95 protein-coding genes (1 of these 95 only partly in view) are annotated in these 115,343 nt (G+C 53.5%); 58 read left to right on the forward strand and 37 right to left on the reverse strand.

All coding sequences use genetic code 11. The features are described 5' to 3' along the window. Window positions 1–65: 65 nt before the first annotated feature. The 3 genes from ACFO9Q_RS18190 to ACFO9Q_RS18200 all read left to right on the forward strand — a co-directional run bounded on the left by ACFO9Q_RS18190 (window position 66) and on the right by ACFO9Q_RS18200 (window position 3,784). Window positions 66–836: a phytanoyl-CoA dioxygenase family protein gene (locus ACFO9Q_RS18190; protein ID WP_379184699.1), complete on the forward strand. Its 771-nt coding sequence runs from the start codon at window positions 66–68 to the stop codon at window positions 834–836. A 228-nt stretch (window positions 837–1,064) separates the two neighbouring features. Next, window positions 1,065–2,963, forward strand: coding sequence for a putative bifunctional diguanylate cyclase/phosphodiesterase (locus tag ACFO9Q_RS18195; protein WP_379184701.1), 1,899 nt, complete (start codon window positions 1,065–1,067; stop codon window positions 2,961–2,963). A 404-nt stretch (window positions 2,964–3,367) separates the two neighbouring features. After that, window positions 3,368–3,784: a hypothetical protein gene (locus ACFO9Q_RS18200; protein WP_379184703.1), complete on the forward strand. Its 417-nt coding sequence runs from the start codon at window positions 3,368–3,370 to the stop codon at window positions 3,782–3,784. A 31-nt stretch (window positions 3,785–3,815) separates the two neighbouring features. On the opposite strand, the gene ACFO9Q_RS18205 is transcribed toward ACFO9Q_RS18200, so the two are convergent. The 4 genes from ACFO9Q_RS18205 to ACFO9Q_RS18220 all read right to left on the reverse strand — a co-directional run bounded on the left by ACFO9Q_RS18205 (window position 3,816) and on the right by ACFO9Q_RS18220 (window position 7,303). Then, entirely contained in the window at window positions 3,816–5,186 is a 1,371-nt protein-coding gene (locus ACFO9Q_RS18205) for an aldehyde dehydrogenase (RefSeq protein ID WP_379184705.1), read from the reverse strand. Beyond that, window positions 5,183–6,016: an SDR family oxidoreductase gene (locus ACFO9Q_RS18210; RefSeq protein ID WP_379184707.1), complete on the reverse strand. Its 834-nt coding sequence runs from the start codon at window positions 6,014–6,016 to the stop codon at window positions 5,183–5,185. Before ACFO9Q_RS18210 ends, ACFO9Q_RS18205 begins: the two co-directional genes overlap by 4 nt. A gap of 101 nt (window positions 6,017–6,117) precedes the next feature. Beyond that, window positions 6,118–6,420 carry an ArsR/SmtB family transcription factor gene (locus tag ACFO9Q_RS18215; RefSeq protein ID WP_379184709.1) on the reverse strand — a complete coding sequence of 101 codons (303 nt, stop codon included), beginning with the start codon at window positions 6,418–6,420 and terminating at the stop codon, window positions 6,118–6,120. 151 nt (window positions 6,421–6,571) lie between these two features. After that, entirely contained in the window at window positions 6,572–7,303 is a 732-nt protein-coding gene (locus ACFO9Q_RS18220; protein WP_379184711.1) for a ZIP family metal transporter, read from the reverse strand. Window positions 7,304–7,557: 254 nt separating this feature from the next. Here ACFO9Q_RS18220 and ACFO9Q_RS18225 point away from each other — a divergent pair, with 254 nt between their 5' ends. From ACFO9Q_RS18225 to ACFO9Q_RS18285, 13 genes are all read left to right on the forward strand, one after another. Next, window positions 7,558–7,773, forward strand: a complete 216-nt coding sequence (locus ACFO9Q_RS18225; RefSeq protein ID WP_379184713.1) for a hypothetical protein — start codon at window positions 7,558–7,560, stop codon at window positions 7,771–7,773. Between the two features lie 31 nt (window positions 7,774–7,804). Next, entirely contained in the window at window positions 7,805–8,593 is a 789-nt protein-coding gene (locus ACFO9Q_RS18230; RefSeq protein WP_379184715.1) for a hypothetical protein, read from the forward strand. Continuing rightward, window positions 8,590–9,921, forward strand: a complete 1,332-nt coding sequence (locus tag ACFO9Q_RS18235; RefSeq protein ID WP_379184717.1) for a glutathionylspermidine synthase family protein — start codon at window positions 8,590–8,592, stop codon at window positions 9,919–9,921. The genes ACFO9Q_RS18230 and ACFO9Q_RS18235 overlap by 4 nt, the downstream gene beginning before the upstream one ends. Then, window positions 9,918–10,670 carry a signal peptide protein gene (locus ACFO9Q_RS18240; RefSeq protein WP_379184719.1) on the forward strand — a complete coding sequence of 251 codons (753 nt, stop codon included), beginning with the start codon at window positions 9,918–9,920 and terminating at the stop codon, window positions 10,668–10,670. The genes ACFO9Q_RS18235 and ACFO9Q_RS18240 overlap by 4 nt, the downstream gene beginning before the upstream one ends. Continuing rightward, window positions 10,667–11,056: a DUF350 domain-containing protein gene (locus ACFO9Q_RS18245; RefSeq protein ID WP_379184721.1), complete on the forward strand. Its 390-nt coding sequence runs from the start codon at window positions 10,667–10,669 to the stop codon at window positions 11,054–11,056. Before ACFO9Q_RS18240 ends, ACFO9Q_RS18245 begins: the two co-directional genes overlap by 4 nt. A 249-nt stretch (window positions 11,057–11,305) precedes the next feature. Continuing rightward, entirely contained in the window at window positions 11,306–12,004 is a 699-nt protein-coding gene (gene rpiA, locus ACFO9Q_RS18250; protein ID WP_379184723.1) for a ribose-5-phosphate isomerase RpiA, read from the forward strand. Beyond that, on the forward strand, window positions 12,001–13,098 hold the full coding sequence (locus tag ACFO9Q_RS18255) for an acyltransferase family protein (protein WP_379184725.1): 1,098 nt from the start codon (window positions 12,001–12,003) through the stop codon (window positions 13,096–13,098). Before rpiA ends, ACFO9Q_RS18255 begins: the two co-directional genes overlap by 4 nt. Beyond that, window positions 13,095–13,502 (forward strand): VOC family protein, encoded by a 408-nt coding sequence (locus ACFO9Q_RS18260; protein WP_379184727.1) that lies wholly within the window; start codon window positions 13,095–13,097, stop codon window positions 13,500–13,502. The genes ACFO9Q_RS18255 and ACFO9Q_RS18260 overlap by 4 nt, the downstream gene beginning before the upstream one ends. A gap of 78 nt (window positions 13,503–13,580) precedes the next feature. Further along, window positions 13,581–14,234: a GNAT family N-acetyltransferase gene (locus ACFO9Q_RS18265; protein ID WP_379184729.1), complete on the forward strand. Its 654-nt coding sequence runs from the start codon at window positions 13,581–13,583 to the stop codon at window positions 14,232–14,234. A gap of 93 nt (window positions 14,235–14,327) precedes the next feature. Then, window positions 14,328–15,713 carry a spore germination protein gene (locus ACFO9Q_RS18270; RefSeq protein ID WP_379184731.1) on the forward strand — a complete coding sequence of 462 codons (1,386 nt, stop codon included), beginning with the start codon at window positions 14,328–14,330 and terminating at the stop codon, window positions 15,711–15,713. Window positions 15,714–15,729: 16 nt separating this feature from the next. Further along, window positions 15,730–16,842 (forward strand): GerAB/ArcD/ProY family transporter, encoded by a 1,113-nt coding sequence (locus ACFO9Q_RS18275; RefSeq protein ID WP_379184733.1) that lies wholly within the window; start codon window positions 15,730–15,732, stop codon window positions 16,840–16,842. After that, window positions 16,839–17,936, forward strand: coding sequence for a Ger(x)C family spore germination protein (locus ACFO9Q_RS18280; RefSeq protein ID WP_379184735.1), 1,098 nt, complete (start codon window positions 16,839–16,841; stop codon window positions 17,934–17,936). The genes ACFO9Q_RS18275 and ACFO9Q_RS18280 overlap by 4 nt, the downstream gene beginning before the upstream one ends. Window positions 17,937–17,954: 18 nt before the next feature. Next, window positions 17,955–18,080, forward strand: coding sequence for a hypothetical protein (locus ACFO9Q_RS18285; protein WP_379184737.1), 126 nt, complete (start codon window positions 17,955–17,957; stop codon window positions 18,078–18,080). Between the two features lie 78 nt (window positions 18,081–18,158). Here the strand turns inward: ACFO9Q_RS18285 and ACFO9Q_RS18290 are convergent, their stop codons facing one another. Continuing rightward, window positions 18,159–19,202, reverse strand: a complete 1,044-nt coding sequence (locus tag ACFO9Q_RS18290; RefSeq protein WP_379184739.1) for a LacI family DNA-binding transcriptional regulator — start codon at window positions 19,200–19,202, stop codon at window positions 18,159–18,161. A gap of 161 nt (window positions 19,203–19,363) precedes the next feature. Between ACFO9Q_RS18290 and ACFO9Q_RS18295 the strand changes: the two genes are divergently transcribed. Continuing rightward, window positions 19,364–22,585, forward strand: a complete 3,222-nt coding sequence (locus tag ACFO9Q_RS18295; RefSeq protein ID WP_379184741.1) for a beta-galactosidase — start codon at window positions 19,364–19,366, stop codon at window positions 22,583–22,585. 476 nt (window positions 22,586–23,061) lie between these two features. On the opposite strand, the gene ACFO9Q_RS18300 is transcribed toward ACFO9Q_RS18295, so the two are convergent. After that, window positions 23,062–23,664 carry a M15 family metallopeptidase gene (locus ACFO9Q_RS18300; protein WP_379184743.1) on the reverse strand — a complete coding sequence of 201 codons (603 nt, stop codon included), beginning with the start codon at window positions 23,662–23,664 and terminating at the stop codon, window positions 23,062–23,064. Window positions 23,665–23,872: 208 nt separating this feature from the next. Between ACFO9Q_RS18300 and ACFO9Q_RS18305 the strand changes: the two genes are divergently transcribed. Further along, complete coding sequence (locus ACFO9Q_RS18305; protein ID WP_379184745.1) at window positions 23,873–24,598, forward strand: MOSC domain-containing protein; 726 nt, start codon at window positions 23,873–23,875, stop codon at window positions 24,596–24,598. 94 nt (window positions 24,599–24,692) lie between these two features. Here the strand turns inward: ACFO9Q_RS18305 and ACFO9Q_RS18310 are convergent, their stop codons facing one another. Then, a complete protein-coding gene (locus ACFO9Q_RS18310) occupies window positions 24,693–25,850 on the reverse strand; it encodes a cation:proton antiporter (protein ID WP_379184747.1) in 1,158 nt (385 codons plus the stop codon). Between the two features lie 271 nt (window positions 25,851–26,121). On the opposite strand from ACFO9Q_RS18310, the gene ACFO9Q_RS18315 reads away from it, so the two are divergent. Beyond that, entirely contained in the window at window positions 26,122–26,757 is a 636-nt protein-coding gene (locus tag ACFO9Q_RS18315; RefSeq protein WP_379184749.1) for an FMN-dependent NADH-azoreductase, read from the forward strand. Window positions 26,758–26,818: 61 nt separating this feature from the next. Here ACFO9Q_RS18315 and ACFO9Q_RS18320 read toward each other — a convergent pair whose 3' ends face one another. Beyond that, the gene (locus ACFO9Q_RS18320) at window positions 26,819–27,757 is read right to left on the reverse strand and encodes a DMT family transporter (protein ID WP_379184751.1); all 939 of its coding nucleotides are present in this window, start codon (window positions 27,755–27,757) and stop codon (window positions 26,819–26,821) included. A gap of 168 nt (window positions 27,758–27,925) precedes the next feature. After that, window positions 27,926–29,689, reverse strand: a complete 1,764-nt coding sequence (locus ACFO9Q_RS18325; protein ID WP_379184753.1) for a methyl-accepting chemotaxis protein — start codon at window positions 29,687–29,689, stop codon at window positions 27,926–27,928. A 211-nt stretch (window positions 29,690–29,900) separates the two neighbouring features. On the opposite strand from ACFO9Q_RS18325, the gene ACFO9Q_RS18330 reads away from it, so the two are divergent. Beyond that, window positions 29,901–31,535: a glycosyl hydrolase family 18 protein gene (locus tag ACFO9Q_RS18330; RefSeq protein WP_379184755.1), complete on the forward strand. Its 1,635-nt coding sequence runs from the start codon at window positions 29,901–29,903 to the stop codon at window positions 31,533–31,535. Between the two features lie 21 nt (window positions 31,536–31,556). Here the strand turns inward: ACFO9Q_RS18330 and ACFO9Q_RS18335 are convergent, their stop codons facing one another. The 3 genes from ACFO9Q_RS18335 to ACFO9Q_RS18345 all read right to left on the reverse strand — a co-directional run bounded on the left by ACFO9Q_RS18335 (window position 31,557) and on the right by ACFO9Q_RS18345 (window position 33,436). Then, window positions 31,557–31,793 (reverse strand): hypothetical protein, encoded by a 237-nt coding sequence (locus tag ACFO9Q_RS18335; protein ID WP_379184757.1) that lies wholly within the window; start codon window positions 31,791–31,793, stop codon window positions 31,557–31,559. Between the two features lie 87 nt (window positions 31,794–31,880). Continuing rightward, the gene (locus ACFO9Q_RS18340) at window positions 31,881–32,720 is read right to left on the reverse strand and encodes an SDR family oxidoreductase (RefSeq protein WP_379184759.1); all 840 of its coding nucleotides are present in this window, start codon (window positions 32,718–32,720) and stop codon (window positions 31,881–31,883) included. A 137-nt stretch (window positions 32,721–32,857) separates the two neighbouring features. After that, on the reverse strand, window positions 32,858–33,436 hold the full coding sequence (locus ACFO9Q_RS18345) for a hypothetical protein (protein ID WP_379184761.1): 579 nt from the start codon (window positions 33,434–33,436) through the stop codon (window positions 32,858–32,860). Between the two features lie 229 nt (window positions 33,437–33,665). Here ACFO9Q_RS18345 and ACFO9Q_RS18350 point away from each other — a divergent pair, with 229 nt between their 5' ends. After that, window positions 33,666–35,312 (forward strand): hydroxysqualene dehydroxylase, encoded by a 1,647-nt coding sequence (locus ACFO9Q_RS18350; RefSeq protein ID WP_379184763.1) that lies wholly within the window; start codon window positions 33,666–33,668, stop codon window positions 35,310–35,312. Window positions 35,313–35,348: 36 nt separating this feature from the next. Beyond that, window positions 35,349–36,641: an ATP-binding protein gene (locus tag ACFO9Q_RS18355; protein WP_379184765.1), complete on the forward strand. Its 1,293-nt coding sequence runs from the start codon at window positions 35,349–35,351 to the stop codon at window positions 36,639–36,641. Between the two features lie 12 nt (window positions 36,642–36,653). Here the strand turns inward: ACFO9Q_RS18355 and ACFO9Q_RS18360 are convergent, their stop codons facing one another. Then, window positions 36,654–37,661, reverse strand: a complete 1,008-nt coding sequence (locus ACFO9Q_RS18360; RefSeq protein WP_379184767.1) for a bactofilin family protein — start codon at window positions 37,659–37,661, stop codon at window positions 36,654–36,656. Between the two features lie 4 nt (window positions 37,662–37,665). Then, window positions 37,666–38,637, reverse strand: coding sequence for a M23 family metallopeptidase (locus ACFO9Q_RS18365; RefSeq protein ID WP_379184769.1), 972 nt, complete (start codon window positions 38,635–38,637; stop codon window positions 37,666–37,668). A 189-nt stretch (window positions 38,638–38,826) separates the two neighbouring features. Here ACFO9Q_RS18365 and ACFO9Q_RS18370 point away from each other — a divergent pair, with 189 nt between their 5' ends. After that, window positions 38,827–39,927, forward strand: a complete 1,101-nt coding sequence (locus tag ACFO9Q_RS18370; protein ID WP_379184771.1) for a hypothetical protein — start codon at window positions 38,827–38,829, stop codon at window positions 39,925–39,927. A 78-nt stretch (window positions 39,928–40,005) separates the two neighbouring features. On the opposite strand, the gene ACFO9Q_RS18375 is transcribed toward ACFO9Q_RS18370, so the two are convergent. Continuing rightward, window positions 40,006–40,902, reverse strand: coding sequence for a helix-turn-helix transcriptional regulator (locus ACFO9Q_RS18375; RefSeq protein ID WP_379184773.1), 897 nt, complete (start codon window positions 40,900–40,902; stop codon window positions 40,006–40,008). A gap of 165 nt (window positions 40,903–41,067) precedes the next feature. Between ACFO9Q_RS18375 and ACFO9Q_RS18380 the strand changes: the two genes are divergently transcribed. From ACFO9Q_RS18380 to ACFO9Q_RS18395, 4 genes are read left to right on the forward strand one after another with little or no spacing between them, the layout of a single operon-like run. After that, window positions 41,068–41,913, forward strand: a complete 846-nt coding sequence (locus ACFO9Q_RS18380) for a sugar phosphate isomerase/epimerase family protein (protein WP_379184775.1) — start codon at window positions 41,068–41,070, stop codon at window positions 41,911–41,913. Window positions 41,914–41,924: 11 nt separating this feature from the next. Beyond that, window positions 41,925–42,926, forward strand: coding sequence for a hydroxyacid dehydrogenase (locus ACFO9Q_RS18385; protein ID WP_379184777.1), 1,002 nt, complete (start codon window positions 41,925–41,927; stop codon window positions 42,924–42,926). A 48-nt stretch (window positions 42,927–42,974) separates the two neighbouring features. Continuing rightward, complete coding sequence (locus ACFO9Q_RS18390; RefSeq protein ID WP_379184779.1) at window positions 42,975–44,096, forward strand: cellulase-like family protein; 1,122 nt, start codon at window positions 42,975–42,977, stop codon at window positions 44,094–44,096. Further along, window positions 44,096–45,250, forward strand: a complete 1,155-nt coding sequence (locus tag ACFO9Q_RS18395; RefSeq protein ID WP_379184781.1) for a glycoside hydrolase family 88 protein — start codon at window positions 44,096–44,098, stop codon at window positions 45,248–45,250. Before ACFO9Q_RS18390 ends, ACFO9Q_RS18395 begins: the two co-directional genes overlap by 1 nt. Before the next feature lie 95 nt (window positions 45,251–45,345). Here the strand turns inward: ACFO9Q_RS18395 and ACFO9Q_RS18400 are convergent, their stop codons facing one another. From ACFO9Q_RS18400 to ACFO9Q_RS18420, 5 genes are all read right to left on the reverse strand, one after another. After that, window positions 45,346–46,383, reverse strand: a complete 1,038-nt coding sequence (locus ACFO9Q_RS18400; protein ID WP_379184783.1) for a zinc-binding dehydrogenase — start codon at window positions 46,381–46,383, stop codon at window positions 45,346–45,348. 38 nt (window positions 46,384–46,421) lie between these two features. After that, window positions 46,422–47,303 carry a carbohydrate ABC transporter permease gene (locus ACFO9Q_RS18405; protein WP_379184786.1) on the reverse strand — a complete coding sequence of 294 codons (882 nt, stop codon included), beginning with the start codon at window positions 47,301–47,303 and terminating at the stop codon, window positions 46,422–46,424. A 13-nt stretch (window positions 47,304–47,316) separates the two neighbouring features. After that, on the reverse strand, window positions 47,317–48,285 hold the full coding sequence (locus ACFO9Q_RS18410) for an ABC transporter permease (protein WP_379184789.1): 969 nt from the start codon (window positions 48,283–48,285) through the stop codon (window positions 47,317–47,319). A 60-nt stretch (window positions 48,286–48,345) separates the two neighbouring features. Beyond that, complete coding sequence (locus ACFO9Q_RS18415; RefSeq protein WP_379184791.1) at window positions 48,346–50,010, reverse strand: extracellular solute-binding protein; 1,665 nt, start codon at window positions 50,008–50,010, stop codon at window positions 48,346–48,348. Window positions 50,011–50,179: 169 nt separating this feature from the next. Then, window positions 50,180–52,585: an AraC family transcriptional regulator gene (locus tag ACFO9Q_RS18420; RefSeq protein WP_379184793.1), complete on the reverse strand. Its 2,406-nt coding sequence runs from the start codon at window positions 52,583–52,585 to the stop codon at window positions 50,180–50,182. Window positions 52,586–52,777: 192 nt separating this feature from the next. Here ACFO9Q_RS18420 and ACFO9Q_RS18425 point away from each other — a divergent pair, with 192 nt between their 5' ends. After that, window positions 52,778–53,080 carry a 4a-hydroxytetrahydrobiopterin dehydratase gene (locus tag ACFO9Q_RS18425; RefSeq protein ID WP_379185011.1) on the forward strand — a complete coding sequence of 101 codons (303 nt, stop codon included), beginning with the start codon at window positions 52,778–52,780 and terminating at the stop codon, window positions 53,078–53,080. A gap of 183 nt (window positions 53,081–53,263) precedes the next feature. On the opposite strand, the gene ACFO9Q_RS18430 is transcribed toward ACFO9Q_RS18425, so the two are convergent. Then, window positions 53,264–54,946 carry an acyltransferase gene (locus ACFO9Q_RS18430; RefSeq protein ID WP_379184795.1) on the reverse strand — a complete coding sequence of 561 codons (1,683 nt, stop codon included), beginning with the start codon at window positions 54,944–54,946 and terminating at the stop codon, window positions 53,264–53,266. Window positions 54,947–55,065: 119 nt separating this feature from the next. Here ACFO9Q_RS18430 and ACFO9Q_RS18435 point away from each other — a divergent pair, with 119 nt between their 5' ends. Then, the gene (locus ACFO9Q_RS18435) at window positions 55,066–55,932 is read left to right on the forward strand and encodes a helix-turn-helix domain-containing protein (protein ID WP_379184797.1); all 867 of its coding nucleotides are present in this window, start codon (window positions 55,066–55,068) and stop codon (window positions 55,930–55,932) included. A 178-nt stretch (window positions 55,933–56,110) separates the two neighbouring features. On the opposite strand, the gene ACFO9Q_RS18440 is transcribed toward ACFO9Q_RS18435, so the two are convergent. Next, complete coding sequence (locus tag ACFO9Q_RS18440) at window positions 56,111–57,001, reverse strand: sugar phosphate isomerase/epimerase family protein (protein WP_379184800.1); 891 nt, start codon at window positions 56,999–57,001, stop codon at window positions 56,111–56,113. A 175-nt stretch (window positions 57,002–57,176) separates the two neighbouring features. Here ACFO9Q_RS18440 and ACFO9Q_RS18445 point away from each other — a divergent pair, with 175 nt between their 5' ends. The 7 genes from ACFO9Q_RS18445 to ACFO9Q_RS18475 all read left to right on the forward strand — a co-directional run bounded on the left by ACFO9Q_RS18445 (window position 57,177) and on the right by ACFO9Q_RS18475 (window position 63,267). Then, window positions 57,177–58,019 carry an AraC family transcriptional regulator gene (locus ACFO9Q_RS18445; protein WP_379184802.1) on the forward strand — a complete coding sequence of 281 codons (843 nt, stop codon included), beginning with the start codon at window positions 57,177–57,179 and terminating at the stop codon, window positions 58,017–58,019. Between the two features lie 96 nt (window positions 58,020–58,115). Then, complete coding sequence (locus ACFO9Q_RS18450) at window positions 58,116–58,955, forward strand: sugar phosphate isomerase/epimerase family protein (RefSeq protein ID WP_379184804.1); 840 nt, start codon at window positions 58,116–58,118, stop codon at window positions 58,953–58,955. A gap of 25 nt (window positions 58,956–58,980) precedes the next feature. Continuing rightward, window positions 58,981–60,114 carry a glycoside hydrolase family 88 protein gene (locus tag ACFO9Q_RS18455; protein WP_379184806.1) on the forward strand — a complete coding sequence of 378 codons (1,134 nt, stop codon included), beginning with the start codon at window positions 58,981–58,983 and terminating at the stop codon, window positions 60,112–60,114. Between the two features lie 14 nt (window positions 60,115–60,128). Next, window positions 60,129–61,127 (forward strand): hydroxyacid dehydrogenase, encoded by a 999-nt coding sequence (locus tag ACFO9Q_RS18460; protein WP_379184808.1) that lies wholly within the window; start codon window positions 60,129–60,131, stop codon window positions 61,125–61,127. 77 nt (window positions 61,128–61,204) lie between these two features. After that, window positions 61,205–62,152: an AraC family transcriptional regulator gene (locus tag ACFO9Q_RS18465; protein ID WP_379184810.1), complete on the forward strand. Its 948-nt coding sequence runs from the start codon at window positions 61,205–61,207 to the stop codon at window positions 62,150–62,152. 92 nt (window positions 62,153–62,244) lie between these two features. Continuing rightward, window positions 62,245–63,132, forward strand: coding sequence for a phytanoyl-CoA dioxygenase family protein (locus ACFO9Q_RS18470; RefSeq protein ID WP_379184812.1), 888 nt, complete (start codon window positions 62,245–62,247; stop codon window positions 63,130–63,132). 3 nt (window positions 63,133–63,135) lie between these two features. Next, the gene (locus ACFO9Q_RS18475; RefSeq protein WP_379184814.1) at window positions 63,136–63,267 is read left to right on the forward strand and encodes a hypothetical protein; all 132 of its coding nucleotides are present in this window, start codon (window positions 63,136–63,138) and stop codon (window positions 63,265–63,267) included. A 305-nt stretch (window positions 63,268–63,572) separates the two neighbouring features. Here ACFO9Q_RS18475 and ACFO9Q_RS18480 read toward each other — a convergent pair whose 3' ends face one another. The 6 genes from ACFO9Q_RS18480 to ACFO9Q_RS18505 all read right to left on the reverse strand — a co-directional run bounded on the left by ACFO9Q_RS18480 (window position 63,573) and on the right by ACFO9Q_RS18505 (window position 69,384). Next, a complete protein-coding gene (locus ACFO9Q_RS18480; RefSeq protein WP_379185013.1) occupies window positions 63,573–64,223 on the reverse strand; it encodes a protein-tyrosine phosphatase family protein in 651 nt (216 codons plus the stop codon). Window positions 64,224–64,281: 58 nt separating this feature from the next. After that, the gene (locus ACFO9Q_RS18485) at window positions 64,282–65,190 is read right to left on the reverse strand and encodes an ABC transporter ATP-binding protein (RefSeq protein WP_379184816.1); all 909 of its coding nucleotides are present in this window, start codon (window positions 65,188–65,190) and stop codon (window positions 64,282–64,284) included. After that, window positions 65,133–65,951 (reverse strand): aliphatic sulfonate ABC transporter permease SsuC, encoded by an 819-nt coding sequence (ssuC, locus tag ACFO9Q_RS18490; RefSeq protein WP_379184818.1) that lies wholly within the window; start codon window positions 65,949–65,951, stop codon window positions 65,133–65,135. Before ssuC ends, ACFO9Q_RS18485 begins: the two co-directional genes overlap by 58 nt. Window positions 65,952–65,966: 15 nt before the next feature. Further along, window positions 65,967–67,109, reverse strand: coding sequence for an FMNH2-dependent alkanesulfonate monooxygenase (gene ssuD / locus ACFO9Q_RS18495; protein WP_379184820.1), 1,143 nt, complete (start codon window positions 67,107–67,109; stop codon window positions 65,967–65,969). Window positions 67,110–67,301: 192 nt separating this feature from the next. Further along, a complete protein-coding gene (locus tag ACFO9Q_RS18500; RefSeq protein WP_379184822.1) occupies window positions 67,302–68,309 on the reverse strand; it encodes a sulfonate ABC transporter substrate-binding protein in 1,008 nt (335 codons plus the stop codon). Window positions 68,310–68,493: 184 nt separating this feature from the next. Further along, on the reverse strand, window positions 68,494–69,384 hold the full coding sequence (locus ACFO9Q_RS18505; RefSeq protein ID WP_379184824.1) for a helix-turn-helix domain-containing protein: 891 nt from the start codon (window positions 69,382–69,384) through the stop codon (window positions 68,494–68,496). A 171-nt stretch (window positions 69,385–69,555) separates the two neighbouring features. Between ACFO9Q_RS18505 and ACFO9Q_RS18510 the strand changes: the two genes are divergently transcribed. The 10 genes from ACFO9Q_RS18510 to ACFO9Q_RS18555 all read left to right on the forward strand — a co-directional run bounded on the left by ACFO9Q_RS18510 (window position 69,556) and on the right by ACFO9Q_RS18555 (window position 94,104). Beyond that, window positions 69,556–72,276 (forward strand): family 78 glycoside hydrolase catalytic domain, encoded by a 2,721-nt coding sequence (locus ACFO9Q_RS18510; RefSeq protein ID WP_379185015.1) that lies wholly within the window; start codon window positions 69,556–69,558, stop codon window positions 72,274–72,276. A 183-nt stretch (window positions 72,277–72,459) separates the two neighbouring features. Next, window positions 72,460–73,425 (forward strand): zinc-dependent alcohol dehydrogenase, encoded by a 966-nt coding sequence (locus ACFO9Q_RS18515; protein ID WP_379184826.1) that lies wholly within the window; start codon window positions 72,460–72,462, stop codon window positions 73,423–73,425. A gap of 2 nt (window positions 73,426–73,427) precedes the next feature. Beyond that, window positions 73,428–75,539 carry an alpha-galactosidase gene (locus tag ACFO9Q_RS18520; protein WP_379184828.1) on the forward strand — a complete coding sequence of 704 codons (2,112 nt, stop codon included), beginning with the start codon at window positions 73,428–73,430 and terminating at the stop codon, window positions 75,537–75,539. A gap of 7 nt (window positions 75,540–75,546) precedes the next feature. Next, complete coding sequence (locus ACFO9Q_RS18525) at window positions 75,547–77,127, forward strand: sialate O-acetylesterase (RefSeq protein ID WP_379184830.1); 1,581 nt, start codon at window positions 75,547–75,549, stop codon at window positions 77,125–77,127. Between the two features lie 265 nt (window positions 77,128–77,392). After that, window positions 77,393–79,726: a helix-turn-helix domain-containing protein gene (locus tag ACFO9Q_RS18530; protein WP_379184832.1), complete on the forward strand. Its 2,334-nt coding sequence runs from the start codon at window positions 77,393–77,395 to the stop codon at window positions 79,724–79,726. Window positions 79,727–79,960: 234 nt separating this feature from the next. After that, window positions 79,961–86,437: an S-layer homology domain-containing protein gene (locus ACFO9Q_RS18535; RefSeq protein WP_379184834.1), complete on the forward strand. Its 6,477-nt coding sequence runs from the start codon at window positions 79,961–79,963 to the stop codon at window positions 86,435–86,437. A 281-nt stretch (window positions 86,438–86,718) separates the two neighbouring features. Next, complete coding sequence (locus tag ACFO9Q_RS18540) at window positions 86,719–90,336, forward strand: right-handed parallel beta-helix repeat-containing protein (protein ID WP_379184836.1); 3,618 nt, start codon at window positions 86,719–86,721, stop codon at window positions 90,334–90,336. Window positions 90,337–90,605: 269 nt separating this feature from the next. Next, entirely contained in the window at window positions 90,606–91,466 is an 861-nt protein-coding gene (locus ACFO9Q_RS18545; RefSeq protein ID WP_379185017.1) for an ABC transporter permease subunit, read from the forward strand. 19 nt (window positions 91,467–91,485) lie between these two features. Further along, a complete protein-coding gene (locus ACFO9Q_RS18550) occupies window positions 91,486–92,376 on the forward strand; it encodes a carbohydrate ABC transporter permease (protein WP_379184838.1) in 891 nt (296 codons plus the stop codon). Between the two features lie 171 nt (window positions 92,377–92,547). Next, window positions 92,548–94,104, forward strand: coding sequence for an ABC transporter substrate-binding protein (locus tag ACFO9Q_RS18555; protein WP_379184840.1), 1,557 nt, complete (start codon window positions 92,548–92,550; stop codon window positions 94,102–94,104). Window positions 94,105–94,253: 149 nt separating this feature from the next. On the opposite strand, the gene ACFO9Q_RS18560 is transcribed toward ACFO9Q_RS18555, so the two are convergent. Together ACFO9Q_RS18560 and ACFO9Q_RS18565 are read right to left on the reverse strand one after the other, a co-directional pair. Then, window positions 94,254–94,601: a hypothetical protein gene (locus ACFO9Q_RS18560; protein WP_379184842.1), complete on the reverse strand. Its 348-nt coding sequence runs from the start codon at window positions 94,599–94,601 to the stop codon at window positions 94,254–94,256. After that, window positions 94,598–94,972 carry a hypothetical protein gene (locus ACFO9Q_RS18565; RefSeq protein WP_379184844.1) on the reverse strand — a complete coding sequence of 125 codons (375 nt, stop codon included), beginning with the start codon at window positions 94,970–94,972 and terminating at the stop codon, window positions 94,598–94,600. Before ACFO9Q_RS18565 ends, ACFO9Q_RS18560 begins: the two co-directional genes overlap by 4 nt. 190 nt (window positions 94,973–95,162) lie before the next feature. Between ACFO9Q_RS18565 and ACFO9Q_RS18570 the strand changes: the two genes are divergently transcribed. From ACFO9Q_RS18570 to ACFO9Q_RS18610, 9 genes are all read left to right on the forward strand, one after another. Then, window positions 95,163–96,092, forward strand: coding sequence for an ABC transporter permease (locus tag ACFO9Q_RS18570; protein ID WP_379184846.1), 930 nt, complete (start codon window positions 95,163–95,165; stop codon window positions 96,090–96,092). 39 nt (window positions 96,093–96,131) lie between these two features. Beyond that, the gene (locus ACFO9Q_RS18575; RefSeq protein ID WP_379184849.1) at window positions 96,132–97,037 is read left to right on the forward strand and encodes a carbohydrate ABC transporter permease; all 906 of its coding nucleotides are present in this window, start codon (window positions 96,132–96,134) and stop codon (window positions 97,035–97,037) included. Window positions 97,038–97,120: 83 nt separating this feature from the next. Continuing rightward, the gene (locus tag ACFO9Q_RS18580; protein ID WP_379184851.1) at window positions 97,121–98,752 is read left to right on the forward strand and encodes an extracellular solute-binding protein; all 1,632 of its coding nucleotides are present in this window, start codon (window positions 97,121–97,123) and stop codon (window positions 98,750–98,752) included. A gap of 139 nt (window positions 98,753–98,891) precedes the next feature. Then, entirely contained in the window at window positions 98,892–100,460 is a 1,569-nt protein-coding gene (locus ACFO9Q_RS18585) for a response regulator (protein WP_379184853.1), read from the forward strand. A gap of 3 nt (window positions 100,461–100,463) precedes the next feature. Beyond that, window positions 100,464–102,269, forward strand: a complete 1,806-nt coding sequence (locus tag ACFO9Q_RS18590) for a sensor histidine kinase (RefSeq protein WP_379184855.1) — start codon at window positions 100,464–100,466, stop codon at window positions 102,267–102,269. A gap of 121 nt (window positions 102,270–102,390) precedes the next feature. Beyond that, window positions 102,391–102,663: a hypothetical protein gene (locus ACFO9Q_RS18595; protein ID WP_379184858.1), complete on the forward strand. Its 273-nt coding sequence runs from the start codon at window positions 102,391–102,393 to the stop codon at window positions 102,661–102,663. A 74-nt stretch (window positions 102,664–102,737) separates the two neighbouring features. Next, window positions 102,738–103,082 carry a DUF3243 domain-containing protein gene (locus ACFO9Q_RS18600; protein ID WP_379184860.1) on the forward strand — a complete coding sequence of 115 codons (345 nt, stop codon included), beginning with the start codon at window positions 102,738–102,740 and terminating at the stop codon, window positions 103,080–103,082. Window positions 103,083–103,302: 220 nt separating this feature from the next. After that, entirely contained in the window at window positions 103,303–104,232 is a 930-nt protein-coding gene (locus ACFO9Q_RS18605; protein WP_379184862.1) for a manganese-dependent inorganic pyrophosphatase, read from the forward strand. A 190-nt stretch (window positions 104,233–104,422) separates the two neighbouring features. Then, window positions 104,423–106,501: a DUF2325 domain-containing protein gene (locus ACFO9Q_RS18610; RefSeq protein WP_379184864.1), complete on the forward strand. Its 2,079-nt coding sequence runs from the start codon at window positions 104,423–104,425 to the stop codon at window positions 106,499–106,501. Here ACFO9Q_RS18610 and ACFO9Q_RS18615 read toward each other — a convergent pair. Beyond that, a complete protein-coding gene (locus ACFO9Q_RS18615) occupies window positions 106,498–107,037 on the reverse strand; it encodes a methylated-DNA--[protein]-cysteine S-methyltransferase (protein WP_379184866.1) in 540 nt (179 codons plus the stop codon). The two genes, ACFO9Q_RS18610 and ACFO9Q_RS18615, sit on opposite strands and share 4 nt — an antisense overlap. Then, the gene (locus ACFO9Q_RS18620; RefSeq protein WP_379184868.1) at window positions 107,030–107,629 is read right to left on the reverse strand and encodes a bifunctional transcriptional activator/DNA repair enzyme AdaA; all 600 of its coding nucleotides are present in this window, start codon (window positions 107,627–107,629) and stop codon (window positions 107,030–107,032) included. Before ACFO9Q_RS18620 ends, ACFO9Q_RS18615 begins: the two co-directional genes overlap by 8 nt. A gap of 155 nt (window positions 107,630–107,784) precedes the next feature. Here ACFO9Q_RS18620 and ACFO9Q_RS18625 point away from each other — a divergent pair, with 155 nt between their 5' ends. Further along, entirely contained in the window at window positions 107,785–108,831 is a 1,047-nt protein-coding gene (locus ACFO9Q_RS18625; protein ID WP_379184870.1) for a DNA-3-methyladenine glycosylase family protein, read from the forward strand. Between the two features lie 427 nt (window positions 108,832–109,258). On the opposite strand, the gene ACFO9Q_RS18630 is transcribed toward ACFO9Q_RS18625, so the two are convergent. The 3 genes from ACFO9Q_RS18630 to ACFO9Q_RS18640 form a co-directional block, all read right to left on the reverse strand. Next, on the reverse strand, window positions 109,259–110,155 hold the full coding sequence (locus tag ACFO9Q_RS18630) for a manganese catalase family protein (RefSeq protein ID WP_379184872.1): 897 nt from the start codon (window positions 110,153–110,155) through the stop codon (window positions 109,259–109,261). A 64-nt stretch (window positions 110,156–110,219) separates the two neighbouring features. Continuing rightward, the gene (locus tag ACFO9Q_RS18635; protein ID WP_379184875.1) at window positions 110,220–110,897 is read right to left on the reverse strand and encodes a hypothetical protein; all 678 of its coding nucleotides are present in this window, start codon (window positions 110,895–110,897) and stop codon (window positions 110,220–110,222) included. A gap of 74 nt (window positions 110,898–110,971) precedes the next feature. Continuing rightward, window positions 110,972–111,964 (reverse strand): 2-hydroxyacid dehydrogenase, encoded by a 993-nt coding sequence (locus ACFO9Q_RS18640; RefSeq protein WP_379184877.1) that lies wholly within the window; start codon window positions 111,962–111,964, stop codon window positions 110,972–110,974. 274 nt (window positions 111,965–112,238) lie between these two features. On the opposite strand from ACFO9Q_RS18640, the gene ACFO9Q_RS18645 reads away from it, so the two are divergent. Further along, window positions 112,239–114,053 (forward strand): LTA synthase family protein, encoded by a 1,815-nt coding sequence (locus ACFO9Q_RS18645; RefSeq protein WP_417621939.1) that lies wholly within the window; start codon window positions 112,239–112,241, stop codon window positions 114,051–114,053. 83 nt (window positions 114,054–114,136) lie between these two features. On the opposite strand, the gene cdaS is transcribed toward ACFO9Q_RS18645, so the two are convergent. Further along, window positions 114,137–114,760: a sporulation-specific diadenylate cyclase CdaS gene (gene cdaS / locus ACFO9Q_RS18650; protein ID WP_379184882.1), complete on the reverse strand. Its 624-nt coding sequence runs from the start codon at window positions 114,758–114,760 to the stop codon at window positions 114,137–114,139. 106 nt (window positions 114,761–114,866) lie between these two features. Then, window positions 114,867–115,028 (reverse strand): hypothetical protein, encoded by a 162-nt coding sequence (locus tag ACFO9Q_RS18655; protein ID WP_379184885.1) that lies wholly within the window; start codon window positions 115,026–115,028, stop codon window positions 114,867–114,869. Window positions 115,029–115,197: 169 nt separating this feature from the next. On the opposite strand from ACFO9Q_RS18655, the gene ACFO9Q_RS18660 reads away from it, so the two are divergent. Further along, window positions 115,198–115,343: the 5' portion of a helix-turn-helix transcriptional regulator gene (locus ACFO9Q_RS18660; protein WP_379184887.1), read on the forward strand. It continues 877 nt past the right edge of the window; 146 of the gene's 1,023 nt are visible here — the first part of the coding sequence; the start codon lies at window positions 115,198–115,200; its stop codon lies off the right edge, out of view.

A 115,343-nucleotide genomic window follows, 5' to 3' on the forward strand; every position in this document is an offset into this window, starting at 1 on the left:
CATATAACCAAGACGATTGGTCAAGCAATAGAGCAGCAAAAAAGAATAGGGAAGGATGAGGGATCATGAGAAAAAACTTAAATGTATTATCATTCGAGCAGCTGGAAGCTTATCGCAAGCAAGGATACTTAGTCATTCGGGGGGCCTTCAGTGAAAAGGACGCCAGAGTGATGCAGGTGGAATGCGAGCGGCTGCTCGGCCTAAGTGATTATACAGACCCTTATAATATTCGGGCGGGCCATAAGCAATATGCGAATGGGGATACGAAGATAGAGCGGATGGATCCGGTTCATGATATCTCTCCCGTATTCGCTGAGCTGGTGAAGGATGAGCGGATTCTATCTCCTCTTCGCGACATCTATCTCGATGAGCCGCTGCTCTTCAAGGATAAGCTCATCTTCAAGCTGCCTGGCGCGAACGGCTATACGATGCATCAGGATGCGTCGTGGTGGAATGGGTTCGTAACCGAAGGGCTGATCTCGGTCATGGTGGCGATTGACGGGGCTTCTACAGAGAATGGGGGACTGGAGCTGTTCTCGGGGTATCATGACCGGCTGCTCACAACTCCAGGGGAGCTGCGCAATATGAACAAGGAGGAGGTTGCAGCAATCGATCCAAGCAGAGGGGAGATTGTGGAGACGAACCCTGGAGATATCATCATCTTCCACTCGTACACCCCTCATCAGAGCGGGCCGAATCTATCGGATCGCAGCCGCAAGCAGCTGTTCCTGACGTACTCGCCGTCGAAGAATGGCCAAGTGTACAAGGCGCATTATCAGCACTATGCGAGATATAACCTGCAGGGCAAGGATACAAGCAGATTCTATATGCTGTGAGAGTTGACCTAAGACTATAGTCTTGCTCTCACCGTACTTCAACCTCTTGTCCTCCTGGACGAGAGGTTTTCTAAGGAGGGGAGCTTGCTCATACTTTTATAACAGATGCCCCGCAATATTCCTAATACTCTCCATGTAGACTGAATAACGTCAGCATAATACCGCATCTAAGAGAGAATAGCGTAGAGGAAGACCCTATGCGGACAGAATGTATTAGGGGGACCAGCAATGCAGTGGTTAGAAGGTATGATCGGTCTATGGGAGAACTGCTGTCTCATTCTCTTCTTCATGTATATCTCCCGTTACGGGTATAAAGGACTATCCGGATGGGAGGCTCGCAAGCGAAGCGTAATGTTCGGATTGGCGTTCGGGGTCATAGGCCTCGTCACGATGCAATTGCCCCTTGTCGCTGCGGAAGGGGTCATTATTGATCTGCGGACGGTCATCGCGGCGATGGCCGGCCTATTCGGCGGGTGGATTGCAGCGGTGATAACCGCCATCCCAATGATTGTATATCGGATAATCATTGGAGGCACAGGAGTACACGCAGGAATTGGCGAGATTGTAACCGCGGCGGTCATCGGCGTGTGCTATGTTCGATTCATTGGAGGGCTGAGATTCCTCGGGAAGCTTCGCCATCAAGTGCTGCTAGGTCTGCTCCTCTCTGCACAATCGCTAGCTTGGGCAAGCATTATGCCTTGGGAGATTGCAGCTGCAATCTATCAGACCTATCCTATTCCAATTACGCTGCTGAATACAGCAGCCACAATCCTTATATGCACATTACTAATGGGTGAAGCTAAGCGGATGGAGACGGAGGCGGAGATTCGCTGGCTTGCGAACTATGACCTGCTGACGCGGCTGCCTAACCGGAGACTGCTGAATGTGCAGCTGGATGAAGCACTGATCAGAGCTTACCAGACTCAGACTCGAGCAGCGGTTCTCATGCTCACTCTGAATAATCTGTGCAATCTTGCCGAAGCACGAGGGTATGCTTACGGCGATGCAGTCATTAAGGCGGTAAGCGAGAGGTTGGACGCTAAGCTTCGGGGGCGGGGGTTCGCTGCCCGATTCGGAACAGAGCAGTTCGTGCTCGTGCTAGAGGATCGGCTTAACCCGGGGCTCTGTGACCGACTGCAGGATGATCTTCACTCCATTCAATCATTCATGGGGGAATCCGTATACGTCGAGGGGCAGGCCGTTCATCTATCAGCTCATATCGGTATTGCCATCTATCCTCAAGATGCCCATACAGGTGAGGATCTGCTCGATCAAGCCGGAGCGGCTGCGCATGAAGCGAAGAGCGAGGGCAGGAATGGGATGAAGCTGTACACTCCTGCCATGAGGGAGGCTGCCCAGCGCAGGACGAAGCTGGAGGAGGCGCTGCGGTATGCATTGGTCCGCGGCCAGCTGGAGCTTGTCTATCAACCGCAATACGAGACTTCTAGCAAGGAGATGCGCGGAGCAGAGGCGCTGCTCCGATGGCATCATCCCGAATGGGGCTATATCTCGCCAGTGGAGTTCATTCCGATTGCAGAGGATAGCGGCCTGATTCTCCGAATCGGGGCATGGGTGCTGGATGAAGCATGCAAGCAGCATAAGCACTGGCTTCGTTCACAGCCGGATTCCGTCATCTCGGTCAACATCTCGGCTGTCCAGCTTCGAGATCCCGGGTTCTGCCATATGGTAGTCAGCACCTTGGAGCGTTGCGGGGTACCCGGCAGCCAGCTGGAGCTGGAAGTGACGGAGAGCGCGCTGATTACCTCTCTTCATGACACGGTTAGCGTTCTTAAGACGCTGCGCGCTTATGGCATCCGTATCTCACTGGATGACTTCGGAACCGGCTATTCGTCCATGAGCTATCTGAAGCACCTGCCTCTGGATATACTTAAGATTGATAAGTCCTTCATACAAGCCGTCAATCATAGCAGGGAAGAGCATGCCATAGTTGAAGCGGTCATTACAATGGTTCACAAGCTGGGTCTTAAGGTCGTGTCAGAGGGAATAGAGACGGAGGAGCAGATGAAGGAGCTAAGGAAGCTTCAATGTGATTACGTGCAGGGGTATCTGTTCAGTCGGCCTGTCAGCGCAGCTGAGATGACGAAGTTATACTGCTGTGTTGCCTGACTTGTTGCCTGATCCCTATATTCCCCCCTTTGGGACACTATCCCGTTCGATCAGGGACAGGGGTGATGTGTGTCTGTCTTGGGACACTATCCCGTTCGATCAGGGGCAGGGTGATTTGTGTCTGTATTGGGACACTATCCCCTTCGATCAGGAGCAGGGTGATGTGTGTCTGTCTTGGGACACTATCCCCTTCGATCAGGGGCAGGGGTGATTTGCATCTGTCTTGGGACACTATTCCGTTAGATCAGGGGCAGGGTGATGAGACTCTGCACTGACCCTGCCTGAGCGAAGGGGATAGTGTGGCAAGGAGCTATCATACCCCGCTGTTACTGGGATGAGGCAGATGCTGATGGCAAGACGAAGGGGGTGTCCCAGAAGCTTCAGGCTTCGGGGGCATCCCCTTTTTGCCTTGTTGGACGAGGGGCCGTCACGCTGTAATCGGGCAGCTGGGCAGCAATCTGGATGACCTGCAGCATCAGAATGTGATGCTGCAGCGGCGAATTGGCCACGCCAGCGGCCTGCAGCATCAGAATGTGATGCTGCAGCGGCGAAAGGGCCACGCCAGCGGCCTGCAGCATCAGAATGTGATGCTACAGCGGCGAATTGGCTACGCCAGCGGCCTGCAGCATCAGAATGTGATGCTACAGCGGCGAGTTGGCCACGCCAGCGGCCTGCAGCATCAGAATGTGATGCTACAGCGGCGAATTGGCCACGCTAGCGGCCTGCAGCATCGGAATGTGATGCTGCAGCACGAAGGAGTTGGTGTGGGAGGAGTCCAATCTCCAACGAGATTTTATTTTATAATACAATATCCTTCATGACTGCATGACATGCTGTCGTTCTGTGCCTGCGCTACTTCATCAACGAACGAATCATCTTCGCTCCAAGCTTGCTGTTCGGATACCTGGCGGGCAGGTCATACTTCACCGTCTGATGCAGCACGCTCTTCTGATGGGAGAACAGGTCGAAGCTGGCCTTGCCGTGATAAGCGCCCGCACCGCTCTGTCCAACCCCTCCGAATGGCAAGTATGGCGTCGCGATATGGAGGATCGTATCGTTGATACATCCGCCGCCGAAGCTCACCTGCTCCAGCACCGTGTCAATCTCACGCTGGTTCCCGGAGAACAGGTACAAGGCAAGCGGCTTCTCGAACGAGTGAATGAAGGAGATGGCCTCGCTCAGGTCTTCATATGCGATAATAGGCAGAATCGGACCGAAGATCTCTTCCTGCATAAGCGCATCGTCACGAGTAACTTCATCCATGAGAGTGGGCTCGATGTAACGATCAGCCGTATCGTACTTCCCGCCTCGTACAATATGCTTCGCATTGTCAATGAACCCCGCCAGCCGCTTCGCATGCCTCTCCGTTACAATCGAGGCGTATCGCCCGGCTTCACGCGGATTGTCCCCATACAGCTCCTGAATGTAGTGCTCCATCTTCGTAAGCAGCTCGCTCTTCACCGATTGATGAACGAGCAGATAATCCGGCGCGATGCAGGTCTGCCCAGCATTCGAGAACTTGCCCCACACGATCCGCTTCGCGGCCAGATCAAGATTGGCATCCCGCCCCACGATCGTCGGACTCTTGCCGCCCAGCTCAAGCGTGACAGGAGTGAGGTGCTTCGCTGCCGCCTCCATCACAATCTTCCCAACAGGCACACTCCCGGTGAAAAAAATCTTGTCAAACCGAAGCGCAAGCAGCTCCGTACTCACATCCACCCCGCCTTCAATAACGGCGACATAGTCGTCGTCAAATACTTCACTCAACATCTTCTTAAGCAACGCTGATGTGCGCGGGGTCAGCTCCGATGGCTTCACAATGGCGCAGTTGCCCGCAGCAATTGCTCCAATCAGCGGCGCTAACGCAAGCTGAATAGGATAATTCCATGGGGCGATAATAAGCGCAACGCCGTACGGCTCTGGGTAGATGCGAGAGGACGAGCCGAAGTGGGACACCGGCGTGCGCACCTTCTTCGGCTTCATCCACCGATGCAAGTGCTTCAGAGTGAAGTTGATCTCCTCATAGGTCACACCGACCTCTGTCATATAGCTCTCTGTCTTCGGCTTACGCAGCTCCGTCTCAAGAGTATCCAGCATCTCATCTTCATAGTTCTTCATCACCTGCTTCAGCTTCATGAGCTGCTCACGGCGATATTCGTACGGCCTTGTCAGGCCCGAGCGGAACGTATGCTGCTGGCGCTCCAGTGCAGTTGTCGCATTCATGACTTCTTCAACCCCTTCTCAACATTGCTGCGCACAATTCGGAAGAACCAGCTCTCAGGCAGCAGCTTGCGCAGCGGAAGCAGCCAAGGAGCAGGTGCACCTACCGCATATCGAAGCTTGCCTGAGCCGTCCGTGGCCGCGCGGTAGATAGCTTGTGCTACCACATCAGGCGCTACGCCTGCATCTCCGGAGCTCTGCATGTTGTGCATCCCAATCTTCATATATTCCTGATACTCAGTCAATTCCGTGTTATTAATCAAGTCCTGTGAGCGTGAGTAGAAGTCCGTCTTGATGACGCCTGGTTCAATAATCTTGACCCGGATGCCCAATGGCCGAAGCTCGTAATGCAGCGATTCGGAGAATCCTTCAACCGCCCACTTGGAACCATGGTACAGGCTGTAGAGCGGGAAGGTGACCTTGCCGCCGACGGATGTAATATTCATGATCAGACCGTCTCTATGCTTCCTGAAGTGGGGCAGAATCTGCTGGATGACATTCATAGTCCCGAATAGGTTCGTATCGAACTGACGTCTGATCTGCTCTTGGGTAGAGGCTTCGAATAGGCCAACTGCCCCATAGCCTGCGTTGTTGAGCACGACATCTATCTTCCCGTAGTCGCTGATTGCCCCTTGGATGGCTGTCTCTATCGACGCTGTATCGATTACATCGAGCTTATACTTTCTCAGTCTAGGATGGCTGAGATCCCCATGCTTCTCCGGACTGCGCATCGTCGCGGCTACATTCCAGCCCTTGCTCAAGAATAGTTCGGCTGCCGCTCTTCCGATTCCTGTAGATGCCCCTGTAATCAATATCGTCTTAGTTGCTGTCATTATTATTCTCTCCTTCAAGGTTCAATTATATATCATTAATGTTCTTGTGTTTAACCATTTAAACCTATTGTTCAAAAAAATATAAACGGAATCACTTCCGTCTATAAACAATCCTCTTCCACCACTCGGACAAGCTGCTTAATCTGCACGAGGGCAGCGTCAATGGCTAATGAATAATACCGCTGCGTTCCCTTCTGCTCAATCTCAACCAGCTTATTATCCTTCAGAATCTTAAGGTGGTGCGAGATGGCGGGACGGGACAGAGTTGCATATTGTGTAATCTCATTGACTGTGAGACGTTCATGCTCAGCAAGCAGCAGAATAATATCTTGTCTGGCCGTATCGCTTAAGGCTTGAAAGAGCGGGATGCAGGATCGGAAGGTCTCCATCGCTGCTTGTGTCATCTCATCATCACCATCCATTCGTTCGAACGTTTAAACCTATTAAATCATCAACGGAGACGGATGTCAATCCATCCGATCCCAATGGAATGCATTGGCAGCGATTAAGCAACGAAGACGGCGGCGGAAGCTGCTAGAGAAGGAATGGATGTAATTATCCGAAGAAGTGTCCGATATACACCATGACGAGCAGTCCGAAGATGAATGAGTAGGTCGCCGGCCGCTCGAAGCCATGGCTGTGTGACTCAGGAATGAGCTCCTTGTAGACGATGAACAGCATGGCGCCGGAGGCGAAGGCAAGTCCGTAGCCTATGAGCCACTGAATGGAGCTTGCGGCAATGAGACCGACATAGGACGAGAGCAGCTCCATGAGTCCGGTTAGGGTGACGAGCAGCAGCGTCTTCCCCTTGCTCACGCCCGAGCTGATCAGGAAGACAGCAAGCACGAGCCCTTCCGGCATGTTCTGCGCGCCGATAGCGATAGCGACCATGACGCCCAATCCTTGGTCTTGGCTCGCATAGCTGAAGCCAGTGCTAAGCCCTTCCGGGATGTTATGAATGAATAAGGCGATGATGACGAGCAGTGACTTGGTGTCGAAGGATGAGATCGCTCGGTTATTCTCGACATCGATATGGGGGATGTTCTTCTCAATGATATCCAGCGTAATGACACCAAGCAGCAGCCCGATGGTTAGGGCGACGAGTCCGGATTCCTTCAGCGCTTGAGGCATGAGGCCGAAGGTGGAGGCCGACACCATGATGCCGGCTGTGAAGGCAATGAGGATATCCTTCCAGCGTTCCGACAGCTGCTTAACGAATAGCAGGGGGACAGCCCCGAGTACAGTAGCCATTGCCGATATGAAGCTCCCAAGTAGTGCTGCTTCCAAGTGTGGTTGTCCTCCTCCAGATTGGGCTTAGATGGTTCTAGTATTGCCGGGCGCAAGCCTGCACAGACTTGCACTCACGAGTACTATACATTCTGTACAGCTTAACGCAGTTCCTTCTTATACGCATGAACTTGGCGGTATCCTTGGTTATCTCTGACATGCGGTGAAAAAAAACATAGAGTGGGAACGAAACAAAACGAACGGGAGCTACGTACCTATTACATGTTCAATTTATTGGCAGAGGAGTTGTTAGATTGGAAGCTGCAATGAAGGTGTATCTCGTGGAGAAGCTGCCCGAGGGCGGGCTGCGCAATCTCGATGAGCGCAATTGGAGCAAGACGATGATGGACGCACTTAACCACGTTAATTATCTGACCGTCGGCGGCGAGGAATATGAGACGATTGAAGGGCGGCTGAATGTGGATAACGGCTCGGTGGAGCTGCTCGTGACGAAGGTGCTGAACAAGTAGAGCAGAAGCAAGAGGAGGAGGAGTTCACGAGATGGATAGTAAGCTTAATGGCAGAAGCAGAGCTAGTGCGGACGGCGCAGTGCCGAAGGCGGTGCGTGCTGGGGGAGATGGCGCAGTGACGAGAGCGGTGCGTGCTGAAGGTGTCCCGTTCGCGGAGCGGATGCTTACCAGGGAAGGCAAGCCGCTGAAGGTACTGTCCACATCGCTGGGGATCGCCTTGCTGGCGGGTGCCTTCATCGGGCTGAGCCCGGGCAGCAGCGGGGTGGCATCAGCTGAGACTGCAACGACTGCAGCTGCAGCAGGGGAGCCAACCTTGCTGGAATGGTCGAATGAGAAGGTGAAGAGCTTCTATGATCCCGCGGTGGATTGGAATCTTCCTAAGCTGGCGGCAAGCGGTGCGGGAGTAGAAGAGGAAGACGAGGAAGAGGAAGGTGGCGCTGGCGGAAGCGCTGGAGGCGGGAGCGGGACTACTGTTGTTCATACATCGTCCGGCTTCGGATGGAATGATTTGTTGTTGTATCATCTTATTTTCAACCGGGGGAGCTCTTACTCTTCAGGTTCCTGGCATAAGTCGCACAAGTCCTACTACCCTGGAACGACGAATACGTACACGCCGAAGAGCTATACGTCCGATTCGTTCCAGAACAAGCCGGTCGTCGGCTCCGCGGTTCGTCCGAAGACGTCTGACTCAACCGGCTCGATTACGAGGAGAGGCGCTACTTCCTCATCTCCTGGCGGGATAGGCGGCACGTCCAGCGGCTACAGCGGCTCATCCAGCTCTTCCTCAAGTAAGTCTTCAGGCGGCGGGTTCGGCGGTTGATGGAGCGGCGAGCTGTAGTCGAAGGGGACGGGGAATGGCAAGAGTTGCGGCCTGTGGTCGCTGATGATACGGGGGGGACTGAGCAGCAGCCTGTGATTAATGGTGATGCGGGATGCAAGGAGCAGCAGCCTGTGTTCGAAGTGGTTGGAGAGCCGGCACATGGTGAACGGGCTGAACTGGTGTCAGAGCTGGCGGAGCTCGGCTTCACTTGGGCGGACTTGGACGGAGAGCCTTATTGGCTCGACCAAGCCGTAGCGATGCGTGAGGATGTATATCATGAGCTTGAGGCGGCATCAGCAGGGCTGTGGCAAGTGTATGACCGTGCGGCTAGATATGTGCTCGGGCGGCATGATCTCTATGCAATGCTCGGCATACCGGAGATGCTGTGGCAGACGCTGGATGCGGTAGACATGAATGAAGCAGGGCAGATCAGCAGGTATGCGAGGTTCGACTTCGCCATCTCCCAAGCTGGCGAGATTAAGCTGCTGGAGCTGAACAGCGACACGCCTACCGGCTACGTAGAGGCTGCAGTTGCAACACCTTGGCAATGTGAGAGGCGGGGGCTGCAGTCGGTGAACGATAGCATGAAGGAGCAAGTAGCTGCAGCATGGGCTGAAGAACAGCCAGACGCAGCGGCCTGTGTTGCATATGGTTCGCATCTGGAAGACTCGGGGACGATCGAGATGCTGGTGAAGCATAGCGGCCAGGAGGATATCGCCTGCGTAGACTGCCTGGACCTATGGGTTGATGAAGGGGTGCTGCGGAATAAGGACGGAGCAGCTATCGACCGGCTATTTGCGTTGTATCCCAAGGAATGGATGGCGGTGGATGAAGGCGGGGAAGCGCTGGCTTATGCAGTGGAGAGCGGTGGGGTGCAGCTTCTCAACAAGGTTCATGCACTGCTGCTGCAATCCAAGGGGATGATGGCGCTCATCTGGGGGCTGCATGAGCTTCAGATGCTGTTCAGTGCAGAGGAGCGGGAGATCATCTCTAAGTATATGCTTCCTACTTACACTCGGGCGTTATTCGATGGGAGCTACGTCTCGAAGTCGATGTTCGGGCGCGAAGGCGGCTCCGTGAGGCTCTATGATGAGGCGGGGCAGCTGGAAGTGAAGGATGAGGACGGCTTCGATACGAGCAGACTGTTCCCGAGGGTGTATCAGAAGAGAGCGGAGCTGGCGAAGGTGAAGCTGGCTGCAGGAGAGTTCAGCTTGCTGACAGGGATGTTCGTCATCAACGGTGCGCCTTGCGGGCTGTTAGGGCGGGCTGGAGGCTTAATTACAGGGAATACGAGTCATTATGTGGCGATAGGAGTGAGAGCTTCATGAGTTATTACGGGCATAGACCACCTGATCGGCATAGTGGTGGGAATGGGGACGCGGATATTAGTCGAATCCTCTCCATCGTAGTCGGCGGGGTGTTCTTCATCATCGTGGCGGGGTTCATGCTGAACGCCTGCCAAGCGCAGAGCTCTTCGTGGGACACGTCTGCAGTCAGCTGGCAGGAACCTTCTGCGACTTACACGGTTACAGATTCTTCCTCAGACATCATGAAGTCAGATGGCAGCATAGTGGCTACCTTGCCATGGGATTACCGGGTCGTAGAGGGAACAGTTGGGGATCTCATAGGCAGTGACATGACGATATTGCCGGACAATGAGATGCTGCCGAATGACAGCAACTATGGAACAGGCGACAAGGTCTGGACGCTGCAGTTCATGGAAGCGACGATGCGCACAAGCGATGACAAGCAGAATGAAGTGACGCTTGCTGCGTGGAACCCAATCAAGTCCTTCAAGTCCAAGGAAGCGGCAGAGAAGGATATGGCACAGCTGAAGCTGAGGCTGACGTCAGAGGTTGAGCTTGTGGGCGTGTATAAGACGGAGCGGTCAGGCGAGACGCGTCAGTTCGCGGTCCTCTCGCTTCCTTCCGGCCATCAGATTAAGCAGCCGATTGACGAGAAGCGTTACCAGACGCTGAAGCCGCTGAGCAAGGTGAACGTGGTGCTGGAGGAAGTACATGATTATTCGAATTATGATATGGCATATGCCAAGTTTCGGGGGTGGGCTTCACCATGATCGTTGTGGACTTATTCATTAGTGTGCTTGTCATTATTGTGCTTCAGCTGCTGGGCATGGTCATCTTCAGCTGGATGACGCCTTACAATGATATGGAAGAGTTGAAGAAGGGCAATGTCGCAGCGGGCTTAGCGATGGGAGGCAAGTTCCTCTCGACGGCGATCGTCCTAGGTGTGGCGGCATATACCAATACGTCAATCTGGCATATGGCGCTATGGTTCGCCGTCGGTTATGCCTGCCTAGTAGCTGTCTACTGGATCTTCGAGTGGGTGACGCCCGGCGTCAAGCTCGGCCAGCAGCTGCAGGAGGGCAACGTCGCAGTGGGCATCCTGCTGTGCTTCGTCTACATCGGCACCGGCTTTGCCATCAGCTCTTTAATTATTTAGATCGTTTGGTCCGCGTTGCCCCTGCTGCAGGCTGGGGTAAGGCGGATTTTTTTTATGGCGCTATTGCGTCTAACGAGCCTCATCTGACGGCTGCAGCGCCAGAATATGGCGCTATTGCGTCCACCCAACCGCCCCCGGACGGCTGCAGCGCCAGAAAGTGGCGCTAATGGCTGCTGCATACCGTTCTGTGTCAGGATAGAGTAGAATGGGAGGTAGTATTAGACCGAGATAGGTGTTGGAGGTATCGATATGAACACGTATGAGCACATAAGCCCCAAGAAGCTGGCAGCGGAGAGAGCGGTTAGTTACATAGAGGATGGGATGACGGTGGGGCTGGGGACCGGCTCGACCGCGAAGTGGGCAATCGAGGCGATTGCCGTCAAGGTAAGCGAAGGAATGAACCTTCGAGCGGCAGCGAGCTCTAAGCAGTCGGAAGAGCTGGCCAAGCAGCTTGGCATTAGCATAGTTCCCTTCTCTGACATAACCTCAATCGATGTAACGATCGACGGGGCGGATGAAGTCGACAAGAGCAATAACCTAATTAAGGGAGGGGGAGGCGCGCTGCTAAGGGAGAAGATTCTCGCCTATCATAGCAAGCAGTTCATCGTCATCGTTGACGATTCGAAGCTGGTTGACACGCTAGGCGCATTTCCACTGCCGGTAGAGATTCTTCCATTCGCGTCGGAGCTCACTCTTCGCAAGCTTAGCGAACTGGGCGGCCAGCCCGTCATTCGCCAGATCAACAGCGACACGGTCTATACAACCGACAATGGCAACTTGATAGCAGATTGCTCGTTCGGAACGATTGCTGGTCCAAGCTGGCTGGATGAGCAGCTAAGTGCCATACCCGGCGTCGTTGAGAACGGCTTGTTCCTAAGTGGGATGGTTAGTCGCGTGGTCATCGGCTCTTCCCATGATGGAACAACGTACACCCGAGGTACCGTATGAAAAAACAACCTAACCCTGCCGCGAGCTCTGCCGCAAGTGGCGTCCACGCCAGCCCTGCGGCCAGCGGCGGCAACCGGGCCCGCATCCTGGGCCTCGACCTGGCGAGGCTGCTTGCCATCGTTGGCATGGTCATCGTCCATGCCGCGACCGATCTGGTCATGCTGCCGCAGGAGCGGCTGCAGCCGGAAGCCGACGTTCCATGGCCGACTTCGCCGGAGTGGGCCTACTGGTTCCAAGTGCTCTTCGCCAATCGGGCAAGGCCGCTGTTCATCCTGCTCGCTGGCGTTGGCATCTCCCTGCTGGTCACCCGCAAGGGAATACGCAGGAGGGAGCTCGTCCTAAGAGCCATCTACCTTGCCCTGCTCGGTATTCTCCTCGTCGCAGCAGGATGGAGCGACATCGTGCTATGCCTATACGGCATCATGTTCCTGCTCTCTACGCTGCTGCTAAGAGCCTCTCAGCCGGTGCTGCTCATCCTGGCAGCCTTGCTGCTGGCTGCTCCGCTTCCCTTCGTAGAAGCGGGTGCGACCCAGCAATCCGCCGAGACCGCTCTGAATATTATGATCGTGCTCTCGCAGACAGCCTACTTCATCTTAGGCATGAGCATAGGGCGGCTCCGTCTAGGCGAACGCAGCGCGACCTGTACCTTATGGCTGGCAGGTGCTGTACTTGCTGTGCCAGGTCTTGCCCATCTCCAGTATTGGACGGGCAGTATTCAGGTCATGGATGTAACCTCTTGGCTAGACTTCGCTGCAGCGCAGTTCTCAACAGCAGGCTGCTGCCTGCTTGCCCTGGCCGCTTGCTTAACGCTTGGAAGAAGCGAAGGAAGCCTCACGCAGCGAATGCTTCGCCCTCTGGCCGTGACGGGTGGGATGTCCCTGACTGTGTACGTTGCTCACGCTCTTCTGTACACATACCTGTCTCATTACGTCACCTTCCAGCTGCAGCAAGCGATGCTAGTCTCGTTCAGCTATCTAATTGCTGCCATCCTCTTAACGAACCTATGGCGTGCGCTCGGACGCCAAGGTCCGCTCGAGCAGCTGATGCGCTTCGTATCCCAGCCTAAGAAGAGAAGGGAGGAGTCCTCCTCATGAAGCTTAACCGCGTCCATCATATTGCCGTAATCTGCTCGAACTATGAGCGGTCGAAGCTATTCTACACAGAGGTGCTTGGCCTGACGATTGTCTCCGAGATCTACCGTGGAGAGCGAGATTCCTACAAGCTGGATCTCGCTCTCCATGGCGAATACCTCATTGAATTGTTCTCCTTCCCGAATCCTCCGTCCAGAGTGACTCATCCGGAAGCTGCCGGACTGCGGCATCTCTGCTTCGAGGTAGATGACCTTGAGGCAGCCGTACGAGAGCTGACAGACAATCATGGTCTCCCCCTCGAACCGATAAGGATAGACCCTGTAACCGGCTGTCGGTTCACCTTCCTGCACGATCCTGACGGCCTTCCAATTGAGTTATATGAGGTGAGGCAGTCGGACAAGGCCTAGCAGATACAGCGTCATGAGCCTTCCACTCCCTGCATATGTCTAAGACGAAGCACCACGCCATAGGGAGGTTACATCTACATGTATGAGCAGGTTAAGCCGCTAGAGTCCAAGCATATCAAGAGGGCTGGAGAGACGCTCCTCGAAGCGTTCATCGACAGCCCTATGTTCGTGTATCTTTTCCCCGAATCCGCTTCGCGGCGCCGTATCCTGAAGTTCGTCTTCCCGAAGCTCATTCAATTGTTCCATGCCAGCGGCACCGTCTACGTCACATCAGACGAAGTGGAAGGAATCTTCGCCGTGAGGAGGTACGGTGTCGTCCGAGACAAGCGCCGCTTAGCGATCCTCGCCCTGCGCACCCTTCCCCTGCTCCCTTATGTATTCCGTTATCAATCCCCGCTGTCCATCCACCGCAGAGCGTTGCAGACCAAGGACGCATCCTCAGCGCTTGCCCATTACCGTGAGCACTATCACAACTTCATCATTATTGATGCAGTTGCCGTTCACCCCGACCACCAGGGCCAGAAGCATCTAAGCAAGCTCATGCGCTCAGCGCTGGAGGAGGCAAGGCGGACACATACGTTCATCGTCCTGCAGACCGAGACGGAGACGAATGTCAGCATCTATCGGCATCTCGGCTTCGAGCTCGTCCGTTCCTACCCCTGTGCCGGCGGCGCATTCCATACATATGTCATGCTCTATGATCCGCATCATCTAACAGCCCCCCGAGATTAGCGTGCCAGCCAGCTTCCCTTGTCTTAACTACACATGATGCATACTTCCCATCCCACTGGATAAAATAACCTTCAGACAAAGGGGGGAGTCTGAATGCAGCAACCTAAGGATCTCGAGCTTGACATAGTGAAGCTGGGACTAGGAATCTCTAATAATTTGGAGCAGATTCAGCGCATCTGCTCTATGAAGGATTTTCAGATTAGAGAGCTCCCCGCCTTCACTTGCTGCTACCTTGACACTCTCGTATCCCGGGAGGAGCTGGATGAGAAGCTTACCGGCATAACCGCTAATCCCGACCTCTTAACCAGCTTCGAGTGGGAGGAAGTCGCAACATTAGGAAGCTGTATCTCTAAGATTATGAACGGATGGACGATCTTATTAACGGAGAATTCGCTCCCTGCTGCTATTAATACGTATAAGGTGGATCAGAGATCGATTGACACCTCCTTCAGCGAGAGCGCGATTCAAGGACCTCAGGAGAGCTTCATTGAGTCCTATTCGACGAATATTAGTATGATTCGCAAGTATATTCGCTCCCCCAGACTGCTGATGGATACGGTCATTGTAGGGGATACCACGTCTACAACCATTGCCGTGCTATGGATGGAGGGGACGGCGAAGCCTGCCCATGTGACGGAGCTGACCGAGAGACTGAAGAGGGTCGAGGACAAGGTTATGGACTCCATCATTATTATGGAGAGCATCTCGGATCAGAGCTATTCCATATTCCCGGTCTTCGCGGTAACGTCGCTGCCGCAGAAGGTCATCTCCTCCCTCATGCAAGGGAAGGTCATTGCCATTGTAGACGGCTCTCCGCAAGTTATTATTGCGCCATGTACCTTCTGGGATTACCTGGAGACACCAGACGATTACTATAATAATTGGTTCTACAGCTCCATTGTTAGGCTTATGCGTATCATTTCTTTGTTTCTGGCGGTATTTGCTGTCCCCCTCTATGTGTCCATCACTTCATACAACTATCAACTCATTCCGATGGACCTCGTCATTCCTTTTGTCGAGCAGCGTTCGAGTGTACCATTCACGCCCATCTATGAAGCGCTCTTCATCTCCGTGGTCTTAGACTTGTTAAGGGAAGCGGCGGCCAGACTGCCTATTAAGATTGGCCAGACCATAGGCATCGTAGGCGGTATTATTATCGGACAGGCTGCTGTAGAAGCCCATCTTATGTCCTATTACCTCATTATCGTTGCATCAGGAGCTGCTCTCGCCTCGTTCATTATGTCATCATATATGATGACTAACGCTCTTAGGGCCATTCGCTACGTGGTGTTGCTGCTCTCTTCCTTCCTGGGGGTGTACGGCCTAGTACTTGGATATTCCTTAATCATGCTGCACTTGCTTGGGCTTCGCACCTTGGGTGAACCCTATCTGTCCCCCTTGTCTCCGATGAGAGCGGGTCAGCTCGAGCGGATTGTTCTTCGACTGCCAAGATTCACCCGAGACAAGAACAAGCAATGAGAAGGAGCGAACGAAGATGAGTCATTTCAACATCCGTCGTACAGCCTCAGATCAGATTGAGCTCAGCTCACTCTTTTTCATCGTGTTGTGCTTTCAATTCGGATATGGTTTTTTTCAAGTGCCAGGTCACCTAGCAGAGTTGACTGGGAACCAGGGGTGGCTCGTTAGCTTCGCCGCCTCTGTCCTCATTCAACTGCTGCTCTACGCAGGCGTTACGGCGATGAAGAAGAGCGGTCATTCGGATTGGTACACGATGGCAGGGAGATACTTCGGGAGCGTAGGAGGCAAGCTTGCTGCTGCGTTATATATCCTCTTCTTCTACTGTCTTGGAATTATTATATTGCGGACTTATGTCGGCGCCTTACAAGACTATCTATTCCCCCGAACATCAACACTATTCTTGAGTCTGTTAACCTTATTGCCCGTCTACCTCCTGCTAGTTGGAGGTCTGTCACTGCTCTCTAGGTTCGCCATTCTGACGGTGCTGTCCACTCTGTGGGTGTTAATTCCCCTCTATTATCCATACAGGCTGCTTGAACCAACCCTGTTGCTTCCAATGACCGTACAATCGGTTGGCTCCTATGGACAAGCCTTAATGAGCGCTTGCTCCACAGCATTCGGCATTAGCCTCATCTTCTTCATCTATCCGTCTGTCCTTAGCCACAAGGGCGTACTGCTGCGCGTCTCTTACGCGCATTGGCTCAGTACCTTCATTAATATGCTCGTCAACTTGATTGTTGCAGGAACGATGGGCTATGAATTCGCAGAGCTGAATACTTACCCTTACTTAACTCTGTACCGTGTATCGCAATTCGCCTTCATCGAGAGCACTGAGCTGATTATCGTTGCAGAATGGTCGCTTATCATCTCAATAGTAATCGGTGGCTTCATCTGGGTCATACAACAAGGGATCAGGCATATGGTCCCCACTATGACTAGGACTAGAACCATGAGAATTCCGTTGCTCTTCCTGACACTGCTTGGCGTCCTGCTGCTGCCGGAGGAGTCGGCTAATCTTGTTCCTTACGTCCGGATAACGGAGTTGGCGGGGATCATCCTCATTAGCAGCTCGATTGCGTTGTTCTGGTTGATGACGAAGTTCACAAGCAAGGAGGGGGCTGGCACATGAATAGGCTCGCTGGCAAGCTCTGTCTCATGGCGGGAATGCTGCTCCTCACTAGCTGTGCGACGACAACAGACAAGAAGGTGCTTGATGATCAAGCACTCGCTATCGCGATGTCCTTCGATCAGGGGCATGCGAAGAAGCTGGATATTGTGGCAGGCGTGCCTAATCCCATTAAGGAGACAGAGGAGAAGCTGGAGGTCATTCATGTCTCTGCGCAGGGCGTCACGGAAGGATGGGATCTGCTGCGCAGGAAGGCAGGGAGATATGTTGTCCCTGGACAGTTAAGACTTATCCTAATTGAGGAGCAGCTTGCAAGGAGCGGGATGGAGTCCATTCTTAATCCTCTCTACCGGGATCCTAATGTGAATACGGGAATATTGCTGGCTGTAACCAAGGGCAAGGCGGGGCCGTATGTGGAAGCCAGGTACAAGGATAAGAGCATTAGTCCAGTCTACCTGTACGGGCTTATATCCAGAGAGGAGCGAATAACGGATCCGAACTTTGGCCGATTAGGGAATATGGTACGAGAGCTGCATACGAGCGGCCTTGATATTACGGTTCCTTTACTCAAGCGGAGCAGTACGGATATGTCTGCTGAGGGTCTTGCCATTATTCAGCAGGGCAAGATGGTCGGATCGGTGTCTAAGTCGGATTTTCCATACTACTATCTCCTTAAGGGGGTTAGCTACAACGACATAATTACAATGATGCTTAGGCCTGATGATGAGGGTGCTGTGAGCTTGTCCTTCAGCAAGAATAGGAGAGAGATTATACTCGATCCGAAGCATCCTCATCTGGCGCATATGAACATATTCCTGCAAGGGCAGCTGTTGGAAAATAAGGATTACCCCGTCAACACTCAGCAAGAGGTGGATGCCTTAACGGCAGTTATGGAGCAAGAGCTGAAGGAGCATTGCCAGCAGCTGCTTAGTAAGCTGCAGGCCATGTCTGCCGATCCGCTTGGTATCGGACGGTATTATTATGCAAGACTTCACCCTGCAGACTGGTCGGATGAATGGTGGATGAACGAGTTCAAGAAGATGCGCTTCGAGCTGGAAGTCCAAGTCAGAGTGACTCGAACCGGTGTGCTGAAGTAGGCGGAAGGAGAATAGGGGATGTACAACTGGATATTCAACCATGTTCTGCTTAGGCCTGTATTCTGGCTTATACTCGTCCTAATCATGACGCTGCTCGGAATGGGGCTGGGTCATCTGCTCAATAGGCGGCTTGAGAGGGGGTGAGCGGGGAAGGGGAGCAGTCTGGGATAGAGGTTGAGTATGAATCGCCGTTCTTCCCCTTCCCCTATGTCGGCTTCTTCTCTAGCAGCTCTCACGAATGACTAAGCGAGGCGACAGGGTAATACGCTCGCGAGGCTTGTCAGGGAAGGCAATCCGCCGCGCGAGAGCCTCGACGGCACGGGCGCCAAGCTCCTCCTTGCCCAGATCAACGGTCGTGAGAGGCGGCGATGCCATGGCGGCGGCATGGATGTTGTCGAAGCCGGCCACACGGCATCTCTCAGGTACCCCGACATCTCTGGCGCGGAGTATAGCAAGCAGCTCAAGGGCAATATTGTCATTGCCTCCAATGAAGCCGTCCGGCCAGTCCTCCTCGCCCAGATCGGCTAGCCGCTCAGCGAGGGACCGTGTCCACCCCTCCTTATTGTAATGGACCTCCCACTTCTGAAGCTCCATATGTATTCCTCTGAGCGTCAGCCTCTCTGCTGCCATCAGGCAGCCCCACCAGCGCTCCCGGAAGGAGATGGCGAAGCTGTCGCAGCCCAGGAAGAGGATGCGGCGGCAGCCGGAATCCGCCATGCGTTCAATAATTAGACTGGCCGCTTCAAGATTATCGTTGTTAACAGCATCCAGATGAACGAAGGGCTCGTCATGGTCGACAATGACGAGCGGCAGCTGCGTGTGTACCATAGCCGTTATTGTGGTCAGCGGCATCGAACCGATGATTAATCCTCCAACGCATCGCTCTGTAGCTATATAGGAGGGAATGACCACAGTCTTGCCCTGCTGGTCATAAGGAGAGAGCAGGATATGGTCCCACCCCTGTCTTGAGCACTCCTCGGTAACACCTAGTAATACACGCTGCCAGAAGGAGCTGTTATTACGCTCCGGAAGGGATATCCAGATGAGGATATAGGCAGATGTAGCCCGTGCAGGGGAGCTTCCTTGTGTGTGGGTACTTACTGCCGGGGCTTCAGTCCGCAGTTGATATCCCATCGATTTTGCCGTCTCCAGTATCACTCGTCGAGTGGCCTCACTAACCCCTGAACGTCCAGCAAGCGCTTGAGATACGGTGTATTTGGATAGACCCAGCCGATCGGCTATTTTTTGCATAGTGATTTTTGCCATTGTCCTATCTCCTATTATTCAGCTTGTTATATAAATTGCTTATTGACAGATTGTCGCTGAGTGATTAAATTCTGTTAGGATATATCTACAAGGTAACCTAACAAACCTAACAAATCAAGCTTTTTATAACCAATCATCCAATCATCCGAGGTGGTCTGAACATGAATAATGAGAATCGTATCGTCCTATTCTATGACCCGGCATTTCCTTATAACGGAGCTCGTCCCGAGCTGGCAGAGCTAACCCAGCAGTTCGGCGAAGCCGCCATCGTGACGGCAGACGGACTGGAGGATGCTCTGCGCAGCAGCGATGCGGGCACAACGTTCATTAACTTGCACGGACCGTACCTGGTGAAGAAAGCCTGGCCGGCTATCCTCGCATTCTTCCGCCGCGGAGGCGGATTGCTGCATAGCGGGGGCGTACCATTCCGCACGCCAGTTCGCGAGGTAGACGGCAAGTGGCAGCCGGAGCATGAACAGACGGCCTATCATCAAGCCTTGAACATTCACGAGGCGCTGCCGATCAGCGCTCCCCCGCATGTGAAGCTGGCTGCCTTGGCAGACATTCCTCAGCTGCAAGGCTTCGAAGGCTTATTCGAGGTGGCTGACACATACGGTCTGGTGCTGCATGTGACGAAGGCCGCTGACATCCCGGCGGAGCTGGGCTCCGGCGGTCCGATGGATGCCCACATCTATCCGCTGCTGAAGACGGTGACGGAGCAGGGACGCGAGCTGTCGGCACCGGTTGTCCTGCTGGAGAATACGAAGGGACAATTCTCAGGAAGCCGCTGGCTGCTTGTGAATCAAGAGCTAAGTGAAGCATTCTGGACGGGAGGCGGCTCGGCTGCGCTTGCCGAGTGGGCGAGGTTCACCTCGCAAGGTGTCACCGAGCTGTGGCTGAAGCCGAACTATGCTTGCTATGAGCTCGGGGAGATGCCGGTACTGACGCTTCAAGCGCAGAGCTTGGACAGAGGAGCTGGAGCGGCGGAGTGGCAGGCTCAGCTTCAGGTATTCCTCGAGAAGCGGGGCGGCGGCAGAGAGCTGGTGCATCAGGATACGTTCCGCTTCGAGGCAGGTGAGATTACGTCTTATATCCGCAAGTCTCTGCCCCTGACAGCTGAGGCCGGTTACTACAGCGTAGAGGCTGTGCTTCGCTCGGAGAGCGGGGAGAGCAGAGTGCTGAAGCAGGGCTTCTGGGGCCGCGATGAGGAATGGCTGCAAGAGGGAGAGATGCTTACTTGCGGTCGCGACTACTTCTTCAAGGATGGCAAGCCGTTCCCTGTCGTTGGTATGACCTATATGACGTCGGATGTCGCACGCAAGTTCCTGCAGCTGCCGAATGCGGCCGTATGGGATCGGGATATGGCACAGATGAGCGGGGCAGGCATTAACCTTATCCGTACAGGCATCTGGACAGCCATCCGGACGATGGGCTTCATTGACGGCCATGTCAGCGAGGACATCCTGCGTGCCATCGATGCATTCATTCTGACGGCGAAGCGGCATAACCTGGAGCTGACCTTCAACTTCTTCGCCTTCACGCCTGAGCTCTGGGAAGGGTTGAATCCTTATCTGGATCCGCGGAGCTTGGAAGCGCAGAAGCGATTCATTACGGCCGTCGTGTCCCGGCACAAGGATTCGGCCCATGTCCATTGGGATCTCATTAACGAACCGTCGATGTTCGATCCGAAGCGGCTGTGGTCGCCGAATACGCTTCGTGATCCGTTCGAGACAGCAGCCTTCCGCAAGTGGCTGAAGGAGCGTCACCATACGATTGAAGAGCTGCAGGAGAAGTGGAATATGACGCCGGAGCGTCTTCCATCCTTCGAGAGCATTCAGCCTCCGCAGCAGGAGGAAGTAGCCTTCAACACGACAGAGGTTACTCCGAAGCTGGCTGGCCCATGGCTGGACTATGTGCTCTTCTCTATGGAGATGCACAACCAGTGGGCAGCCGAGCTGCGCCGAGCCATTCAGCTGGTGCAGCCGAAGCAGCTCGTTACGGTTGGCCAGGATGAAGGACTGGGCAGCCAGCGTCCTTCCCCTCTGTTCTATGCGGATGCTGTCGATTACACCACCGTTCATTCGTGGTGGCTGATGGACCAGCTGGTTTGGGACGGGATTTTCACCAAGTCGCCTTACAAGCCGAACCTCATCCAAGAGACGGGTATTATGTATGTAGAGACGCCGGATGGCCGGGCCAAGCGAAGCGAAGAGGAGCTGCGGAATATTCTCGAGCGGAAGTACGCGTATTCGTTCTCAACGGGCGGCGCTGGTGCGGTGCAGTGGATCTGGAATATCAACTTCTACATGGACAATGTGAATGAGTCCAATATCGGGGCTCTGCGTGCAGATGGAACGGAGAAGCCGGAGGCGGATGTGTCCTATGACTTCGGCGCCTTCATGCGTGACGCTGGCCCGGGTATGATCGGGCGTAAGCTGGAAGAGACGGTCGTCATCTTCCCGTACAGCAATGACTTCTCGAACCGGCCGTTCGCGGGCGAAGGGACCTCTCGTCTGACGAGGACGCTGGCGCATCGGATGAATGTGCCGTTCCGGGCGATGGGGGAGTATCATCTGGAGGCTCTGTCGGATCCGGAGCAAGAGCTGCCGAAGCTGATTATTGTGCCTTCCGCACATAACCTGTCCGGCGAAGCGCTTGATAAGCTGGTTACCCATGTGGCGGCGAATGGAGGGACGCTGCTCGTCACCGGTCCATTGTCACTAGACGAATACTGGCGTCCGGTCAGCCGTGCGAGCAGTCTCGTAGGGGAGAGCAAGCTGGCGAATGTGAGACGGGAAGAGGCTCTGCTAGTGGAGGGGCGTCTGCTGCCTGTATCGTTCGGAGGGAGCGGAATCGCGAAGCTGAACAAGGAACTGCTGGCACAGGATCGTGAGGCTAATGCAGGTGGAGCGGCTGGTGCAGTTGGTGCCACTGGTGCCAATGGTGCAGCCGATGCGATGGGAGCAGCTGCCGTCTATGTGAACGGTCCATCGAAGCTGGTTGAGCGGGAGCTTGGCAAGGGCAAGCTCATCTGGTGCCCGCTGCCGCTGGAGCTGAATGAGTCGTATGAGGTGCTGGAGACGGTGTATCGTTATGCTCTGGCGGAAGCAGGGGTAGCACAGGAACTGGAGTGGCTGCGGGGCGGCGACTTGCCGGGCGTATACGGCCGGAAGCTTACGTTCGACGAGAGCTCGCTCTTCATCTTCGTATCGGAGTATGGCGTGCCTTGCGATGTGGAAGTGAAGGATTCGGCCACAGGCCGGACGTACCGCTTCGAGCTGGAAGCGGAGCGGACCGTCATGTTCGCCGCGGGCAAGGATGGCGAGCTGACGGCTGTCTACCGCCCGAGCGAAGTGAAGGTAGCTGCTGCTGTGGTGAAGTAATGGATAGGTTGTTGTGTAGGAGCTGTTCCCGTGGCAGGCCGGGACAGCTTCTTTTTGATGGTACTTTAGAACATAAGCCGTTCTTGTTCCAATCGCTAGATTGAAGACTCCTATGATTAGACGTTCATACTAGCACTGCTATTCACGAACATTGAATGATTACTAAAAAGTATTTGAACGGGCTCTCTTGACTAGCTCACTTACCAATAGGTGCAAAATATACCCTATCATCGTCCATATGACCTCGCTGGCTAACCAATAGGTGCAAAATATACCCTATCATCGTCCATATGACCTCGCTAGCTAACCAATAGGTGCAAAATATACCCTATCATCGTCCATATGACTTCGCTGGCTAACCAATAGGTGCAATATATACCCTATCTACGCTCTTCAACACCAATACCGCGGAGGTAGGGGCTGCGCTCACGATAAAGAGTAGCTAGCTTGTTATACAGTCAGTCTAGCCTAACAAGCTACTCCAACACTGTAGGAGGCCGCTTCCCGCGCTGCAAGTCGCGGATGGAGTAGCCGAAGTCCATCTGAAGGTGGGGGTAATCTCGGAAGCTCTTCCAGTCGCCTCCCCATGTGAAGCCGAGCCCCTTGGCTACGGCCACCACTTCCATCCAGTCTGACTTGCCGTTCTTATTCCCGTCGTATTCCATGTCCCAGATGACCTTGCCCTGCTTCGTCCGAAGCGCGAAGTCGATCGCGAGACCGAAGTTATGGTAGGACTGGCCTCCCTTGGCCTTGGTCACGATCCGCCCACTCTCGGAGCGGCCTTGCCGATGCAGCGCATCCTGCTCCTCCTTGCTGCGGAAGCTATCCGTCACGAGAATCGTAATGCCGAGCTTCCTCGTCGCTCTCTCCAGCTCAAGCTGCTTGGCCGCAACAACGGGGTGCATCCCCATCACGGGCGGCACATCCCGCAGCTCCAGCTCCTGCTTGAGCCAAGTCACAGCTATCAAGCCTAATAGACTTATCACTAATAAGAGAAGGACTAGAGTTCTTCTTCTTCGAATATGCTTCTGCGTCAGCTGCCGCCTAGGCGAATGGCTAGGTATAAGGGTTGAATTCATTTTAGGCGTAACTCTCCTTGCACGTATATATTTTATGATGGTTGACGCTGGGTCATCTTCGTATCTCCTATGCATTGTTCGTTAACAATAGTCTACAAGAGAACGTTTAGAAGGAAGTAAGGATCAATCTTAATTTTCTCTTAAATGTTTGCAAATAGACGAAGCATCATCTACTATACGTTCATTATACAACGAAGGAGCAGTGAGCTTGAGATTATCCATAGGCCAAGTAATGGAATTGAATCGATACCCGGTGAAGTCATTCAGAGGGGAGCGTCTGGACAGCTGCGAAGTCGAGTCGTATGGCTTGCATGGGGATCGGTTTTGCGCGTTTTACGATGAGACGAAGCAGGGGTGGAGCAGTTATGTGACAGCTAGTGAGATCCCGGGCTTGCTGGCCTATGAAGCTAGGCTGGTGGATGAGGAGATAAGGATAACCTCGCCCGAAGGCCTGGCCTACGAGTGGAATGAGGAGCTGCTAGCCGACATGCAGAGGCATTCCAAGAAGAAGCTGTCTATGACAAGCTGCAGAGCACCTAACATGGAGAATCCCGACCTCATGTCGGTTGATGTGGCCAGCGTGCTAATCGTGACAGACGCATCGCTGCGCAAGCTTGAGGCGATATGGGGTAAGAATCTGGACCGCGACCGGTTCAGAGCCAACCTAGTCATCGCCGTAGACGATGATGCCCTGGATGAGAGCAGCTGGATTGGACGGCGATTGCATATAGGCGGGGCTGAGCTGCAGGTCGATTCCTGGTGCCAGCGCTGCGCGATGATTACGATTGACCCGAATACCATGGAACGAGATCCTTCTCTTCTTCGAAAAGTAAACGAGCAAATGAATCTAAACTTCGGCTTGTACGCCTCGGTTAAGAGAACAGGCCGCATAGCTGCAGGTGACCTTGTCTATCTGGACTCCGACTTCAGGTAGGGAATCAGCTGGGAGCAGCACGCAAAGCGGAGCAGGAGCAGGAGGGGCGCGTTGCGCCTTCCTCCTTGCTCCAATCCGTCAGCGCTGCGCAGCGTTACCCCTGCTCGGACTGTGAGCTCGAAGCTGGACTGCCCAGTGTTTTTTTCAACAAGAATGGGGTAATCAGCGTCGTTAGAATAATGACAATGACCAGCATAGTGAAGTACTCTTGCTTCAGCAGTCCGCCCTGCAGGCCGATGGTTGCGATGATAAGGGCAACCTCGCCCCTTGAGACCATCCCTGAGCCAATGCCCATGGAGGAGCGGGTGGAGAAGCCCGTCAGCCTAGCTCCGATTCCTGAACCAAGGAACTTCGTCAAGACAGCCACGATAGTGAAGATGACGAGCAGTCCAATCTGATCACGAAGGCCGTCGAAGGAGACGGAGAACCCGATGCTTACGAAGAATATCGGAACGAATATCGCGTAGGCAATGGGCTCGAGCTTATGCTCGACCTCCTGCTTGTAGTCTGTCTGAGAGATGGCAAGTCCGGCCGCGAAGGCGCCGATAATGCCGGCCACGCCGAATTGCTCAGCGATGTAGGCGAGGAAGAAGCAGACGATTAATCCAGCGCTGATGACGGATTCCGACACTCTCAGCGGGGCGAGCCACTTCATGATCCACTTGACCACCTTCCAGATGAAGAGAGCGACGATGATGAAGAAGATGAGCTTCTTACCAAGGACCAGAGTCAGGTTAACATCGCCGCCGCCGAATAGGCTCATGACGAAGGCAAGCAGAACTACGACTAGTATGTCGTCAATAATCGCTGCTCCCAGCAAGGTGGTGCTCTCCCTGCTCTTAAGCAAGTTCAAGTCCTTCAGCGATTGTACGGAGATGCTGACGGAAGTAGCGGACAACAGCAGACCTAGGAATATCGCATGGGAGGTCTCCATCCCAATCAAGATGCCTGTGAAGTAACCGCCTGCCCAAGGGAGAATAATACCGCCCACCGCTACCGCCATGGAGGATCGGAAGGAATTCTTCAGCTCCTTCATATCGGTCTCCAGGCCGGCCATGAACATAAGCAGCAGCACGCCGATCTCGCTAAGCTCCTCTATAATGTGGGATTGATCTACCCAGCCCAGCATGGCAGGGCCGATGATGACACCGATGAGCAGCTTCCCCACAACGGCCGGTTGGCCTAATCGTACACAGAGATCGCCTGCCAGCTTCGTAGCAAGCAGAATAATAAGAATAGTTAAGTAGAACAAGACCGTTTCCTCCCTAGTGAAGTCAGTTTTACACACATGTTGCCTTATTATTCTCGTGAGAAACCGCAAAAAGACAAAAAGGAGCCTGCATTGAGCAGGCTCCACCGGTTAATATCTATTCTGATTGGGGTAAATCATGAAAAATAAGGCAACAACTGTAGTATATCACAACTAAGGTGCTCTAATCTACTGCCCTGCAATTGGAAGTCATGATTCCAGCGGCTGTGGAGATAATGCTAAGGACATCAACGAAAGGTGGCGTTCTAAGTTCATGGCCCAAGTCCTGTACATTACCGCACATCCGCATGATCACACAACGTCTTACAGTCTTGCGGTCGGCAAGGCGTTCATCGAGGCCTACAAGGCTGCTAACCCCGGTGATGAGATTGTACCGATTGATCTCTATAAGGTGAATATTCCCCACATTGATGCCGACGTATTCAGCGGATGGGGCAAGCTCCAGAGCGGCTCTGGCTTCGACCAACTGTCGGCGGACGAACAAGCGAAGGTTGCCCGGCTAGGGGAGCTGTCCGACCAGTTCGTAGCGGCAGATAAGTACGTATTCGTCACCCCGATGTGGAACTTCTCGTTCCCGCCAATTATGAAGGCTTATATCGATTCCATCTGTGTAGCCGGCAAGACGTTCAAGTATACAGCAGAGGGTCCAGTTGGACTGCTGGGCAATAAGAAGGCGCTCCACATTCAGGCTCGTGGAGGAATCTACTCTCAAGGTCCTGCGGCAGACTTCGAGATTGGACATCGTCACCTGACGGTCATTGCCGGCTTCCTAGGCATCCCGACGTTGGAAGGATTGTTCGTCGAAGGGCAAGCTGCAGATGCGAGCAAGGCCGAGGAGATTAAGGCGAATGCAATCGCTCGGGCGAAGGATCTCGCTCAGACGTTCTAAGAGCTCTATCTCAAGAGGGTACCTAGAGGCACACCGTGCTGCTTAGGTACCCTCTTCTTCGTTATTTGCCGATGGCAGATATAGGGGATGATTCTTGAGTGTTAGGCGTGCTAGGCAGCAGCGCTTGGCCCTGCTCTGCCCGCATGTACAGGACAAGTCCGATGATCACGAGCGCTCCCCCGGTATATTGGAACCCGGCCAGCATCTCTCCGAACAGAATCATACCGAGTATGCTCGAGCCGATTGGCTCAGCCAGCACGGACATCGAGATCGTCGTAGCCTTCACATATTGCAGCAGCCAGTTGAAGATCAGGTGGCCGAAGACAGTCGGAATAATAGCGAGCAGCAGGAAGATCATCCACTCCCGCGGCGGATAGGCAGTCATGCGTACGCCAACCACGAGATTATACAGGGTGAAGAATGCAGCCGTCATCCCAAAAGTAAGGAGGCTGAACAAATAAGAGGGAACTCTTGTCAGCAGCCGCTTGGCAATGAGCATATTGACGACGATCGCGAGCGTGCCTAGCAAGGACAGCACATCTCCGTACAACGCAGTTCGCGATAAGCTGCCGTCGCCTGAGCCGACGATAACGACGCCGCAGACGGCAATGCCCATCCCGATAACGGCGTAGCGATGCAGTCGATCCTTCAGGAAGAAGTAAGCCCCGATCATGACGAATACAGGCTCGAGGGCGAGAATGATGGTCGAGCTGGCAATCGTCGTATAGGATAGGGAAGCCATCCATAGCAGGAAGTGAAGGGCTAGGAAGAATCCCGCAGCTGTCAGCAGCAGCCAGTCTCGCCGACTAATATTCCGGATCTGGCCGAGGGAGCTCTTGCCGAACGGCAGCATCAGGAGGAAGGTGAACAGCATGCGGTACATACCCTGTACAGATACAGGGGCATTCGAATAGCGTACGAGAATCGGGGCGAATGAGATCGCAAGCATCCCGATAAGCAGCGGAATCCATGGGGCAATTCTAAGTGGTGTTGACTTCATGATGTTGTGCAGCCTCAGCTTTCCTCAATGCTCGTTAATGGTTCATCGCAATCGTATGGGTGAATAACGGAATTCATAATAGTTCATTATGGCGAGGAATGCAATGGTTGCGGCTATGCTTCTAAAAAAACGCGAGCCCCCAACCAAGCGGGCTCGCGAATCCTTCTCTTACACCTTGAACCGGCTAATTGCCTCTCGCAGGCTTGCGGCCATCGTGCGAAGCTGCTCAGAGGAGGAAGCGACCTCCTGCATCGATGCCAGCTGCTCCTCGGAGGAAGCAGCTACCCGCTGGGATTGCAGCGATGAGGAGGAGGAGATACGCTCCAGCTCCTCAAGTGAAGCGGCAATCTCCTCGCTGCCTGCCGACATCTGCTCGGAGGCGGCGGATACCTCTTGCACTTGCTGGGAGACATGCTGTACAGACTGCACAATCTGCTTGAAGGTCTCTCCGGCAAGCGTAGCCGTCTCCGAGCCTTGACGAGCTTGGGAGAGCGAGTTCTCCATGGAGCTTGAAGCTTCCGCTGTTCGCGAGACGATGCCCTGCAGAATCGTCTCAATCTGCTCGGAAGAGGACTTCGAGCGCTCAGCCAGCTTACGAATCTCATGGGCAACGACGGCGAATCCGCGGCCATGCTCTCCTGCACGGGCTGCTTCAATAGAGGCGTTCAGAGCGAGCAGGTTCGTCTGATTGGCGACTTCCGTAATGAGGCCGAGAATCTCTACAATACGGCTGCTGAGTTGCTCCAGCTCGTTCATCGTCGATACATTCGCGTTCAAGCTGGATTCTACAGCAATCATTCTCGTAATCGTCTCGGTAATGATGACTTCACCGCGAGTTGCGCTGTCCGCGGTGTCGACCGCCAGCTCGGATACCAGGGAGCTCGACTCGGCCACTCGTTGAATGCCGATAGCCATCTCTGTCATCGCTCGTTGGCATTCCTGTGAGCTCTGCTGCTGCAGCTCGGAGCCCGAAGCCACCTCCTGAATCGCTTCCGTAATCTCATTCGTCGCCAGGGAGGTCTGTTCGGCACTGCTCTGCAGATTGACAGCTGATTGCGAGACTTGCTCTGATGTGCCTTGAATGCTGCGTGTCAGCTCATTCAGGCTGACAATCATCGCATTGAAGGAGGAGGCAGCTTGTCCAATCTCATTGCCGCTCTTCACTTCTACGGACACCGTCAGGTCGCCGGATGCTGCGAGCTCAGCTTGCTGCTGCAATCGCCGCAGCGGCAGCAGGGCGTAGCGGACCAAGATAATGGCAATGGCGATGGATACGACCCCGATTAGCACGGCTAATAGAATAGACTTCCATAGCAGCATGGTCAGCTGCTTTTGCACTTGATCGTAATCGTAATCGAGGCCGAAGAAGGCGACAATGCCTCCTTCAACGTTTTTGACTGGTGCGACGAAGCTGATCCATGTGCCAGCACTGTCTGTATAAGCATCAGTCAAGCTGTGGTTTCCGCTCGCAATCACTTTTTTGATCGACTTCTCGAACGGGACAGGCAGCTCGTAGGAGACGCCTGACCTCTGACCGCTCTCCATCAGCTTCTTACTGGTCAGGAGATTGGTGAGATGGCTTCTGCCATCCTTGCTCGTAAGTGTTGGCATCAAGAGATAGGCGTTGCTAATATTAAGCTCCTCGCTTACCATAGCCTCAATCTGCCGCTCTAGAATATCGAAGGATCCTCCAACAGGCACATTCGTTTCGGCGAGCGTTTTTCTCGCTTGCTCCACCAAGTCTTGGTTGAAGTTAATCTGCCCTTCCAGTGCCTCCCCGAAGGAGTCGAATTGCTTCATGTAGCTCGCTTTCTGCTGCGAATAAGAGAAGTACATCATCACACTGATGATGACAACGAGCATGAAGGATAATAAGAGAGAGCAGGCAGCTACTAGACTTTTGAAGTTTACAAGACGAAGAAGGTTGCGCATCTTTCGTCTCCCCTTTCCATGATGTATAAGTGATGGTGTGTATGGCCTATTCGTTATATCGTCGATCCGCATACTTAACATTAGATGGAATATTTAGGGGGTAACATGTATGCGTCTTCAATAATGACTTCCATTAATTGAACGAACCTGAACCTAGCGGAGGATGATAGAATACGTAGAACTGCAAGAGTTAGGAAGAGAGGAGATGACTATGATGAGAATAAGCACAACATGGACAGCCTTCTCCCTCACCGTCACGATGATGCTCATGCTCCTCAGCTCGTTCTTACAACGACCGGTTAACGCAGCGTCTGCTGCTTCGGCGCCTTACGACGATCTGGAAGGAAGCTATGCGAAGCAAGCAATCATAGCATTAACTAATAGAGGAATATTGACCGGGACATCGAAGTCGACCTTCTCGCCGAAGAAGCCCGTCACTCGTGCGGAATTCGTGACTATGCTGGACCGGCTGCTGGGCCTTGCGCCGGTGGACAGCCCGGTGACCGCGATGAAGGATATGAAGCGGTCGGACTGGTACTACGGCTGGATTCAGGCGGCGATGCAGCTGGGGCTGGCGGAGGGGACAAGCCCGGCTTCCTTCGAGCCTATGAAGCCGGTTAGCCGGCAGGAAGCAGCGGTACTGCTTACTCGTGCGCTGAAGCAAGCGGAGCAGGAGGGAGCGATGCCGGACTTCCAGGATGGGGATAAGATTGCGGATTGGGCGAAGTCCGGGGCAGCTATTGCTCAGCAGCTGGACTTGGTTCGGGGCAATGAGCATGGAGCGTTCCAGCCCATGAAGCCGATCTTGAGACAGGAGGCAGCGGTTATGCTTCACCGCGTAGTAGAGCACAAGAGCTGGGATGGGGAGCTGACTGCTCCTGCCCCTGCACAGATTCACTTAGGCTGGCAATACGGCCAATCAACCGCTGAGTATGAGCGAAGTGTTGCGGGCTCCACAGTCAACACCTTGTCGCCGAGATGGTATTTTGTCGGAGCATTGGGCAATCTAACCGATACAACGGATTCGAGCTTAGTCGCCTGGGCGAAGAACAATAACAAGCAGATCTGGGCGATGGTCGGCAATCGCAGCGATGAAGGAGCTACTCATCAGCTGCTGTCTGATGCGGCTGTGCGAGTGAAGGCAGTCCAGGCGCTGACGGCCGCAGCTAAGAAGCATGGCTTGCAAGGGCTGAACATCGACTTCGAGAATGTGGGTGCGCGGGACCGCGCAGCGTTCACGGCCTTCATCACGGAGCTCGGCACAGAGCTGCATGCTGCAGGCAAGATTCTATCGGTGAACGTATCGCCCGATCGTGGGACAAGCTGGACAGAAGCCTTCGACTACGCCGCGTTAGGTAGGCAGGCGGACTATATCGTGATGATGGGATATGACGAGCACTGGGGAGGGCAAGCGGAGGCGGGCTCTGTCGCATCTATCTCCTATGTGGACGAGGCGCTCAGGAAGCTGTCCCTGCAAGTGCCAGGCAGCAAGATGATACTGGCGCTGCCGTTCTACAACCGGGATTGGGCACTGGACAGCCATGGCCGTTCGGTGTCCTCTGAGGTCATCTCTCTCACAGAGCAGAATCACCGCATGAAGCGGCAGCCTTCCTTCCAGCTGAAGTGGGATGGGGAAGCGGGGCAATACCGAGCAGCATACCGATTAAGCGGGGTACAGCACCGAATCTGGATGGAGGATGGTCGTTCCTTAGCTGTGAAAATCGAAAAAGCCCAAAGCCATGGTGCGGCTGGGCTTGCCTATTGGTATGTGGGCGGTGAAAGCTCTGACATCTGGCCATCGGTCCGGAATGCCGAGCGGTTCGCAGCATACAACTTCACGACTTAAACGCTTAGCTTGGCGCTCGGCCTAAGCCTGAAGCACGGTATTGCCTCTAAGCGAGTTGGGGAGCAAAGAGTAAATATTTTGCAGCCAATAGATCTTGGGGCTTAGCTTGAACTTCGTATCGGTGAAGGTGCAACGGTCATAGTCGAAGTTCAGCTTATGAATATGAATGGTGCAATTCTTGAACGAGCATCCAATGTAATGGGCTCCGTCGAAGCTGATCTCTTCATTCTCGAAGTGCTGATTCGTAATATATTCCATCGTTCATTCTCTCCATTCGTCTCATTGTTCGTTGTTCTTCATTACCCAGAATGGAGAGAATGAAACCATGGAATGAATGACCAGCAGTTACTTGTTCAGTTGAAGCTTGCGCGTCTGAAGCATCCCATCGAGTCCGGTGGGGTCCTGCTTCACCTTGTACTGGGTGAACTTCTCAGCGTGGTCTGAGGTGCGAAGCCGCAGCGGCTTCGTCTCCATGCCCAGCAGCTCCACCACGACATCGGCAACGGATTCAGCAGTCTGAGGAACCGAATTCCTCGCACGGAAGGTTCCGATATAGTTCTCAATGATGGGCTTGTACTCATCGTCTAGAATGCCTCCTGTCTTCTCCAGGTGGCCGAATACGGTATCATTGAAGTTCGTCGCTACAGCGCCAGGCTCCAGCAGGGTAATGTCGATATTGAAGTAAGGCTTGTAGTAGGTAGCCATACTCTCCAGTAGTCCTTCAACAGCGAACTTGCTTGCACAGTAGATCTCGTTGAGCGGCTGTCCGACTAGTCCGCCAACGCTCGTAGTAGCAATAATGTGGCTAGACTCTGCCTTCTTCAGCAGTGGCAGTCCGGCCTGAATGGTCTGGATTACGCCGAATACATTCGTATCGAAGACCGTCTTGATCTCCTCCATAGAAGCTTGTCCAAGCGCGCGAAGGAAGCCGAAGCCTGCATTGCAGAACAAGACGTCCAGCCTGCCATGCTTCTTGTCGATCATCTCGAATGCATGCTGGAGGGAATCAGGCGAAGTGACATCCATCTCGAGGAAGTGTAGATTCTCATAGTTCGCGTACTTCTCTTCATCCCGAGCTGCATGACGTGTGCCTGCATAAACCGTCCAGCCGTTCTGGGCAAGCTTGATTGCCGATGCCAGTCCAATTCCGGAGGAAGCACCTGTAATAGCTATAATCTTGCTCATATATGGCATACTCTCCTCTATGTAAGACTCTTGTACTTATACAGTATAACCGAATAGGCATCCTCATATATACACAAGCAGGCCGAGTGAGACGAGCATACCAAGATGCCAGCCCTCACTCGGCCTGCTCTCTCCAGCTACCGCTTTGTCTTGATAGCGAGCAAGGCGTCAACCGGATCATGGCCGTAGCCGAACGCTTCCGTGAATGCGCTATTGTTGTGGTCGTGGAACCCCTTCAGCACAGTAACCGCATAGCCTCTTGCTTCCAGCTCCTCCGGCTCCCAGCTGCTGCGATGCTCTTGATAGGATTCGCCGTTCATTCCGTAGTGATCGATCCCCTTCTGGGGAAAATAACCTCTAGGAGCAAACACGACAACCTGATGCTTCGCAATCTGCTCGGCGTCCTGGAGCAGCTCAAGCGCTTCAATCTTCGTGAAGTGTTCAAGCGAGTCCATGAAGGAGACGGTCGACACCGAGTCTGGAATGAACAGCTTGCCAATGGACTTAGCTTCAGCGAGAAGCGGAATAATATGAGGCTCCATACATATTCGATTCACCAGATAAGGACGATGAATGTCCAGTGCAATAATGTGCTTATATGGCATATAGCGAAGCAAGCTGCATAAGCCGCTCCCAATATCAAGCAGACTCTCCCGATCGTGCAGCTGGCTGAGCATGAGCTCAATGAAGTTGCGGTCATACGTCTCAACAGCCAATGAATTCCCCCCTAAGCAGATCATATATCATCAAGTACATAGTATGAACGTGAAGGAGAGAAGTGACGGCGCTTGTACTTCTTCTAATAAATGTTGATATATTCCATAATTCGACAGCATATGACAATAGTACAATGGTACTATATGAAAGTCTGTGTAAGTCTATGTCATGGTGTGGGGAATGAAAAAGAATAGACTTCCGGCATATTGCTTATGGAGGGGTTATACGTTGAGAAGAGAGAAGCCGAAGGTTATCGTATTAGGCGGCGGGGTTGCTGGCATGAGTGCGGCACATGAGCTGATAGAGCGCGGATTCCGTGTGGCGGTGTATGAATCGAAGTCGATACCGGGAGGGAAGGCTCGCAGCATGCCGGTGAGAGGGAGCGGCACGGAGGGGCGCTCTGACTTGCCTGGAGAGCATGGCTTTCGTTTTTTTCCCAAGTTCTATAGACATATTACCGATACGATGAAGCGGATTCCGTATGGCGGCAACAGGCATGGGGTCTATGACAATCTGGTAGAAGGAACGAGGCTCGGACTGGCCTTCTTCGACAAGCCGATGCTTCCCTTCGTCACGGAATTCCCGAGGACTCTAGCGGATTGGAAGGTGCTCCTAAGGTCGCTGCTGGATAATGATCTGGGCTTGTCTGCCACGGATATTGATCATTATGTTGAACGGCTATGGCAGATGGTCACTAGCTGCGACATGCGCAGGCTGCTGGACTATCAGCGTATATCGTGGTGGGACTTCATAGAAGCGGACAAGCAGTCGGAGCAATTCCAACGGGTATTCACCGGCTTGTCCCGTATTCTCGTAGCAGCGAAGGCGAAGGAAGCGAATGCGAGTACGATTGGTACAGTGGGCGCAACCTTAATGCTGGATATGGTGCTGCCCGGGGGGAGCGCTGACCGGCTGCTGAATGGACCAACGAATGAGGTGTGGCTAACCCCTTGGTATGAGCATCTCGTAGCGGAGGGCGTTGAGTTCTATAAGGAATCGACTGTCCAGCATATTGCTTGTGACAACGGTGTCATCACAGGTGCTGTCATATGTCGCGGAGATGAGATAGAGACGGTGACTGGGGACTGCTACATCGCTGCGATGCCGGTTGAAGTGATGGCTGGACTGCTGACGGATGAGCTCATTGCAGCAGATCCGCTGCTTGGGCAGCTGAAGCCGCTAAGTGAATCTGTCGAGTGGATGAATGGCGTCCAGTTCTACTTGAATGTGGATGTTCCGCTTATTCACGGCCATATCATATGCATGGACAGTCCTTGGGCGCTTACGTTAGTGTCGCAGCAGCAATTCTGGCATGATTATCACTTGGAGCAATATGGGAATGGGCGGGTTAGAGGTGTATTGTCTGTCGATGTGTCTGATTGGGAGACGCCAGGCATACTGCATGAACGGCCAGCTATGGATTGCTCACGGGAGGAGATCAAGGCTGAGGTATGGGAGCAATTGAAGCGCAGCTTCAATCACAATGGGAAGGAAGTGCTGGGTGACCATATGCTCGAGGAGTGGTTCCTGGATGAAGATATTCAATTCCCTAATCCGCATGAGGCTGTCAATATGGAGCCTCTGCTAGTGAATCGTGTGCATACCTGGGATATGAGGCCGAATGCCTATACCGCGATACCGAATCTGTATCTGGCCTCTGACTATGTCCGTACGAATACGGATCTAGCTACGATGGAAGGTGCGAATGAGGCAGCACGCCGGGCGGTGAATGCGATTATCGAGCGATTCGACGTCGATTCCGATCTGTGCAGGATATGGGATATGTACGATTACGATACCTTATTCGCTTGGAGAGCCCATGACAAGACGCGCTATGAGCAAGGGCTGCCTTGGAACGGCAAGGTTCTCGGTTAGAAGTGGAGATTGAGAGTGGAAGGATTGTCTTAAGCAATGATTGAGAATATTATGGTCAGTGAATTCAAGGGTCTCCTCTATATCATGACAGCGTGCTTAGTCTTCCTGATTGTTACGCCGAGAATTACTTATGCTCATAGAGGGAGACATATCTTATTCCTTATTATTCTTCTAATCCTCACTTACTTCTATATGTCATATGAAGAGATTGACCCTATCATCTATGCGATGCACTTGACCCCGGTCTCTCTCGCGCTAGCCTCACTATTCGAAGGACTCATTCCGGGCGTTGCCACGATGGGCGCCTTCCTTGTATGCGGAATTATGCTCGTCGGCAATGATTGGCTGCCGACGACAGTTGGCTGTGTCATCCTAACCGCTAGCGGTCTCGCGCTTCATTATCGTAAGCTGTCCCATCCGTCCATCTGGCAGATTAGCGGCCTCTCCGTGTTGCTCGTCATGCTGTATCTCGCCGGCTTCCTGGTGACCTTCCTGTGGACAGGGGGACAGCTTAACCCTATGAGGGATATAGCGATTATAATGGGCTCCTTGCTCTCTTCACAGCTAGTCGGCTACACCTACTATCAGGTTAAGAATCAAGAGAAGCTGAAGGAGGAGCTGTTCCATTCGGAGAAGTATCAACTGATTGGGCAGATGGCCGCGTCCATCTCCCATGAGATCCGCAACCCTCTGACTACGACCCGAGGCTTCCTGCAGATTATGGAATACGACCGTCTGAATAAGGAGTCGTTCAATCGTTATCGCCAATATGCACTGGAAGGAATCGACGGCGCGAACGCTATTATTACAGATTATCTGAACTTCTCTAAGCCTTCTGTCGAGAGAGTCGGAACCCTTGATCTGAAGGAGGAGATTCGAGCTGCTGCCGCTTGTCTGGAGCCGCTCTGTATGAGTGCGAGTGTGGAGCTGGTCGTTAATCATGCTTCTCCTGAGCTGCTGTACGTGAAGGGAGACGCCAAGAAGCTTCAGCAGTGTCTGCTGAATGTGATGAAGAATGCGGTAGAGTCGATGGAGGTTGGAGGCGTCCTTACTGTGAGTACTCGGCAAGAGAATGGCAAGGCGATCATCTTCGTCAGAGATACAGGTGTCGGCATGAGTGCCGGTCAACTAAGGAGAATTGGGATGCCGTTCTATACAACGAAGGATAAGGGCACCGGTCTTGGCCTCATGGTCGTCCTCTCGCTTATTCGGGCGATGGACGGGAAGACTTTTTTTCGCAGCAAGACCGGGCAGGGAACGATCTGTGAGATACATCTGCCAAGCGTAGATGCGGAGGGGCATGATGTGATAACCGACCTCCGCGAATAGCATGGAGTGTCACTACCAGCCCTTAAGGATATGCACTTCTTCCTTCGTCGGCAGCACAGTGTTGTCCAGGTTGTCAGGCTTGGCCAGGAACGGCTCCTCTGCGTGAAGCCCCTCTGCTTGCACGGCAGCCTCATTCATCGGACGTTCGATAGCCGATATATCCGCAGATGTCGTCGTTGTTGAGTCTAGCAGAGGATAGGACAGCTCGGCGTCGATGGGGGGATTGCTCAACAGATTCAACTCATTCTGCTCGTCAGCCAGCTCGTCTGCAGTCTCGAATTCCGGATGTTCAGGGAGACGCAAAGTAAGATCGGCCTCTTCATCGTTCGGGCCTGCACTCGCTTCCTCGTGAGCAATCGCTTCCTCGTGGAGAGGGAGCGAGTCATCAGAAGGCTGCTGAGGCTGTGGAATTGCTGCAGGCTCATCGTCATTCGTTGAAGCCGCGGCGGACTGCTGCTGTGCAGTCTGTACAGCAGCTGCGGCTGCTTCATCAGATGACCGTTCAGCCTCTTCATCATGGAGTGCTTCAGCATCTGCTTGCTGAGGGGCGAAGAATGAGGTAGATGTGCTAATGTATGGCTCATCGCTGTAATCTGCCAAGCTGGGCTTAATTGCAGTCCGTTCCACTAGGTTGTCGATGGCTTCTGTCTCTGGGGGTAAGCTTAGCTCCTTCGTCGCCATTCGGCTGCTTCCTTGGAACACACCTCCAGATTCAATGTGCAGATCCTCTGCAGACAGATTGCCAATCAGCGAGCCGCTGGCATACACATATAGCTTGCCTCTTACCTGAACATCCCCCTTGACGTACCCGGCAAGCCGTACATTCTGCGCCGTAATATTGGAGATCGCTGTACCATTCTCACCGATTGTCACATCTCCGGCGGAATAGACGTCACCGACAATATGCCCCTCGATGCGAATGCTTCCTTCAGACGACAGCTTACCTTCGAACACGGTGCCTTCACCAATCAGCGTATCCGTCAGGGTTGCGTTAATTCTGTTGCTCTTGCGCTTGAACATAGGCTCATGGTTCCTCTCTATTAGCTTGTATATAAGGTCTAGGATCAACATTCTCCCCATTCACCGATACCTCATAATGCAGATGTGGTCCGGTACTGCGGCCAGTGTTCCCCAGCTCACCAATGGGCTGTCCCTTCTTCACCTTATCTCCATCCTCTACAGCTCTTGTATGGAGATGAAGATAACGTGTCCGTACACCGCGGCCATGGTTAATCATAATATAGTTGCCATGGGTATCATCTTCATCAGATAGGCTGACTACCCCGTCTGCAGTGGCATATACAGGCTCTCCAATCGATCCTCCTAGGTCAAGACCGCTATGGAACGTGTCTTTTCCATTGAAGGGGTCCTTGCGAATCCCGAACAAGGAAGTTACTTTACGAGAGTCTGCAGGCCAGATGGTCGGTGTGATGTCTTGCATCTTCTTGTATCTCTCTAGCGATGATCTGGTCTTCAGCAGACTTGGCTTCATCTCAGCCATCCGCTCACCAATAGATTCATAGTCGCGCTTGGTGCCCGCGATAAGCGGTTCATGCGGTTCTTCGCGAAGAGGAAGGTCAACACCGCCTTGTCCACCCGCTTCTGTAACGAGATCATTAGGTGTGTCCGTCGTACGAATACCAGCCAATTGCTTCAATTCCAGTTCCAACTGGCCAAGCTCGGCCATCTTAACCTTCATCTGCTCAGCTTGCTCGGACAAGCTCCCCAGCTCTGCTTCCAGCTTCGTTATGCTTGCTTCCTTCACCTTGATGGCTTGATTGTAATTCGCCTTGGCAGCATTCAGCTGGGTCTTCAAGTGGTCCAGGCGAGCCGCATAATTCGAGTAGAGATAGATGGCTGTGAACACTGAGATGGAGAGTAATACGGCAAGAGCCGGAATGGTGATCAGAGTGAGCCCCGATAGGCGGAATCTCTTGATGGATGTGTTCCCATCCGGAATAATGACGAATGTGAACTTTGTTGAACAGGGTTTCATGACAGCCTCCTGAATTTGCCGCAGCTTATCGACATGCTTTATTCGACAGATATCCTCTTTATTCCTTTTAAATCGGTTAATTTAGGATAAAATTTAGTAGGTGAAAAGGAGGATATTGTCGAATTGAAGCGAATTCTTAATATTTATTAAGGTTGAATCTAGGTGTCGGTCATTCCCAGGAGGTAGATTATGGTAAGGCTAGCTGGAATTGATATTGGTAATGACAGCGTGAAGCTGGTTGTAAGCGGAGGACAGGAGCCGGTTGTCATTCCGAGCGTTGTGTCCCCCGGATATGAGAGGCATGTATTGCAGGAAGAGGATTCTCCGCTTAAGGCGCTAGACGTCATGATATACAGCCCGAAGCTCAAGAAGCAGAATCAGCGATATTTTGTCGGCCTGCTAGCTTCTGAGGATCAGGATAACTCGGAGCTTGAAGAGACCGAGAACAAGGCGACTAGCGACCAGTCGCTTATCGTTGCGCTAACAGCGCTCGCCTATGCAAGTGTGTCCGGTACAGGTGCGCTAGCGCAAGTGCCTGGCCAGAACAAGGAAGAGGTCGAGTATGTCATTGGAACCGGCCTTCCGGTTCGGGCTTATCCTCGGTTCCACAAGACGTTCGAAGAGCGGCTCGTAGGAGAGCATGAAGTAACCTTCCTAACCACGCCGAAGCTGAAGGGGCGCACCATTCGCATTCAGATCCGCCGTGCCTTCGTCTCGATCGAGGGTGCAGCCGCGCTGCTGAACATGGCGACCAATGATAATCTTCAGGTTCGAGATGAGGAATTGTACAACGGAGTCATCGGTATCTGCGAGATGGGGGCCTTAACGACGGACTTCCCCATCGTGAAGCGTATGAGCATTGATAATCAGTTCAGTACGGGTGAGCAGCTTGGGCTGGCTTCCTATCTGGACTCAATCATCCGTGAAGTCGAAGACCTGCACGGATACCGGTTCGCGAGCCGCACGAAGCTGATTCAGCGGATAAGACGCGGTGAATACAATATTCAACGGGTAGGCGAAGGCCAGACGGATATTAGGTCAATTGTGGACAACTACTTCAGCCGTGCCGCGCAGAAGATTGTAGATCTGATCCGCAAGCGTTGGAAGAAGTACCCGGACATTCAATGCTTCTATGTATTAGGCGGCGGTGCTTCTGCACTGAAGCCCTATATCCAGACAGCGGCGGACGGCATGCGCCTGCGCTTCGTCGAGGACAGCGAGCTGCAGAATGTGTACGGCTATCTGAAGGTAGCGAAGAACAAGATGAACCAGTTGGAAGTCGTTCAGTAAGGAATAGAGGTGCCCCGCTAAGCTTATGGCTTAGCGGGGCACCTTTTATTTCTATTAGAGACGAGTGAAGGAGGGAGGTTATAACTTATTCTTGCGGAAGTAACCCGGTGTGACTCGGGTATGCTTCTTGAAGGTGCGATTGAAGTGGCTGATATGATTATAGCCTGACTGCAGGGCAATCTCAGTAATGGAATAATGACTTGTCCGAAGCAGCTCGATGGCCGCTTGCATACGCAGATCGGTTATGAGTTCAATGAAGGTCTTGCCCTTGATCATCTTCAGCATATAGCTGAAATAAGACGGAGACATAAGCGCCTTCGATGCCATGTCCTCTAGACGCAGATCTTCGTCGAAGTGCTTCTCCATGTGCTCAATGGCCTCGAGTAACGCTCTGCGATGAAGATGGACGTGATGGCTTGCTTCCTGGTCCTGTGTGGATGAGAATCTGGCATACTGCCTGCCCGTAATGACAAGCAGCTTCAGCAGCTCAGCCTTAATCGCGAGCTGATAGCCCTCTTCCCTATTCTCCCATTCATCCAGCAAGTTCTTCAATATGGATTCAACCTGAGCTTGAGCGGGTGAGCTGAGCGCCATCTTGGGGATTACATTATCTATGGAAATAATCGGTCTAATATAAGCGAAGTCAAGGAAATTCTGCATATGGGTCAAATCCCGAAGGCCCTCATTAATCGCATGAGGCATGAAGTCGACTTGGATCATGGCATAGTCCATTCCATCACGTGTCTCGAGGCGATGCTCCCGGTGAGGTGGAATGGAGATCAGGTCGCCTCTCATGAGAATGAAGGACTCTCCTCTGACCCAATGGAGGCAACTGCCGGACAGCATATAGCATAACTGCAGATGCTCGTGTGCATGCAGAGCTCGATTCATATACGACGGGGAGCGCAATTCAATCTTGAACGGGAATTGATCGTCGAGCATGTCTCTGTATGCATAGATAGGAAAGCTGTGCATGATCGTAATCACCGCCAATGAGAGTTAAGATGAGCTTCTCACTTCAGAGTACACGGATTCGTGGAATTGTGCAAAAAGTTCGTGGAAAAGGAAAGGAAGCGGAAGAGGTGTCATGACATAATGAAAACGGTAAGAGAAACAAAGAAGAAGCAAGGAGGACGATGCATGAATAGACTGGCGTTCAGTACGCTGCCCTGCGAAGGCTGGACTCTGGAAGAGATGATTGCCATCGCGAAGTCTTCGGGATATAGCGGCATAGAGCTGAGAGTAGGCGAAGCTTGGGCGATATCGACGGAAATGACAGCGCTTAAACAAAGCGAAGCCTATCAAATGCTCCACGAGGCGGGCGTCACCGTGACCAATCTAGGCTCAAGCGTCTGCTTCACGGGAAGCGATGCAGACGAACAGCAGCTGGAGCTCTTCAAGAAGACGGTTAGGCTCGCGGCTGTTCTTCGAACGAAGGCCATCCGTGTGTTCCTTGGCTACTTCAACCAACGACGTGACATTATTATGCCGGAGGTACCCTTCCATGTCGTATCGGCTCGCATCAAGCAGGCTTGTCAGTATGCGTCTGCATACGGTATTCAGGTCTGGATTGAGACCCATAATGAATACGCTACCGCGCGAAGCCTGAGACAACTGCTGGATGACGTTGAGATGGAGAACTGCGCTGTCATCTACGATATTATCCATCCACTGGAAGAAGGAGAGAGACCCGAAGACACCCTTGCCTTACTAGGAAGCGATTGTGCACATGTTCATATCAAGGATGGAACACCAAGTGCGGACCCGCTCCAGATCGATTGGACGTATACCAGGCTGGGTGAAGGAAGAGTTCCTATTGCGTCTATTGTCCATCAATTAGAGCAATCTGGCTACTCTGGCTTCTACTCGCTGGAGTGGGAGACGAAGTGGAGAGTAGAGCTTCAGCGCCCTGACATGGGACCGGAGAGAGTCTTGCCCGAATATGTCGCTTACATGAATCAAGTCATCCAATCTCGAACGAAATGAGGGCTTAGAAATTGAAGACATTGGTAGCCATATCGAACGAAGGCTTGCGCGAGCTGTTCTGGCAGGAGCAGGTCAGAAGCAAGCTGGATCGCATTAGCGACACGGATTTTGTTCCCATTCATGAGACATTCACAAGTGAGAGGCTCGCGGAGGTCATTAGCGGTTATGATGCCGTCATTACTTCATGGGGTTCTCCCGCATTCACGCCAGAGGTGCTCGCGAATGCTTCGCGTCTCCAATTCATCGGGCATGGAGCAGGAAGTGTCGTATCGATCGTGAAGGAAGATGTGTTCGATACGGCAGTTGCAGTTACCTCCGCTAATCGAGTACTTGCTCAATCCACGGCGGAGTGCGCGGTGTCGCTTATGTTAGCCGGCGCTTGGAGCTTGTCCGGTTATAACGCTAGGCTGAAGCAAGGGCACTGGAGTGACAATAACCGTGACACGATTCTAGGCGTAACGCGAAGAGTAATTGGACTGGTCGGCTATGGGGAGATCTCGAAGCAGGTTATCCGTCTGTTGAAGCCATTCAACGTGCGAATCCTCCTTCACTCCAGCTTCTGCAGTATAGAGGAGGCTGAGGCTGCAGGGGTGGAATTGTGCGGACTGAATGAGTTGTTCGAGCAGAGCGATATCGTATCGATGCACAATACATGGACTCCGCGAACGGAAGGCATGATTGGGAGCCAGCAGCTTGGGAGGCTTAGAGACGGCGCGTTGTTCATTAATACGGCTCGCGGACCTATCGTGCAAGAGGAGGCACTGCTGCAGGAATTGCGCCAAGGCCGTATCTCTGCCGCTCTAGATGTATACGAGCAGGAGCCGCTTCCTAAGGAGCATGAGCTGCTTACTCTGCCGAATGCGCTCTGCCTGCCTCATATCGGAGGGTACCACGGCCTGTTGAAGAGGGAGCTATGCGACTTCATTGTCGACGAGCTTGCCCGGCTAATCAAGGGCGAGGAGCTTCTCGGCCGAGTCACGCTTGATCATTATCGCAGACTGACACCCAGATAGAAGGTTATCCATGTAGGCATACAGGAATGACAATTGGAGGGTACACAGATGAGATATCCATATACAAGGCCGCTCGCCATTACGATGTGGGACTTCTCTTGGCTGGAGCGAAGATGGGCCGGAGCGGGTTATGAAGATTGGGACAAGGCACTTGATGAATTAATAGAGCGCGGCTATGATGCCGTTCGAATTGATGCTTATCCTCATCTCATTGATGCGGACGGTGAGAAGGAGTGGACATTAATCCCCCGTTGGAACCAGCAAGTATGGGGAGCAGCATCGTTGACCCGCGTATCGCAAGTCGCTCGGCATCTGGTCGAGTTCATGAGCATCTGCAAGCGCAAGGGCATCGCGATCGGCTTGTCGACCTGGTTCAGACAGGATGAAGACGACATCCGAATGAATCTGAAGACGCCCGGCGATCTGGCACGCATATGGCGCTCCACCCTTAAGGTCGTAGAGGAAGCAGGGTTAATGGATAGCCTGCTGTTCGTGGATCTGGTTAATGAATACCCGGCGAAGCCGTGGACGCCATTCCTGTATGCAGCAGCGGAGAGTGACGAGGTAACGCGTGACTCCGTGATTAGCGTGAAGTGGATGAAGGAATCGCTTGCTATTCTTCGCGAGAGCTATCCCGATCTGAACTACACGTTCTCGGATTATGACTATCAAGGAATAGAGTCAAGGGAGGTCGACTATCTGGACTTCCTGGAACCTCACCTCTGGCTGCCAACCTTCACGGATTGGGACCAGCAGGTCGGCTACAAGTATGAAGCCTTCGAATCAACGGGCTATGACAATCTGGTTAAGCATGCAGCGAATGTCTATTACAGCAATCAGAGCTACTGGGATGGCGCAATTGTGGATGGCATCGAGCGAATCGCAGCGTGGTCCAGAAGGACGGGCAAGCCGTTAATAACGACCGAATGCTGGGGTGTAGTTGATTGGAAGGACTGGCCGCTGCTGGATTGGGAGATGGTGAAGGGAATGTGCGAGCTAGGTGTTCGAACCGCAGCCTCCAAGGGAGTATGGGTCGCTATAGCAACGAGTAACTTCTGCGGTCCGCAGTTCGTAGGGATGTGGCGAGATATTCATTGGCACCGCAAGCTGACGGATATTATTCATAACAGTACGCTGCCCGAGCAGATGCTTAATAGGGGGACGAATTAATGCATACGGATAAGATGAATATGACGGAACAGTGGACGACCATTGCACAGTTCATTACGGATAGAACGAAGCGCAATGCCATGCGCTTCCAAGATAAGCTGCCTGCCCAGACGAAGGATGGCCGTTATGAATTCGCTGACAACGGCTTCTGGACGGGAGGCTTCTGGACAGGGTTGAATTGGCTGTCTTACGAGCTAACGGGAGATGACAGCTATGTCACCTCAGCTCGCGCCTCCTATCCGCGGCTGCTTAAGCGCATGTATGAGACGCCAGAGACGATGGATCATGATACGGGATTCCTATTCTCCTTGTCATTCGTCGCGGATTACAAGCTGACTGGCAGTCCAGAGGCCAAGCGTATTGCTCTTGACGCGGCCGACCGGCTGCGCGAGCGGTTCAATGAGAAGGGCAGGTTCATTCAAGCGTGGAACGTATGGAAGCCTGGGGACCCATTCAGCGAGGAGAATAGAGGCAGAATCATTATTGACTGCATGTATAATCTTCCTCTCTTATTCTGGGCGGCGGAAGTGTCGGGAGACTCTGATTATCGCAGAGTTGCAGAGGCGCATGCTGATACCTGTGCGTCAACGATTATTCGATCGGACTATACGGCGTACCATACCTACGTGTTCGATCCCCTTACGGGTGAGCCTAAGTATGGACGCACCTTCCAAGGCTATTCCGACGATTCTGTATGGTCGCGCGGGCAGACATGGGCCATTGGAGGCTATACCTATGCCTACCGTTATACAGGCAAGCAGGAATATCTGACCATTGCGGTAGGATGCGCGAAGCAATACTTGAATCGGGTCGAGAGGGATTATGTACCTGTGTGGGACTTCTCGGTGCCGGACCGTGAAGCAGCCCTTCGAGACAGCTCCGCTGCGGCTATTGCTGCTGCCAGCTTGCTTGAGCTTGCCAAGTATGTGGAAGGTGATGACAGGTCTGCATTCACGGAGTATGCCAAGCATGCGGTATTAAGCTTATACGATGCATATTCAACCGCCGGTGATGAGGATAACGAAGGTCTGCTCCTGCATGGCTGCAGTCATCATCCCATGAACAGTCATGTGGATTGTTCACTCATCTATGGGGACTATTATTACGCGGAAGCAGTAGCACGGCTGTTAGGCGCAACCAAGTCTTATTGGTAGAATGAATAGCAGAGGGGCGGTCCCCACAGGTCATAGATGACTGGTCATAGATGACTTGGGGACGCCCCTTATTCATGGAACAGCGAGCAGGCTGCTCACTTCCCTGGCACTAGAAGCACCTTGCCGGCAGACATGTGGCTGCTGTAATAGTGGGCGGCCTCGGCCGCCTCCTCCAGCGGGAAGCGACGATGAATATCGGTCTGAATCGAGCTGCCAATGAGCTTCGTCAAGGTGGACTGCATCGCTAGCAGCTTCAGAATAGACTGAGACTTCACCCAGTCCGACATCCAGAAGCCTTGGATGCTCTTGCGGTGGAATACGAGATCTTCCGCATCGGCGGTCGTCTTCTCCCCTGACAGCAGGCCGTATTGGTAGAGGGTGGAACCATCCGGCATAGCGGTCAGGACCCGCCCGGCAAGCTCACCGCCGACCGCGTCGAAGCATACAGCTGCTCCAAGCTCTGCGCAGCGCACCTGCAGCTCCTCGTCGAAGCCAGCTGCTGTGCTGACGAGCACATGCTGTTCCCCCAGCTGCTTCAGCGTCTCCGCTTGCTCCTCCCGGCGTACGATGCTGATGACCGTAATTCCCATCCCCTTCGCCAGCTGGATGAGCACCTTACCCAGTGCGCTTGCACCGGCGGTATGTACCACCGCCTTCACTCGGCTCTTCTTCGTTATCGACAGCAGCGCATAAGCGCTGGCCGGATTAACGAAGAAGACGGCCCCTTGCTCATCGGACACATTGTCCGGAAGCACGATACAGCCTAAGGCGCTGACGTTCACATACTCGGCCCAAGCGCCGCAGTTCTGCGAAGCGAAGGTAACCCGCTTGCCCTTCAGCCGCCGCGCAGCGAAGCCGCTGCCTGCCGCTACGACTAGGCCGGAGCCTTCCACGCCGGCTAGGCAGGGCAGCGGCAGCTTCACGCCGTACTTCCCTTCGAGGAACAGAAGATCCGAAGGATTAATGGAGCTTGCCAGCACCTTAATTAACACTTCCCCAGGCGCAAGCTGTGGAATGTCGGTCTCCACCAGCTCCAGATCTGATGCCCCGCCGTATCCATTCAGCCTGACGGCCTTCATTGTACCTTGCACAAGGATTCCCCATTCCATCATGATGTTAGATAAGATTTCCATTACTCATCCTCTAACATATCATGGATGGGCCGTAACCTCTACCCCTTAAGCGCCCCAACCATAACGCCCTTAACGAAGTACTTCTGCACGAATGGATAGACGCACAGGATGGGAACGGTAGCAATCATGATCGTGGCGTACTTGATCGTCTCACCGACCTGGAACCGCTCTCCAGCACTGGCGTCGCCGGACATGCTGTCCGTTGCATTCGCAATGAGTATCTCCCGAAGCACCAGCTGCAGCGGGAACAGCTCACGATCTTGAATGAAGACGGCGGCGTAGAACCAACCGTTCCACTTCTCCACCGCATAATACAGAATCATGACCGCGATGACTGGCATAGACAGTGGAATAATGATGCGCAGCAGAATCGTGAAGTGGTTCGCCCCGTCCATCTTCGCCGACTCCTCGAGAGAATCGGGCACGGCCATGAAGGCTGTCCGCATAATGATCAGGTTGAAGGTGGAGATGGCGAATGGAATAATGGTAGCCCACAGTGTATTAACGAGCCCGACATTCTTCACGATGAGATAGATGGGAATAAGCCCCCCGTTGAAAAACATTGTAAACACAATGACGAAAATAAACAGCTTATTCCACATGACATTTTTGCGAGAAAGAACATAAGCAGCCAGCGAGGTCATCGTCAGGTTAAGAATGACGCCGAAAAACAAAATAAACAGGGTATTCTTGTACCCGGTTAGAATGCCGGGATTCCGAAATACATTCAGATAAGCCTCAAGGCTGAAGCCTAACGGCTTCCATAGGAAGCCCTTGTGGCTGACGAGCTGATTCGCTTCACTTACAGAGGCGAACAGCACATAGAGCAGCGGATACAGCGTGACGGCAACGAGCAGCAGCAGCACAACGTGTATCAAGTAATCAAATAGTCGGTCTAATCGGCCAGTCTCTTGCTTCATGCGGCATTCCTCCTTACCACAGACTATTGTCGTTCACTTTACGGCTTATATAGTTGGCTGTTATGAGCAGCGTAAGGTTGAATAAGGAATTGAACAGTCCGACAGCCGCGCTGTAGCTCCACCCGAACTCGAGCAATCCCTTCCGATAGACGAAGGAGGAGATGACGTCGGCCGTATTGTAGATGACGGGGTTGTATAAGAGAATGATTTTCTCGAAGCCGACGTTAAGCATGCTCCCCATTCGAAGAATGAACATAATGGTAATGACGGGCAGAATGCCCGGCAGCGTAATGTGAAGCATCTGCTTGAACCGGGAGGCGCCGTCCATTCTAGCTGCTTCGTACTGTTCCTGGTCAATGGACATGAGCGCCGCAATGTAGATGATGGATTCCCAGCCGATGCGCTGCCAGATCTCAGAGGAGACATAGATCGTTCGGAACAGCTCAGGCTTCTCCAGCATCGCCTTCCCATCGTAGCCGAAGGCGGTGAGGAGCGAGTTCAACATACCGTCTGCATTCGTGAAGTCCTTGATGAGCCCGCAGATGACGACCAGAGAGATGAAGTAGGGCATATACGTAATCGTCTGGACGACACGCTTGAACAGCTGATTGCGAACTTCATTGATCAGCAGCGCGAGCAGGATCGGTGCAGGGAATTCGAACAGCAAGGAATAGAGGGAGATGATGAACGTATTCTTCAGTATCCGCCAGAAGTAGTAGCTCCCGAAGAAGTCGCGGAAGTGCTGCAGGCCGACCCAGTCGCTGCCGGTAATTCCCTTCATCGGTGTGTAGTCCTTGAATGCGATGATTGCTCCATACATGGGTGCATAGTGGAAGATGACATAATAGGCAATGACGGGAATCATCATGACGTACAAGTATTTGTTCAGTATAAAATCACGGACGAACCGTTTCTGCCAGCTGACCGACGTTTTCGTTACTGTAGGTGGATTAGCCTCTGCTACGGGTACCGATTGAGCCATCTCTATCCCTCCTTAGAAGGACGGAGGAGCCGCCTGGACTCCCCCGAACTTTTCATGCGCTTAACGATTTTTGTAACGCTCCAGAGCAGCTTTCTGAATCTCAATGGCACGATCCAGCTTGAGCGATTTGAGCTTCTCTACATATTTCTCGAAGGAATCCAGCGGCTCCAGTCCTAGTATGATCTTCAACGTCATCTCATCAACAAGGGTGTCTACATCCGTCATAATCTTCGCATACTCGGAGCTCTCTTCAACTGTTGGGGTCACCGGCGGCATCTGATGCTTATCCATATCGGTCTTGGACCAGATTCCAATGGCATCACGCTGAGTCTGCAGCTGCAAGTATTGCTCGATATAGCGCTTGTCTTGGACGAACGGTCCGGAATAGTTGGCGCGAATGTAGAGAGACATCGCTTGCGCCGGCGCGAGCTTGTCAGGATTCTTCAAGAGCAGGTCGGTATACTTCGGATAATCGCCTTCCATCGTGTAGCTGACGCCTTCCTGGCCGAAGTTGAAGTACATATGGCCTTCATCACTGTAGCCGTAATCGAGTACCTTCATGGCCAGCTCGATGTTCTTGGAGTTAGCCGTTATGGCAACCATGCCGTATGGTGTATAGGCAGGATCCTTCTGCCCGAACATTGGCGTATCGCCCTTCTTCAGGACAGGGTATGGAGCTGGAGCAAGTATACCGTCAGGGTTGTTGCTCGTAACTAGAGGCTGCCACTTGCCGATGCCTCCTCCGGCATTCCCGACGGTTGCTCCTGTCGCGCCAGAGGCAATATTAGCATCCATAGCCTTGCCGTCTGCGGTGGCCAGGTTCTTATCAATGAGTCCTTCAGCATACCAGTTGCGGAACAGGGAGAGGAATTCCTTGAAGCCAGGCTCAGCAGGGCCGAACTTAATGTCTCCATCATTGCTGATGAAGAAGTTCCGAGTAACCCCGAAGGCTCCTGCGAATGCTCCGTTGCCGAGATCATTGAATACACGCGGCTTGCTGTTGACGGCGAAGGGAGCTGCTGCGCCTTTTTTCTCCTTGAAGGCCCTTAGCGTGGCCGTCCATTCATCGATGGTCTCAGGGACAGGAAGCCCTAGCTCATCCAGCCAGTCCTGTCTTACAATCGGACCCTGGAAGGTCATGAGCGATTCATCGCCGCGGATGAACGGGAAGGCATAGTAGCTGCCGTTGTCCGTCTTGATGGCCTTGTCTATCTCAGGATTAGCCTTGAGGTACTTCACGAGATTCGGAGCATACTTCTCCATATAGTCGTTAAGGCGCAGGATATAGCCGTCCTTAATCGCTTTCTCTGGGCCTCCCGGGAACCCGAGGAAGCTGTACTCAATCATGTCCGGCAGCTCGCCTGAGGCGAGCATCACATTCAGGGCTTCCTTCGTCTGGTTGGCTGGCGGTGCCGTGAACTTCACCTTGACACCCGTACGATTCTGCCATTCCTGGTAGAAGGGAACTTCTTCGTGGGCGGACTTGATGCCAACGAGATTACCGGGGAATTCACCCCAATACGTTAAGGTCTTATCTGACTTAATAGGATACGTTGAACCGTTCTCTTCCGGAGCGGCCGCTCCGTTGTCAGGCGCTTTAGTCGACTCGGCATTGGTTGCTTCATTCCCTCCATTGCTGGAGCAAGCCATCAATATAGTAGATAAGATTAGTAAGGCGAGTACAGCGGAGAACCAGTTTTTTCTCTTAGGGTTAACGACAACCATGGGCAGAAGACCTCCTTCAATATCTATCCTTGTGACGGGATGTGAGAGCTGTCAGCTCCTAGGTCCACTATAGGTTAGCGCTTACATAATGACTATTCGCAATATCTCCAATTGCGTCGACAGTTTGCATCTGAAGCATCTACAATATCTCCAATGCCATCTGCATTATCTATTCTAAGAGCGTCTCCTTATACTTGCCGGGGGTTATGCCTTCATATCTCTTGAATGCGCGGATGAAGGAGTTCACATCGCCATAGCCGACCTCTTGAGAGATATCGCCAATGCTCTTCGAACGTTCAGCCTGCAGCAGCAGCTTCGCTGCATCCATTCTTCGCCGGTTAATGCAATCAAGCAGTGCTTCGCCTGTATGGTCCTTGAACAGCTTGGACAAGTAGGTGGGCTTAAGGTTGTAATGAAGACCAATCGTCGTCACATTCAGATTGGGGTCTGCATAATTGTCCTCAATGTAACGGCTAACACTCGCAGTTAATTCATCCAGTCCCCGCTGTCTGTTCTGTTCCATATGGCTCTGTCTCTTGCAGGCCGTATACTCACATACCTTGTGAAGCAGGGCGGTCATCTGCTCCTGCATCTCTTGAACGGTCTCACAAGCGATGAGCCGCTCAATTCGCTTCGGATTCTGCATGAGGAAGCTGTCCTGAGCATCACCTAGCTCATTAATTGTCTTAATCATCGTGGAGGCCAGATTCAGCATGAGGCAGCGCGCGATCGGAATGGATACCCCAGGCTTGCTGAAGTTCCGTTCTATAATGGTGCATAATGTCTCACGTGCCAGCGTGAAGTCGCCAACCTTCATATAATTCATGAGCTGCTGCTCAACCTGGAGCGGATAATAGTAGCCAGAATTGTTCTCTGCCTGTCCTTCCTTCAGGTAGATGGCTTCATAGGACAGAATCTCCTTGCTTCCCTTAATCAGCTTATATTCCATGGCGTCAATGGCCTCGGAATAGGCAGCGGAGATGCCCGGGAAGGCGCGGTGTACCCGGGAGAGGGATAAGGTCAGATGAATATGGTATTCCTTGGCTAAGAAGGCTTGTGACTGGCGGGCCATAGCGGTTAATTGCTCGGAATGGCACTCAGACGGCACTTCAGGTGAGAGATTGACTAGGCAGGCTAGCGTATTGTCCACCTCCGTGACGTACCCTCTATGGCCCCCTTGTCCAGCCATCTCTTCGACGACGTTCGAGATAATGAAGTGCAGGAAGTGAAGCTTGCCGCTCTCATCCATCCCAGTGTTCGGAATACGCTCCATGAATGCGCTGTTAGACTCCATATAGAGCAGAATAACGGCGAAGCTGTCGGAATGGAAGGTCATCTGGAAGGCTTCTAGGCTCTCCTCCACAGGCAGTTGATTGTCCAGCTTCCCCTTCAGCAGCCGCGTCATGAAGTTGGACCGAAGAATATGCCGCTGCTGCTGCTGAGTCAGCTGAATGCGATCCATCTCCATAAGAGTCTGATTAATGGAATCCTGAAGATAATGGAATTCATTCGTGCCCCGTCTATCTTCCCCGTCTCTATGCTGCCTAGCGAACGACTGAACGAGCTGCCTGACGGGATGGTAGTTCATCCAGAGGAAGGCGGCAGTCAGCATGATACCGCCAAGCAGTGAGATCGCAATGCTAGCATAGGTGAAGCTGCGTATCCGCTCGGCCTTCTCCCAGACTAAGCGGCTGGGGATGATGGACACATAATGGAGCTTGGACTTCGAGGAGTAGATAGAGGATACCTCGAAGGTCTCGCCCGCATACGTCCACTGGACGCTGCCATTGGTGTTGTTCAGCTCCCTGTAGGGAAAAGCTGCCGGAAGCGGCTTCGTGCTGGAGGATACCAGCACCTCTTGATTATGGTTCAGTATCATAACATGTCCTTGATTGAAGTGCTCCACATTGCGAATTGCGCCAAGTATGCGGGATTGGTCCATCATAATGACATTCGTACCAATGGGCTTGTCGCCGAAGGCGTTAGGATAGGAACTAATATAAGCAATGCTCTTGACAGGCTTGTTATCAGGCCCTAAGCGAACCATTGGAATGAAGCTGCCCTTGTGGCTGCCCTTCATAATAGCCTGCCATTCTTCATAGGTGAGCGAGGAATCTCGGTGCAGCAGCTCATAGGCGAATCGGCTGTCACGATACGTATCGGCCTGCATGACAATATTGGAGGATGCCATATAGACATAGAATAGGTCGACCATGGAGTAGGAATTTCGGTAGGTGATGAGATCTCGGGTGATTTTGTACAGGTCATATTGGAATTCGTTCGGGAACTTCTGATACTTGTAGGAATCAAGCAGCTCCTTGATCTTCACATTCCAGCTCAGCTCGAAGTTCAGCCGCTCCATCGCTTGGAATTGGCTGTCCATAATCTCACGAACCTGCTTCAAGAGCGAGCTGTTCGCTGCATGAATCTCATGGTTAAGAGCTCTGCTGGACTGATGGTAGACGATAATACTCATGATGATGGGGAGCAGGAGGACAGCCATATAGGAGAGAAGCCAGGTGGTGAGGACGCTTCGCCGGTTGAATCGTAACATTCTTTTGAGCTTGGTTAACATTCCGCACTTCCTCCTAGAGCATAAGGATACAAGATATGCACGGCCCGCAGCGCGGCTCGTCTCTCTGCCGGACCGAAGCATGAGAATCTGATGCTATAGTGATATAGGGCAGCCAAGTTCTATGTAAGCGTATTATTTCCATGATATCATAGATAACATAGCGAATAACATAAGGGAGTGAATAAGTTGCACGTGAAGCTGACAGAGGAGCAAGTGGCGGTGGAATTGGACAAGCGGAGGGGGTGGAAGCGGGAGGGAGAGAAGTGGATCGTGAGCCAATATCGCTTCCGTGAATTCATGGACGCTGTGGCCTTCGTCAACCGAATCGCGGAGGAGTCGGAGAGGCTGAACCATCATCCATTCATTGCAATTGATTACAAGCTGGTTACCGTGCGCATGACGTCATGGCATGCAGGAGGACTGACGCCTCTAGACTTCGCGGCGGCTGATGCGTTCGACGAGGCTTACTTACTAGGTAGGGAAGGACTGGAATGATTCATTGGGGAGGAAGCAGGTTCATAATTGCAGCTAATTAGGAGCTCGCGGCGGGTGTGATGCGAGATATGGTGCAGAAGTGCACCAGGTTGCCGAGCGTTCGGGGGCGACGAGCGGAATAGGGTGCACAAGTACACCCTATTCCGCACCCCAAGTCAGCGGGACAGCCGCACCCACATCTCATTATATGGTGAGCAGCATAGCAGGCTGCGGACGATGGACACCCTGAGGCACATAGCCCAGACTGGTGCTGCAGCCGCACAGATCGGCAAGGAGATAGAGTATGGACAACCACATCTCCGTGCCCATGAGACCTGTAGGATAGCCTGGCTCCAGCTCGAAGCTGAAGCCGCGGTTAGGCTTCCAATGCCTTAACACCCGCTCAATCTGTGCTTCAGCCCACGTGATAGCCTCCTCTCGGCGATAATCCGTCTGCTTCCTGCACAGCCACAGGGGATGAATCACATCTAGTACATTGCAGGCATTCCCAGCACCCTCACGGAAGAAGTTCTTATTCCGAGTATGTCGCAGCACGGTATCAATCGCCGCTTCCGGGTAAGGAAGCGGCATACCGAACTGCGCATACGTCGCCCTCGTCAGACGATAAAAACCGTTAACCGGCTGAAGCCATTGCTGCTCCGGCGTAGGGCTGCCCCACATTCCGCTGGCTGGATCAGCATGGGTCAGCAGCCATCCGAAGAGTGCATCTGGACGCTGCATAGATCCATGATGACGAATATTATGGTATAAGCCAGTCGCATACCCATCGATCCAGTCTCCGCAGCCCCAAGCATTGGTGGACCAGGGCAGCGTGTTCAACTGCTCGTACAGCTGCTCAGCTGTCATCTGCTGGATGACGGACACAGGGTGAGGCAATGATTCGCCAAGTGTCTCCAGTGCATAGCCGACTGCAAGCAAGTGATAGCGTGACAGATGGTCCGACAGTCTGGCGGGCTCGTTGGTAACCGGGTCTGGGAGATGCCAAGGATCGGGGATAAGGCCGGTCTCGGGGTCTTGGGCGTTACCTAATCGAGAGATAATCTCCTCTCTGCTGAAGCCTGGGGGAGATGCTCCGAACAGAGCAGCCAGCTCTACAGCGTCACACCAAGCCCGCAGCGTGCGAGGGCCGCCGCCATGATTCACATAGGTGTATTCGCCGTCTCTATTCTCTATATAACTGGTCAGAAGAGTCTCCATCTGTCCCTTCACCGCCCCACCGAAGGCAGACAGCTTCTCAGTCAGGCGGGGAGAGCCAGAGGCGGAGGAGCTTGTGCGGCCAAGACGGCTTCGGATAACCTTAGCCGGATTGCCTCCTGCGATGGAATAGGGCGGGATAGGCTTCGTAACGACAGCCCCGCCGGCTATGACACTATGCGCTCCAATGGTGACCCCATCGACAATCGTGACGCCTGCTCCAATCCACACATCATCCTCGATTGTAATTCCCTTCGAAGTACAAGGCTGCTTGTAGATCGGCGTATCCACTTCTTCTATGCCATGGTTGAACCCCATAATAACGGCATGGGAAGCGATTCGAACTCCACTGCCAATCGTCACCTTCCCGGCGATAACCGCATAGGCGTTGACAGAGCAGTCTGCCCCCAGCGTCAGGTCTGTATTGCGAACGATGGCCCCTGCTGCAATGAAGCTGCGGTCCCCCATACGTAGCGTGTCCGGGAAGACTGCCGCTAATGGTGAGATATAGCAATGTTCCCCGATGTGAATATCGTACCTGTTGCAGAGAGCTTGTTGCCATGCAGCCTGTTCCTCGCGTTGCCGCTCGGATCGCTCAATCCAAGGCATATAGTTCAGCTCGGAATCCTCCCACTGCTCTGCAGGCTGCTTATTTGCTTGCAGGTTCCACATGTTCATGCCTCCTTCTGTGAGCGTTCTTATTGATCCCCATTATGAAGAGACGTGGAGGTTAAGCCAATGGTAGAATAGATCCATCATTTGTGAATATCGCTTCTAGGTGGTGATCCGTCTTGGTTGATAAAAACGCCTTAAGTCTAATGGCCATTCATATTCATCTGCTGCATGATGAGCATCGTGAGGCAGGCTGGCAAGGAATAAGACGCAGTACGAATCTCCATACCTTGTACTGGGTGCATGAGGGGCGGGGGATTTTCACACAGGGGAATGGAATGGCGGTGGAGGCGGAGCAGGGCAGCTTATTCTATCTGCATCCTGGAGTCCAGCTGTCGATGGAGGCGGATGAACATGAACCGCTTCATATTATTATGATACTGATGGATATAGGAGAGGCAGGTTACGGGGAAGGGGGATGGACCATCACATCACTAACCGAGCCGCTGCCCATCCCCTTCCATCTGAAGTGTACGGGGCAGCTGTTCCAACTCATGAACGCTAGATTTGACCTGCTGCTGAAGGGATGGTCACCGGGCAATCCGCCAAGCGAGTTGCGGACGAAGGTGAAGCTATTGGAGTTCCTTGCAGAAGGGGCGGATTCGGGAGGAGCAATTCGAGAGGGGCGCGCACAGAATACCTCTACTGAGGCCTTGGAGCAGTATAAGCGAGTGCTTGATGAGCAGTACGCTGTGCCTCTGAATCAGCAGGAACTCTGCGAGAGCCTTGGATTATCTGCCTCATACGCTCGCCGCAGATTCCAGGAGCGCTGGGGCTGCTCTCCCAAGGCCTATATTAACTACTTGCGTAACGAGCGTGCGAAGCGGCTGCTCCTCTACACCGATATGCCGCTGAGGTCGATCGCTCAGGCAATAGGCTACAGCGACGAGTATCAATTCAGCGCAGCCTTCAAGCGCATGAACGGCGAAGCCCCGAGTAAATATCGCAGTCGGCACACGGCGCCAGCGGATGAGAGGGTCCAGTAGTGCCAGTGCATGCTGGCAGCTGGTATGGAGCATGTCGCTGCCTGGAGGGGGTGAACCAATGGTTAGCGGGAGAGTGCTAGTGTTCGAGAATAGGGGCCATGGAGCAGACGGGCAATAGGTGCAAAAGTGCACCTATTGCACCTCCCCAATGGGGAGAGGCCGCGCCGCCGGCCCTCACCTACACCGGGTTCGGCACGAAGTCGCCGCCGCGGCATCTTTTCAGATAGTTCAGCCCGTGAACCTGGCCGGTCATCTCTAGCTCGTCCCGGTAGACGGGATCATGCCAGCCTTCGATATCAATGGTGCCTTGGTAGCCGGCTTGGCGCAGGATGGTGATGATGTCGGTCCAATTCGTATCGCCGAAGCCCGGTGTGCGGTGCCAGGCAAATTCCTTCGGCCCATGAATACCGTACTCCTTCACAATATCCCACGCGATCGTAGCATCCTTGCCATGTACGTTCATAATCTTCCCCACCCACTTGCGCAGCTGCGGTATGGGATCGATTAAGCTGACCATCTGGTGGCAAGGCTCCCACTGCAAGCCTAGATTGTCCGCCGGCAGCGCGTCGAACATCAGCTCCCAAGCTGTGGGACCATGTGCAATATTCCAGTCTCCACGGTTCCAGGTTCCGCCCATATCGCAGTTCTCGAAGGCGATGCGTACTCCGCGGTCTGCTGCTCTGCGCGACAGCTCCCCGAATACTTCCTTGAACCGGGGGATCGATTCTTCAATAGGTGCGTCCGTTATGCGTCCAGTGAATCCGGTTACAAGATCTGTCCCGAAGTGATGGGCTTTGTCAATGAGGCGCTCCCAGCTTGCAAGTGTATCCTTATTGTCTCCAGCCCCTGTAAGCGGGTTGCCGAATACTCCAATATGGGAGATGATGGCGTCTGCTCCCTGTTCGGCCAACAAGTCCCGAACCCTCTTGCCTGTCTCCTCTAGATCCCAGCTGCCCGTGCTCTGCCAATACGTAATACCGAAGGACTCGAAGCCATAAGGAAGGATCTGCGGAATGACCTTCACCGCGTTACCGCCGTTAACTAATGTTCCAATTCTAAGCTTGCTCATCTTATCCTCTCACTCCTGCCAAGTAGCTGTAGTCATGCTACCTGCATTATAGACCGGCCATCCTGCGGCAGGCTCTACCTAATCTTGTGCATTAATTGTCTGATCTTGTGATCTTCTGTAGTTGCGATAGAATGAGAGGTATAGACGATTCACCGTCAGGGGATGTGAGAATAAGTTGGAGAAGCCTCAGATCTACTATTATCAGGACTTCATGGATATCGACTTCCCGTTCAAGCTGGAATTTCCGAACGAATCGACGCTTAATCTAGCCTATCACGCCCACGAGCACTTCCAGGTTTGCTATCTGCTGCGCGGAGCTTGTATGCATTATGTCGGAGAGCAGGCGTACTTGATGACCAAGGGGGACATGCTCGCCATCCCGCCCTTCATTCCTCACCGATTCGAGTCTTACCAAGAAGAGAGAGTCAGTATGGTGCAGATCGACTTTATGCCTATCGTCCTGGAACAAGATGAGATGCTCCAAGACACCACGCTTTTTCCCAAAATCGCTGCCTCTCCGCACAGTCAGGTGCTGGTGGAGCAGTTAATTACGAGCATGAAGCAGGAGCATGAACGCCAAGAACCGGGTTATCGGCAGCTTATTAAGGCGGATCTGATCCGCTTGCTTGTTACGATTTTCCGCGAGAGCTCCCGGACTGGCCATGAACGATCTGAACCAGGGCAAGCGGGCAGGGAGAAGTTCTACGAGGCTGTTCGCTACATAGACAACAACTATATCGAACAGCTGCAGCTGGAGGAGGTAGCCCATCTGGCCGCTATGTCTCCGACTTACTTCAGCTATATGTTCAAGGTGCTCATGGGCCAGCCCTTCGTTCAGTATGTCAATGAGCTGCGGATTCGCAAGGCGGCCCAGCTGCTCCAGCTGACGAACAAGAGTGTGATGGAGGTCTGCTTCGATTGCGGCTTCAACAATGTGAGCCACTTCACAAGGACATTCAAGAAGGCAACGGGGCTCAGCCCGCTTCGTTATCGGCGCCAAGGAGCAGACGCTACCTGAAAAAAGCGCAAAAAAGGTTCTCAAAATCGTGCATGTATTCAAGCTGGCCTCCATGTATAGTGATGTAAAGTCACTGAGATGGAGGTCTGCTTGTCTATGTTAAAGCTAGCCTACAGTACCCTTCCTTGCGAAGGCTGGACGGTTCAGAAGCTCATTGGATGCTGCTTGGAGAACGGCTATACCGGCATTGAGCTGAAGGAGGATGCCAACTATGCCATCACTCTGGAGACTAGCCAAGAAGAGCTTGAAGCAGCTTCCCGGCAGTTCCGCGAGGCCGGCATTGCCGTCACCAACATAGGCACTAGGGTACGGTTCAGCGGCGCCGAGGATCATGAAGAAGCTAGGCTGCTGGAGCTCAAGCGGACGATCGACATCGCTGGGACGCTTGGTGCCAAGGGTGTACGCATTATGCTGGGGAACCACTTCAAGTACAAAAGCGCTCCGCCGCTTCCGCTTAATCGGGAGAGAATTATCGAGCTGGTGAGAGAGGCTTGTGACTACGGGCTGCCTCGCGGTGTGGAAGTATGGATTGAGACACATAATGAGTTCTCGACAGGCGCTGTACTGCGCCACTTGCTGGATGAGATTGGCCGGAGCAATTGCAAGGTCGTGTATGACATTATCCATCCGTATGAATTCGGAGAGTCTCCAGAAGTCACCATTCGCCTGCTGGGTGAAGCCTGTGCGCATGTGCATCTGAAGGATGGCGTACCCCCTCACGATCCCGATCTGCTGGATTGGAAGTATACGCTGACTGGTGAGGGGCAGCTGCCTATTGCCTCAATCGTTGCCATTTTGCAAGACAGCGGTTACAACGGCTATTACTCTCTGGAGTGGGAGCCGAAGTGGCGGCCGGAGCTGCGAGAGCTCCCGATTAGCACGGAAGAAGTCATATCGAGATATACAGAATTCATGAGTGAGCTGGCTGCTGAGTGAAGCAGACCTACGAGGAGGAAGAAGAATGAATAACCTGGAAGAGATTCAATCATTCATTGTTGCCAAAACAAAGGAAAATGCCAGCCGGTTCGAAGATAAGCTGCCCCATGCTACGGATGACGGACGCTACCACTTCATGGAGGATGGCTTCTGGGTGGGTGGATTCTGGACAGGGCTAACCTATCTCAGCTATGAGTTGTCCGGAGACCGCTCCTTCCTTAGCGCGGCTGATCGCTTCAAGCACCGATTCATCAAGCGTCTATACCAAGACCGCCACACGACCGATCATGACCTTGGCTTCTTGTTCAGTCTCTCCTTCGTAGCGGACTACAAGCTGACAGGGAACAAGCAATCCCGCCAGGTTGGTCTAGATGCTGCCGCTGCACTGGCCGATCGGTTCAACGATAAGGGGAAGTTCATTCAGGCTTGGAACGTGTGGACCCCGGGGGATGCCTTCAGCGAAGGGAATAGAGGAAGAATCATAATTGACTGTATGTATAATCTGCCTCTGTTGTTCTGGGCAAGTGAGGAGACAGGGGATCCGCGCTATCGGGAGATTGCAATTGCGCAAGCTGATACCTGTCTAGGTACGATCGTGCGGCCTGACTATACGACGTATCATACGTACCTGTTCAATCCCGAGACCGGAGAGCCAATCGGAGGCCGCACCTTCCAAGGCTATGCTGACGATTCCTGCTGGTCGCGCGGACAGTCTTGGGCCATTGGCGGCTACGCGCATGCTTACCGTTATACCGGAGATGTGAAGTATCTGGAAGCGGCGAAGAGCTGTGCGAAGGTGTATATAGACCGGCTGGAGGAGGATCTCGTTCCGAAGTGGGACTTCCACTTCCATGGGTATGAGAATGACGAGCCTCGCGATACGTCAGCAGCTGCCATTACGGCAGCCAGCCTGCTTGAGATTGCTAAGCATGTGCCGCAGGAAGAGCGCGCCTATTACTCCGACTTAGCCGAACGAATAGTAGAGAATCTATATCAGTTCTACTCTACCAAGGATGAACCGGAGCACGAGGGTCTGCTGAAGGAAGCGACGGCGCACAAGCCGAAAAATTCGGGTATTAACGTATCGCTGATATACGGAGATTATTACTTTGCAGAGGCCGTTGCCCGGTTGGCTAACCGAACGGTTATCTATTGGTAGAGGAGCAGCCCAGGATGAAAATATTAATCGCAATGGGAGCGTCCGAGGTAAGAGACAGCTTTTTTACAGAACGTGCGATTGAGGAATTGAGGAAGGCGGGGGAGGTTGTCTTCAACGAGACAGGGTCCTTCGCCATGAATAAGGAACAGCTAATCGCCCATATAGAGGATGTTGATGTGCTGTTCACGGGGTGGGGCTCGGCGAGAGTGGATGCGGACGTGCTGGCCCATGCCAATTCGCTTCGCATACACGCCCATACCGGAGGGACAGTAGCATCGGTCATCAGTGAGCAGGAATATAACCGAGGGATTGTCGTGCTGAGCGGTAATGACATCTACGCCAGGAGTGTGGCGGAGGGCTGCCTGCTCTATACGCTAATGAGCCTTCGCCGAGCAGATGAATACTTAGCAGCTGTACGCTCAGGAGGATGGAGACCTGCGGTTGACCGCAACCGGGGGCTGATCGGCCGGAAGGTTGGCTTAGTCGGATATGGAGCTATTGCCCGTTATTATGCTGAGCTGCTGCGCCCGTTCGATGTCGAGCTATCCGTCTACTCGAAGTATGTGGCGGATGAGGAGCTAGTTCGTATCGGTGCGCGAAGAGCGACACTGGAGGAGATCTTCTCCTCCTGCGAAGTCATCTCGCTGCACTCTGCGCAGAACGCAGAGAATCGGGGCATCATTACAGCCGAGCTTCTGCGCAGCATTCAAGATGGAGCCCTCTTCGTGAATACGGCGCGCCCGGGTCTGATCGACCATGAAGCGCTGCTGCAGGAGCTGAGGACAGGCCGCTTCCAGGCCGTGCTGGACGTGTATCCGGAGGAGCCGCTTCCGGCGGATAGTCCGCTGCGTGAGCTAGGTAACACGATGCTGTTCCCTCACATAGCCGGTCCAACCTTCGACATGAGGGAGAAGGTCGTGCTGGACTTGCTCCAGGACGTTCAGCGTATCGGCAGAGGAGAAGCGCCGCACAATGCTATTCCTTACCAGTATGCGATTCGGATGACGGTCTAGCTGCCCTTCTGCTATTCTAGAGTTGCTGCAGGGAGTGACTGCTTCCGCCTTGCTGCCGATCTAGAAGGGGGTCCTATATGAGTATACGCTGGATGGTGAATGGACAGGCGCTTCGGGCCGAGCATATGACCACCGATCATCAGGTGAACCGCAGAGGATTAATTGCAAGGAGACATCAGCATCCTGTCTTCCATCTCATGTACATTCTGGATGGAGAGGGCTGCTTCCTGTTGAATGACCGTGAGACAATGGCTCGGAAGGGAATGCTCTATCTGATTCAGCCAGGTGAATGGCATGGATTCTCGGGGAGTGAGCAGCTGCCGCTGACCAATCTGGAGTGCACCTTCGTCCTTAGCGGAGAGGATGGTCAGCCTCAGCCTGTGCACTTGTGGGGCGGAACGGAGAGCGGGGCTGGTGAGGATGGTCAGCTGCAATTGGACTTGAAGGAAGGCGAATCAACGCAGACAGCCGAGGAGTCTTACCAGCAGCTAGTCCGTGAAGGGCCGATCGCCGTTCCTCCTCATCTGGAGCCCGTACTGCTGGAAGGCTATCGAAGGCTGCTCAATCCTGTCCGCTCCTATCTGTCTAAGGAGCACCAGTCGCTCATGGTCATGGAGTTATTGCTGCGTACCGAGGAAGTGCTGCGGCGAATCTACCAAGCACAGCACGGCGAAGGAATGGCCGAGGGTGCAGGAGCGGGTGCAGGGAGCGGGGCGAGGATGACCGAGCTGCTTCAGCAATATATGAGCAGTCGGCTAGGGCAGCAGATGACGCTAGAGGAGCTTGCAGGATTCGTCCACTTGAGCCCGAATTACCTATGCCGCGTGTTCAAGGAGCACAGCGGGCTTACTCCGATGGCTTATCTTCAGCAGCTGCGAATGATCGAAGCGGAGAAGCTGCTATTATATACCGATTTGCCTGTTTATACGATATCGGAGATGGTCGGATATGAGGATTCGTCTTATTTTGCAAGGGTGTTCCGCAGGTATCATAGCCGTTCTCCTTCATCATACAGGATAATATAGTCCGCATTCCGGTTAGAATTCTACCTTCAAGTGGAAGCGCTGCCTTGGTACGATAAGTGTAGCAGCAGAGCAGCCCTTAGGAGGAATGGACAATGAGATTAACGATGGAGCAAGTTATTCAGTATCAGACCCATGGCTACTTAGTAGCAGAGGGTGTATTAACAGATGAGGATCTACAGCCTGTCATTACGGAGATGGCCAAGGAGATTGACCTGCGGGCGAGTGTCCTCTATGCGGAGGGCAAGATTACCGAGCTTCATGAGACGGAATCATTCGAGCGCCGATATGCTCTGCTGTATGCGCAATGTCCGGAGATTGGCCGTGCATTCGATATCATGGATATTCTGGGCGAGGCGATGTTCGAGTTCCTAAGGAATGACAATCTGCTGGATGCGGTAGAGTGCCTGCTCGGCTCCGAGCTCAGCTGCAACCCCATTCAGCATATCCGTGCTAAGCTGCCGTGGAAGGCACGGGAAGGACAGGCGGAACCGAACACGTTCGAGAATGTCCCATGGCACCAAGATTGTGCGGTTACCACACCCGACTCAGAAGCTTCGGAGATCATTACGTTCTGGATGCCGCTTGTTGATGCGACGGCGGAGACAGGCTGTATGGAGATTATGCCTGAGGTGTTCAAGCTGGGGTACTTGGAGCATCAAGCCGAGGGAGGGACGACCATCGTGCCTGCACAGCTCCCTCATGTTCAGCCGGTGCTGGCGGAATGCCGCAAGGGCGGAGTGGTCATTATGAACAAGTACACGCCCCACCGCGGCACTACGAACAACTCGGACATTGTTCGCTGGTCGCTCGACCTGCGCTATCACAAGACGGGAGCCGCATCAGGCCGTTCCCATCTCCCAAGCTTCGTCGCGCGGAGCGCTGCTCACCCCGAGTCCGTGCTGGACAGCCACCAGGAGTGGCGGTTGCTCTGGCAGGATGCGCTGGCGAGCAAGGAGCAGAGGAGCTTGCACCGGGTGTAGGGAGTGGCACCGAGACCGGAACCCAGAGGCATGGGGGACGAGGATACGGCTGCGGGATGCGGGATGCGGGAGGTATGGAGGACGTGGATACGGCTGCGGGAGCGGAACCGGATGCTGATGGGGAAGCAGGTGTGAGTTAGAGGGCATTTTTACCTCTAATCCGCTCTGCAGACTGGGATTGTGTGAAATAGAGGACATTTTTATCTCTAATTTGCTCTACAGTCTGGGATTGTGTGAAATAGAGGGCATTTTTACCTCTAATTTGCTCTGCAGTCTGGGATTGTGTGAAATAGAGGGCCATTGTTACCTCTATGATTGCTTGGGGGCTTCATACTACACCACCTGCACCCGTTGCAGGCGGTGGGAGAAGAGAGAGGCGCAGCAGGCTAACGCTGGCTGCGCCTCTTGTTCGTATACGCGGATGAAGCTGCTCAGCTAAACTATTCAGGCGGCAGGGAGACCGGTGCAGGTACAGGTACAGGTGAGGGAGCCAGTGTATGTGCGTGTGGGGGATACAGATGCTGGAGAGCTTCATGCTGAGCTGGGCTAATCTCCACTGCTGGGCGTATACGCTTAACTGTGCTCTCTGCCTCTTCAACAGATACAGCTAGACCGAGCTCGAGCAAGGTGCCAATGGCAACCGTCCCTGTGCGTGCTAAGCCTGCAGCGCAGTGGATAGCGACCTTCTTGCCCTCGTGATAAGCCTCAGTTACCTGCTTGATTGCTTGGCTAATGACGGCTTCCTGACCGGGCTCAGTGCTATTGTTGACTAATGGAATGAGAGTCCGCTTCACAATAGCATCTGTAGGAACAGGATAGCTTCCTTGCACTTCAGCTCTTAAGTCCACGATAAGGTCAACACTCTCAATGCCGATGAAGGAGTCTACATCCGCGGCGCTTCCAATCAGAATTCGATGGTTATAGAGGTTCTGGTAGGTCGGTCTGATTAATAGAGGCTGCTCGGGGAGTCCAGCATCAGAGCCAGTACCAGAGCCCGCACCAGAGCCAGCGCCAGCGCCTGCTCTGACAGGAGTGAGCGATTGAAGATGAAGTGTCCCTATCTCTGCAGCTGTCCCGTCGTCTTGAATTATGACCTATCAACCTCCTAGATATCGTATACGGTACGGCCGCCAACCGCATCCAGCTTCCTCATATGTCGTATACGGTGCCGCGGAGGCCGCCGGCCGAATCAGGCTGGGGCGCCAATAGCCGGTCCAACAGATACTTCTCATAGTAGGAGAAGCTGTTGTCCTTCTGCCGAGGCCGCGCTAGTGTGATCGTCATGTCCAGTGTAATCTGGCCATTCTCGAGCAGGATGACCCGATCCGCCAGCGCAACGGCTTCGCTCACATCATGGGTAACGAGCAGGGCGGTGAAGCCCCGCTGCTCCCATAGCTGCTCGATCAGCCGCTGCATCTCGATCCGCGTCAGCGCATCCAGCGCGCCGAGCGGCTCATCTAGCAGCAGCAGCTGCGGCTGGCTCACCAGCGCTCTAGCCAGCGCCACCCGCTGCCGCTGGCCGCCGGACAACACAGTCGGCCATTGCCTCGCCTTGTCCTCCAGCCCAACTAATCGCAGCGTGTCCGCAGCGGTCTCTCTTGCTTGCTGCGGAGATACCCCTTGAATGCCGATTATCACATTGTCCAGCACGGTCAGCCAAGGCAGCAGCCGGGCATCCTGGAACATGACACGAGCCTCAGGCTGTATACCCTTCACAGGAGTGCCCCCTAAGGAGATTGTGCCTTGACTCGGAGGCTCGAGGCCTGCGGTTGTCCGCAGCAGCGTGCTCTTCCCGCAGCCGCTGCGGCCGATGATGGCAATGAACTCACCCTCCGTCACGGAGAGGTGAAGATTGTGCAGGACAGCTGAGCTGCCATACGACTTCGCCACGCCATCCAGCGCAACGGAGAGGCCGCGCCTGACGGAGTCCGAGGTACCTAGCTGCGATAGAGGAGATTCAGGCAGTTCATGCGGATCAGAGGATAATTCCACCGCCTCCCTCAGCCGATCTCGATGATCTTCGAGGTGCGTGTGTCTCTGGCGAAGTGGGGATGCCATTGCAACCATCTCCTCTCAAGCGACTTGGCGGCGAGGTCCGACAGCTTGCCTAGCACCGCATAGATCAGAATGCTGAATACCACAATATCCAGTTGAAAAAACTCTCGAGCATTCATCGCCATATACCCAATTCCCGCATCCGCGGAAATCGTCTCCGCGACGATAAGCGTGAGCCACATAATGCCTAGCGCGTAGCGCAGCCCGACTAATATAGAAGGCATCGCCCCGCGCAGGATAACCTTGCGATACAGTTCATAAGGCTTAAGTCCGTACACCTTACCCATCTCAATGAGACCGGGGTCGACCGAACGGATGCCGTGCAGCGTGTTCAAGTAGATGGGGAACATAACCCCTAGAGCAACAAGGAACAGCTTCGCTTGCTCATCAATGCCGAACCAAGCGATGACCAGCGGAATTAAGGCTAGATGAGGCACGTTCCGTATCATCTGAACGGTAGAGTCTGTCAGCTTCTCTGCGAGGGGAAGCACACCATTCAGCAGGCCAAGGACGAAGCCGATGCTGCCGCCGATGAGGAAGCCGATGAACGCTCTCCCTGTAGAGATGCCAATGGCCTCGGCCAATTCCCCGGACAAGGTCAGCTTCCATCCGGCTACGAATACCTCTATAGGGGTCGGCATGACCCGGTCAGATATTAGGCCCAGACTGCCGAGCAGCTGCCAGAGCACGAGGATGACGATAGGAATAATCCAAGGCAGCGCCTTGTCTGGCGTATGTCTCACGATACTCCTTGCTAAATTCATAGGGAAGCCTCCTCGTTAGTGGGCCGAAGCTCTTGGCGTCGGACGTACGACATTCGCGATCAGCTCGCCGAACGGCGAGATGGAGGAAGGCCCTTGGGCAGGGCGCTGCTCCAGCGGAAGATGAGGGAACAGCAGCTCGGCGACCCGGTAAGCCTCCTCCAGATGCGGATAGCCGGAGCAGATGAAGGTCTCGATACCAAGCTCCTCATACTCCTTCAGCCGCTTAGCAACAGTAGCCGGATCTCCGACTAAGGCTGTACCCGCACCGCCCCTCACGAGACCGATTCCCGCCCATAGGTTAGGACTAATCTCAAGGGAGGAACGGTCCCCGGCATGAAGGACCGACATCCGCTTCTGACCGACGGAGTCGAAGCGGGCGAAGATTGCTTGCGCCGCAGCAATCGTCTCCTCGTCCAAGTGCTTGATGAGATCTTCAGCTGCTTGCCAAGCTTCGTCTTCCGTCTCCCGTACGATGAGGTGCAGCCGGAGACCGAACTTAACGGCTCGGCCCTTCGCAGCCGCGGCCTTCCGAACGGCTTCAATCTTCTCCTTCACCTGATCAGGCGGCTCTCCCCAAGTTAGGTATACTTCCGAATGCTCTGCAGCCACCTCTATTGCAGCGGGGGAGGAGCCGCCGAACCATAGCGGCGGATGAGGCGATTGTATAGGCGGGTAGAGCACACGTCCGCCCTCAATACGCAGATGCTTGCCATGATGGTGAACGGTCTCCCCAGCAAGCTCCTTGCGCCATATATCCAGGAATTCATCGGTCAGCTCATAACGCTCGTCGTGGTCCAGGAATAGACCGTCTCCTGCCAGCTCGACTGGATCTCCACCGGCAACCACGTTAATTAGTAGACGACCGCCAGACAGGCGATCGAAGGTAGCCGCCATTCGTGCAGCTACCGTAGGCGAGACTAAGCCTGGTCTAACGGCAACGAGGAACTTCAGCCTCTTCGTGGAGTGGATAAGCGAGGAGGCTGTAATCCAAGGATCCTCGCAAGAGCTGCCGGTAGGAATGAGCACTCCGCCGTAGCCGAGCTTGTCGGCAGCTTGGGCGATCTGCTGCATATAGTCGGCGTCAACCGCACGCGCACCGCTGCTCGTACCGAGATAACGCCCATCGCCGTGGGTTGGAATGAACCAGAATAAGTCCATGTTAAGCCCTCCTTAGTGGTATGAATTCGTTGTATATTCTGTATTGCAGCTCGCAGGGCTGCTATGTGGCGACTAATTGGCCGCTTTAGTCGCCGCCGCCGTCTCGCTGTCTCAGCTGTCGCCTCGCTGTCTCAGCTGCCACCTCAGCTGCCGCCTCGCTGCCTCAGCTACCGACTCGCCGCTGCAATTCAATTACTTAGCTAGAATGGCATCCTTAATTGAGATATCCTTCGGGATTAGCTCCAGCTCGCGGAACTTGTCGGCAATCTTCTGTTGTTCAGCCACCAGCTCATCGTTAATCTCCTGTACGCCATAGGCTCTGCGCTTTGAGGCGATGAGCAGAGACTCTACATCAATGCCGAGCTGCGGCGACAGCTTCTCCGCCAGCTCCTGCGGATGATCCTTCGCCCAAGCATCTACCTTATCAGCCTCTTCCAGCAGGGCATCAATAACATCTGGATACTTCTCAGCGAACGGGCGGCTCGCCAAGTAGAATTCATGGTTGGAGACGACATCCGTACCGTCTGCGAGAATTGTCCCTCCGGTTGCGGTCTGAGCAGCGGCGAGGAACGGATCCCAGATGACCCAAGCATCTACACTGCCTTGCTCGAATGCAGCACGTGCATCAGCCGGCTTCAGGAATTCAACCTTCACATCCTTGTATTCCACTCCAGCCTTCTCCAGCTGCTTCACGAGCAGATAATGCACATTCGAGCCCTTGTTCAGCACGACTCTCTTGCCCTTAAGGTCCGCTACACTCTTAATGGATGAGCCCATAGGGACAAGGATGCCTTCACTCTTCGGACTAGCCGGCTCATGGGCAAGATAGACGAGAGGAGCACCTGCAGCTTGTGCGAAGATCGGCGGAGCCTCTCCCGTATGGCCAATGTCAATGCTGTCCACGTTGAGAGCCTCAAGCAGCTGGGGTCCACCAGGGAATTCGGTCCATTCAATCTTAATGCCCTGCTCGGCTAATCTCTTATCCAGTGACCCGTCCGCCTTCAGAATGTTAATCGTTCCATACTTCTGGAAGCCGATTCGGACGGTGATGTCCTTCGTAATCGCTGCTTCCGCTTCCTTGCCAGCGTCCTCTGTGCCTTCCTTCGTTCCCGTGTTCGTATTCGTATTACTGTTGCTGCCGCAAGCGGCAATAACTAAGACGGCCATAATGGTCATAATAGCAAGTGTTAATCTACGCATGATAAGATCTCCCCTAGTCTCTTAATAGTCGTTAACCCCGCATCCCTTATATACAAAAAACCTCCTTCAATCAGACCGAGCTTAAGTAAGCTCAGCAGATAGAGGAGGTCTCCGGTTGTCCGGCAGTCCTTCATATATAATAAATCCGATAGATTAACTATGTTTAATTACATAGTACCACCAATTACAAAAGGGTGTCAATCGGAGAATTCAAGCTTCTGCGGTATTCACTTGGCGTCATACCGGCAATAGCTCGGAACACGCGGCCGAACGATTGTGTGTCTCGATAGCCCGCCTGCTCCGCGACGAGCGCAACCTTGAAGTCGGTGCTTGCGAGCAGTTCACAAGCCGCTCGAACACGAGTATGCTGCAGCCATTCCTGGAAGGTATGCCCGGTGTGCTGCTTGAACAGCCGGAAGTAATGGCGCTCGCTCATGCTCGCCATCTCCGACATGAATCGTATCGTCAGCTCCTCCCCAATATGATCTTGCATGTATGCAATAGATTGCTCCATAGAGTGGTGACCGTCAGATCTTCGCCGCGAAGTCGGCTCAGTGCTCTCGCGTGCGAGCACAACGAGCAGCCGGGTGAGCATCCCTTGCAGCACAGCTCCATAGCCGGGGCGCCTCAAGCTATGCTCTTCCAGCATGCTGGCGAATAACGGCTCAAGTGCGAGGCTGTGATCGTATAGCCCGAAGCCTTCGGGCTGACGTTCCTCATCCGCTAACCGCAGCGCCGCGGAGAGGGAGAGGTCATGAACAGCGGCATTCGCTTCATGCCAGGCGGACTCGGTGAAGATACAGTTGTACACAATGAGCCGATTCCTGCCATTCGTTGAGCTGGGCCGCAAGATGTGGGAGGTGCCGATTGGCAGCATGAATAGATGCCCCTTGCGCACAGGAATGACCTGCTCACCTATGTAATGGAAGCCGCTGCCCTCCGACACGTAGGTCAACTCGATGAAGTCATGGGCATGATAATGGAGCTCGAACGTCTCCTCGACGCGGTTCACATAGATTCCTAGATTGGTATGAAATAAGGTAGAGCCCTGCAGCAACCCCGAAGCTGGCTTCATTCGCTTCTCTCCTCTGTACAACAGCTGTGATGGTCATGTTCTTAGTATAAGGGATTAGCTGCATGTCATACATACCCTATATCATTGTCCGGATTACCATTAGATATGAGTGGCAAAGGCAGGTATGCTGATGTTAGTTGTAAGCGCTGTAATTAAGAGGGAGTGACGATGATGACTGTACTTCGTATCTATGATGTGAAGTGTGAATACAAGGTGAATCCCATTGGACTGTACGTGAAGCGGCCGCGAATCTCCTGGAAGCTGGATGCCGGGGAGAGAAGGGATGTCGTGCAGGCTGCGTATCAGATTCAGGCCTCCGAGGAAGACAGCTTCGGGCAGCTGCTATGGGATTCGGGAGAGGTGAGCGAGCAGTCATCCATTCATATTGCCTATAGTGGTGCTCCTCTTCTGTCGCGTAAGCGGTACTACTACCGGATACAAGTATGGGATTCCACAGGGGCTTCCTCCGGCTGGAGCGACACTTGTTATTGGGAGACAGGTATACGGAGCTCAGCAGAATGGCAGGCGGACTGGATAACGGGTGAGCTTCAGGACAAGGACAATGCTCACTATATGCGCAGAGAAGTGAAGGTTAGCCGACCGCTGGCTTCCGCTCGAATCTATGCAACGGCACTCGGATTGTACCGCCTGTATGTGAATGGCGAGCCTATCGATGACACGCTGTTCGCTCCAGGATGGACCTCGTACAACAATCGGCTGCAGGTACAGGCCTATGAGGTTACGGGTCATCTAGCTGATGGGGACAATGTGCTTGGAGCCATGCTGGGCAACGGCTGGTACAAGGGGAATCTGGGTTGGGGCGGCAGGACTGATCATTACGGCGCCCATAGAGCGCTGCTGCTGGAGCTGCATCTCACCTATACAGATGGCACCGAAGAGGTCATCTGTTCGGATGGCGGGTGGCAATACAGCTCTGGTCCGCTCTTGTACTCCGAGCTGTATCACGGGGAACGCTACGATGCACGGCTGGAGCGGGATGACTGGTGCAAGCCTGCAGGTCTGGCACATAGCGAAGGCTGGAGCCGTGCCGAGCGCATTGACGGCTTAGGGTATGATACGCTTGTTGCCCAAGAGAACGATGCGACTCGAATGACACAGGAGATTAAGCCTATTGCAGTCATAGCTACCCCTAGAGGCGAGACAGTGCTCGATATGGGGCAGAACATGGTCGGGTGGGTACGGTTCAAGGTAAGGGCGGCTGAAGGGACCGAGCTGAAGCTGCAGCATGCGGAGGTGCTGGACCTTGAAGGGAACTTCTATACCGGCAACCTGAGGACAGCCAAGCAGACGATAACCTACATCTGCCGCGGCGGAGTGGAGGAGAGCTATGAGCCCATCTTCTCCTTCCAAGGCTTCCGGTATGTGAGGCTGGAGGGGTGGCCGGAAGAGCAGCTTGACGAGCTGCTGCAGAGCGTGATGGGCTGCGTCATTCATACCGATATGGAGCCTACAGGAACCTTTGAATGTTCGGATGAAGACTTGAATCAGCTTCAGCGCAACATTGTATGGGGACAGCGGGGCAACTTCCTCGATGTCCCGACGGACTGCCCGCAGCGGGATGAGCGGCTGGGCTGGACGGGTGATGCGCAGGTGTTCATTCGGACAGCGGCGTTTAATTATGGTGTTGCGAATTTTTTCACCAAGTGGCTGAGAGATCTTGCGGCTGATCAGAGGGAGGACGGCGGCGTTCCGTTCGTCATTCCTGATCTTGAGGGGGTGGGATATGGCTCGGCGGCTTGGGGGGATGCGGCGGTTATCTGCCCATGGACACTATACGAATGCTACGGGGATACGCGCATATTGGAAGAGCAGTATGAGAGTATGAAGGCGTGGGTGGACTATATTCGCGCGCAGGGCGACGATGAGCTGCTCTGGAATACCGGCTTCCACTTCGGAGATTGGCTGGCGCTCGATGCGAAGGAGAACAGCTATATAGGAGCGACTCCGCGAGATCTCATCTGTACGGCCTTCTATGCCTATTCCACGGAGCTGCTGGCGAAGGCTGCAGCAGTCATTGGCAAGGAGGAGGAAGCAGCTGCTTACAGGGAGCTGCACAGTCTCATCTCGGCAGCATTCCGAGCGGAGTTCGTCACCCCGAACGGCCGCGTCGCCTCCCCGACGCAGACCGCTTATGTGCTGGCGCTCATGTTCGACCTGCTGGAGGAGGGGGATCGCCCCCGGACAGCCGCCATGCTGGCTGCTAATATTGAAGAGAATAAGGTGCATCTGACGACCGGCTTCGTAGGCACTCCCTATCTATGCTTGGTGCTGACCCGGTTCGGCTACTCGGACCTCGCGTATAAGCTTGCGCTGCAGAAGGAGTATCCTTCCTGGCTCTACTCAGTCACGAAGGGTGCGACGACAATCTGGGAGCATTGGGACGGCATTAAGCCTGACGGCTCGTTCTGGAGCGACGATATGAACTCCTATAATCACTATGCTTATGGGGCTATAGGAGACTGGTTCTATCGCCGGGTTGCTGGCATTGACACGGTAGAGGACCAGCCGGGCTACAAGCATATTCGCATCGAGCCACAGATTGAAGGGCCGCTCACGTATGCGAGAGCTGCGCTGCAGACCATGTATGGAGAGGTGTCTTCGAGCTGGGTGCGAGAGGGGGATGGGCGAGTCGTGCTGGAGGTGGGTATTCCGGCCAACACGACTGCAGAGGTCGTAACGCCTCCAATGTCCGCACTCTCTGGCATATCGCATGGCGGGGGAGTTCCACTAGCTGTGTCAGCAGGCATTCATGCCGCTCAGGAGACGGATGAGCAAGGGATGAGAATAACGATTGGCTCTGGAAGCTATCGATTCGAGTTCACCCTTCCGAGGGCAAGCGAGGCAGATCACGCCTTGACGGCGGGAACGTAAGGAGCATCAGGAGCATCAGGAGCATCAGAGCTGGGCATAGCTGCCTGGCTTTTTTATTTGCACATTTGTAAAAACGTTTACACCTACCAATCTCATCTTATATAATAGCGTTAATCTTATTTTTAAGATTAAAAGTAGTATGAACGGAGTAAACGTTTTTACAACAAAAGGAGATGGATTAGAATGAAGTCACGCAGAGCGATGTTGGTTGAGCCGGGCAAGCTGGAATTGCAAGAGGTTCATGTCGATATTGCCGCAGATGAGCTGCTCATTCAGGTGGAAGCTTGCGGATTATGCACATGGGAGCTGAATCACTTCCATGGAAGGCTGGGGCATAACCCGCAGCCGCTTGGGCATGAATGGTCGGGCAGAGTCATTGGCCTCGGCCAGGATACGCAAGGCTTCAAGGAAGGGGACCTGGTCACCGGATTGCCGAACAGCCTGACCGGATTCTCGGACTATATGGCGGTGAAGGCAGCGAATTCCTTCATCGTGGCTCCTCATGTATCCCCGGAGCATGCGCTGGGCGAGCCGCTTAAGTGTATCGTGACGGTACTGCGCGGAGCCGCGCCGGAAGCGGGAGACTATGGGGTAGTTATGGGCGCAGGGCCGATGGGACTATGGGCCGTGCAAGCGCTGGCGGGCAAGCTGCTTGGCGGTCTAATTGTCATCGATATTGATGACCGCAAGCTTGCGCTTGCTTCGAAGTTCGGAGCGACCCATACGATTAATGCGAAGGTGCATCATGCGGAGGAGATCGTCCGTGAGGTGACCGGAGGTCATATGGCAGACTTCGTTATTGAAGGAACGGGAAGCACAGCGGTCATTAATAGCTGCATCGGGCTGCTGAAGGCTGGACGCGGACGGCTCATTCTCATGAGTGCTTACAAGTCTGCTGGAAGCATAGATATGGAGGCGGTTATCAGCAAGTCCATTGAAGTGCGAGCTACTCACCCGGGTTATTCGGTGAATGAGCAGGATGATCAACGCCGCGCGGTCATCCTGCTGAACAACGGGGTGTTCGCCATGGAGGAGATTATCTCCCACCGCTTCGCTCTAGATGAGATTCAGCTCGCGTTCGACTCACTGGACCAGCGGCCTGACGGATATCTGAAGGGTATTGTCGTCCCTGGGGGAGGCCGACTCTAGTTATGATTCGTTACCAGGAAGACGCGCGAAGCTGGGTGCTGGAGACGGACCTTACCGCCTATGTGCTCGGTATAAGTGAGAGAGGGCATCTCCTCCATGCGTATTATGGCAGCAAGCTGCCTTATGACGCGGATTATCCCCCTGCTGCAGATGGACACGGCTGGGGCTCCTTCAACAGCGCAGAGGATCGGAACCCGGAGGAATATATGGCTTGGGGCGGCATTCGCTATGCGGAGCCATGTCTGAAGGCGACCTTCGCTGACCATGTCCGCGATGTGGTGCTGCAGTATGACCTGTTCTCTATAGAAGGTAATCAGTTAACCATCGTCATGAGAGATAAGGTCTATCCTCTGCAGGTAGAGCTGCTGTATCAGGTGCTGCCTGGGCTTAATCTAATCGAGCGCGAGGTGCGGCTCGCTAACCTGGGCAGCAGCCCTATCACCCTCGAGCAGGCGCTGAGCGGAACGCTTCACTTGCCTCGGGAGGAATCCTATCGTCTCTCTTACCTAACAGGCAAGTGGGCGGGCGAGACCCAGCTGCAGCAGATGAATATGCCCGAGGGTAAGTTCGTCATGGAGAGCCGGAGCGGGATAACGAGCCATCATACGAATCCGTGGTTCGCACTCGATGCAGGCGGAGCCGCTGATGAACGGCAGGGTGTTGTCTATTACGGGGCGCTGGCCTATAGCGGCAATTGGAAGATTGCCACAGAGTCCAGGCTGGGCAGGACGCGCGTCACTGCGGGTATTCATGACTTCGACTGGGCGTGGGAGCTGAAGGGCGGCACGACGTTCACCGTGCCGAAGCTCGTCCTTGGCTGCTCGGCAGAAGGCTTCGGCGGCGCCAGCCGCAGCCTGCATGACTACCAGCGGCAGCTTGTGCTGCCTGCGCCTCATCGCAGCGAGCTGCGCAAGGTGCTGTACAACTCATGGGAGGCAACGACCTTCGACGTCAATGAGGAGGATCAGGGCAAGCTGGCGGAGATTGCGGCGGAGCTCGGAGTAGAGCAGTTCATCATGGATGACGGCTGGTTCGGCGCCCGCAATACGGATAAGGCGGGGCTAGGCGATTGGGTCGTCAACCCGGAGAAGTTCCCTAACGGCCTGCAGCCGCTCATTGACAAGGTCGAGAGCCTCGGCATGGAGTTCGGCATCTGGGTGGAGCCGGAGATGGTGAACCCGGACAGCGACTTGTACCGTGCGCATCCGGATTGGGTGTACCACTACCCGACGCGAGAGCGCTCGATGATGAGAACCCAATGTGTGCTCAATCTTGCCAGACCTGATGTGCGGGAGTACCTGTTCAACTGCCTCGACAAGCTGCTGACGGACAATCGTATCCGCTTCGTGAAGTGGGATATGAACCGCGGCTTCAGTGAGCCGGGCTACCCGGATGCCTCTGCAGAGGAGCACCGGGAGATCTGGACGCGGCATGTGCAAGGGCTGTATGAGATGGTTAGGCAGCTGAAGGAGAACCATCCCGAGGTTATCTTCCAATCCTGCTCAGGCGGCGGGGGCCGAGTCGACCTGGGAATCCTGCAATACTTCGACCAAGTATGGACGAGTGACAATACGGATGCCTATGACCGACTGAGCATTCAAGAGGGATTCTCTCATGTCTACAGCGCGAAGGTGATGGAAGCTTGGGTGACAGCCGAGGAGCATTGGATGAACGGACGCCGATTGCCGCTGAAGTATCGGTTCCATTCGGCGATGACCGGCGTGCTCGGGATCGGAGAAGACCTGCATAAGTGGAGTGAAGCAGAGCGGGAGGAAGCGAAGGGGTACATCGCTCAGTACAAGGTGATTCGTCCCATCGTGCAGCATGGGCGGCAATACCGCCTTCGCTCAACTCGGCAAGGCATCGTCTCCTCCGTCATGTATGTCAGCGAGGATGGCCGTGAAGCAGTCGTATTCGGCTTCCTGCTCGGCAATCGCAACGGGGATGAGCTGCCGCTCATTCGCCTGGATGGATTGGATGCTAAGGCCTTGTATCGAGAGGAACAATCTCGTACGATGAAGAGCGGCAGTGCTTGGAAGACAATGGGAGTAACCTTGCCGCTGCGAGGCGACTTCGACAGCTGTCTGCTCAGACTAACTCGAGTGGAAGGATGAGGAGAGCTTGAGCAATCTTCGGTTGAATGCAATCTATGGGGACGGCATGGTCATTCAGCAAGGGCAGCCTATTCGCATCGCGGGAACCGCATCTGAAGGAGCGGAGGTGGCGGTCACTATAGGAGATCAGCGGGCAGCTGCCTTCGTACAGGAAGGCAGCTGGTCAGTGGAGCTGCCTCCCCTCACGGCGGACGGCCGCATCTACGACCTTCATGTGGCGTCGGGAGCGGAAGCGCTCCTGGTGCAGGATATTGTCGTCGGTGAGGTATGGGTGGCCGGCGGGCAATCGAATATGGAATGGACGCTGAAGCAGTCAGCGGGCGGGAACGTAGAGGCTGCTGCAGCCCACTATCCGGCCATTCGGTATTATAACGTTCCTCATGTGGCATGGGAGGAAGAAGGGGCGGAGCCGGCTGCAGATTGCTGGAGAGCGTGCACTCCTGAACATGCACCGGACTACTCTGCTGTGGCCTACTACTTCGCGAAGCAGCTTCATGAGAGGCTGGCAGTGCCTATCGGCATTATTGGCTGCAACTGGGGCGGGACGTCCGCTTCCTGCTGGGTAGAGGAGGCGGTGCTGCGTGAAGATGAGCAGCTGGCTGTCTACTTGCAGGAATATGAGCATACCTGCAGCAGCTATGAGAGTCCTGAGGACTATGAGCAGCAGAAGGCAAGCTACCAGGCTCTAGTCAATGCCTACAATGAGAGAGCTCTGGCATTGGGGAACCAGTTGTCTCCTGTGCTTGATGAGCATAAGGAAGCTTATCCTTGGCCTCCGCCAGTCGGGCCGGACAGCTTCCTTCGCCCGAGCGGTCTCTACCATACGATGCTGCAGAAGATTGTGTCGTACAGCGTTCGAGGAGCGATATTTTACCAAGGGGAGAGCGACACAGCCAAGGCGCATCTGTATGAGCGGCTGCTGACGGGATTAATCGCGAACTGGCGCAGAGACTGGCAGCTTCCGAACATGCCCTTCCTCTTCGTCCAGCTGCCTGGGTATAACGAGAATCCGACAGGCGAGGATTGGCCGCTCATGAGAGAAGCTCAGCAAGGGGTCAGCCAGCGGGTGCCTAATACGGCAATGGCCGTTAGTATTGACTGTGGGGATCCGAATGACATTCATCCTATTATCAAGCGTCCGATCGGGGAACGTCTGGCACTGCTCGCTCGCGAGCACGTGTACGGGCAGTCGGTGGAGGCGAACAGCCCTGTGCCGAGTAGCATTGAAGCCGATTACAAGGGCATGGTCCTCGTGACCTTCGCCCACGTATATGGAGGGCTGCTTGGAGCAGAGGAAGGGCTGGATGGATTCGAGCTGGCAGGTGCGGACGGAATCTATTATGCCGCAGAGGCGTCCATTCGCAGAGGCGGGAACGGTGTTGGGAATAGGAATGGTAATGGGAACGATAGCGGTAACGATATCGGCAATGGTTACGCGAACCAAGTGGAGGTGTCTGCTTCTCAAGTAGAGCACCCTGTCAGCATCCGATACGGTTGGCGCAACTACTGTGAGCTGTCCTTGCGGAACAGCGCCGGGCTTCCGGCCAGCTCCTTCAGAGCTGGGATAGCGGTGGAGGAACCGGCTTAGGTGAGGTGCAGGAAGACCACAGCATCTCTGCAGCATTAGCGCAGCAACAGCTGAGGAAGAGTGTAGACACAGGAGCACTCATGTTCAAGCAGGTGTATCCGCTAGAATCTCTCTAGGGATACGCCTTTTTCGCTATTTCTTCACTTTGTGAAGGAATGGGTTACATTTTGAACCTATGCTAGAGGCTCTGGCTCATCGTATACTGTAGGAACATTAATGAAGCATTCCTGCCCGAGGATGCCAACATGATACGGGAGTGAATCACTTGTTGATACGACTGATGATGCCTAGAGGACTATTCGCCAGAACGATTACCACCATCGCATCTATAATCGTCATCGTGCTCATCATGATGTCGGTGCTGCTGTATAACAACTTCGAGAGCAGAGCGATGGATATCGCCATTGACTCCAATATTAAGGGACTGTCGCAGATTAGCTACAGCGCCGACTTCATGAATGAGAATGTGCGCAACTTCGCCTTCTACCTATTCAACTCCAACTCGATTAAGCCCATTATGTATCAGACGGAGCTGGATCCCGAGCTGTGGGGGGAGGAGAGCTATCGTATCTACAATTATGCACTGATGCATCCCTTCGTTCATTCCGTATACGTATACAACGGAGACACGAAGAAGGCATATGTCGTGAATCTTACCGAGAATTCGCTGGAGAGCAAGCTCGTGCCAGCGCTAGTGAACAAGGATACCAACCTGCAGCCGATGAAGCCTGTACCTATGCGAATGGAACGCAATGTAGGAGGCAAGCTGATCCGTGAAGGGGTATACAGCTACGCAGCCTATGACATTGTCGATGATGACCACACAATTCAAGGAGCCGTGGTCGTGAATGTGAAGAGCTCCTATCTGTCGGAGCTGATCTCCTCCTTAAGCAACAAGACGAACACGAATACAGGCAGCACCTTGCTCATTAATCAGCAGGGCACAGTTGTCGGAGGATCGGACAGCGAGCTGTTCAACGAAGACCTGTCGAAGGAATCCTATGTCCGGAAGGTGCTGGGCTCTTCGACAGCGGAGGGTCACTTCCTAGCGGAGCTTGACGGCAGCAGGAAGCTCGTCACCTACGTCTCATCGGATCTGACGGGCTGGAAGTTCATTCATACGATGGACTACGAGCTAGTGGTCGGGCAGGTGGAGCGGATGAAGCAGCTCACTATTCTCGTCTGTGTATCCATGCTGCTCGCCACCATCCTCATCCTCTTCTTCGTGATGAAGCGAATTCACTTGCCGATTGAACATCTCATCGGCCGAATTAAGGAAGCTACAGGTAATGACAAGTCTGGCCGGGAGCAGCGGGATGAGGCGGCCTATCTGTCAGGTCTGTTCAGCGACATGTTCGCGAGTGCTAAGCAGCTGAAGGAGATGGAGAGGGATACTCGCAAGAACGTCTATATGAGAAGCTTGCTGCTAGAGGAGCAAGCACACAAGCAGCTCATGACGAGTCGGCTGCGCCAGCTGGGAGCGAGGCTTGACCCGGATGGCTCGGTGCAGCTCATCTCCTTCCATATCGACCATGCGACTGCCTTCCAGTCCCACTATTCCCTCCAGGATCAAGCCCTCCTTCGCTATGCGCTAAGCAACGCTGCAGGAGAAGTATTAGCTGACCGCAGCGGCCTAGAGCTGGTAGACATGGGCGATACCCGTATCGTGGCCATGATGAACGGGGCAGGTGCGGAGGAGTTGGAACAAGAGCAAGTCCAGAACAGGGAAGCTGCTCGTAAGCTGGGAGAGTGGTGCAGCCAGCATCTGAAGTTATCAGTGACGGTTGTCATCGGATCCCTGTTCCAGCAAGCATCTGAGCTGCATATTGCCTATCAGGAGCTTCATCAGTTGTCTCTTCATCGCTTGCTGATCGGTCATGGTTCGATGATTGAGAGGGGCATAGTAGAGGCAAGGCAATCCTGTAACATGGAGTTGTCTGCCGTCAAGAAGAAGAGGCTGCTGGAAGCGCTGGTGAACGGGAAGCAGGAGGAATCCGAAGAGATACTAGATGAGATCATAACAGAGCTGGGACAGGGCACCTACGATCACTGCGTCACCTCTCTCTACCAGCTGACGTACTTCATCTTCCACACGTTAGGAACGATGGAGAACAGCAAGCTGTCCGCTCAGCAGTATGATATCTACAGCTTCACGAGCAGGCTGGGTGCTTGCGAGACCTTGGAGGAGGTTAAGCGGCAATACCTGGAGCTGTTCACTCTCATCTGCGATGCTGTAGGGGAGGGGAAGAACAGCCGAACGAAGATGCTGACGGAATCCATTGCAGCTTATGTGGAGCACCATTATGCTGATAAGAACCTATCGCTCGAGAGTATTGCACAAGAGATGAATATGTCGAAGCTGTACGTTGGCCGTGTATTCCGAGAGACGCAAGGACAATCCATCTCCGATTATCTGACTGAGGTTCGGATGAAGCATGCGGTCAGGATGATGCAGGATGGGGAGCGGGATGTGAATGTGATTATGGACCGGGTAGGGTTCGATAATCGGAATTATTTCTACCGCTTGTTCAAGACAAGAGTAGGCGTCTCCTTCGCGGAGTACAAGATTAAGCTGTTGAACGATATAGCTGAAGGGTAAGCGGAGCTGCTTTTATGGAACATTACTCTGAGATAGATATAGAGGTAGAGGTAGAGGCCAAGGCCGACCTCTATTTTTTATTGCCCGATTGTGCTTCCGATAGCGAGTTTTGAACATATTGTACTCTTTTTGTTGTTGGCTGATGGATGGAGTTGTCCTATAGTGGGGGCAGGATGAGGGGGCTTGCCGTAGAAGCCTCCTTCCTAGTCGATGGCGAGGGAAGGGAGATTCAAGATGATGAAGCAAGGAACGAGAAGAACGAGACGAATAGCAGCTGCGATGCTCTTGCTAGCGATGGTCGTTCAACTATTCAGTGTACAGGGCTATACGTATGGGAGCTCCTCTCAAGAGCAGGTATACGTAGCTCTGACAGGCGATGATTCGACAGGAGATGGATCGGAGAGCAGCCCGTATCGCACTCTCGAGGCGGCAAGAGATCATATTCGCGCGGTGAAGGCGGCAAGCGGATTGCCAAGCGGAGGTGCAGCAGTCTACCTAAGAGGCGGCGATTATAAGCTGGATCATTCCTTCTCACTATTGGAAGCGGATTCAGGAGAGGCTGGCAAGCCAATTATCTATCAGGCGTATCCAGGTGAGAAGGTGAGGCTGCTTGGCGGAGTGAAGCTGAGCGGAGCGGATATGCATCCTGTCAATGACCCTGCCGTGCTTAGTCGTCTGCAGGATGAGGCTGAGAGCAAGATTGTCTCCTATGACTTGGAGGCCAATGGGATAACGGACTATGGCAGCTTGGAGCAGATCGGCTTCGGCTTCCCGAGCGTGCCTACAACCGGAGAGTTATTCATCGACGGTGAGCGAACGACGCTGGCTAGATGGCCTAATGAGCAGGATGGCGCAGGGGACACGCAGGGTTACGCCGTCATTAAGTCGTTGTTCGATGAAGGGGGATCCTGGAACTGGGGACAGGATGTCGATCGTGGTCCTACCTTCGAGTACGAGGATGAGCGTCCGGAGAGCTGGGCGCCATCCGAGGATATATGGATGATGGGCTTCTGGGCGTATGACTACGCCATGCACAATCTGAAGGTGAAGGGAATTGATCCTGGCAACAACTCTATTACTGGGGAGCAGCGAACATGGGCGCCAACGAAGCCTGGCCAGCGCTATTATTACTACAATGTGCTCGAGGAGCTGGACGTCCCGGGCGAGTGGTACGTGGATCGGGAGCAGGGCAAGCTGTACGTCTACCCGCAGGGAGACTTGACCGGGGCAGACATCTACTTCTCCGAGCTGCAGGAGACGATGGTGAAGATGAAGGACGTCTCCCACGTCCAGTTCAAGCATCTGTCTCTTGAGGTATCCAGAGGAAGCGCCTTCGAGGTGGAAGGCGGAGCGGAAGTGCAAGTGGACAGCTGCCGCATGGCGATGCTGGGGCTGCAGGGCGTTCGTATTACCGGCGGCTTCCATCACGGGGTTGTGAACAGTGAGATTACTGGTCTTGGGCATGGCGGGATTACGCTGAGCGGCGGCGATCGCAATACGTTAACGCCAGGCGAGCATTATGCCTTCAACAATCACATTCATCGCTATGCGCAGGTGAAGAAGACCGATACGCCGGCTATTGTGCTGGAGGGGGTCGGCAACCGTGCGGAGCATAACGAGATTAACGATGCACCGCATCAGGGCATCGTATTCTGGGGCAATGAGCATGTCATCGCTTATAACCATATTCATCACGTCGTTCAGGAGACCAATGACGCGGGTGCGGTCTATTCCTATAACGATCCGACGATGCGGGGTAACCGGATTAGTTATAATTATTTTCACGATATCTATGGGGAAGCTCAGGGGCCGGGCATTAAGGCTACTGCAGTATACCTGGACAACTATATTAGTGGGAGCTATGTGCAGGGCAATCTGTTCCGCAATGTCGACATGGCGGTGTTCATACATGGCGGACGATCCAATACGGTGACGGATAACATAGTGCTAGATAGCAAAAATTCGCTGAACTACATCAAGACCGGCTACGACGTGCCTATGGAGACGCTGGACGCTGTTCCGATTGCAAGCTCCGTCTGGCAGGACAAGTATCCGGAGCTGTCGACCTTCAGGGATGATGAGCCGGAGCTGCCTAAGTATAATAAGTTCCTGAATAATGTAATATTGAATTCCAATGCGATGGAGATGCCGTTCGAAGCGTTCTTGACGTACGAGACGACCTCGAATTGGAATACGCAGCTGCCCTTGGCTTCGGATGCGCTCGTTGATCCAGCTAATGGTGACTACCAGCTGAAGCCTCAGCTGGAAGCGCTGTCTAACGGGCTAGTACAGACGGAGCTGGCCACAATCGGGCTAACGAAGGACTATCCCTTCGGCCGCGGGCAAGGGGAAGCGAAGCTGACCGCAAGGGTTGACGGGGGGCTCGCAAGCGGTGCTGCCGCGGTACTGTTGGTTGGCGCTTCCGAGACGCTGCATGTATCACTAAGAGCAGCTGATGGCAGTGTTCGAGACGTACCTGCTGATGAGGTAACCTTCACGAGCAGCCAGCCTTCAACTCTAGCAGTGGACGATGGAGGAACGGTGGAGGCCGCAGCGACAGGTCAGGCTCAGATCAAGGTGAAGGTGGACGCCACCGGTGAGGAGACCGTGCTCTGGGTGGAGGTCATTGGCGATGCTACGGATCTGACTGTACGGCTGAATGCGGTGAAGACGGGGCTTAAGCTGGGAGAGGAGCTGGAGCTCTACCCATCATGGAAGACGCCTGGCGGCTTGTATGTTGACGCCGGGGATAAGACCAGCTTCGAGAGCAGTGAGGAGGCCGTAGCAGAGGTGTCTGCGGCTGCAGGTGTCGTGACGGCCAAGGGGCTGGGAACGAGCCTCATTACGGCGAAGACGGTCATAGGCGGGGCAGAGTCCATCGGTACGATTGAAGTGGGGGTGTTCGAGCGGACGATTAAGACGACGGCGGTACAGCTGGAGCAGTCTATTGTTCCTGTCGGCGGTACAACCAAGGTACTCGCATCCGCCAAGCTGGACGATGATTCTGAGCCGGTGCTTGCACCGGAGCAGATCTCCTACGAGGTATCAGATGTCCGCGGTACGAATGTACTGACCATTGATGATGACGGCACCGTACATGCCCTTCATCCGGGGCGGGCGAGAATAGATGTCGGGGTAACCCTGTTCGGAGTAACGGTGAAGAAGACGGTCTATGCCTCCGTCTATGAGGCAGGCGGGACCTTGCCGGCAGGCTGGGAGCTGAAGAGGTACGCATCGGAAGGGGCTGCTGTGTATGACAGCTCAGATTCATCCTATACCTTGATCAGCAATGGTTCGAACGTATGGAACAAGCCGGATCAGTTCACCTTCCTGAATAAGCAGGTTGAGCTGCAGGATCAGGAGTCTGTTGGCGTGAGTGTCAGTGCCAGGATTGAATCGATAGAGAAGACGTCGGACATTGCAGCAGCGGGCGTTACGATTCGGGAAGGGGACGCGGAGGATGCGAGGCATGTCGTCTACCGTGTGCAGAATGGCAGTACGGTATTCGTCTATCGGAAGACGGATGGCCAGGATCCCGCCTACACCGAAGAGTACGGCAAGTCGGATGTATGGTATGAGACCGGCGTTCAGATTAAGCTGCCTGCAGAGCTGAAGCTGACACGCGAAGGGGATAAGTATACCGGGTATCACAAGAATGAAGCAGAAGAATGGATTAAGGACGGGACAATCAGCGTTGTTCAAAAAATGGATAACACCATGCTCGCAGGAGTAGGCATCTATTCCGGCAATGTCTATAACCCGACTGAAGCTAACGTATCCAACGTTCAAGTGGAGACCTATCCGCTAACTCCGTCTGAGGAGACGCCGGATCAGATTCGAGAGATTGATCCGCTCGATGATTGGAGTCGCACGCTGGAGCATTCGGATGGTGCGGTTATTGAGTTCCGTAACGGTGATGCTTCAGCTGAGGGGGATATGTTCTCTGCACGCAAGGCGGAGACCAGCGAGGCTGCATCTGAATGGTTCACCTATGAGAGAAGCGGGCTAACGTCATACTCTGTGAAGCTGTTCTACCATGAGCTGTCTCGCACGACGCTGGCGAACAAGCTGAAGGTATACGTGTCGAGTAACAATAAGGACTGGTCGAGGATGGAGACTCAGCTAGACCCAGCTAGTGTGACGCTGACGGGAGGCTGGTCACGCACGTTCGTAACACCGAAGGGGGACATCCCTGCAGGAACGAAGTATATTCGATTCTCACTGGAGAATCTGAATGACAACAAGTGGTCGGTGCAGCTGTCGGAGATTGCCTTCCTGAGGAAGGCGGGTGTGGAGACGACAGTGGATGACTTCACCGACAGAGGGATGGCACACTCGTATTCCGACTCAGACTCTGCCGGGAACGAGACGGATGATTGGTCCCGTGAGGATGCATCGAATGAAGCCGTCTTCGGCCGGATTCCGCTCGTGCTACGGAAGGCCGATCATGTGGCAGCGGGAGTGAACCCGTCTATTGTGTATCATTATGACAACCTTGCTGGAAGCACGGTGAAAGTGTTCTACCATACGAGCTTCGTGAGTGATCCTATATCACATCTCAAGCTGTATGGAGCGGCGAAGCTGCCGACTCCACCGACTCCTCCGGGTGGGGGAACGGGAGTGAACCTGCTAACAAATGCAGGATTCGAGAGCGGGCTGGACAGCTGGAGCATCATGGGCGGTCAGGAGGAAGCAACGACGGATGCTGCTTATGTGAAGGAAGGAGTGAAGGCTGCTCGAGTTGGTTCAGAGTGGGGAGGTGCTGAGCAGTATGTCGAGGGGATTACACCTGGAACGAGCTACCGACTTAGCGCATCGGCATGGAACCTCGACAGCAGTCAGACGGGCATCGTCGTCGTCAGCGCACTGGACGCAGCGGATAACAAGGTCGGAGAGAAGACGCTTGAATTCACGCAAGGCACGGCATATGAGGAGAAGACAGCTGTATTAACGGCACCTGCCCAAGCGGTGAAGCTGAAGGTGTGGTACTTCAAGGCTTATAAGGGAGGAGACGCGTTCTACGTCGATCAGCTTAGTCTTGCGGCCGAAGCGGCACCGCCTGCTGAAGTGGAAGAAGGCTGGGCAGCGCTGCCCGTTGAAGCTTCCGGCGACCAAGAGATGGGCGGCGGCTGGAGAGCCGCAGTGGTGAAGGTGACCGGGGGAATGCCTGATGGCACAAGCTTCCTGAAGGTGCAGCTGGAAGGTATGACAGGCGGAGATGCTCTGCCTAACTGGGCTTATCGTATTGGAGAGGTGGAGTTGAAGCATCTCGTTCCATGGTCGGATCAGACAGCTCCTGTCGTTACATTAAATGGGGCTGGAACGATTGAATTGGAGCAAGGGGCGGTATTCACGGACCCCGGTGCTTCCGCTATGGACAATGTAGATGGAGCTCTGCAAGTGGAAGTAAGCGGCTCTGTTAATTCAGCCGTTGTTGGCGTATACGTATTAACCTACACGGCTGTCGATCTAGCGGGTAATCGCGGGCAAGCGACGAGGACGGTGAGCGTGGTTGCTAAGCCTGATGTACCGGATGGAGGAGGCACAGGCGGAGGAGAGTCTGGCGGTCAGGGGGGACAACAAGGCCAGCCATATCTCGTGACCGGCGATCTGATCACAGTGAAGACGGATGAAGCTGCCCAAGTGGTCGTGCCTGCACATAAGACACTTATTCAATTAACGGCAGCTGCACTTCAGAAGCTGGGCAGTCGAAGCTTGCAAGTCGCTATTCAGGGATTGATGGTAACCATTCCACCGAAGGTTATTAATGAGCTGGTGGAGTTGGATGCCAACGGAAGTATTCAACTGGAGACGTCCAGGCTGCCTGAGGCAGAGGCGGCGGGGCTGCTTCGCAAGGGCTTCAAGAAGAAGCATGTGAAGGTGGAAGCATCGGGTGGAGTATATACCGTGGATATGAAGGTTGTTGCCGCAGACGGCCGAGTATTGCGTCTGGATAAGCTGGAGGAGCCGCTCCTGCTGGAGCTGCCGCTAATGAAGGAAGAACAACGTAATTCTAGCAGCTCGCATGTGAGAGGCTACAGATTCAATGAAGCAGCCGCTGGGTGGGAGTATGCCGGAGGAAGATCTTCAAGAGATGGCAGCCTGGTGGAGTTGAAGCTGAAGCAGCTCGGCACCTATGCTCTGCTGGATGTTCAAGTTGCTTATACGGATGTTCCGAAGCAGCACTGGGCCTATGAAGCTATTCGGGAGCTGTCGGCGCGGCAGATTGTTCAAGGTATGGACGAAGGTAGATATGGTCCAGGCGGTGAACTGACTCGTGCGCAATTCGCGGTGATGCTGTCCCGTGTACTTGGTCTTCAGTCTAAGGTGCCAGGTGAAGCAGGCTTCCAAGACGTCGCTGAGGGAGCTTGGTATGCCGAGGACGTAGAGGCAGCAGCGGCGAACGGAATTATTCAAGGCCGTTCCCACGGTAAGTTCGAGCCGGACCGTCTCGTGGCGAGAGAAGAGATGGCGGTCATGCTCATTCGAGCGTATAAGCTGGCTGGCAATTCCCCTGCAGTGGAGGCAGCAAGCCGCTCTCTGACGGATGGCGACAGCCTATCGGATTGGTCGAAGGAAGCTGTCCACCAGGCTCTCGGCCTTGGTCTCTTAAGCGGCAAGGGAGGCGGGCAATTCGATCCTCAAGGGATGACGACAAGAGCACAAGCGGCGAAGGCCCTCTACGAGCTGATCCTCATTGTGGAGCAATAGTAAGCAGTTGGATATGAACTGAGCCATGCTCAGATAAGCTGAGCTGGCCCCCTTCCTCAAGGCAGGGGGCCAGCAGGCTTATGGTCATGTGTATAACGAAGGGAGGAGGATTGAAGGCCATTGCGGCGGGCTGACATGATGAATCGCAGGAAGTCTGGCTAATGTTCCGGCTAATGAAGGAGGTGATCTGCGGCGGGCAGCTGTCCGTTGACTTAATCTCTACTGGCTTGTGAATGAAGCGCAGAGGAACGAATGAAGCCCACTATAGGAGGAATGAAATAATGAGGACAAGGACATTCGAATGGACGAAGCAACAACAACGCTCCAAGCAGGGTCAGCTAGCTAAGTCGTTCAAGCTGCTGCTGCTTGCAGCTGCTATGCTGCTAAGCCTAATCCTGCCAGCTCCCAGCGCTAATTATGTAAGCGCAGCCAATCTAACAGATACCTTTGCCGACTGGAGTAAGGTCTATGTCCGCTCCGACGCTGACGCTAACCCCGGCAATAGTACGGAGGATTGGACGCAGGACGCTGCGGTAACAGGCAGTGCTCCGGCAGATGCCTACAATCTGGTCAAGTCACCCAGCGCTACCGATGCGACGGAGCCCTATCTCATCTACCGCTATGACCATATATCAGCTCTAACAGCCAAGGTCTACTATCATCGAACTTACTATGGCAATGCCCTCTCCTCTATCCGTATACACACATCAGCAGATGCTGTGACCTGGCAGGAGGAGATGCTAGCCGAGCAGGATACGATGGACTTCGGCGGGGGATGGAATCGTGCCAATGTGACACTGAAGAGCACCCCGCCAGCAGGAACCAAGTATCTCAAGATGACATTGACTGGCCCCATTAATCCAAGATGGTCCTACCGAATTGGCAGCGTGCAGCTGACCTATGCTGCGGCAAGCGCAGCCCCTGCAGAGCTGTTCGTGTCAACGCTCGGCAATGACACGACCGCCACGGGGACGATAGCCAGTCCGTTCCGCACGCTTGAGGGAGCAAGGAATAAGATCAGACAGCTCAAGTCCTCCAGCGGACTGCCGGCAGGAGGGGTCATCGTCTATGTCAGGCAGGGAGATTATACGCTGTCGCAGACCTTCTCACTCGGCAGTCAAGACAGCGGGGAGAGCGGCAAGCCCGTCGTCTACAGTTCATATCCAGGAGAGAAGGTCAGGCTATTGGGGGGAGCGAAGCTGAGCGGCTCTTCCTTCACAGCTGTATCCGATCAAGCAGCTATTACCCGCATTCCATCAGCGGCAAGACCGTATGTTAAGGTGGTCAGTCTGTCTGCACAAGGCGTCACCAACTACGGATCGCTGCAGCAATACGGCTTCGGCTTCCCTACTGCAGCGGCCGATCCGCAGCTTATCGTAGACCACGAGCCTCGGACTCTGGCCAGATGGCCGAATACAGGATTCGTACTCACTGGACAGATCTATGATGCGGGAGGATCGCTGGAGTTCGGGCAGAATGTCGATCGGGGGCCAACCTTCGGCTATGCCGATGCGAGACCATCTGGCTGGTCGCAGATTACCGACGTGTGGATGAACGGTTATTGGGCGTACGATTACGCCATTCATAATCTCCGTATAAGCAGTATCGACACAGGTGCGAAGAAGATTACAGCCGCTCAGAAGACTTGGGCACCCATCACTGCAGGACAGCGTTATTATTATTACAATATTCTGGAGGAGCTCGATACCCCGGGGGAGTGGTATCTCGACCGCTCATCTGGCATGCTGTATTATTATCCGCTCACAAGTCTCGCGCAGAGTGAAGTGCTGTTCACCCAGCTTACCGACGATATGATTAGCTTGAACAGCACCTCTCATGTCATCTGGAGGGGAATGACACTTGAAGGAACGAGAGGCAAGGGAATGACCGTCACAGGAGGCAGTCATATTCAGGTTACAGGCAATCTGTTCCGCTCGACCGGATTGTACGCCGTTACACTTGCCGGAGGCACCAGTCATTCGGTCACGAATAACGAGATGACAGAGCTCGGACAAGGCGGGGTGGATGTCAGCGGAGGAGACCGCAGCACACTAACAGCTGCAGGACATCTTGTGTCGGACAATCATATTCACAAGTTCTCACAGATCACACGCACCTACACCCCTGCCGTACAGCTTGGCGGTGTTGGTAATAAGGTAACGCATAATCTCATCCACGATTCGCCGCATCAGGCCATTCAATTCTCAGGCAATGACAACATAATAGAGTACAATGAGATCTACGATGTGGTGAAGGAGACGAATGACTCTTCAGCCATCTATGCGTACAATGACTTCTCCATGTGGGGCAACAAGATTCAATACAACTACTTCCACGACATCGTAGGCGAGGGTCAGGGGCCCGGCATCAAGGCTACTGCTGTCTATCTTGATAATTACATTAGCGGGACAATGGTAGTCGGCAACATCTTCGAGCGATGCTCGCTTGCCGTCTTCATTCATGGAGGCAGGAGCAACCTCATCGCTGATAACAAAATCTTCGATTCCACAGCATCTATTAATGTCATCAAGACTGGGTATGCACCACCGCTAGACAGCTTAAGCGGAGTTCCGTATACAAGCTCCGCTTGGACGAGTAAGTATCCCGAGATTGCGACAGTACTTACGGATCGTACAGAAGATCCGATGTATAATCAGCTGCTCCGCAATGTTATCGTCAGTACACCTGGCATTGGGGTGCCTGCTGAGGATTACGGCATTCTTAATCAGAATAATACGACCTATACCGACTATACCGCCTTCATGAACCCGGCAGCGGAGGACTTCCGTCTCATCCATTCATCGACTGCACTGGCTGCCGGTACTAATGAGTTCGATCTGCAGCTCATTGGGCCGAACAGACAGTCTCCATCAGGTCTCGCCGCAGCAATTCATCATCTAACAATCAAGACTGCGAGCTCACACAGCGGCAAGGAGATGGTGCTGATCGACAAGACGAAGACCGAGCAATTAATTGTCCATGCTGAGACGGGAGACGGCTTCGGCTATTCCTTGCCAGCTGCCAGCCTGACTTACCAATCGGACAACACAGCCGCTGCAACGGTCAGTGCCGCCGGCCTTATCACTGCCGTCAATAACGGAACGGCTAAGATTACGGTCACGAACAGCGCTACGGGACACAGTCAGTCTATACGAGTGAATGTTGGGAACGGAGTCTCCGGCCTCACGGCAATGACGCTTACAGCTCCTTCCCAGACGATGCGTTCAGGAAGCAGTGCTGTCCTCAGCATGAAGTGGCAGGCAGGCGGAGGCTACGTTGATCTCTATCCCATCACGACGTTCAGCAGCAGCAACTCTGCTGTCGCTTCTGTTGATGCGAGTGGAAGGGTCATTGCGAAGTCTCCAGGTCAAGCGACCTTGACCGCAACGACGGCTCGGAACGGCTCGTCGAAGACGGCATCAACCACCATCACCGTTCAACAGCCCGCCCAGTCCATTACTCTCTCCAACGCAGGCTTTGAAGCAGACGGTGCTTACAGCCAGAGCATAACAGGCTGGTATACGTGGACACCTGATGGCACGAATGATGCGGACTATGCGGAGTATGCTGCGGACGCTCATGGAGGCACCCATCAGATTGCTCATTGGAAGGCGAGTGCGTATACGATCTTAACCGCACAGACCGTCAGCGTTAGCAACGGTACCTACACCTTGAAGGCATGGGTTCGTTCCAGTGGAGGGCAGAATACGGCCATTCTCTTCGCGAAGAGCTTCGGAGGAAGTGAGCGCAATACGGCGATACCCGCAACAGGTGCCTGGACGCAGGTGACGGTACCGAACATACCTGTTACCAATGGACAGATTGAGTTCGGCTTCTATTCGGAAGCCGATGCCAATGAATGGCTCAACATGGACGATGTAGAGCTCATCAAGCTCTAGTACCTACACAGAGGGCTGTCCTCTGAGGCAATTACCGCCGAGGGGACAGCCCATTTGTGTCGAATCGCCGTCTTTTGTTGTGTTACGCCACATTTTACACCATTCCATGTTCGCTAACGCTTGTAATTCACCACTCCTTCTTCTAGTGAGAGCTGCAGGAACCAGACTATACTAGCGCTATGAACTCAAGTTACTAGAGAGGATGACCGTCCGTGACAAGCCAATCTCGTTCCAAAAGCCTCATACACCGTAACGCCCCGCTGCTCAGCATGGCAGCGCCGGGATTAATCCTGCTATTCTGCTTCTCTTATCTGCCTATGTTCGGTATTATTGTAGCCTTCAAGAATTATCAGTTCGACAAGGGCATCTTAGGGAGCGAATGGGTCGGGTTCAGTAACTTCGAGTTCCTGTTCGGCTCTGCTGACGCCTGGAGAATTACGTACAATACCCTCTTCCTCAATGCCTTGTTCATCGTGTGCGGCACCCTGTTCTCCATCCTGCTTGCCCTCCTGCTGAATGAAGTGGGCAGCAAGCTGTGGGGAAGCTTCTTCCAGTCCACCTTCTTCTTCCCTTATATTCTATCCTGGGTAATCGTCGGCTACTTCGCCGTTGCCTTCCTGCAGGACAAGGGATTCGTGAACAGCTTCTTAAGTGTCTTCGGCTTGCAAGGGGTGAGCTGGTACAACCATGCGGAGCTGTGGCCAGCGCTTCTCGTGGTCATCTCAATCTGGAAGGGAGCAGGGTATGGTTCTATTATGTATCTCGCAGGGATGATGGGCATTAGCAATGAATATTACGAGTCTGCACGTATCGACGGGGCGAACAAGCTGCAGCAGATTGCCTATATCACGCTCCCGCTCATCCGCCCGCTCATCATCATTCTGACTCTGCTCAGCATCGGCAAGATCTTCTACGCCGACTTCGGCATGTTCTACAATTTGACCAACTTCGGCAATCTGTTCTCTACGACCGATGTTATCGATACGTATGTGTTCCGAGCGCTGCGAGTAACCGGCGATGTAGGCATGGCTTCTGCAGCGGGCTTCTACCAAGCAGTAGTCGGCTTCATCCTCGTCCTGGCCTCTAATCTGCTAGTTCGTCGATTGGACCCGGACAGTGCCCTATTCTAATTCATCAGAGGTGAGCGTAATGATGCCAGCACTACAGACGCAGTACAAGAAGAAGTGGAGCATAGGCCGAGTCATCATGTATAGTTGCCTTGCTGCATTTAGCGTGTTTTGCCTAATCCCGTTAGTTGTCGTCCTGTCGGCTTCCTTATCTGAGGAACAAGCGCTGGCTACACTTGGCTATTCCTTACTTCCACATGACTTCACATGGCTTGCATACGAGTATGTATTCAAGCAGCCGGAGACCATCCTTCGTGCGTATGGGGTGACCATCTTCGTAACCGTAGTCGGTACGATAGCCAGTGTTATCGTGAATGCATTGCTCGCCTATCCGCTGTCCCGCAAGTATTTTAAGCTGAAGGGGCCGCTCACGTTTTATGTTTTTTTCACCATGCTGTTCAGCGGGGGGCTCGTGCCTTACTATATTGTCATCTCCCAGATCTTCCACTTGAGAGATACGCTGGCGGTACTCATCGTTCCGATGCTGGTCACGCCCTTCTATATTCTCCTCATGCGAACCTTCTTCTCCCAGCTGCCTGAGGAAGTGATGGAATCGGCGAAGCTGGAGGGGGCAGGGGAATACCGGCTGTTCTTCCAGCTTGTCCTCCCTCTGTCCACCCCGGTGCTGGCTACGGTCGGCTTGTTCTATAGCTTGAGCTTCTGGAACGAATATATGATGGCGCTGCTCTTCATTGACAACTTGAACCTGAGGCCGCTGCAGCTGCTCCTATTCAACTTAATTTCAAGCGTGGAGTCGATGAAAATGCTGCCAATGACAACCGGGGCACAGCTGCCGGCCTTGACCATTCGCATGGCAACCGCTATTGTTGCGATTGGACCTATCGTATTTGTTTATGTGTTTTTCCAGAAATATTTCGTTCGCGGCTTAACGGTTGGAGCGCTTAAGGGGTAACCGCAGCATTCGCCTGATTTTGTTGCTGGGAGCGGGATTCTGAAGCATAGTATTGCAGCAAAAAGCTATTTTTTGCTGTAGGCAGCGACGGCTTCGCTCCCTTATAGTCGGGTTGTGGATGCCAGAGAGCAACCATCGCATATCTAAGAATGTTAGGGGAGGCTTCAGCAAATGGCTGCAAAAAAAGGGAAACAAGCAAGACGGGCAGGACTAATCCTGCTGGCTATGATGATGAGTCTTGCGCTGCTGCTCAGTGCATGCTCGTCGAACAATGGGAATGGAACAGCCAGCAATGGCAATCAAGGCAGCGAGTCAGAGAACAGCGCTTCACCAGAGCCGTCAACAGAGCCTCTGAAGGAAGTAGAGCTCAGCTACTACTACCTGACCTTCTCCGAGCAGACGGATGTAGCAGCCGTGCAAGCGGAAGTGAACAAGATTACGAAGGAGAAGATCAACGCTACCGTGAAGCTGTATCCGCTTACTTGGGATAACTTCGCTCAGAAGGTCAACGTGATGTCAGCAGCGGGTGATCCGTTCGACCTCGTGTTCACAGCGGCCTGGCTGCCGAACAGCTACTACACGAGCGTAGCGAAGAATGCCTTCCTGCCCATGGATGACCTGCTGGACAAGTACGCTCCTACTGTGAAGAGCTCCTTCACTGACAAGCTGTGGGATGGTACCCGTGTGAATGGCAAGATCTATGGTTCCATTAATAAGCAGATTATGGCCATGCCAACCGGTGTAGCTGTGCGTACGGACTTAGCTGAGAAGTATAAGCTGGATCCTAACAGCGTGAAGAGGTACAACGATATGGAGCCCTTCTATGAGCAAGTCATTAAGGGAGAGGGCGGCAAGGTTCACCCGATCTATGAGCTGAACTTCAGCCGTGACCCTGGGTATTCGAATATGGACGCAATTGGTGATACTAGCTTGCCTGGCTGGGTATCAAGCGAGGCGACGGATGAATTGAAGGTCGTTAACCAATATGAATCCCAAGCATTCAAGGACTGGATGGCTATGACGAATGGCTGGTTCAAGAAGGGCTACCTCTTCTTCGACGACTTCCTGCCTAACATTGACAATACACCTAAGATGAAGGCAGGCGGCTTCGCGTCCATGCTGGGCAAGCCGATTAAGCCGGGTGTCGCGTCGGAGGAGAAGAATCGCTTCGCTCAAGACTTCACGTATATTCCGTTAACTAAGGCGACGATCACTTCAACGACGGCTACTCTGACCGCCATCTCTCGCACGTCCAAGAATCCAGAGCGGGCGGCTATGCTCATCGAGCTGCTTAACACAGATAAGGAATTGTACAATCTGATGTGCTTCGGTATCGAAGGCAAGCACTACAAGCTGGTTGATGGTCAAGTAGCCGAAGCGATTGCCGACAGCGGCTACGGTCCGAATACGGACTGGATCTTCGGCAATCAATTCAACGCGTACTATCGTTCCAAGGGAGATGTCGGCAACTGGGAGAAGACGGAGGAGATCAACAACTCTGCAGAGGTATCCCCGCTGCTCGGATTCAACTTCAATCCAGAGCCGATCAAGACAGAGGCTGCCCAGGTTGCTGCGGTCATGAAGGAATTCGACCATCTGGAGCTTGGTGTCGTAGATATTGATAAGCAGTATCCGAAGTTCCTAGACAAGCTGAAGAAGGCTGGAGCAGACAAGATTATTGCGGAGAAGCAGAAGCAGCTGGACGAGTGGCTGGCTGCGCAGAAGTAGAGCTGAAGCTCTAGCTCGCATAATAATGAATATAGGCGTTTCAGAATGCTCCGGCATTTTGAATCGCCTTTTTCATTAACGCCGAATAGCCCCCGCCATGTCATCATGATGAGGGCTGTTCGGCATCTAGCAATCGGTGGTAACTGCTGTTATTGCATCAAGCCGAGCAGATAGGTCGATAGTGGGGCAATTGCGCCTTGCATATTTGCTGCGACGATGATCATCATGAGTAGAGATAGAGCAACCGTAGCGACTCCACATACCAGATATGCTCGTTCTTTGAATGTCCATTTTATAGGAGCTACTCGAGATTTTTTAATGAGTGCAGTCCAGATCCTTTTACTCAGCATCACGAACAATAGGAGTAAGACTCCGCAGACTATAGCTTTTGTGCTATGAAACTCAAACCGTCCATGAATACCTTCTCTAATATCGGGTGGTATGTTTTCACTGCCGGACTTTACCCACTCACTGAAGCTATGGCGTTGATCGTTCATATTGGTACTCCTTTCATAGAAAAAAATAACTCAACAAATAATGAAAAGCCATGTACGGGGTTTAACACATTGGATACATTTGCAGCGACAATCAGCATCATGAATAAGGCGACCGTGCTGCTTAACATCCCAAAGGAAAAGTATACTTTTCTTTCAAAGCCCCATCTCAATTCATTGGTCTTAGACGTTTGTTTGAACCTAATCCAAAAATAAATACTCAGCCATGCAAATGCGAGCACGATACAACTGCCGACAATGACAAGCACAGCATGATAGTTGGCATCATCATCGATAATCAAATTCATGACAGGATTCGTTTGGTAAGAACCTGATTCCATTGATTCGTTTAGCGTGCGTTGCAACTCGTTCATTTCGTTTCCTCATTTCTTTTTTGTACGCAGTGAAAATCATAACATAATTTAGAGCGCAACTGTAATCATCCTCTTCCTCCCAACTCCGTTGCACCGGTGTAGTTTTCGTTGAGCTCGTGGATTGAGCTGGAATAGGTCCAGGCGTATGATGAAGCTATACAACAGAGACAAGGAAGAGAGGGGACATCCTATGAGATTAGCCGGACAATTGCTGAAGCGCTTACGCGGAGAATGGGATATTCAGCTTATGATGCTCCCGGGTATACTGCTTATTTTCGTATTCAGCTACATCCCGATGTACGGAGTTCTCATGGCCTTCCAGGATTACAACCTGTTCCGCGGGTTCGGAGACAGCCCTTGGGTGGGCACGAAGCACTTCCGCATGTTCTTCGATTCTCCGGATTTCTGGAAGATTATGAGGAATACCATTGTTGTCAGTATGCTTAAGCTGTTCATCTCCTTCCCGGCACCGATCGTTCTGGCACTCATGCTGAATGAGGTAGGGAAGATGTTCTTCAAGCGATTAATACAGACGGTTAGTTACCTCCCTCACTTCATCTCTTGGGTCGTCGTCGGCGGGTTCACGATCTCGTTGCTGTCCGTAGATAACGGAAGTGTGAATATCCTGCTCATGAAGCTTGGGATGATTGATGAGCCGATCAACTGGTTGTCGGAGCCAAGCTACTTCTGGGGTATTCTCATCTCGGCCAATGTGTGGAAGGAGATCGGATTCGCGTCCATTGTCTACCTTGCAGCTATTGCGAGCATTGACCCGCATCTGTATGAAGCGGCTGCGATGGATGGAGCGAGCAAGTTCCGGCAGATGTTCTCAGTTACGCTGCCAAGCATCCTGCCTGTCATCCTGATCTTCATGATTCTTGCCGTCGGCAACATCTTGAATGCAGGGTTCGAGGATATCCTCATCCTGACGAACAATGGCGCGAATGCGATCGTCCGAGACGTCTCGGATGTCATCGACACTTATGTGTATCGTACAGGTATTCAGAATCAGCGCTTCTCCTATGCGGCAGCGGTTGGACTGTTCAAGGCGGTGCTCAGCGTAGGGCTGCTCGTGTCAGCGAACCAGCTTGCACGGAGATTCGGCCATAGCTTGTGGTAGTCTACTAATCGTCATTACGAGGAATTGAGGGTTGTCTACATGATGAAGTTAAGCCGCGGTGAGAAGAGCTTCCAAGTCGTCATCTATCTCCTGCTCAGCCTTCTAGGCTTCGTTACCCTATATCCGTTCTGGAATGCAATCGTCATCTCCTTCAATTCAGGCTCGGACACCGCATTCGGCGGCGTTACCTTCTGGCCGAGAGAGTTCACCACAGAGAATTATAAGCTGGTGTTCGGCGATGGCAGACTGACTCACGGATTTCTAGTGTCGGTCCTTCGAGTGGTTACAGGAACCGTGCTATCCATCGTATTCACCTCTATGCTGGCTTACGGCTTGTCTAAGAGCAATATTTTGTTCAAAAAAGGCTACATGATGTACTGTGTGGTTACGATGTTCTTCAGCGGAGGATTAATTCCATTCTTCATGCTTAACCGTGAGCTGCACCTCAACAACACGTTCTGGGTACTCGTGATTCCAACGATTATATCGGTATGGAATATGATTATATTCCGAACCTTCTTCATGGAGCTGCCCGACGGTCTTGAAGAATCGGCTAGAATTGACGGCTGCAGCAACTTCGGTACCTTCGTCCGAATTGTCGTTCCGGTATCGGGTCCCGTATTCGCCACCTTGTCTCTTTTCACGGCCATCTACCATTGGAATGATTGGTTCACAGCGACCATCTTCATTAACAAGATGGACCTGCTGCCCATCTCGTCCATACTTCAGCAGATTCTTAATTCGAATCTAGCTACGGAGATGCTGGCTGCTCAGACAGGCGGTAATGCATCGGCAATCGACGCAGCGAACCGTGCAGCTAGTGTGACGAGCAAGTCACTCAGTATGGCAACCATGATCGTGGCGACCTTGCCTATCATCTTAGTGTATCCATTCCTGCAGAAGTACTTCGTCAAGGGTGTGCTGGTTGGTTCGCTTAAGGGCTAGACTGGCTTCAGGCGGCGTTCGCGTCCGTACAGGACTCCGCCTGAGCCTATCTATATAGACAATAATGAGAGGGGTTACATGGCATGAGAGCAAAAAAAGTGGTCGGATCTGTACTAGTTCTATTACTCACCGCAACAGCAACATTGACAGCTTGCAGCAACAGCAATGATAAGAATACTCCGGCTAATAATGGAGGAACGAACAATGGCGGCAAGGAAGGCACGGAGCAATCTGCTGCGTTCACCCTTGGCAGCCAGCCGCTTAACTTCAGCTTCTATGGCAATTATGACTGGATGACGACAGCGCCTTGGGGTGAAGATATTCCTTCACAATGGCTGCGAGATGAGATGAAGATTACCGTTGAGCCGATTCAATCGGGCGGAGCTGCGCAGCAGAAGATGAGCACGATGCTCGCTGGCGATGACCTGCCGGACGTCATCATGCTAGACCGCGGAGCTGATGTTGAGAAGCTCGTAACGGCAGGTAAGCTCGTAGCATTCGATGAGTATCTGGATAAGTATCCGAATCTGAAGAAGTGGGCCGGCGAAGAGACACTGAACATGCTTCGCTCCTCAGACGGCAAGCTGTATCAGTTCCCGAACTGGTATACGACAACGCCTAACGGCAATGCAGGCTACTTGATTAACCGTAAGATCTACAAGGAGCTGGGCTCTCCTAAGCTGGTGACGTTCGATGACTTGTACGCATACCTGAAGTCGGTGAAGGAGAAGTATCCGAATGTCGTGCCTCTGGAGACCGATGTGGAAGGTCAAGGGGTTAATATTCTGGCATCCGGATTCGCTGAAGATTATGTGACGACATGGATTGGTGAGCGCGGAGTACCGAGCGGAGATAAGTTCGTGTCCCTCTTCTCTGATCCAACGTTCGTGGAGACAATGCAGTACAGCTCCAAGCTGTTCCGTGAGAAGCTGATTACGCAAGATACGCTTACGCAGAAGAAGGAGCAGATTACGGAGAAAATTAAAGCTGGCCGCGTGGCTGTCTATGTAAGCTACTCTGTGCTGGAGCCATCTGTTGCAGAAGCGAACAACACGATGCGTGCGGCTGACCCAGACAGCGGATATGATGTAATCTGGCCGCTGCACAAGGCGGGTCTGGACAAGAACAAGATCTATCCGAACACCTTCAACAAGCTGGGCTGGAACGTTAACGTCATTACGACGGCTGCCGAGAATCCGGAAGGAATCTTCGCCTATCTCGATTGGCTGACAGGTCCTGAAGGAACGTCAACGGTATTCTACGGTCCGAAGGGCAAGTACTGGTCTGAGCTGGATGAGAATGAATATCCTAAGTTGAATGACACTTGGTTCAGCACACCGCAAGCAGACAAGGATAAGGAGAAGCTCGGGGCTGTTATGCTTACAGGTAATACAACTTATCTGGATACGATGAAGATGAGCTTGGAACAGAAAATGAAGCCGGAGCAGCGTCAGTGGACGAATACGATGCAATCCACCATCACTTGGAAAACCTCTAAGGATCTAACGCCGTTCGTTAACCTTAATCCGAGCGGTGATTCCGAAGAAGGTATCGCTAAGACAGCTGTAGATGATATCTTCAAGAAATACTTCGCACAAGCGCTGTTCGCAAAAAGCGATGATGAAGTCGTTGCTGTCTTGAAAAAAGCAGAAGCAGAAGCGAACGCACAAGGCTATGAAAAGCTGCTGGCTTACAAAACGAAGATGTGGCAATAAAACGTGGCTAAGCTGGCTGGCAAATAGGCTTAAGCTTATAATCTCAGATATATCAAAATAGGCGCGGGGAAGATAAACTATAGGTATATCTTACCCGCGCTTGCTGTATGTTGCGGGCATGCTAGAGAGGGTGACAGACGTGTATCGGGTAGTACTTGCAGATGATGAAATGCTGGATCTGGAAGGGATGGAGAGACTGCTGCCATGGCAGGAGCTCGGGATGGAGGTCGTATGCGCAGCGTCCAATGGATTCGAAGCGCTTGATTATCTTCGTCAAGAGAAGGCGGATATTCTCGTATCGGATATTCGTATGCCCATCATGTCAGGTCTGGAGCTTGTCCGGCTAGCTAAGGAGCTGCAGCCAGAGCTGCAGGTGCTGTTCGTCAGCGGACATGAGGACTTCCAGTATGCGAAGCAGGCCATTGAGATGAATGCTCATGGCTATGTGCTGAAGCCGGTAGATGATAAGGAGCTCATCCGCTTGCTTGGCGAAGTAAGGCATGGATTAGACGATCGTGTGAAGCGAAGCCGGCTAGAGCAAGCCTATCAGGAGACGATACCTCTTGCCTTGAACGAGCTGCTGCTCAGATGGTTCCGGGGCGAAGCAACCTACGAGTCAGTGTCCGCCTACCTGGAAGAAGCAGGCATTCCATCCACCGCAGGGGAGGTGCAGGCTGCTCTCGTAGAGGTGGACGATCTAGGTCTGAAGTGGGGAGGAGGCAGTGAGGAAGAGCGCACTCGCTTCTTGTCCAGATGGAGTCACTTCATTCAGGAGTATGCGGGGTCAAGTGATATTGTCCTACAGATTCGAGTGGAGCCATTCGTCATGCTGCTGGTGCTCCGAGAGAGTGATGGGCTAGCTAAGCTCCAGGAGCTGCTTCAGCTCGTTCGCGACACGCTTGCGCTTACTGTCACTATCGGATTATCGAATGCGGTGAGCGGCATCGATCAGCTGCCCCTTGCCTATAGCGAGGCACGAACTGCCCTTGACTACAAGATCTTCTGCGGGAAGAACAGAGTCATTACCCCTCATGATACTCAGGACCTGCTTCTTCGCGAAGTGAACGACCTTGACGAGGTGCTTAATCAGCTATTCTCAGCTATGTCTCAGTATGAGCTTGTCCGCGTAGACGACTGCCTGGAAGAACTGTTCGTCATGATCAAGCAGCTTGGCAAGAAGCTTACGGTTCATAACTTCACCTTGTATATTATATCGAAGCTGGATACTTATCTGGCGGGCCTCAACGAGAATCTTCAGAGTATTCTAGGCATTCCGTTCAACCAACTGGATATTCTGTTCCACTTCGAGACGGTGGATGATATTCAATCGTGGCTCAGGAGAAGGCTGTTCGAGATCTCGGAGCTGCTGCAGCTTAAGAAGGCGAAGAAGAACTCCAAGATTATTAGCGAGATTGAAGAGTATGTGGAAGGGAAGCTTGGCGGCAATATCGTCCTAAGAGACGTAGCAGAGCAATTCTCCTTCTCCCCGAATTACCTCGGACATCTGTTCAAGGAGGAGACGGGCACCAACTTCAGCGACTATGTCGTCCGCAGGAAGATGGAGAAGGCGCATGAGCTGCTGCAGGACCCGAGGCTTAAGGTATATGAAGTAGCTTCGCAGGTGGGGTACAAGAATCTGACCCACTTCAACAAGCTGTTCAAGGAACGTTACGGGGTCACTCCGAACGAATACCGGAGGCAAGCTTAGCGGATGATTCTGAACAAGCTTAGAAGGCTGATCAACGGTCGAAGCGACTATCTATCGTTCGGCTACAAGCTGATGATCTCATATCTGATCTTCGTCCTTATTCCGGTAAGCACCGTAGGCTACTTCGCCTATCGCACTTCAGTCGAATCCATTCGTGAGCAGGCAAGGGATAACCTGCATGGAACGCTGCTGCAGATGCGGGATAATATTACGTACAAGTCAGAAGAGATGAAGAAGATCTCTGACCAGCTGTTCTTCGACCTAACGCTGCAGAAGATGCTTCGGACGTATCGTGCCGGATGGACCTCGTATGAGACGCTTCAGAGTTATATTCTGCCTACTCTGCACAATGCAGTTACTCGCGACAGCAGCCGTATGCAGATGCGAATCTACTTCGATGAGGAGACCGTCCCTGAGATCTATGAGGGCACGGATTCGACCAAGAATCCTCTTGCGGACGTGAGCAGATTCGATCTCTATCACCTTAGCCGGCTTGCAGACAAGGAGTGGTTCCAGAGTCTTCCTTGGGCCTCAGACGGTGCTATTCCAGTGAAGGCCTACAAGGGCAATGAATATACCTGGCGTCAGGTAGAGAATGACAGCACCTACAATAATCTGTCCATGATTCGCAGGATGATTGACTTCGACAAGCAGAGCACCTTCGGATTAATTCGTATTATTACGGAGCTGGATTATCTGCTGGCTGCTGCTGACTATCACAAGATTAGTGACAACAGCGGAATCGTGGTCCTGGATGAGCATGAACGACCCTTGCATTCTTCAGGCAGTCCCGAGGTGCTTGCTAACATGGAGGCTAATATTCCACTCAGCAGCGACTCCCTAAGGATTGAAGAGAATCTGCCAGGATTGAATTGGAAGCTGATTGCCTTCATTCCGAACGAAGTGCTGGAGAGGGATGCCAAGAAGGTACGGAATATTACGCTGCTCGTATGCTTCATCAGTGTGATTGTCCTGCTTGTCATTGGAGCATTCATCTCCAGATACTTCTCCGTTCGAGTGCAGAAGGTCATCACGTCAATGAATGCGCTGAGAAGCGGAGAGTTCACCAAGCGAATCTATTACAGTGGATCCAGCAAGGATGAGTTCACCCAGATTGCCGATGCGTTCAACAAGATGGGCACAGATATTGATGAGCTGATCCAGGAAGTGTATCTGGCGAACATTCAGAAGAAGGAAGCGGAGCTGGAGACTCTCCAAGCGCAGATTAATCCACATTTTCTATACAACACGCTGTCCTCCATCTCTCGTCTGGCGAAGTTCGGGGAGATCGACAAGCTGCATGACATGGTCATGGGGCTGGCTAAGTTCTATCGGCTCACTCTGAATGAGGGCAAGACGCTTATTCCAATCATGAAGGAGCTTGAGCAAGCGAAGACCTATATCGAGATCCAACAGATTAAGTATAGGGACAAGCTGGAAGTGTGGTACGACATTAAGGCTGAAGTGTTCGGCCATGAGACGATTAAGATCATCATTCAACCGTTCATTGAGAATGCGCTGGAGCATGCCTTCTTCGGCAGCAGGATGACTATCAAGCTATGTGCGTATGTGGAGAATGACCGAATTGTATTCCTCATCATTGATGACGGGATAGGCATGAGCAAGGATCAACTGGAGGAGTCGGTCTCGACAAGCCGTCATTCCAACGGATATGGCATCAGGAACGTTGATGAGCGAATCAAGCTGCAGTATGGACCAGATTACGGAGTGACCTTCGGCAGCGGGGTCGGCATTGGAACGACAGTCAGAATTGAGATTCCTGCCAATAAGACAGGGAGCAGCCAGTAGGCGGCTCCCTGTCCACAACAAGGTCAAGCCCAGGCTAATACAGCCGGGGCTTGACCGCGTATATGGGAGCTTGACCGCGTATAACGTAGCTTGCAGCAGAATAAGTTAGAAGCATTGCTAGTTGCTTGCTAACTTAAGGCTGCAGGGCAGCCTGACAAGGGAGGGCGAAGCCGTGAGGCTGCTGCCTAGAGCGAATCCGAATATTGTGATTGTCGTTATTCCGGCGTATGTGTTCAAGCAATTCGTCATCGTGGATCTGGTCGGCAGCAGCGTCATCTATTGGGCATTCGACCGATACTTGCAATCGGTGCCTGTCGCTACGATCTGGAGCATCGGAGCTCCCATAATAGTGAATCGCCAGCTGAAGTGGATGAGACGGAGGAAGCATCGCTAGCTGGCGGCTGATTACAGCCCTAGCAGATCGGTTAATAGTTGGGGAACACAATTCCGATAGAGGAGGCGTTACCCATGGCAGAATACAACCATATTGTGGACAGAGAAGGTCAAGTGGCCGAGGAGCAGGTGGGGGGAGCAATGGACCGCATCGGCTCGGACAAGAAGGATGAGATCTTGCGCAACTTCGACGAATTCAGGCAATACTTAGCGAAGCGAATTCAGCTGGCAGAGAAGCTTGGTCTCAGCGAGGAGCAGCTCGCCAGGACAGCGGAGAAGGTGGGGGATTACCTTGCTGCCAACGAAGAGCCTCGCAATCAAGAGGAGAAGCTCCTTCAAGAGCTGTGGAAGGCAGGCAATCAGGAAGAGCGGCACAAGCTGGCTCATATCCTTGTGAAGTTCGCCCAAGCATCGGCGTGAATAGTCCATACCTATCAGAACCCTAAGAGGGGAACAACTTCTTAGGGTTCTTTTTTTTGCAATACATGAGCGGCATTAGGGCAATAAACTCATTATAGGAATTGGAATACGGTGAGATGTTCGTTATAATGGTTCATAGTGAAGCAGCAGGAGCTGCGCGGGGCGGCAATCATGGTTATGAGGACTGCCCTAATCTACCAACTAAGGAGCAATTATTCTCATGGAAAAGGTACTTGTCTTCGGACACAAAAATCCCGATACAGATACAATCTGTTCGGCCATTGCTTATGCAGAACTGAAGGTTAAGCTGGGCGTAGATGCGGAAGCGGTTCGCCTTGGCGAAGTAAGCGGCGAGACTCAGTATGCGCTAGACACGTTCAAGAAGGCTGCTCCTCGTCTAGTGGAGACGGTAGCGAACGAAGTGAACGGCGTTATTCTCGTTGACCACAATGAGCGCCAGCAGAGCGCAGCCGATATCGATCAAGTACGCGTATTGGAAGTCATCGATCACCACCGGATTGCCAACTTCGAGACAAGCCAGCCTCTGTACTTCCGCGCGGAGCCGGTTGGCTGCACGGCAACGATCCTGAACAAGCTGTACAAGGAGAATGGCGTAGCGATTCCGAAGGAAACGGCGGGACTTATGCTGTCGGCGATCATCTCTGATTCCCTGCTGTTCAAGTCCCCAACCTGCACGGAGCAGGACGTTGCTGCTGCTCACGAGCTGGCTGAGATTGCAGGCGTAGATGCGCAGGCATACGGACTTGAGATGCTGAAGGCTGGCGCGGACCTGAGCGACAAGTCGATCGCACAGCTGCTGTCGCTGGATGCGAAGGAGTTCTCAATGGGCAGTGCGAAGGTTGAGATTGCTCAAGTGAACGCGGTTGACGTGAATGATGTCTTGTCGAAGCAAGCGGAGCTGGAAGCAGCAATCTCCGATATCGTAGCAAGCAAGGGGCTGGACCTGTTCGTATTCGTCGTAACGGACATTCTGAACAATGATTCCGTTGCCCTGGCACTAGGCGCTAAGTCTGCAGCGGTAGAGGCGGCATACGGTGTGAAGCTGGAAGACAACAAGGCGCTTCTGAAGGGCGTTGTATCCCGCAAGTCGCAGATCGTTCCTGTCCTGACAGAGACGCTGAGCAAGTAAGTTCTATAGATGAGATGAACAGAGGACTGTTAGATTGGCCGGGGGAACCTTGGCTGGTCTGCAGTCCTCTTTTTTCTGGGCGTAGGCGTGGTGTGGACAAGGTGTTGACTCGACATGGCAGGGACTGCAAGGGTACAGTATACTATACGAGTATAGCTAGAATCCAATAAGAAGGAGGTTCATATGAATTATGGATATTAGGAAAATATGGAGCTTGCTAGGTCACACAGCAGATGAGCTGGATGAACACGACATCGATCCCGATATGTGGAGAAGAATTCAGCATGAGAGCGGCAAGCCAATCGATATTAGCGCACTTCAGCACTTGTTCAAGGAACTGTCTGTCAGAAGAAAGCTTGCTATGGCTGCTTACTTAAATATACAAATAAAAGTATCCTCTAATCGATCATTCCCAGATCTAGTCTTCCAAAAAACAGCGTTGATGAAAAGCAGAAAGGAAGATGGAAAAAAGAAACTATTCGTGGCTATACTTATGGCCATTATGCCTGTCTATGAAAAATGGCAAGAGGATGAGGTGGATGATGAAGAGGCTTCCGAAGCCTACATAAAGGAAAGAGAGACGATTACTCGTCAGTATGGACCGTGGCATTATTACTGGGGACTTCTGTTCCTAATGGACCGCACGGAAGAAGTAGAGAGAGAGATTGCTTCGTTCAGAGGCAGTGAGAGTAAGGAAGATGGAGAGGAAGGGAAGACAGCTGAAGGAATAGTGGAGCCTGAAGGAAGTGCTCAGGAGCTGTCTGTTAACGACGTCAACAACGTCAACGACCATGCGAAGAGAGCAGCACAGCTTGAGCAGCTGCTGGGGCAGGAGAGAGCACGTCGTCTGCAGGCAGAGACGGAGAAGGAGAGGCTGAGCAAGGCTCTTCGCTTGCAAGAGAGTCATAGTGAGCAGCTTGCCGCTGCGAAGGATAACTTAGTAGAGAAGCTGGCTGCGCTTAGGAACGAGCATGAAGAGTTCGTGACGATGCTGGAGAGCAAGAGACAGCAGGTATGGCTGCTGGAGAAGAATGTCATTGGATTGGAACAGCAGGCTCGCAGGAAGGAACAAGATCTGCAGCGTCTGCAATCTGCGCTGGAGGGATCCGAACAAGCACTGAAGGAGGCTGAGTTCAACCTTCACAAGGAGCGGAACAGGCCAGTCGGTATCCGCGAGCTGACTGTCCGCATGCTGGACCGGCTCTATCTGGAAGTGAAGCAGATCTCACATTCCTTGTCTAGTCAGGGACAGGAGGGCAGACAGCGCCTTCGGAGCATGCTGGATCTAGTGGACAAGCTCGAGGAGTATAAGGAAGGGGAAGGTAGACTCTCCTTGCAATCCGCGCGGAATGAAGCGGCTGTGGCTGCGGAAGCACCGGCCCAGGCGCCCGCGTTAGATCAGAGCAGTCAACCAGGTGCGGCAGCGAGCCTTGATGAGAATGATTTGGAGGCGGAGGATTCAAGTCTCTATGGGACGTTCTATCGCCGCAATCACGGCGGTTATATCATGCTGGAGCATGAGGAAATGGTCAACATTACAGAATCGATGGTCATTCAGCTCCATCTAGAGCATGAGGCGGAAGTACGCTGCATCCCTAAGCAGACTCCAGTCGGAACGAATCGGTACGATATTGAGCTTGTCCTGCAGGGGGATGACAGTCTCTCCCCGGTGCAGCAATTCGACGGCTACATCGAGATTGGCGAACACTTCGTCTATTATTGTGTCGATATGAATAACTCGGACCATCGGTATCCGCTGCATATGAAGGATATTGAGATTCAGCAGCCTAGAGATGGAGATCCTTGCCTATTCAATATATCCGAGGAGAGCAGATTCGCTCGCTTGTCTCGTCTGTACCGGCTGGAATCAACGACCCAGCGAGCGGAGCGATCTTCGAAGACGAGGCCGCATGCCAGCAAGAGCTTGGAGAGAAGGGACAAGCCAGAGCCGTTCCTCACAGGCTGCAAGATCGTAATAGTCGGAGGGCAGCACAAGTGGTTCGAGTCGGTCGTCAAGGAGACGGGAGCTGAGCTGATCCATGAACCGAGCGACCAGCCTCATCGCATGCATGCAGGACTCCGGAGAGCACAAGCGATGTTCATGCTGCTAACGGCGACGTCCCACCAAGCGACCTGGAGCTGCATGGAGATTGCGAAGCAATACGGCGTACCCCACTTCACCATTCACGGTTCCAAAACCAATCTCCGCCAGCAGCTCTGGGACAATCGCCTACTCATTCAGCAAGCGCGCGAACGGAATAGTCATTAGCTGATATGCCCGCTATGTGGTACTTGCTGCTCCAGCTGAAGCAGCATACGCTTCATTGTTAGACCGCCGCGGTAGCCGGTCAGGGAGCCGTTTTTGCCGAGGATTCGATGGCAAGGAACGGCAATCAGGACGGGATTCGCACCGATCGCTGTTCCGACCGCCCGGACCGAGGACGGTCTGCCTAACGCAGCGGCAATGTCGGAATAAGAGCTGGTACTGCCGAAGGGGACATCGGCTAATTTTTGCCAGACGGCGAGCTGGAACGGAGTGCCATGGAGATCCAGCGGTATGGATATAGTCCGGGCATCGTTATGGAAGTAGTCGAGCAGCGCGTGCTGGTAGGGTTTTGTTTTGGTGTTATTTTCCAAGGGGGTGTGGTTCGGAAGTCTCTTCCTTGCCCAAGTCAGCCAAGCGGATGGTCCTTCGTTCGGTGAGCCTACATAACATAAGCCTTGTTCGGTAGCTGCGAGGATATAGGCGGTGTCTGCTACCATTAAGGTTGTCCAGTAGACTGGGCGAATTGCTTCTTCATTCATCTAGGAGTGCCTCCTTCTCTAAGGATAGGTTACGGTACTCAGTCGGCGTCTTGCCGGTGAGCTTGCGGAATAGGGTGGAGAAGTGGGAAGCGTTCGTCAGACCGACAGCCGCGGCAACCTCTGTAATAGGCAGCTTGGTCGTCGTTAGGAGTCTGCTCGCCTGCTGGATGCGAATCTGCTGCGTGTACTCGGCCGGGGTCGTCCCCATGATGCGGCTGAACGTGCGCTGTATGTGATAAGGGCTGCCGTGTATCCGATCTGCAAGCTCTTGCAAGGGGAGAGGCTCTGCGTATCTCTGCTGAATCAGCTCCGTTAGTTGAAGCACCCACTCTTCATCGGGCAGCTGCCTTCCTTCCGGCTTGCATCGCTTGCAGGGGCGGAACTGAGCGGCTGCAGCCCGGTCCGGCGAAGGGAATATCTCCACATGCTGCTGAAGCGGCGGCTTGGACTTGCACGATGGCCGGCAGTAGATGCCGGTCGTCTTGACTGCATAGAAGAATGTGCCGTCATAGGCAGAATCATTCTGAATGATGGCATCCCACTGCTCCTGAGTAGGGAGGACTGGGGGGATGGGAGACTTCGTATGCGGCATGGTTATGCGTCACCTCCATTGTCTTCAGTATACCCTTAGCGTGCGGGTGATGGGTAGGGTGCTCGAATAGGAGAGCAAGAATACCAAAGTAACCCGGCCGGGCGGTATGGTAGGATGAGGATTCTTAAGGAAGAGAGGCGGGTGGCATAACAAGGATGAAGCACGACAGGCTATCGATCGAAGTGAGCGTACCGCAGGAGTTCAGCTGGGACGTGAACATCGCCTACATGTCACGATCGACGAATGAATGTATGCATCGGCTGCTGGATGGTCAACGTGTGCTGAAGTACATCGCGCTGCCGACGGCGGGCAATATGCTATTGCAGGTGAGTAGTGGGACGGAGATGGATGCGGGAGCGGGAGTGAGAGGCGGAGATGGGACAGGTGCTGGGGCAGGTGCCAGTGCGGGAGTTGGAGTAGATGAAGGGGAAGGGGGGCGCAGATTAGCTGGGTCAGGTGCAGGTGCAGGTGCAGGTGCGAGTTCTATTAGGGTGGATGTGATAGGCGGTGCGGAGGCAGGGGAGCTGGCTCGTCTGGAGATAGCGGCGTATGTGCGAGAGTGGTTCGACTTGGATAGGGACTTGGGGCCGTTCTACGAGCTGGCTGAGCGAGATGAGCTGTTGAATCAGGTGGTTGCGAAGTTCTACGGTCTGAGAGTCATAGGCATACCTGAACTGTTCGAAGCGATCTGTTGGGGAATCATTGGCCAGCAGATTAATCTGACCTTCGCCTACACGCTGAAGCGCCGCTTCGTTGAGACATTCGGACAGCGTCTGGATTGGGAGGGGGAGTCTTACTGGCTGTTCCCGCGTGCGGAGCTTATTGCTTCGCTGAGTACGGCAGACCTTACACCCCTGCAGCTTACTGGCAAAAAGTCCGAGTACATCATTGGCGTTGCCAAGCTGCTCGCGGACGGTGAGCTCAGCAGGGAACAATTGCTTGCGTTCGGCGACGCGTCTCTGGCGGAGAAGCGGCTTGTTGGCATACGAGGCATAGGTCCGTGGACGGCCAACTATGTCATGATTCGGTGTCTGCGGGCACCTTCCGCACTGCCGCTTGCGGATGTGGGCTTGCACAACGCGATTAAGCTGCTCCGCGCTATGGATCGCAAGCCCACACTCACCGAGGTCAGCGACCTGTTCGCTGCTTGGCCGGGCTGGGAGAGCTACGCCACGTTCTATCTGTGGCGTACGCTTTACTAAGGGGAGAGGAGCATGAATGAGCTCCGCGATATTGACTGCCAAGCATACATACATCTGAGCCTCCGGACTTGATGGAGGCGAAGTTCCAACATGCCGTTGGGGGCAATAGCGCCAGAATGTGGCGTTGCAGCGGAAGGATGAGGCCCTTTGGGGGCAATAGCGCCAGAATGTGGCGTTGCAGCCGACGGACGAGGTAAGTTGGAGTCAATAGCGCCAGAATGTGGCGTTGCAGCGGAAGGATGAGGCTCGTTGGGCGCAATAGCGCCAGAATGTGGCGTTGCAGCGGAAGGATGCGGTTAGAGCGAGCAAAAAAGCCTTATGCAGCAGAACTTCTGCTACATAAGGCTACGCCACGCCTACGCCACGCCCGCGCTGTACAACGTCGCGCCCGCACAGCGTCTAGCTAACGCTAGAGCCGCGCGGCCCTTTACAACCCGGCAGACTTCTGAAGGCGGGCTGCGATCTGCATGAATTCCTCAGGGCCGATGCCCGGAGCGAATTCTTCTGTCAGCTCCTCGCCTTCTGGCACCGGATAGCCTTCCGGAGCGCCGTCGATGACCTCGAGCTCGGAGCCGTCCTCGGGATGCGGCCCCTTCCAGATGTCGCGAATCTGCTTGTAATCCTCATCGCTGTAAGTGTACAGCTTGCGATGCAGGCCTTCCGCTTCATACTTGCGAGCGACGTCGAAGGACTTGTTGCTGAGATTCGGGATAGGAATCAGCTTCGTCACATCGACGCCCGTAGCGACCTCAAGTGCCTTCGCATAGGAGACGACATGAACGCCGCCGCGCACAAGCAAGTATCCGACCATCTCACGGGCGACGGGGTGATCCGTCATCTCATAGACACGCATCTTGTGCGTGCGAGCGCCGCACTCGAGGAAGAAGTTGTGCAGCAGGTCGAGTACGAGATTCCCGCTGTTGAATACATTCGCGCCTGTCCAGGGAGCACCCATGGAATCGATAGGGAGAGCCGACTGCGCTCCCTGGATGAAGTGGTACGAGTTCCGCTTGTCCAGCGCTTCCTTCATCGGAGCAGAGTCAGGCTCACCGGGACTGGTGGTGCCCGTCGCACACAGATTTATCGCATGAGCTACTAGTTCAACATGGCCGAACTCTTCTGCTGTAATGCTGGCAACGAGCTCGTAGAACGGTCGAAGCTTCTTTTTGCCGCGGAAGTTGAACGATTGGAACATGTAGTTATTGAGCGTAGACATCTCACCGAATCTTCCGCCCATGAGCTCCTGTACCGCAGCGGCAGCATTCGCATCTGGACGATCCGACTTAGGGAAGTCAATGAGCACCTTGTCCATCCGTTTGATCACTTACGAATCCCTCCTAGCCTTAAGGCAGTATAGACATGTAATGTCATCTTCTATAATTACCCAACTAGGATGATGCTAAACGATCGCGAACATAATGGGTGAGCATCAGCAGCATAGAAGAGAAGAGCGAGAGGACGGCGGCGAGCTCAACGCATTCCTCCAGCGTCTGCTCGAATCGCTCCTCAGCCATCGTCATCCGAGACACGTCCAGCGTATCGGCACCTACCGCACAAGCGAAGAGGAGAGCAGCGAGACCGAGCCAGAGCAGAGCGCCCCTGCGGACACGGAAGAGACGATAGATGAGCACGGTGCAGAATAGTGCGGCGACTGCATATAGCAGTACGATGTAATCACCGGCTTCCATCCAAGGCAGCAGCCGGAATCCAGTAGGCTTCAGATACCGGTCCCGGATGCGTTCATGAATCGCGAATCGCTCATCCAGCATGAGGAAGGTGAAGCCGCAGGAGAGCATGAGCCACATCGCAGCCTCTCTGTGGAATCCATCGCGCACATAAGCCATCATGAGACAGAGCATAGCGAGCACAGTACAGCCGAACCACATCAGGCTCTGCAGCCAAGTCATCGGCGTCTGCTCCGAGGCAATATATTCCCAATACCGGGGCAGCTTCACCGCAATGAGCAGGCATGTGAAGAAGACTCCGCCCAGCCACAGCATGCTGATGAGCCATCGCTCCATACGCTGGAGCCTAATGAATCCATACTTATCATTCTCATCCGGCATCTTCAATCCCCCTATCTCCCTTCATCCTTCCTCCAATTGCAAGCAGCATCCATCCACCCACCCGGTCATCCAGCTTACATACGACGAATCTCACTGCCATATGTGGAGAAGGATGCGACATGGTGAGGCTGCCCATCCAGCAGGGAGATAATATTATCCACCCAAGTATGATAGCCTCGCTCGATGACTTCCTCAGAGTACCAAGCGGTATGTCCAGTCTGGACGATCCGCCCCTCAGCAATGAGACGCTCCCCACGCTCGGCTAAGGAGAACCGATCGTCCACAGCATAACCACGAAGCTGCCGACGCTCAATGGCGTCGATGACCGCTGCATCATCAACCAAGGCAGAGCGAGACACATTCACTAAGACAGCTCCCGGCTTCATTCGATGCAGCTCATCCCGTCCGAACCGTTGTCCGCCATGCCAATCGGAAGGATAATGGAGCGACACGATATCGGAGGATACGAGCAGCTCATCCAGCGAGACCAGTCGTACACCTGCAGGAGGATTCCCCTCCAGATAAGGATCATATCCGATCACCCTCATGCCGAAGGCCTGGCATAATCCAGCTACGTAAGAGCCTATCCTTCCAAGCCCGACAAGTCCGATCGTCCGGCCTCGCAGCTCCCAGCCTTGCACAGAGGTGCCTGCGGGTACGCGTCCGCGAACTCGATCTGAGCTGAGATGCATGCGCCGCGACATCGTCAGCAGCAGACCAATCGTATGCTCGGCTACGGAGTAGGTGGAATAATCAGGAAGATGACATAGCGTGATGCCCCGTTCCTCCAGCAGCCTCATATCTATGTAGTCCACACCTGTTGCGAACACCGCAATCCCCTTCAGCCGAGGAAGCCGGTTCACCCACGAGCCGTCAATAGACGGTACCGAACGAGGCGTTAATCCAGCCACATCGGCATCTCGGAGGCGTTCAATCAGCTCGTCTGCCATCAGCGGCTCTAGCGCGGAATAATAGGTAATCTCACCTGCCTTCTCCAGCCTGGCCGCCTGATCTGCTGTTAACGTATCCCGTCCTCTGGCTGTAATGAGCACCGCTTTTTTGTTCATTGATGAGCTCCCCTTTACAGATTATTACTATAATTGACGAGCTGAAGGTATCCCTTGTTGCATGTGCTGCTTATATCTCCCACTACCCAATGATGGGGGAATGAAGTAATATTAAGTCTATATGAAGATTTAGCTGGAGTATGTCCCGCCGTCCGTGTTGACGGCTTCTTTATTTTTCATGCGAGTGAGATGGGAGTGATGATCGTTGAATATAACCCCGCCAGGGCACCACAGGTCGCCCTTCGTCCTTATACTGCTCTTCCTACTTGTGAAAATGATCCTATTCCGCACCTTCGTCTTCGACGGCGTCATGGTCACTCGGCTGCTGACGGATGCGGCTGCGATCGTCATCCTGTTAGGCATCGTGGAGCTGGCCGCCTCTGCAAGATGGAGAGGTCCCCTCTACTGGATGCTGAACGGACTGCTGTCCCTGCTGCTATTCGCTTCCACGCTGTACTTCAGCTATTACGGTACGGTACCGACCTATACCGCTCTGCTTGCTCTAGATCAAGTGCTGCAGATTCGGGACAGCGTGAAGTCTACGATTAATCCGATCCATTATGTGTTCTTCCTTGATCTTGCTGTATATGCGCTTATGTATGGGTATAACCGCATGAAGGGCAATCGAATCACGGCACGCACACGTATAGCGAAGCCGCTCTATGTCGGGATGGCCGTGCTGCTCTGCATTCTGATGTCGGCGGGTTCTATCCGTATAGGAAGCAGTATTCCTAATGAATTAGTCCAATCGGAGCAGCTAGGCTTCCTGAATTACCAAGCAGCCTCTGCGCTTAAGGCACGTAAGGAGGTAAGCGAGGCTAAGGACGGAGATGCAGCGACAGCCGCTGCAGCGGCTGCGAAGCTTCAAGATACGTACGACTATACGAAGGGCTTCGCCGCCGGAGATGCGCCTGCTTCCTTCGGCGCGGCGGAAGGTAAGAATGTCATTGTTATTCAGCTGGAAGCGTTCCAGAACTTCCCGGTCGGACTGAAGCTGGAAGGAACGGAGGTTACGCCTGTGCTCAATAAGCTGGGCAAGGATAGCCTCTACTTCCCGCACTTCTTCCAGCAGATCGGTCAAGGGAATACGTCAGATGCGGAGTTCATGTCGAATACGTCCATCTACCCAACGGGTGACATTGCGATGTCAACCGGCTATGGCGACCGCAGCCTCCCAAGTCTCCCGAGGCTGCTGGAGAAGCGCGGATATGAAGCGGTAACCTTCCACGTCAATGATGTGACGTTCTGGGACCGCAATCGGATGTATCCGGCGCTGGGCTTCGATCGGTACTATGACAAGCCTTACTTCAACAACGATCACTTCAATGACTTCGGAGCTTCAGATGAGGAGATGTACAGGGTGGGGTTGGAGCAGCTGGGAGAGCTGGCCGCCCAGGACAAGCCGTTCTATGCGCAGTTCGTATCTACATCCTCCCACTTCCCATTCAAGGTGCCGGGGGACCGTCAGCATTACACCGTACCCGAGCAGCTGAAGGGCACTCAGCTCGGTGATTACTTGACCGCAGTCAACTATGCCGATTATGCGCTTGGTGTATTCATCGAGGGACTGAAGGCGAAGGGGCTGTGGGACAATACGATGTTAGTCATCTATGGCGATCACTTCGGACTGCAAGCGAAGGAGAATGATCCGGCATGGGTGAGCAAGCAGCTTGGCATCACCTATCATGAGCGGCTTAGCCGCTTCAACATTCCGTTCTTCCTCCACGTACCTGGCGTGGAAGGCAAGGTTGTCGATCAGGTAGGCGGACAACTCGATATCATGCCTACCGTCTCGAATCTTATGGGGATCTCTCTTCCCTTAGAGTCGTATACAGCGTTCGGGCAAGACTTGCTCAATATCGATCAGAACGTGATCGGGATGCGATATTACTTGCCTACTGGCTCATTCTTCAACAACGACATCTTATTCGTTCCTGGCAAGGGCTTCGACGACGGCACCGCAGTAGACATTCGTACGATGGAGCCCGTCGCAGACTTCAGCAAGTATCGCAAGGACTATGACTATATTCTTGATCTGATGAAGGCCTCAGACACTTATGTGAGACTTCTTCCGAAGCGTACACCCTAATGGATTCATAGGTTTTTACAGATAAAAAAAGGTTGAGCTGCCGCCGATTGCGGTATGCTCAACCTTTTTTTGGTGTTGGAATGTCAGATACCGGGGGTGATGACGGGGTACAGCACGCCGTTCGCAGCGAATGATGCCTTCCCGGTCTCTTCGGACACGACGAGCACAATTGCGTCACACCGCTCGGTCAGCCCAATCGCTGCTCGGTGGCGGGTGCCCAGCTTCTCTTCCGAGTGCTCGAGCGTCGACACCGGCAGGATGTTGCGGGCAGACACAATCTGGTTGCCGCGAATGAGCACCGCTCCATCATGGAGAGGGCTGCCGATGTAGAAGATGGATTCGAGCAGTGAGTGGTTAATCACGGCTTCAACGCTCATACCGGAATGAATATAAGGGTCCAGCGCATCCCTGCGTTCGACAGCGATGAGCGCGCCATGCCTGCGCTCGGACATGTTCTGAATACTGGTGGACAGATCTCTATACTTATCTGTATAGGGAGACAGATAGCAGTTCAGGTAGAAGGTTGCGGCAGCCGATTCCATCCGGATGAAGTTCTTCTTAATGGATTCGAACTCGCTGAGCATGCAGTAGTTGTCCATGTCGAAGGAGTCGATCGTACTCTGCAATTGCAGAGACAGCCTAACGAGGTCCTCCTTCAGCGTCTGTCTCATCGGAGAGAAGTCGCAGTCATTATTGGGTATGGTCATAGGTGTGCCTCACGTCCTTACATAACAGCTAACCCTACTATACCCGCATCTTCGTCAAAAAAAACGTCCCCCGAATGGGAGACGCTGCTGCACATGGAACCACTGTCTAGAACATTGGGAAGACGTAACGCACCAGGAAGTAGAGTGCTCCGAAGAAAATCAACAAATACGCTGCATACTTGATGAAGGTGGAAGCAACAAGGCTGGAATCCGAACGCTTCTCTACATGCCGTTCCTCAATCTCGAGATTGCGATTATGGGTCGTCATACCTAACTCCTCCTTGGAATATTCGAATAGGTTGTTGTTAAGGTAGATATACCCTTGGTATGGAGAGATGAATCAGGACTTATGACGGACGTCCATACGGTTCCCCGGTCTGCCGAAATGCTCTACACTAGAGGGTAGAATAGAATGAAGTGGAAGGGTGTGGAAGGGAATGTCTAAGGCAGACAGTATGCTGGCAATCTTGTGGATTCTGAAGTCTAGGGGACGCGTGACGGCGAAGCAGCTTGCGGAGATGCTGGAGATTCATGTTCGGACCGTGTATCGATATGTGGATGCTCTCTGTGCAAGCGGTGTGCC

Origin of the sequence: Paenibacillus sp. GCM10023252 (assembly GCF_042653305.1) — a bacterium.
GTDB lineage: Bacteria > Bacillota > Bacilli > Paenibacillales > Paenibacillaceae > Pristimantibacillus.

Excerpts from the sequence above, each read along its gene's own strand:
- ACFO9Q_RS18190 (WP_379184699.1), top strand. The coding sequence starts at position 66 with ATGAGAAAAAACTTAAATGTATTATCATTCGAGCAGCTGGAAGCTTAT.
- ACFO9Q_RS18195 (WP_379184701.1), top strand. The coding sequence starts at position 1,065 with ATGCAGTGGTTAGAAGGTATGATCGGTCTATGGGAGAACTGCTGTCTC.
- ACFO9Q_RS18205 (WP_379184705.1), bottom strand. The coding sequence starts at position 5,186 with ATGAATGCGACAACTGCACTGGAGCGCCAGCAGCATACGTTCCGCTCG.
- ACFO9Q_RS18210 (WP_379184707.1), bottom strand. The coding sequence starts at position 6,016 with ATGACAGCAACTAAGACGATATTGATTACAGGGGCATCTACAGGAATC.
- ACFO9Q_RS18215 (WP_379184709.1), bottom strand. The coding sequence starts at position 6,420 with ATGACACAAGCAGCGATGGAGACCTTCCGATCCTGCATCCCGCTCTTT.
- ACFO9Q_RS18230 (WP_379184715.1), top strand. The coding sequence starts at position 7,805 with ATGGATAGTAAGCTTAATGGCAGAAGCAGAGCTAGTGCGGACGGCGCA.
- ACFO9Q_RS18240 (WP_379184719.1), top strand. The coding sequence starts at position 9,918 with ATGAGTTATTACGGGCATAGACCACCTGATCGGCATAGTGGTGGGAAT.
- ACFO9Q_RS18245 (WP_379184721.1), top strand. The coding sequence starts at position 10,667 with ATGATCGTTGTGGACTTATTCATTAGTGTGCTTGTCATTATTGTGCTT.
- rpiA (WP_379184723.1), top strand. The coding sequence starts at position 11,306 with ATGAACACGTATGAGCACATAAGCCCCAAGAAGCTGGCAGCGGAGAGA.
- ACFO9Q_RS18255 (WP_379184725.1), top strand. The coding sequence starts at position 12,001 with ATGAAAAAACAACCTAACCCTGCCGCGAGCTCTGCCGCAAGTGGCGTC.
- ACFO9Q_RS18260 (WP_379184727.1), top strand. The coding sequence starts at position 13,095 with ATGAAGCTTAACCGCGTCCATCATATTGCCGTAATCTGCTCGAACTAT.
- ACFO9Q_RS18265 (WP_379184729.1), top strand. The coding sequence starts at position 13,581 with ATGTATGAGCAGGTTAAGCCGCTAGAGTCCAAGCATATCAAGAGGGCT.
- ACFO9Q_RS18270 (WP_379184731.1), top strand. The coding sequence starts at position 14,328 with ATGCAGCAACCTAAGGATCTCGAGCTTGACATAGTGAAGCTGGGACTA.
- ACFO9Q_RS18275 (WP_379184733.1), top strand. The coding sequence starts at position 15,730 with ATGAGTCATTTCAACATCCGTCGTACAGCCTCAGATCAGATTGAGCTC.
- ACFO9Q_RS18280 (WP_379184735.1), top strand. The coding sequence starts at position 16,839 with ATGAATAGGCTCGCTGGCAAGCTCTGTCTCATGGCGGGAATGCTGCTC.
- ACFO9Q_RS18285 (WP_379184737.1), top strand. The coding sequence starts at position 17,955 with ATGTACAACTGGATATTCAACCATGTTCTGCTTAGGCCTGTATTCTGG.
- ACFO9Q_RS18290 (WP_379184739.1), bottom strand. The coding sequence starts at position 19,202 with ATGGCAAAAATCACTATGCAAAAAATAGCCGATCGGCTGGGTCTATCC.
- ACFO9Q_RS18295 (WP_379184741.1), top strand. The coding sequence starts at position 19,364 with ATGAATAATGAGAATCGTATCGTCCTATTCTATGACCCGGCATTTCCT.
- ACFO9Q_RS18300 (WP_379184743.1), bottom strand. The coding sequence starts at position 23,664 with ATGAATTCAACCCTTATACCTAGCCATTCGCCTAGGCGGCAGCTGACG.
- ACFO9Q_RS18315 (WP_379184749.1), top strand. The coding sequence starts at position 26,122 with ATGGCCCAAGTCCTGTACATTACCGCACATCCGCATGATCACACAACG.
- ACFO9Q_RS18320 (WP_379184751.1), bottom strand. The coding sequence starts at position 27,757 with ATGAAGTCAACACCACTTAGAATTGCCCCATGGATTCCGCTGCTTATC.
- ACFO9Q_RS18325 (WP_379184753.1), bottom strand. The coding sequence starts at position 29,689 with ATGCGCAACCTTCTTCGTCTTGTAAACTTCAAAAGTCTAGTAGCTGCC.
- ACFO9Q_RS18330 (WP_379184755.1), top strand. The coding sequence starts at position 29,901 with ATGATGAGAATAAGCACAACATGGACAGCCTTCTCCCTCACCGTCACG.
- ACFO9Q_RS18335 (WP_379184757.1), bottom strand. The coding sequence starts at position 31,793 with ATGGAATATATTACGAATCAGCACTTCGAGAATGAAGAGATCAGCTTC.
- ACFO9Q_RS18340 (WP_379184759.1), bottom strand. The coding sequence starts at position 32,720 with ATGAGCAAGATTATAGCTATTACAGGTGCTTCCTCCGGAATTGGACTG.
- ACFO9Q_RS18355 (WP_379184765.1), top strand. The coding sequence starts at position 35,349 with ATGATTGAGAATATTATGGTCAGTGAATTCAAGGGTCTCCTCTATATC.
- ACFO9Q_RS18360 (WP_379184767.1), bottom strand. The coding sequence starts at position 37,661 with ATGTTCAAGCGCAAGAGCAACAGAATTAACGCAACCCTGACGGATACG.
- ACFO9Q_RS18365 (WP_379184769.1), bottom strand. The coding sequence starts at position 38,637 with ATGAAACCCTGTTCAACAAAGTTCACATTCGTCATTATTCCGGATGGG.
- ACFO9Q_RS18370 (WP_379184771.1), top strand. The coding sequence starts at position 38,827 with ATGGTAAGGCTAGCTGGAATTGATATTGGTAATGACAGCGTGAAGCTG.
- ACFO9Q_RS18375 (WP_379184773.1), bottom strand. The coding sequence starts at position 40,902 with ATGCACAGCTTTCCTATCTATGCATACAGAGACATGCTCGACGATCAA.
- ACFO9Q_RS18380 (WP_379184775.1), top strand. The coding sequence starts at position 41,068 with ATGAATAGACTGGCGTTCAGTACGCTGCCCTGCGAAGGCTGGACTCTG.
- ACFO9Q_RS18390 (WP_379184779.1), top strand. The coding sequence starts at position 42,975 with ATGAGATATCCATATACAAGGCCGCTCGCCATTACGATGTGGGACTTC.
- ACFO9Q_RS18395 (WP_379184781.1), top strand. The coding sequence starts at position 44,096 with ATGCATACGGATAAGATGAATATGACGGAACAGTGGACGACCATTGCA.
- ACFO9Q_RS18400 (WP_379184783.1), bottom strand. The coding sequence starts at position 46,383 with ATGGAAATCTTATCTAACATCATGATGGAATGGGGAATCCTTGTGCAA.
- ACFO9Q_RS18405 (WP_379184786.1), bottom strand. The coding sequence starts at position 47,303 with ATGAAGCAAGAGACTGGCCGATTAGACCGACTATTTGATTACTTGATA.
- ACFO9Q_RS18410 (WP_379184789.1), bottom strand. The coding sequence starts at position 48,285 with ATGGCTCAATCGGTACCCGTAGCAGAGGCTAATCCACCTACAGTAACG.
- ACFO9Q_RS18415 (WP_379184791.1), bottom strand. The coding sequence starts at position 50,010 with ATGGTTGTCGTTAACCCTAAGAGAAAAAACTGGTTCTCCGCTGTACTC.
- ACFO9Q_RS18420 (WP_379184793.1), bottom strand. The coding sequence starts at position 52,585 with ATGTTAACCAAGCTCAAAAGAATGTTACGATTCAACCGGCGAAGCGTC.
- ACFO9Q_RS18430 (WP_379184795.1), bottom strand. The coding sequence starts at position 54,946 with ATGTGGAACCTGCAAGCAAATAAGCAGCCTGCAGAGCAGTGGGAGGAT.
- ACFO9Q_RS18440 (WP_379184800.1), bottom strand. The coding sequence starts at position 57,001 with ATGAGCAAGCTTAGAATTGGAACATTAGTTAACGGCGGTAACGCGGTG.
- ACFO9Q_RS18450 (WP_379184804.1), top strand. The coding sequence starts at position 58,116 with ATGTTAAAGCTAGCCTACAGTACCCTTCCTTGCGAAGGCTGGACGGTT.
- ACFO9Q_RS18455 (WP_379184806.1), top strand. The coding sequence starts at position 58,981 with ATGAATAACCTGGAAGAGATTCAATCATTCATTGTTGCCAAAACAAAG.
- ACFO9Q_RS18460 (WP_379184808.1), top strand. The coding sequence starts at position 60,129 with ATGAAAATATTAATCGCAATGGGAGCGTCCGAGGTAAGAGACAGCTTT.
- ACFO9Q_RS18465 (WP_379184810.1), top strand. The coding sequence starts at position 61,205 with ATGAGTATACGCTGGATGGTGAATGGACAGGCGCTTCGGGCCGAGCAT.
- ACFO9Q_RS18470 (WP_379184812.1), top strand. The coding sequence starts at position 62,245 with ATGAGATTAACGATGGAGCAAGTTATTCAGTATCAGACCCATGGCTAC.
- ACFO9Q_RS18485 (WP_379184816.1), bottom strand. The coding sequence starts at position 65,190 with ATGGCATCCCCACTTCGCCAGAGACACACGCACCTCGAAGATCATCGA.
- ssuC (WP_379184818.1), bottom strand. The coding sequence starts at position 65,951 with ATGAATTTAGCAAGGAGTATCGTGAGACATACGCCAGACAAGGCGCTG.
- ssuD (WP_379184820.1), bottom strand. The coding sequence starts at position 67,109 with ATGGACTTATTCTGGTTCATTCCAACCCACGGCGATGGGCGTTATCTC.
- ACFO9Q_RS18500 (WP_379184822.1), bottom strand. The coding sequence starts at position 68,309 with ATGCGTAGATTAACACTTGCTATTATGACCATTATGGCCGTCTTAGTT.
- ACFO9Q_RS18505 (WP_379184824.1), bottom strand. The coding sequence starts at position 69,384 with ATGAAGCCAGCTTCGGGGTTGCTGCAGGGCTCTACCTTATTTCATACC.
- ACFO9Q_RS18510 (WP_379185015.1), top strand. The coding sequence starts at position 69,556 with ATGACTGTACTTCGTATCTATGATGTGAAGTGTGAATACAAGGTGAAT.
- ACFO9Q_RS18515 (WP_379184826.1), top strand. The coding sequence starts at position 72,460 with ATGAAGTCACGCAGAGCGATGTTGGTTGAGCCGGGCAAGCTGGAATTG.
- ACFO9Q_RS18520 (WP_379184828.1), top strand. The coding sequence starts at position 73,428 with ATGATTCGTTACCAGGAAGACGCGCGAAGCTGGGTGCTGGAGACGGAC.
- ACFO9Q_RS18535 (WP_379184834.1), top strand. The coding sequence starts at position 79,961 with ATGATGAAGCAAGGAACGAGAAGAACGAGACGAATAGCAGCTGCGATG.
- ACFO9Q_RS18540 (WP_379184836.1), top strand. The coding sequence starts at position 86,719 with ATGAGGACAAGGACATTCGAATGGACGAAGCAACAACAACGCTCCAAG.
- ACFO9Q_RS18545 (WP_379185017.1), top strand. The coding sequence starts at position 90,606 with ATGGCAGCGCCGGGATTAATCCTGCTATTCTGCTTCTCTTATCTGCCT.
- ACFO9Q_RS18550 (WP_379184838.1), top strand. The coding sequence starts at position 91,486 with ATGATGCCAGCACTACAGACGCAGTACAAGAAGAAGTGGAGCATAGGC.
- ACFO9Q_RS18555 (WP_379184840.1), top strand. The coding sequence starts at position 92,548 with ATGGCTGCAAAAAAAGGGAAACAAGCAAGACGGGCAGGACTAATCCTG.
- ACFO9Q_RS18560 (WP_379184842.1), bottom strand. The coding sequence starts at position 94,601 with ATGAACGATCAACGCCATAGCTTCAGTGAGTGGGTAAAGTCCGGCAGT.
- ACFO9Q_RS18565 (WP_379184844.1), bottom strand. The coding sequence starts at position 94,972 with ATGAACGAGTTGCAACGCACGCTAAACGAATCAATGGAATCAGGTTCT.
- ACFO9Q_RS18570 (WP_379184846.1), top strand. The coding sequence starts at position 95,163 with ATGAGATTAGCCGGACAATTGCTGAAGCGCTTACGCGGAGAATGGGAT.
- ACFO9Q_RS18575 (WP_379184849.1), top strand. The coding sequence starts at position 96,132 with ATGATGAAGTTAAGCCGCGGTGAGAAGAGCTTCCAAGTCGTCATCTAT.
- ACFO9Q_RS18580 (WP_379184851.1), top strand. The coding sequence starts at position 97,121 with ATGAGAGCAAAAAAAGTGGTCGGATCTGTACTAGTTCTATTACTCACC.
- ACFO9Q_RS18590 (WP_379184855.1), top strand. The coding sequence starts at position 100,464 with ATGATTCTGAACAAGCTTAGAAGGCTGATCAACGGTCGAAGCGACTAT.
- ACFO9Q_RS18600 (WP_379184860.1), top strand. The coding sequence starts at position 102,738 with ATGGCAGAATACAACCATATTGTGGACAGAGAAGGTCAAGTGGCCGAG.
- ACFO9Q_RS18605 (WP_379184862.1), top strand. The coding sequence starts at position 103,303 with ATGGAAAAGGTACTTGTCTTCGGACACAAAAATCCCGATACAGATACA.
- ACFO9Q_RS18610 (WP_379184864.1), top strand. The coding sequence starts at position 104,423 with ATGGATATTAGGAAAATATGGAGCTTGCTAGGTCACACAGCAGATGAG.
- ACFO9Q_RS18615 (WP_379184866.1), bottom strand. The coding sequence starts at position 107,037 with ATGAATGAAGAAGCAATTCGCCCAGTCTACTGGACAACCTTAATGGTA.
- ACFO9Q_RS18620 (WP_379184868.1), bottom strand. The coding sequence starts at position 107,629 with ATGCCGCATACGAAGTCTCCCATCCCCCCAGTCCTCCCTACTCAGGAG.
- ACFO9Q_RS18625 (WP_379184870.1), top strand. The coding sequence starts at position 107,785 with ATGAAGCACGACAGGCTATCGATCGAAGTGAGCGTACCGCAGGAGTTC.
- ACFO9Q_RS18635 (WP_379184875.1), bottom strand. The coding sequence starts at position 110,897 with ATGCCGGATGAGAATGATAAGTATGGATTCATTAGGCTCCAGCGTATG.
- ACFO9Q_RS18640 (WP_379184877.1), bottom strand. The coding sequence starts at position 111,964 with ATGAACAAAAAAGCGGTGCTCATTACAGCCAGAGGACGGGATACGTTA.
- ACFO9Q_RS18645 (WP_417621939.1), top strand. The coding sequence starts at position 112,239 with ATGATCCTATTCCGCACCTTCGTCTTCGACGGCGTCATGGTCACTCGG.
- cdaS (WP_379184882.1), bottom strand. The coding sequence starts at position 114,760 with ATGACCATACCCAATAATGACTGCGACTTCTCTCCGATGAGACAGACG.
- ACFO9Q_RS18655 (WP_379184885.1), bottom strand. The coding sequence starts at position 115,028 with ATGACGACCCATAATCGCAATCTCGAGATTGAGGAACGGCATGTAGAG.